The sequence below is a fragment of the Variovorax sp. Soil_C_17 genome (assembly GCF_057657265.1).
Map to the genome: position 1 here is coordinate 1 of NZ_JBDGIT010000001.1, position 113,088 is coordinate 113,088.

Sequence of the window (113,088 nt, forward strand, 5' to 3'; positions counted from 1 at the left end):
TCCACCACCGCAGCCACCAAAACCCCTGAGAGCTTCAACTGCCTGCCGTCTTGTGCGGAGCCCTCGATTATGACACGTCTTTGAAGACCCACCGCATCGAAGCCTGCTTTCTTTCGATTCTTGGCGCTTCGTAGAAGCCGCAAAGTGCATATCGATTTCAGCAGAGCCTACGAGTATATGCCAAGTTCTAGCCTCTCAACTATCTGCGGCAAACTGATCGGCACATCCCGGCCCTCATCTCCTCCAAGCCGCCATCGCGCCTTCACGCCAAGCCATCGACATGCCACTCCGATAATCCGCGCCACATGGCACTCATCACACTCCTCGACGCACAGCTGGCTTTCGGACACGTCCCGCTGCTGGATCATGCGGACTTCTCGCTTCTTGAATCCGAGCGCATCGGCTTGATCGGCCGCAACGGCGCAGGCAAATCCTCCCTTCTGAAGATCCTGGGCGGTCTGGAGAAGCCCGACGACGGCACGCTCCAGGCACAGCAGGGCTTGCGCGTCGCGTACGTGGCCCAGGATCCGCAACTGGACCTGGATGCCGACGTGTTCACAGCCGCCAGCACCGGCCTGGCCAATGTAATCGCTCTTCGCGAGCAATATCTCTCCGGAGCCCCAGGCCTGGACCTCGACGCGCTTCAATCGCAAATCGAAGCTTTCGACGCGTGGAACTGGGAGCAGCGCGTCGAGGAGACCTTGCATCGCCTGCACCTTGACGGCAGCGCGCGCGTGGGTGCGCTTTCGGGCGGGACCCGCAAGCGCGTGGCCCTGGCGCAGGCACTGGTGGCCGCGCCCAATGTTCTGCTGCTCGACGAGCCGACCAACCACCTCGACCTGGATTCCATCGAATGGCTCGAGCAGTTGCTGATCGACTTCAAGGGCAGCGTCGTCACCATCACGCACGACCGCAGCTTCCTGAACCGAGTGGCGACCCGCATCGTGGAGCTGGATCGCGGCAAGCTCAGCTCCTATCCAGGCAACTTCGAGCAGTACCTGGCGCAGAAGGAAGAGCAACTCGCCCAGGAAGCGATCATCAATGCCAAGGCGGACAAGCTGCTCGCCCAGGAGGAAGTCTGGATCCGCAAAGGCGTCGAGGCCCGCCGCACCCGCAGCCAGAGCCGCATCAACCGGCTCGAGACCCTGCGCGCCAGGCGCACGGCCCGGCGCGAGGCGCTCGGCAGCGTGAATATGGACGTGGCTTCCGGCCAGTCGAGCGGCAAGATCGTCGCGGAACTGACGGGCGCGACCAAAGCCTTCGGCGCCAAGACAGTGATCCGCAATTTCAGCGGCACCATCCTGCGCGGTGACAAGGTCGGCCTGCTGGGACCGAACGGCGCCGGCAAGACCACGCTGCTGAAACTCATCCTCGGCGAGCTCGAGCCGGATAGCGGCAAGATCCGCCGGGGCACCAACCTGCAGGTCGCCTATTTCGACCAGATGCGCGACGCGCTGCAGCTCGACGCCACATTGGAGGACTTCATCAGCCCAGGCAGCGAATGGATCGAGATCGGCAACCAGCGCAAGCACGTCAAGAGCTACCTCGCCGACTTCCTGTTCTCGCCGGCGCGCGCGCACTCGCCGGTACGCTCTCTCAGCGGCGGCGAGCGCAACCGCCTGTTGCTGGCGCGCCTGTTCGCACGCCCGGCCAATGTGCTGGTGCTCGACGAACCGACCAACGACCTCGACATCGACACGCTCGAGTTGCTTGAGGACCTGCTGCAGAACTACGACGGCACGGTCTTCCTGGTGAGCCACGACCGCACCTTCCTCGACAACGTGGTGACCAGCATCGTCGCCTTCGAAGGCGACGGCCTCTGGCGCGAATACGAAGGCAGCGTGGAAGACTGGATGATCCAATCCAAGCGCGCGCGCGAGATTGCCGCCCAGAGCGCCGCGGATTCGCCCGCACCCGCACCCGCATCCGCAGCCGTGCCGGCGCCCCCCAAGCCGCCAGCAGCCCCGCGCCTGGGAACGCGCAGAAAGCTCAGCTACAAGGAGCAGCGCGAACTCGAGACCTTGCCCGCACAGATCGCCGACCTCGAGGAAGAGCAGAAGCGGATCAGCGAAGTCCTGGAGCTCGACGGCGGCGCCATCTACGCCACCGAGGCCTCGCGCGCCGCCGAGCTTGCGCAACGCCACGCGCAGATCGACGAGGAATTGCTGGCGGCGATGGAGCGCTGGGAAGAGCTCGATTCGGCGCGACAGGGCTAGCCGACGGCGCCTTCGTCCGACGCGCAACTGGCCGCAGCTGCGCTATACAGGGCCTGTCCACGTTCCGATAGGGCTGCATGATTTCATTCAAGGCCTTCCATCCCTCCGCGGTCGCATGGCGACGCTGCGGCGCGGCCCTGTTCTCGGCCTTCCTCTTTCTCTCGGCCTGCGCCGAACTTCCGCAGAACGTGCACCGGCCGGTTTCCGCCGCGCTCGCCTCCCCCGCCGGCACGCCGCTGGCAGCCCTGGTCCAGCAGCGCCGCCAGGCCGCCGCGGCACGCAACGAGTCCGGCTTCCTCCTGCTCGACGGTCCGCCGGCCGCTTACGGCAGCCGCCTCGCGCTGGCCGAGGGTGCGCAGAAGACGCTCGATCTGCAGTACTACGCGATCCATGCCGACGCCAGCACCGGACGCCTGCTAGCCGCCGTGCGCGAAGCCGCCCGTCGCGGGGTGCGCGTGCGCATCCTGCTGGACGACTTCCACAGCACCGGCCGCAATGCGTTGGTGATGCGCCTGGCCTTCGTGCCCAACATCGAGATGCGGATGTTCAATCCGCTACCCGGCTCGCGGGGTTCCAGCCTGGCACGGATGTTCAACGCCGTCGAGGATGCCTCGCGCATCCAGCAGCGCATGCACAACAAGCTGTTCATCGCCGACAACGTGCTCGGGGTGACCGGCGGGCGCAACCTCGGCGACGCCTATTTCGGCAATGGGCAGGCAGGCAACTTCGTGGACATGGACGTTCTGGCGGCCGGCCCGATCGTGCAGGACCTGTCGCGCAGCTTCGATGCGTACTGGAACAACGAACGCGCCTATCCCGTTCAATCGTTGGTCACCCCCAAGGAACTCGATGCGCTGCGCAATGAAGCGCGCAGCGAGCGCGAAAAGGAAACGAATACCGGCGGGGCCCGGCCGCCCGACGGTGAGCCGCGGCCGCGCAATGCCGCGCCGTCTGCCGAGCAGCAGAACCGCGCCTGGGACGAAAAGCCGATGGACCTGCGCACGGCCAGCTTCGTTTGGGCGCCCGCCGCGGTGCTGGTCGACAAGCCGGCCAAGATCCCGGCGGACACGCCGCGCGGCGTTGCCGGCCCGGCCAAGGCGCCGGGCCTCGTCGTGGCCCAACAAGGCCAGCGCCGGACAGGTCCGGCGCCCCGCGGCTCGCTCGATGGTGCAGCCGATGCCGCCGCCAGTGGCGACACGGTGGTCGAGGGGCTGCTCCAGCTCATCGGCCTGGCCCAGCGCGAGCTCCTGATCATCTCGCCCTACTTCGTGCCGGGCCCGGACATGAAGAGGGCGTTTGCCTCGGCGCTGGCCCGCGGCGTCAGGATTCGCGTGCTGACCAATTCCCTCGCCTCCAACGACGCGCCCGTGGCCCATGTCGGCTACGCGCGGCATCGCGAAGAACTGCTGGCGATGGGCATCGGCTTGTACGAGCTGCGCAGCGAACAGGCCGGCCTCGGCAGCGCCTTCGGCTCCAACGGCAGCGGCAGCACGCCGGGCGAGTCGCGTTCGATGCTGCATTCCAAGGTGCTGGTGATGGACGGGCGGCTGCTGGTGGTCGGATCGATGAACCTCGACCTGCGCTCGCAACTGCAGAACACCGAAATCGCGCTGCTGATCCGCAGCAACGAGCTCTGCGCCGCCGCCGCCAGCCAGATCGAGACCGCGATGAACACCGGCGCCTGGCGCGTCGAGCAGAGCAACGGCCGCCTGGTGTGGCGTGCACCGCAGAACAGCGGCCTGGAGGACAGCACGACCGAGCCGGACGCAAGCCCCGGCCTGCGCCTGCTCCTCAGGCTGTTCGGCCCCTTCGCACCCGACAGGCTGCTTTGAGGCGCACCTTCAAAGCTGCGCCCGCACTCGCGCGAACACCTTCCAGAAAGTGGCGTCCTGCGCGGTTGCGAAGTTGATGCGCATCAGGGTGCTCGGCGGCCGCCGGGCGTGGAACAGCGAGCCAGGCGCGAGCAGGTACCCCTCGTCGAGCATGCGCTGAGTGAGCGCATCGGTGTCGACGCCGGTGTCCACCCAGCCGAACAGCCCCGCCGGCTCGGAAGCCAGCGTGCAGCCGGCCGCCAGGGCCAGCTTCACCGTGCGCCCGCGTGCGCCGTCCAGGCGCAGGCGCACGCGCTCGGCGTGGCGCCGCAGTTGCCCCTGGTCGATGCACCAGGCGAGCGCCCGCTCGAAAAGCGACGGCGTGGTGAGCGTGGCCAGCAGCTTGGTCTCGAGCATCCGGCCCACGAGCTCCGGCGAGGCCGCGAGGAAGCCGATGCGCCAGGCGGGCGCGAGGATCTTCGCGAAGCCGCTCACGTACACGGTGCGCTGAAGCCCGTCCAGTGCGCACAGGCGGGTGGCGTGTTCCGGCGCCAGGTGGCTGTAGGTGTCGTCCTCGACGATATGAAAGCCGTGTTGGTTGGCCAGTTGCAGCACCCGGTGCGCACTGCCGGGCGTCAGGCTGTAGCCGGTCGGGTTGTGCAGCACGCTCACGCTCACGAAGAGCTTGGGTTTGTGACCATCCCCCGCATGGCAATAGCGCTCCATCACCTCCAGGTCGGGTCCGTCGGCCTTGCGCGGCACCGGCAGGATGCGCATGCCCAGCATCTCGAGGCGCGCGAACTCCAGCGCCCAGCCCGGCTCCTCCACCATCACCGGATCGCCGGGACGCAGCAGCGTGCGGCTGACGATATCCAGCGCATGCGTGGCGCCGACCGTGGTCACGATCTGGTCTGCGCCGGCCGGCACGTTGATGCTGGCGAGCTTGGCGGCCAGGCTGCGCCGCAGGCCGCCGTCCCCCGCGGGCTCGCCGTATTGCAACGAGAAGTCCTGCAGCGCCCGGGTGCTGGTCAAGCGCCGCACGGCGGCGGCCGTAAAGGGCGACTCCAGCCACTCGGAGGGAAACACGCCCATGCCCGGCTGCGGTTTGTCGCTGGGGCGGTGGAACATGCCGCGGATCAGCGTGCTCGCGTCCGCCGGTACAGGCTGCGGCACGGGCGGCTCGGCGAGCGGGCCGACGGTCGCCAGCGCCGGCCCTGCTTGGGCCGCAATCGCATCACGCACGAAAAAGCCGCGCTGCCGGCGTGCTTCGACGAGTCCCTGCGCCAGCAGCTGGTCGTAGGCCGCGACCACCGTGTGCGGGCTCACGCCCTGCTGCCGCGCGCATTCGCGCACCGACGGAAGCCGCGCTCCGGGCGCCAGCAGGCGCGTGCGGATGCGCTCGGCAAAGCGGCCGGCCAGCTGCTCCGTCAGCGATTGGGTGGAGGTTCGTGTCAGCATGCGCGTGTGCTCTGTGTCGACGATCTGACCGATACAGGCTCCAGTCATGTTCGACAAACTGTATCGGTACTGTAATGGTCATCAGTTTAGAGTGTGTGCCATGACCTGGCAAGATTTCACCGCGCTGCTGGCGCTGGCCACGGCGATGAGCTTCTCGCCCGGACCCAACACCACCCTGTCGACCGCGCTCGCGGCCAACGGCGGCCTGGCGCGCGCGATGCGCTTCGTCGTCGCCGTGCCGGTGGGCTGGACGTTGCTGCTGGGCCTGTGTGCCGCCGGCATCGGCGCGCTGGTGGTGGCGGCGCCCTCGCTGCGCTGGGCCATCAAGGCCTTCGGCGTCGCCTACCTGTTGTGGCTGGCCTGGAAGCTCAGTGGCAGCGCCACGATGGGCCAGTCCGACGGCAGGCAGCTGCACGTCGGCTTCCGCCAGGGCGTGATGCTGCAGTTCGTCAACATCAAGGCATGGCTGCTGGCGCTGACGCTGGTGGGCACCTGGATCGCGGGGCAGCCCGACCCGCTGAAGCGCTTCGCCATCGTGGCACCCGTGATGCTGGTCTACGCCTTTACCAGCAACTTCGCCTACGCGCTCGCAGGCTCGCTGCTGCGCAAGTGGCTGGCGCACGGGCATCGCCTGCTCTGGTTCAACCGCGGCATGGCCGCCGTGCTGGTGCTCACCGCCTGGTGGATGGCCAGCGTATGAAGATCAGGGACGAAACCCTCGGCATGTGGCTGGGCGTGCTCGGCGTGGCCTTTTTCGCCGTCACGCTGCCGATGACGAGGCTCGCCACCGGTACGGTGGAGGCGCCGCAGCTCTCGCCCTGGTTCCTGACCCTGGGCCGCGCGGCGCTGGCGGGCCTGCTGTCGGTCGTCTTCCTGCTTGCCACCCGCTCGCCCCGGCCTCAACGTCACCAGTGGAAGCCCCTCGGCATGGCCATGCTGGGCAACGCAATCGGCTTTCCGCTGCTGCTCGCTTTTGCCTTGCGCATCGTCAGCGCCAGCCATGCGGCGGTGATCACCGCCCTGCTGCCGCTGGTGACCGCGGCCTGCGCCGCCTGGGTGCTGCACCAGCGCGCACGGCTCGGCTTCTGGCTGTGTGCGCTGGCAGGCAGCGCGCTGGTGATCCTGTTCTCGGTGCTGCGTGCCGGCGAGCAGCAGTTCGGCTTTGCCTGGGGCGACCTTCTGCTGGTGGGCGCCGTGTTCGCCGCCTCGCTGGGCTACATCTACGGCGCGCAGGTCACCCCGGCGCTGGGCGCGGAGCGCGTGATCTGCTGGGTCTGCGTGATGGCCTTGCCGATCACGCTGCCGGGCGCGCTGTGGCTGTGGCCCGAGCAGCCGGTGGCGACCTCGTCCTGGCTGGGCTTCGTCTACGTCGGCGTCTTCTCGATGTGGGTGGGCTTCTTCGCCTGGTACCGGGGCCTCGCCATGGGCGGGGCGCTGCGCGTGAGCCAGACCCAGCTGCTGCAGCCCTTCCTCTCGATCCTCGCCGCGGTCCCGCTCCTGGGCGAACCGCTCGATCTCGTCACGTTCGGCTTCGCGGCCGCGGTGGTCGCCACCGTGGTCGCAGGCAAGAAGCTTTCGCAGGCGCGCCCCGCCGCCGCATCATCACAACGACTCGTCCATCCAAAGGAAACAACATGAACTGGAAACTCGCCGCCCGCGCCGAAAAGATGAACCCCTCGGTGATCCGCGAAATCCTCAAGGTCACCGAGCGCCCCGGCATCATCAGCCTGGCCGGCGGCCTGCCCTCGCCCAAGACCTTCCCGATCAGCGCCTTCGCCGAGGCCTGCGCCGAGGTGCTGCACAAGGACGGCCAGGCCGCGCTGCAGTACGCGGCCAGCGAAGGCTACGGTCCGCTGCGCGAAGCGGTCGCGGCCATGCTGCCCTGGCCGGTCGATCCGGCCCAGATCCTGATCACCACCGGCTCGCAGCAGGGCCTGGACCTGATCGCCAAGGTGCTGCTCGACCCCGGCAGCCGCGTGCTCGTCGAGACGCCAACCTACCTGGGCGCGCTGCAGGCCTTCTCGCCGATGGAGCCCGAGGCCGTGAGCGTTGCCAGCGACGACGAGGGCGTCCTGGTCGACGACCTGAAGGCCAAGGCCAAGGACGCGCGCTTCGTCTACCTGCTGCCCAATTTCCAGAACCCCACCGGCCGCACGATGACCGAGGCGCGCCGCGCTGCGGTCTCCGCCGCCGCGGCGGCGGCCGGCCTGCCGATCGTCGAGGACAACCCCTACGGCGACCTCTGGTTCGACGAGGCGCCGCCGCTGCCGCTGAGCGCCCGCAACCCCGACGGCTGCATCTACCTGGGCTCCTTCTCCAAGGTGTTGGCGCCGGGCCTGCGGCTGGGCTTCCTGGTGGCGCCCAAGGCCATCCTCCCCAAGCTGCTGCAGGCCAAGCAGGCGGCCGACCTGCACAGCCCCAGCTTCAACCAGCGCATGGTGGCGGAAGTGATGAAGGACGGCTTTCTCGGCCGCCATGTGCCGACCATCCGCGCCCTCTACAAGCGCCAGCGCGATGCGATGCTCACCGCGCTCGAGCGTGAAATGAAGGGCCTCGGCGTCAGCTTCAACAAGCCGGCCGGCGGCATGTTCCTGTGGCTGCGCCTGCCCGAGGGCCTGGACGCCGTGGCGCTGCTGCCGCAGGCCGTGGAACGCGGCGTGGCCTTCGTGCCCGGCACCCCCTTCTACGCCGGCGCCGGCGACCCGCGCACGCTCCGCCTGTCCTTCGTGACGGCCAGCGCCGAGGAGATCGACACCGCGATCGCCGCCCTGGCCGACGCCGTGCGCGAGCAGCTGGCGCACCAGGCCGCGGCCGAGGTCCAGCGCCAGCTGGCCGCCAGCGTTGCATAGCAGTCGTCGAAGCGGGCCGGCCATGCACATCGCGATCCTCACCTTCGACGGCTTCAACGAGCTCGATTCGCTCATCGCGCTCGGCGTCCTGAACCGCATCAAGAAACCTGGCTGGCGCGTGAGCCTGGCCGCGCCGGGCACGACGGTGCGGTCGATGAACGGCATCACGCTTCACGCGACGGCCACCTTGGCCGATGCGTGCGCGGCCGAGGCCGTGATCGTCGGCAGCGGCATCCGCACGCGCGAGATCGCCGCGGACCCGGCCATTCTCTCGGCGCTGCGGCTCGACCCGGCACGCCAACTGATCGGCGCGCAATGCTCCGGCACGCTGCTGCTGGCCAAGCTGGTCATCCTCGGCGCGGTGCCGGCCTGCACCGACCTCACGACCAAGCCCTGGGTGCAGGAAGCGGGCGTCGAGGTGCTGGACCAGCCCTTCTTCGCCGCCGGCAACGTGGCGACGGCAGGCGGCTGCCTGGCCTCGCCCTACCTCGCGGCCTGGATCATCGCGCGCACCGAGGGTACCGAAGCAGCGGCTGCCGCCCTCCACTACGTCGCCCCCGTCGGCGAGAAGGAGGCCTACGTGGCGCAGGCGCTTCGCAACATCGGCCCCTATCTGGCCCACGAAAAGGCGGCGGCATGATCGAGCCCGGCACGCTTTGGCTGTTCCTGGTGGCGGTGCTGGCGCTGTTCCTCTCGCCCGGGCCCAACATGGCCTTCGTGCTGTCGCACGGGATCGCGCTCGGACCGCGGGCCGGCTTTGCGGCAGGCCTCGGCATCGCCGCGGCAGACCTGCTCCACACCCTTTGCGCTGCGACCGGCGTCACGGCGCTGGTGGCCGCCTGGCCGCCCTCCTTCGACCTGCTGCGCTATGCCGGCGCGCTCTACCTGCTGTGGCTCGCCTGGCGAGCGCTCCGATCGGGCAGCGCGCACCTGCCGGCGCAGGCCGGGCGTGCCGGCTTCGCGCAGGTGCTGCGCAGCGCCTGGCTCAACAACCTGGTGAATCCGAAGGCGCTGCTCTTCTTCATGGTGTTCCTGCCGCAGTTCGTCGATCCGGCGCGCGGCAGCGTGCCGGCGCAGCTGGCGTTGCTGGGCGTCACGCTCTCCCTGGCCGGACTGCTGTTCAATACCGTGCTGGGCGCGTGCAGCGGCATCGTCGGGCGCCGGCTGCAGCAGCGCCGCGGGGCCGCCGGCTTCCAGCGAGGCCTGCTGGCCACGGTGATGGCCGGCCTCGCGCTTCGTCTTCTGCTCATCGACCGCCCCACGAAGGGATTCTGAAACATGCTCAACATCTGGGGGCGCATCAGCTCCATCAACGTGCGCAAGGTCGTATGGTGCGCGCAGGAACTCGGCCTCGACTTCCAGCGCACCGAGGCGGGCGGCAGGTTCGGCATCGTGCAAACGCCGGAATACCTCGCGCTCAATCCGAATGCGCTGGTGCCCGCCATCGACGACGGCGAGGGCGAAGGCCGGGTCACGCTCTGGGAGTCGAACGTGATCGTGCGCTACCTCTGCGCCAAGCATTCGCCGGGCAAGCTCTACCCCGAGCCGCTGCCGGCCCGCTTCGATGCCGAGCGCTGGATGGACTGGCAGCAGACCACGCTCAACCCGGTCAGCGCCGGCGCCTTCAGGCAATGGATCCGCACACCCGCCGACCAGCGCGACCCGGCCGTGATCGCGCACTCGGTGCGCGCCACCGAGCCGCTGTTCGCGCTGCTCGATGCGCACCTCGCCACCCGCCCCTACATGCTCGGCGAGCATTTCACGATGGCCGACATCCCGGTCGGCTGCGAAGCGCATCGCTGGTTCGGCCTGCCGCAGACCGAATACACGCGGCCCAGCTGGCCGCACGTCGAACGCTGGTTCGCCGACCTGCGCAGCCGCGCCGGCGCGCGCGGCGTGCTCGACCTCGCCCTGGAATGACAGCCATGAAAACCCGCCCCTTCAAGCAAGTCGATGTCTTCACGGCGAAGCCTTACGCCGGCAACCCGCTCGCGGTGGTGCTCGACGGCACCGGCCTGGACGACGCCGAAATGCAGGATTTCGCCAAGTGGACCAACCTCTCTGAAACCACCTTCCTGCTCCCGCCCACCGAGCCCTCGGCCGACTACCGCGTGCGCATCTTCACGCCCGGCGGCGAGCTGCCCTTCGCCGGCCATCCGACGCTGGGCAGCTGCCACGCCTGGCTCGAGGCCGGCGGCCGGCCCAAGGCCGGCGGGCGCATCGTGCAGCAATGCGCCCAGGGCCTGGTGCCGATCCGACACGAGGGCGAGCGCCTGGTCTTTGCGGCGCCACCCTCCCGGCGCAGCGCGCCCAGCCCTTCGCTGCTGGCCAAGGTGGCCGGCGCGCTGGGCCTGCGGGCGCAGCAGATCGTGGCCGCGCAGCTGCTGGACAACGGCCCCGTGTGGCTGGGCCTGCTGCTCGCCGATGCCGACACGGTGCTCGCGCTCAAGCCCGACCATCGCCTGCTCAAGGAGCTCGGCCAGAAGGTGGGCGTGGCCGGCATTCCCGCGCGCAACGAGGAATCGGCCACCCCGCTGATCTCGCGCTCCAACCGCGAGGCGCGCGCCTTCGCCCGTGCGGACGCCGAAGACATCGGCCTCGAGGTGCGCGCCTTCGCGGCCCCGGTCGGCATCGAGGAAGACCCGGTAACGGGCAGCCTCAACGCCAGCCTGGCGCAATGGCTGATCCCCGAAGGCCACCTGCCCGAGCGTTACCTCGCGGCGCAGGGCCAGTGCCTGGGCCGTGCGGGCCGCGTCCACGTCACGCATGATGCCGAAGGCCAGGTCTGGGTCGGCGGCGATTCCGTCACCTGCATCGACGGGAAGCTCACCCTCTAGGAGGAACCATGCCCGCGCGCATCGACCACCTCGTGATCGCCGCCCGCAGCCTGGACGAAGGCGTGGCCTGGTGCGAAGCCACGTTCGGCGTCGTGCCCGGGCCGGGCGGCGTGCACCGGCTGATGGGCACGCACAACCGCCTGCTGAAGATTGCCGCGGCAGACTTCCCGCGCGCCTACCTGGAGATCATCGCGATCGACCCCCGGCAGAAGCCGACCCGGCCCGCGACCTTCCACCGCTGGTTCGACCTCGACGATGCCGAGCTCCAGGCGACGCTGGCGCGCCGGGGACCCCAGCTGGTGCATTTCGTGGTCGAGGTGCCCGACGCCGACGCCGCCGTCCAGGCGCTGGCACGCCAACGCATCGACCGCGGCCGCCTGCTCGAGGCCTCGCGCGACACGCCGGCGGGCCGCCTCGACTGGCGCATCACGGTGCGCGACGACGGCCAGCGGCTCTTCTACGGCGCGCTGCCCACGCTGATCGCCTGGGGTGCGGCGCATCCCAGCGACAGCATGGCCGACTCCGGCACCCGGCTGCGCTCGCTGGCCCTGTCGCATCCGCGCGCCGTCGACCTGGCGAAGGCCCTGCAAGCCATCGGGCTCGCCGACACGCCGCTGAGTGCCGGCGCCCCCGGCCTGCGCGCGGTGTTCGACACGCCGCGCGGAACCGTCACGCTCGACTCCAAGGGAATCTGATGAACCTGCCGCTCCAGCTCACAGAACGCGTGCCGTTCGCGCTCGACGTGCGCATGGCACTGCCGGAGCGCCGCTGACATGCGCTTCACACGCGACGAGATCGAGGCCGCGCGCCGCACCGTCTACGCGGCGATGCCGCCGACGCCGCAGTACGCCTGGCCGCTGCTGGCGCAGCGCCTGGGCTGCACGGTCTGGGTCAAGCACGAGAACCACACGCCGGCCGGCGCCTTCAAAGTGCGCGGCGGGCTCACCTACTTCGAAACGCTGGCGCGCGAGCAGCCCGCCGTGCGCCGCGTGGTCAGCGCCACGCGCGGCAACCACGGCCAGTCGGTCGGCTTCGCGGCGCGGCGTCACGGACTGGAGGCGAGCATCGTGGTGCCGCACGGCAACTCGGTCGAGAAGAACGCTGCGATGCGGGCGCTGGGCGTCACGCTGATCGAGCACGGCGACGAGTTCCAGACTGCCAGCGAGCATGCAGGGCAGCTGGCCGAAGCCCAGGGCCTGCACCGCGTGCCCTCCTTCCATCGCGAACTGGTACGCGGCGTGACCACCGCCTACGTGGAGTTCTTCGAGGCGCTGGCCGCGGTGCCGGGCGGGCCACCGGACGTGCTGTTCGTGCAGATCGGACTGGGCTCGGGCTTCGCAGCCGCGGCTGCCGCGCGCGCGCACTGCGGCGTGCAGACCCGGCTCGTGGGCGTGGTGTCGGCCCACGCCACCGCTTACCTCGACTCCTTCCGCGCGGGCCGGGCACTCGAATCGCCCGTCAGTACACGGCTGGCCGACGGCATGGCCTGCCGCACGCCGGTGCCCGAGGCGCTGGAGGAGCTGCGGCGTGAGGCCGACGACGTGGTCGCGGTGAGCGACCGGGACGTGGCCGAGGCGATGCGTGTGCTCTTCACCGACACCCACAACGTGGCCGAGGGCGCCGGCGCCGCCGCGCTGGCGGCCCTGATGCAGCAGCGCACGCGCTGGGCGGGCAAGTCGGTGGGCATCGCGCTGACCGGCGGCAACGTCGACGCCGCAATCTTCGCGCAAGTGCTCTCGCAGCCCGCCTGAACGCGGCGCCAGCTCGAAAGAGCCCGGCGGCGCGCAAAACACCTGGTCGATGCTGCGGCCGTCCCGCTGCCGGCGGTCTGCGCCGCCCGAGCCGGGCGCCGGCGTTCAGACGGCGATGGCGATCGGGAAGCGCGCCAGCCAGCCGTCCGGAGCCCGCTCGAAGGGCACTGTCACCGCCTCGCGCGCCGGCTCCGGCAGGTTGCGCCACAGGAAGTCGCGCGCATTGCCCGGATCGCCGGCCACGTAGAGCTGCGTGGTCAGCAGCTCGCGCCCGCCCAGCTTGACCTTGACGTGGATGTGGGGCGTGCGGCCGCTGTAGGCCACGGGCCGGATGGTGCGAAAGCGCCAGCGGCCCTCGCCGTCGACGGCCACGCGGCCGAATCCCTGGAAGGCGGCGTCGGCGCGGTCGCCGTCGCCCGGGTGGTGGTAGTGGCCGGCCTGATCGCACTGCCAGATCTCGACCTGGGCGCCGCGCAGCGGACGGCCGTCGAGGTCGGTCACGCTGCCCTCGACCGACGCAGGCTGGCCGACGCGGTAGCTCAGCGTGCCGTTGCGCAGCAGGTCGTTGTCGCTGTCGGCCGGCGGCTTGACCGGGTAGAAGGGGCCTTCGGTTTGCGAAGGAGTGGCCATGCGTTTGGGCTGCGGCTGCGCGCGGGCGCCGAGCCAGAGCACCGGCGCCGCGACGAAAGCGGCAGCGACGGCGCGCCGCGGGAGAAGATGGGGGGAGTGGGTGGAGGTCGGCGCAGCCATGGGCGGTGGGAGCCGGCGGCCGCCCCCCGAGTTCCGCCCCCGGACCGCGATCTTTTCTCGTTACCAGCGCACGCGCACGCCCACGGCCCCCTGGATCGAGGACTTCACCCGGGTGTCGCCGCCGGTGCCGAAGACCTTGCCCAGCTCGCCGTACACGCTCACGGTCTTGCTCAGCGTCAGCGTGGCGCCCGCCGCGAGTTCGACCGACGTGTAGCTGCTCGAGCTCGCGATGGGCGTGGAGACGCCGCCGTTGATGAAGCGCGCCGTGTCGCCCGCGTCGTTGGCGTGGATGACGCCGACCCGGCCGTAGGGCTGCAGGCGGCCGGCAGCGGTCGCGAAGTCGCCCTTCACGCGCACGCCCAGTCCGGCGGTCCAGCCGCTGGCGTCGTCCTGCTGCACCAGCGCGCCGGGGATCCGCAGGTCGTCCAGGCTGGCCCGCCGGTAGCTGAGGTGCGCCTGCGGCTCGATGGTCCAGTTGCCGCTGAGCGCGAAGGCCTGGCCGACCTCGACCGCGGCGGTGAGGCTGTTCCCCTTGCCGGACGCGGCGAAGCCGCCGAGCGGACGGATCGTGTAGCGCTGTGAGCCGTACTGCAGCACGGTGTCGACATAAAAGCCCGTGGCGTTGGCGTAGCTGGCGTAGGCGCCCAGATAGCGCGCGCGCAGGTCCGTGCTGCCCACGGCGCGGTAGAGGCCGCTGGCGAAGCCGCTCAGGTCGGCATTGCCGTCGAGGGTGCCGGCGTAGATGCCCGCCCGCCAGTCGCCCAGCGGCGAGACGTAGAGATCGGTTCCTGCCTGGACGCCGGCGACATGGCCCTGTGTCGAGGGATTGACCACGCCCGACTGGCGGATGTCCAGGTCGCTGTAGACGGCGCGCGCCCAGGCGCGGCGCTCGGTCGAGAGCGCGCCGGCCACCGGCGTGAGGCTCGCCATCGCGCGGCCGCTGGCATCGTCGTCGCCCATCCGGGTGCGCATGCTGCCGACCATCGCCATGTCGGCGCCCCGCATTTGCGACGGCAGGGCGGACAGCATCGAGGCCTCGGCGCGGTAGGCCGTAATCCCCATGGGTGCCGGTGCCGGTGCGGGTGCCGGTGGTGCCGGTGGTGCCGGTGGTGCCGGTGGTGCCGGGGGCGCGGGCGGCGCCGGTGGGGCGGGCGGCGCCGGAGGAGCCGGGGGCGCAGGAGGAGCCGGGGGCGCAGGAGGCGCGGGAGGCGGAGGGGGCGGCGGAGGCGGCGGCGGAATCACTTCAGAGCGCAAATACCAGTTCTCGCCGGCGCCTGTCGAATCGGCGGCGTACAGCCGGTACTCGAAGGCGCCCGCGTCCACGTGGCCCGTGCCACCGAGCGCGAAGGCATTCTTGGTGGTCTGCGCGGTGGTGGTGGCGCCGTTCAGCGCCGTGATCACCTCGATGCCGTTGCCCACGGTCTGGCCGCCGAGGCCGCCGAGGTTCGTGATCTGAAGGGTCGTGCTGCCGCTGGCGACGGCAGTGGGTCCGTCGAGCACCAGGCGATCGGAAGGCCCGCCGGCGCCGAGCACCGTACCCAGGCGCAGCGTGCCGTTGTTGCCGACATAGGGGCCGTTGATCGTGAGCGTGGTGCCTGCCGTGGTGCCGGCCAGCGAGACCGTGCCGCTGTTGCTCAGCGAGGCCATGCTCTGGCTGAAGCCCGCCAGGTCGAGCGTGGCGCCCGCGGCCACGCTGTGCGCCGAGGCAGCGCTCAGGGCATTGGCGGCGCCCGTCTGGAGGGTGCCGCCGGCGACGGTGGTGCTGCCGGTGTAGCTGTTGGAGCCCGACAAGGTCAGCGTACCGGTGCCCGCCTTGACCAGCGAGCCGGAGCTCGCCGAGAAAGCGGGGCTGTCGGCGATCGAGCCGGAGAAGCTGCCGGCGCCGACCGTCAGCTCGGAGCCGGCGAGGCCGACCGTGCCGCTGCCGTTGAGCTGGGCCACCGTCTGGGTAGCGTTGAGCAGGAGCAGGCCGGGCTGCGCCTGCCCGTTCACCGTGTTGCCGGTCGAATTGACCGTGACGCTGGCCGCCGGCGACAGCCGGTTGTTGCCATCCGCGAAGACCGTCCCGTTGCCGTTCACCAGGAGGTCGCCCGGAACGTTGCCGGCCCCATTCACGAGCAGGGCGGCGTTGCCCTGCACGGTGGTCGTGCCGCCGTAATTGTTGGCGGCCTGGTAGTTGAAGCTGCCGAAAGAGCCGGCCGCGCTCGCGTCGAGCGTGATGCCGCCGGCGCCACCGATGCCGCCGTCGAAGATGAGCGCCCCTTGCGCCGGGACCATGGTCAGCGTGGAGCTGGTGTTCAGCGTGACCGGGCCGCTCCAGGTCATGGACCCGTTGGGCGCCAGGCCGGCACTGCCGTCGAGGACGATCGCGTTGGGCAGGATCTGGTTGACCGCCGTCGTTCCGAGCGTGCCGGCGCGCAGCGTGAGCGCGCCGCTGCCGAGCGTGGCCCCGCTCGCGACCGTGAGCCCGCCCGCGTTCAGGACGGTGCCGCCGCTGTAGCCGTTGACCGCCGTGACGGTCGTGGTGCCCGCGCCGGCCTGCGTCAATGTTCCCGAGCCGGAGATCGGATTGGCCAGCGAGTAGTTGTCCGATCGGTTGACGATCAGCGACGCGTTGTTGGTGATGGCGCCCAGCACGCTGCCGCTGGCATTGCCGTCGCCCAGTTGCAGCGCGCCGTCGCTGATGGTGGTGCCGCCCGTGTAGGTGTTGTCGCCGGTGAGGGTCAGGGTGCCCGCGCCGACCTTGATCACCCCGCCGTTGCCGGCGCCCAGCACCGGGTTGATGTAGATGCCGCCCACGCTGTCGAAGAGCCCCGGACCGGTGCTCGCGATCACGCCGCTCAGGGTGTCGTTCTTGCCGAGCGCCCCGATTTCCAACGTGGTGTCGCCGAGCACGACATTGCCCGAGCCCGACAGGGAGCCCACCCTGGCGGGCGTGCCCGTCGTCATGCCGTTGACGTAGACCTGGCCGGTCAGGCCGTTGCCGATGTCGTTGTTGCTCACGACGGTGGCGCCGCTCAGGTCCGCCGTGTTCGAGATCTGGACGGCGCCGCCGTTGTTGTTGATGGTTGCGCTGCCGCCGGAGCTGGTCTCCTGGAAGATCACGCGCCCGCCGTTGTTGTTGAGGGTGGCCTGCTGCGCATTGGAGCCGCCGCCGCCGAAGAGGACGTAGGAGCCCTCCCCGTTGGTGTTGATCGTCGCCGTGCCGCCCTGCGCGCCGCCCTGGAACTGGACGCCGCTGTTGCTGCCGTTGACGTTGGTGTTGGCCAGGACCGAAATGCTCAGGTTGCCGGCGCTCGCGCTCCCGCCCTGAAAGCGCACTTCGGCGTTCTCCAGCAAGCTGATCGGGCCGGTGCCGAAGGAGCCTGTGGTGTGCGTCCAGACGTTCAGGCGCCCGCTCGTCCCGTTGCCCTGCAGCACAGTGCCGCCGGTGTAGTTGCTGGTGGCGTTGTCGAGGGTCAGGCGCTGCGTTTCCGCACCCAGAACGTTGGTGCCGGTGTTGCGCAGCGTGAGCACGCCGCTGCCCGTGATCTGGCCGGTGAGCGTATTGCCGCTGGTGCCGGCGACGTCGATGGTGCCGCCGGCGGCGCCCAACGCAATGGCGCGGCCGCTCGCGAAGTTGTCCGCGCCCAGGCGCAGCGTGCCGCCGCCGAAGACGATGCCGCCGCCCGTGCCCAGGTTGGCATCGGAGCTCACCTGCAGCGTGCCTGCATTGATGGTCGTGGCACCCTGGTAGGTATTGGCAGCGCTCAGCACGACGATGCCGGCACCGGTCTTGATGATGCCGTTGGCACCGATGATGGCGCCGCTTTGCGTCGCCGAGCCCGCGCCGAGGCTGTTGAGGGTCACGTTCGACGGCGTGGTGTCGATGGTCGCGCCCAGGTTGTCGCCGTCGTTGTAATTGACCGTCTGTGCGGCGCCCGAGCTCGCCAGCACGCTCAGGCCCGCCGCCACCAGCACGGTGGCCAGGCCGCTCGCGCGCTTGCCGCGCGCCGCGGTGATCTCCGACACCGCGACCCAGGCGCCGAGCGCGTGGTTCCAGACACTCCGATAAGTCTTGTTCATGTTCCGTGCAGTCCCTCTCCGGTGGATGAAGCGCCATTACCGCGCGGAAGGGCTGGCGCGGCCATGTCAACGAAAGTTCGCATTCTTACACAATGAACACTTAAGGACTCATCCACTTACAGAATTCGTTGCTTATTTCACCCAAGCGCCCGGGCGATGCGCCAGCGCAACGGTCACGGCCGGGACGGCAGAGGGCGGGGCGCCCCGGCAAAATTCCGCGCATGGGAACCCTCTATCTCGTGCGTCACGGCCAGGCCAGCTTCGGCGCGGACGACTACGACCAGCTCAGCGAACTGGGTCGACGGCAATCGCGGCGGCTGGGCGAGTACTGGCGCGAGCGCGGGATGCAGTTCGACGCGGTCATCACCGGCACGCTGAAGCGCCACCGCCAGACCTGGGAGGGGATCGCCGAGGGCCTGGGCCTGGTGCGCGACGACGTCCTGCCCTGGCCGGGGCTCAACGAGTACGACGCCGATGCCGTCATCGCCACCATCCATCCGGAAAAGCTGCAAAAGCCCGACTCGCCCGAGATGTACCGCCATCACTTCCGGCTGCTGCGCGATGGCCTGGGCGCCTGGATGCAGGGCCGCACGTCGCCCGTGGGCATGCCGAGCTATGTCGACTTTCTGGCCGGCGTGACCACCGCGCTCGACCATGTTCGCGGCAAGCACCACGGTGCCCGCGTGCTGGTGGTCTCCAGCGGCGGGCCGATCAGCACCGCGGTGGGCCATGTGCTGGGCACCAGTCCCGAGACCACGATCGAGCTCAACCTGCGCATCCGAAACACGGCCGTCACCGAGTTCGCCTTCACGCCCAAGCGCCACATGCTGTTGACCTACAACACCCTGCCGCACCTCGACGGCCCGGCCTACGAGGACTGGGTGACCTACGCCTGATCGGCGCCGGTGCTGCCGGCGGCGAGCCAGCGCAGGTAGTCCGGCGATCCGGCCGCGACCGGCACCTGCAGGATCTCCGGCGTCTCATAGCTGTGGCGCTCGCGGATGAAGGCCTCCAACGCCGGGAAACGCGCCGCCAGCGTCTTGATCAGGAGCAGCCATTCCGGCTCGCGGTGCAGCTTCTCCTGCCAGATGTAGAAGCTGCGCACGCGCTCCACCTGGACGCAGGCGGCGAGCCGGGCCTCCACAATGGCGGCGGCCAGCGCTTCGGCCTCGTCCTCGGTGCTGGCGGTGGTCATGACGATGCAGGCGGGGTGATCCATGGACGTCTCCGAAGATTCAGGCTTGCCACACGCCGTAGCCTGCTTCTCGCAGGGCGATGCCGAGCTCGACTTCCATCTCGCGCGCCGCCTCGTAGGGCATGGGGTTGTACACGGCGTACAGCGCCGGCAGCAGCCTGAGGCCGTAGTCACGCACGAAGGCATTGGCCTGGATGCCGGCCTTGTGCTTGTCGAAGCGTACGTCGGGATCCAGCCCCGTCATGCCCACGTAGACGAAAGGCTGGCCGAGGCGGTAGTCGGGATTGGCGCGCCGAAAGCGGCCGATGTTCCAGACCCGGTCGTCGAGCTCGACGACGTAGACATGATGGTGCGCCCTGGATCGACGGCCCATCGCCGCCCCGCTTCCTTGTTTGCTACTTGCGCTTGAGCAAGCCCCAGATGAAGAGCAGCACGACCGCGCCCACCACCGAGGCGATGAAGCCTGCGCCCTGCCCCGCCTGGTACCAGCCCATGGCCTGGCCCAGGTAGGTCGCGATCAGCGAGCCGGCGATGCCGATCAGGGTGGTCACGATGAAGCCGGCCGAGTCGTCGCCCGGTTTGATGGCGCGTGCCACAAGGCCTGCGACGAAGCCGATCAGAATGGTCCAGACGATGCTCATACGCTTCCTTGTGTGGGTGGGAGAAGACAGGAGCCGCCCGGCGGGGGCCCGATTCATGATAGCGGAGCACCGCGCCGCTCTCGTGTCCTACACGCCGCCTGCGGGTCGCGCGCTATACCCGCGGCATGCTCGAGAAGCTCCCCGAAGCCATCGGCCAGGCGCTGCACGGCGTGCGCGCCGGCCTGGACGAAATCGCCTTCAACACCTTGGGCCTGCGCCAGGGCATGGCCTCCATCACTTTGGGCAGCCTGGCCTTCGCCGATCATGCGCCCCTGCCGCCACGCTACACGGCCGACGGCGAGGGCCTGTCGCCGCCGCTGCAATGGACCGGCGTCCCGGCCGGCGCGGCATCGCTGGTGCTGGTGGTGGAGGACGCCGACTCGCCCACGCCCCATCCGCTGGTCCATGCGATCGCGGTCGGACTGCCGGCGGAGGACGGCAACCTGCCGGAAGCCGCTTTCCCCAGCGCCGACAACGCCGGCAACGGCCTGCACGCCGGGCGCAATTCCTATCTTCAAGCCGCCTGGCTGCCGCCCGACCCGCCACCGGGGCACGGGGTGCACCGCTATGCCTTCCAGATCTTCGCGCTGGACAGCGCGCCGGAGTTCTCGGCCACGCCGGGGCGCGACGAGGTGATGGAGCAGCTGCGCAGCCACGCGGTGGCGAGCGGGCTCTTGATCGGCACCTGCGAGCGGCCCGACGGCACGATCAAGATCGAGGACACCGCGCCCGGCGGCCCGGCGGTCGCGGGCTGAACGCCGGCTTCTTCTCTAAGGCAGCGGCCCGGTATGCGCGGTCGCCAGGGGCAGGCGCGACACCTCCGCCAGCAGCACGGCGAGCTGGCGCGCTGCGGCCTCGACCACCGCACGTCCCTTCTCCGGGTTCGCCGCGGCTGCATTGCCGGCGGCGCCCTCGGGGTTGTAGTCCTCCATGGCCCAGCCGAGCCGGGCGCTCTTGCCGTTGCCGAGCAGCGGGTAGTCGGCCGCCCGCTGGCGCGAGCTCGACCCGAAATCGCGTGCCGCCTGCATGTCCACCTGCGCCGGCGCCAGCGCCAGCATCATCGAGGTCTCGATCTCGCCCGCATGCACGCCGAAGCGGTGCTCCTCGGCGCTGAACTGCGCGCCGGCCTCGCCCAGGGGCAGGTTGAACCAGCTCGTGCTGTAGACGATCAGCCCATGGGCCGCGCGCAGCTCGCGCGCCACGATCTCCATCGCGCCGGTGTGCCCGCCATGGGCATTGAAGAAGACCAGCTTGCGCAGGCCGGCGCGCGCGACGCCGGCGCCGATCTCGCGCCACAGCCGGATCAGCGTCTCGGCCGACAAGGTCAGCGTGCCGGGGAAGCTGGCGTGCTCGGGGCTCAGGCCGATCGGCTGGCTGGGCAGGAAGAGCACCGGCAATTCGGCCGGCAGGAGCGGCACGGCCGCGGAAACGATGCCGTCGACCAGCGTCGAATCCACGCCCAGCGGCAGGTGCGGGCCGTGCTGCTCGGTCGCACCCAGGGGCAGCACCGCGACCGTTGCCGCCGGGTCGAGCGCGGCGAAGTCGCGGGTGGTGAGCTGGGACCAGAAACGAGGAAGGGACATGCGGCGATCTTAGGCCGCTCGGCGACACACGCGCCGAGCACCGGCACCGCCACCCCTCACGCTACCGCGCCCGCGCCACACGCCAGACGGTGTTGCCCACATCGTCGGCCACCAGCAGCGCGCCGCTCTTGTCCAGCGCCACGCCGACGGGCCGGCCCTGGGCCTTCTCGTCCGCGCTCAGAAAGCCGGTCAGAAAATCCACCGGCGGCCCGCTCGGCCGGCCGCCCGTGAAGGGCACGAACACCACCTTGTAGCCCGAGAGCGGCTTGCGGTTCCATGAGCCGTGCTCGCCGATGAACACGCCGCTGGCGAACTCAGGCGGCATGCCGCGCGGATGCGAGAAGGCCAGCCCCAGCGGCGCCACGTGCGAGCCGAGTGCGTAGTCGGGCACCACCGCCTTGGCCACCAGGTCCGGGCGCTGCGGCTCGACGCGCGCGTCCACATGGCTGCCGTAGTAGCTCCAGGGCCAGCCGTAGAAGGCGCCGTCCTTCACCGAAGTCAGGTAGTCCGGCACGAGGTCGCTGCCGATCTCGTCGCGCTCGTTCACCACCGTCCACAGCACCTGGGTGCCGGGCTCCCAGTCCAGGCCGTTGGGATTGCGCAGGCCGGTGGCGAACAGGCGCTTGGCACCGCTTTTCACGTCGACCTCCCAGATCGCGGCGCGGCCCTCTTCGGCATCCAGGCCGTTCTCGCCGACGTTGCTGTTGGAGCCCACCGTCACATAGAGCTTGCTGCCGTCGCGGTTGGCGATCACGTTCTTGGTCCAATGGTGGTTGATGCCGGCCGGCAGGTCGGTCACCTTCGTCGGCGTGGCCGTGATCGTCGTCTGGCCTTCGGCATAGGGTACCTTGACCAGCGCGTCGGCATTCGCGATGAAGAGCTCCTTGCCGACCAGCGCGACGCCGAAGGGCGAACTGAGGTTCTGCATGAACACCTGCCGCACTTCGGCGGTGCCGTCGCCATCGGCATCGCGCAGCAGGGTGATGCGGTTGGCGCTCGGCACCCCGGCGCCGGCGCGCTTCTGGAACATGTCGAAGACCCGCGACTTGATCCAGCCGACCGCGCCGCCGCCGCCCGTTTTCGCGCCCTCGGGCTTGGGCGGCTTGTTGCTCTCGACCGCCAACACATCGCCGTTGGGCAGGGTGTAGACCCAGCGCGGATGGTCCAGGCCGCGGGCCAGCGCCGTCACGACGAAGCCGCTGCGCGCCGTCGGGCCGGCAGCATCGCCCCAGCCGACTGCGGGCGCGACGCGGACGGTGGGTATCAGCGTCTTGTTGGGCGCCGGCAGCTGCGGGGTGGGGCCGATGCCGGCCCCGGGCGGCAGCTTGGCGGTGTCGCCGCACGCCGCCAGCAACAGGGCCGCCGCGAGCGCTGCGGCGGCTGCAGAAAAATGACTGAATCGCATCATCGCCATGATTCCTTCATGCGCAGCCGCGAATCCCACGGCGCTGCCACGAATGATCCCTCCTGGACAAGCGCCGGCTGTCGGCTGTGGGCGCTTTCGGGCGTGGGCGCACCCCGGCGCGGCGCCGCCGCTACCATCGAGCGATGACCGACGACCTGTTCCGCTCCGACGCCTACCTGCGCGAGTGCGAGGCCCGCGTCCTGCGCATCGACGAGGCCGGCGTCGTGCTCGACCGCACGGTGTTCTACCCGCTGGGCGGCGGCCAGGCCGGCGACAGCGGGCAACTGGTGCTGGCAGACGGACGGGCGCTGGCGATCGCCGACACCCGCAAGGCCAAGGATGCCGAGGGCCGGCCGACGAACGAGATCGCCCACGTGCCGGCGCCGGACCAGGCCGGGCTGCTGGCGGCCCTGAAGGCCGGCGATGCCGTGACGGCCCGCATCGACTGGGACCGTCGCCACAAGCTGATGCGCTTCCACACCGCGACCCACCTGCTGTGCCACCTCGTGGCGCAACCGGTCGACGGCTGCTCGATCACGCCCGATTACGCGCGGCTGGATTTCCACATGACCGACCCGCTGGACAAGGAGGCGCTCAGCGCCGGCCTGGCGCGGCTGGTGGCGGCCGGCCATCCACTGGCCTTGGGCGCGATCACCGACGAAGAGCTCGACGCCAATCCCGCGCTGGTCAAGAGCATGAGCGTGCAGCCGCCGCGCGGCACCGGCACGGTGCGCACGGTCCGGATCGGCGAGGCCGAGGCGATCGACTTCCAGCCGTGCGGCGGGACCCATGTGGCGAATACGCACGAGATCGGCGCCGTGGTCGTGACCAAGATCGAAAAGAAGAGCGCCAAGACCCGGCGGGTGGTGCTGGGATGGGCGGCTTGAGCCCGCTCGCCCGGAACTTCGCCCCCCGAGCACGCTCCGACTGACCGGCATGGCCCTCTTCTCCTTCCTCCGCCGCGCAGCCTTCCTGGCCGCCACCCTCGCTGCCAGCCTGCCGGCAGTCGCCCAGCTGGCTTCCCGCATTGGTCCCGTCGTCAGCACTCCCCATGTGCGCGCAGAGCTCGTCGCCCAGGCGCCGCAGGGCGTCTCGGCCGGTGCGCCGGTCTGGGTGGGGCTGCAGATCACGCACCAGCCCGAGTGGCACACCTACTGGAAGAACGCCGGCGACTCCGGCCTTCCGACCGAGCTGGCCTGGTCGCTGCCGGATGGCGTGTCGGCCGGCGAGATCGCCTGGCCCGTGCCCAAGAAGATCCCGATCGGCACCCTCGCCAATTACGGGTACGAGGGCACCGTGCTGCTGCCGGTGCCGCTCACGGTGGCACCCGACTTCAAGCCGCCGGCCGGCCTTACGGGCGCCGAGGCGCTGGACATCAAGCTCAAGGCTTCCTGGCTCGTCTGCCGCAAGGAATGCATCCCCGAGGACGGGGAGTTCCTGCTCAAGCTGCCGGTCCAGGGCTCCACGGCGCTGCACCAGAACGCCTTCGATGCGGCGCTGGCCGCCCGGCCCGAGCCCCTGGCCAAGCCCGGTTCGATCCGGATCGAGGGCCGGCAGCTCCAGGTCCGGCTCGACGGCCTGCCCGCCGCCGCGCGCGGCAAGACGCTGGACTTCTTCCCCGAGACAGCCGAGGTGATCCACACCGCGGCCGTCCTCGGCAAGGACTGGACGCAGGCCTGGGACGGCGACACCTGGACCGCCAGCGTGCCGCTGGCCGAGCAGCGCAGCGCCAGCCCCGGCACGATGCCGGTGGTGGTCGCCCTGGCGGAGTCCGACCGCAGGGCCGGCCAGCCCGTTGCCTGGCGCGCCGAGGCGCCGGTCAGCGGCACCTGGCCGGCCGTGGCCGCCCGCGCAGAGGTCTCGCCGGCGCTGCGGGCTGCGCTCGAGGCCAACACCGCGCCCCCGGCGCCGCAACCCTCCGGCAGCTTCGTCATGGCGCTGGTGGGCGCCCTGCTCGGCGGCTTGCTGCTCAACCTGATGCCCTGCGTGTTCCCGGTGCTGGCGATCAAGGTGCTGGGTTTCACCCGGCGCGCCGACGACGACGCCGGCCACCGGATGGCCGCCGTGGCCTACACGGGCGGGGTCATGCTGTCCTTCCTGGCGCTCGGGGCCGCGATGCTGGCCCTGCGGGCGGCGGGTGCGGAGCTGGGCTGGGGCTTCCAGCTGCAGTCGCCCGCGGTGGTGGCGGTGCTGGCCGCTCTCTTCACGCTGATCGGGCTCAACCTGGCGGGCCTGTTCGAGTTCGGCATGCTCGCGCCCTCCTCGGTGTGCAGCGCCCAGGTGCGGCACCCGATGGCCAACGATTTCCTGTCCGGCGTGCTGGCGGTGGTGATCGCCTCGCCCTGCACCGCTCCCTTCATGGGCGCGTCCATGGGCTTCACGATCGGACTGCCGGCCGCGCAGGCCCTGCTGATCTTCGCGGCGCTGGGCTTCGGCCTGGCCCTGCCCTACCTGGCCGCCGGTTTCGTGCCGGGGGTGGCGCGCCTGCTGCCCCGGCCCGGGCCGTGGATGAACATCCTGCGCCGGCTCCTCGCTTTCCCGATCTTCGCCACGGTGGCCTGGCTGGTCTGGGTGCTGGGCCAGCAAAGCGGCATCGACGGCGCGGGCGCACTGCTGGGCCTGCTGGTGTGCCTGGCGGCGGTCGTCTGGGCCCTCACCCTGCGCGGCCGCACGCGCATCGTGCTGGCCAGCGCGCTGATCGCGGTCACCGCCGTCCTGGCGGGTGCGATCGGCGGCAACGTGGTGCGCAGTGCGGCGCCCGCCGCGGTCGCCTCGGCCGGCGAGCGCTGGCAGGCCTGGTCGCCCGCGCGCGTGAGCGAACTCGCGGCCGAAGGGCGCCCGGTGTTCGTGGACTTCACGGCCGCCTGGTGCGTCACCTGCCAGTACAACAAACGCAGCACGCTGGCCGATGCCGTGCTGCTGGCCGAGTTCGACGCGAAGAAGGTGGCCATGCTGCGCGCCGACTGGACCCGGCGCGACCCCGAGATCACCGCCGCGCTGGCCGCGCTGGGCCGCAGCGGCGTGCCCGCCTATGTGCTGATGGCGCCGGGCCGCACGCCGGTGGTGCTGACCGAGATCCTGAGCAAGGAAGAGGTCCGCCAGGCGCTGGCACGACTTTGACCCTGCCCCTCTACGGGTTGTCACAAGCAGGTGAGGAAAGCGTTCTAAGCTGTCGCGGTCGTTGATTTTTTGCAAGTGGAGTTCAAGCTGACCATGCCCTCATCGTCAACCGCAGACTCGCGTTCCTACCGCGCCGCGCGCCAGGCGCGCGCGGCCCTGAGCCGAGCCTCCCGCCGCGCCGTGATGGCCGCCGCCGTGGCCCTCGGCGCCACCTTCCTAATGAATTCCCACGCCGTGGCCGCGCCGGCCGTCGGCCAGAAGGCGCCCGATTTCGTCGCCGTCGACACCGCGGGCAAGCAGCACCGGCTGTCCGATTTCGCCGGCAAGTTCGTGGTGCTCGAATGGACCAACCCGGGCTGCCCCTTCGTGCGCAAGCACTACGGCAGCGGCAACATGCCCGCCACCCAGAAGGCCGCGACCGAAAAGGGCGTGGTCTGGCTGGCCGTCAATTCCACCGAGCGCGCCGCCGGCGACTACTTGAAGCCGGCCGCGCTCGATGCCTGGATGAAGGAGCAGTCGGCCGCTCCCACGGCGGTGCTGATGGACGAGGACGGGGTGATCGGCCGCGCCTATGCCGCGCGCACCACGCCGCACCTCTACATCATCGATCCCAAGGGGGTGCTGGTGTATGCCGGCGGCATCGACAGCATCGCCTCGTCCCGCACCGAGGACATCAAGACGGCCACCAACTACGTGAACCAGGCCCTCGGCGAGGCCTTCGGCGGCAAGCCGATCAGCGCGGCGACGACCAGGCCCTACGGTTGCTCGATCAAGTACAAAGCCTGAGCGCCCGGCCCCCGGCGAGGGCCCCTGCGACAATCGCGGGATGCCTTTCGCCCCCCTGAAGAACGACACTTTCCTGCGCGCCTGCTGGCGCCAGGCCACCGACCACACGCCCGTCTGGCTGATGCGCCAGGCCGGGCGCTACCTGCCTGAATATGTGGCGACGCGTGCCCGGGCCGGCAGCTTCATGGGGCTGGCGACCAACGTGGACTACGCCACCGAGGTCACGCTGCAGCCGCTCGCGCGCTACCCGCTCGACGCGGCGATCCTGTTCTCCGACATCCTCACGGTGCCCGACGCGATGGGCCTGGGCCTGTCCTTCGAGGCCGGGGAGGGCCCGCGCTTTGCGCGGCCGGTGCGCGACGAAGCGGCCATCGGCGCCCTCGAGGTGCCGGACATGGACAAGCTGCGCTATGTCTTCGACGCGGTCGCCTCGATCCGCCGTGCCCTCGACGGCCGCGTGCCGCTGATCGGCTTCTCCGGCAGCCCCTGGACGCTGGCCTGCTACATGGTCGAGGGTGCCGGCTCGAGCGACTACCGCCTGGTCAAGACCCTGCTCTACAGCCGCCCCGACCTCATGCACCGCCTGCTCACGGTGAATGCCGACGCCGTGGCGGCCTACCTCAACGCCCAGATCGACGCCGGCGCACAGGCCGTGATGGTCTTCGACAGCTGGGGCGGCGTGCTGGCCGACGGCGCCTTCCAGGATTTCAGCCTGGCCTACACCGCCCGCGTGCTGTCGCAGCTCCAGCGCCAGGGCGCGGACGGCCAGCCCGTGCCGCGCATCGTCTTCACCAAGGGCGGCGGGCTCTGGCTGGAGGGCATGCGCGCTCTGGACTGCGAGGTGCTGGGCCTGGACTGGACCGTCAACCTCGGCCGCGCCCGCATGCTGGTGGGCGAGGGCGACGGCGGCAAGGCACTGCAGGGCAACATCGATCCCAACGTGCTGTTCGCCCCGCCCGAGCGGATCGAGGCCGAGGTCGCGAAGGTGCTGCAGGCCTTCGGCCGGCCGCACTGCGACCCCGCGTCGAGCGGACCGACCCACATCTTCAACCTGGGGCATGGGATCAGCCAGTTCACCCCACCCGAGCACGTCGCCGCGCTGGTGGCCGCCGTTCACGCGCAGTCCCGCGCCCTGCGCGGCCTCTGAGGCCGTTATGGGTTGTAAGCAGCTGAGATCGAGGGTCGCGCGTTTGTCAAGTTCGAAAATGGTGAGGACGGACTGACTTATGCACAAAACCATCGTTGCGGCGCCAAAAATCGCCGGAAGGCCCGCCAGCCCTGCTCCTAAAGCGATAGCGCCGCTAAGTCATTGATTCATATGGATTTTGAGTTTTGCTTTTTTTGCGGGCATTCCAGCGGAAGCCTTGATTCTCAAGGCCTGGCGGCGCGTCGGGCCTCGATATCAACAAAGTTATCCACAGCAACGCTGGATGGCTTTCAAAGCGCTGCCAAATCAAGGACTTAGGCCGCTTTGCTCCAAGTTCCTTTAACCATCGGCCCGAACGGAAGCGCGTCTTGAACTGGCGTCTCGAGGTCGCCGTTCAGACTCCGGCGCACAGCGCATTAGGGGATGTACTGAGCTACGCCAGCCCCCTGCCTGTCGCGCCCGGCGCACTGGTGCGGGTGCCGCTGGGCCGCCGCGAGGTGCTCGGGGTGGTGTGGTCGGCCCAGCCTGCCGGAACGCAGGACGATGCGGCGGCGCCGGTGGAGCTCAAGCCCGTCGGCGCCGTACTGGACGCGTTGCCGCCGCTGGGCGCGGGCTGGCGCGACCTGGTGGCCTTTGCCGCCCGCTATTACCAGCGCTCGCTCGGCGAGATCGCGCTCGCTGCGCTGCCGCCCCAGCTGCGGGACCTGAGCACGGTGCAGCTGGCGCGGCGCCTCAAGCGCCAGGCCGCGCCCGCCGCCGCCGCGGCCTCTTCCAGCGGCCCGGCGCTGACCCCCGAGCAGGCGCAGGCCCTGGCGCGCTTCGATGCCGAAAGCGGTCCTTTCCTGCTCTTCGGCAGCACCGGCAGCGGCAAGACCGAGGTCTACCTCCAGGCGGTCGCGGCGCTGCTCCAGCGCGAGCCGCAGGCCCAGGCCCTGGTGATGGTGCCCGAGATCAATCTGACGCCGCAGCTGGAGGCGCGCTTCAAGAACCGCTTCGGCAGCGGCGCCGTGGTGTCGCTGCACAGCGGCATGACCCATCCCCAGCGCCTGGCCAGCTGGCTGGCGGCGCACGGCGGAGCGGCGCGCATCGTGCTGGGCACCCGGATGGCGGTGTTCGCCTCGATGCCCGCGCTCAAGCTGATCGTGGTCGACGAGGAGCACGACCCCAGCTACAAGCAGCAGGAAGGCGCACGTTACTCGGCCCGCGACCTGGCCGTCTGGCGCGGCCGGCGCGAGGGCGCGAAGGTGATGCTGGGCTCGGCCACGCCCTCGCTGGAGAGCTGGCACCAGAGCCGGCCGGCCGCAGGCGAGGATGGCGGCGGGCGCTACGTACGGCTGGCGATGCCCTCGCGCATCGGCACCGCGGCACTGCCGACGGTGCGGCTGGTCGACATGGGCCTGCAGCCGCCGCGTACGGTGCTGTCTGCCGCGCTGCTCGACGCCATCGGCCAGCGGGTGGCGCGTGGCGAGCAGAGCATGGTGTTCCTCAACCGGCGCGGCTATGCGCCGGTGCTGGCCTGCGGCGACTGCGACTGGAAGAGCGAATGCCCGCACTGCAGCGCCTTCCGCGTGTTCCACAAGATCGACCGCACGCTGCGCTGCCACCACTGCGGCTTCACCGAGCGGGTGCCGCGCGCCTGCCCGGCCTGCGGCAACCCCGACATCGCCCCGGTGGGCCGCGGCACGGAGCGGCTGGAAGAGCACCTGGGGGAACTGTTCGCCGGCGTGACGCGGCCCGACGGCAGTCCGGTGCGCATCGCCCGCATCGACGCCGACAGCACGCGCCGGCAGGGCGCGCTCGAGTCGCAGCTGGCCGCCGTGCATGCCGGCGAGGTCGACGTGCTGGTGGGCACGCAGATGATCGCCAAGGGCCACGACTTCCGGCGCATCACGCTGGTCGCGGCGGCCAACCCCGACGGGGCGCTCTTTTCCAGCGACTTCCGCGCGCCCGAGCGGCTGTTCGGCCTGCTCATGCAATCGGCGGGGCGCGCGGGGCGGGACGCGGCCTATCTGGCGGCGCAGGGAACGACCGCCGAGATGTGGATCCAGACCCATCACCCGCAGCACGCCCTCTTCGCCGCCCTGCGCCGGCACGACTACCCCGCCTTCGCCCAGCGCGAGCTGGAGGAGCGCGCCGCCGCCGGGATGCCGCCCTTCGCCTTCCAGGCCCTGCTGCGTGCCGACGCCCGAACGCAGGAGGCGGCGCAGGGCTTCCTCAATGCCGCCGGCGCGGCGGCCGAAGGGCTGGAGGGCGCGCAGCAAGTCACCCGCTATTCCGCCGTGCCGCACGCGATCCAGCGCGTGGCCAACGTGGAACGGGCGCAGCTGCTGGTCGAGAGCGCCTCGCGCGCCGCGCTGCAGCGCCTGCTCGCGGCCTGGCAGCCGCTGCTGCACGAATTGCGCAAGCAGCCCGAAGGCAAGGGCGTGATCCGCTGGCTGGTCGACGTGGACCCCCATAGCATCTGAACGGGCGAGCCCCGGGGGGGCTTCAGTGCAGCCCGATCGGCTGCTTGCCCATTTCGATGTACTGCAGGGCCGTGCGGCGCTTGCGGTGGGGGTGGCTGCGCCAGACGAAGAGAAGAAGGCTGGTGGCGCCCGTGGCGAGCGCCGTGCCGGCGCCGAGGGCGCCCGCGTGCCAGAGCCAAGCTACCGTGGCAAGGCATGCCACCCACAGCATCCAGCGCATCCAAGTCGTCATGGCAGTTTTCCCCCAAGTTTTGACGCCACTTTAGCAGGGCATTTGAAAACAGAAGAATTAGTCGAATGGAATATAGCTAGAACTATCGGCCCATAGCCGCCGGGGGTCTGTAGGCAATATTCTGAAACATGGGTTGACATTGCTCGAGACGGGAGTCGAGCTGAAACATGGCCTTGAACGGTCCGACGCCGACCCCTGCAAGCTCGGCGTGCTCACGCCCTGACCCGACGGGGCGTCAGCGCACCCAGCCCACCATGAGCGGGAAGCTGAAGAAGGCCGCCACGGTGGTCCACAAAATGATGCGCGCGATGCGCCCGCTGTCGGCGCCGAAGCGCTCGGCCAGCATGGCCACGTTGCTCGCGCTCGGCAGGGCGGCCACCAGCACGATGGCGACCAGCGCATTGCGCTCGAGCGGCAGGCCCCACGCCACGGCGGTGCGCGCCACCCCGTAGACCAGCAGAGGGTGCGCCAGCATCTTGATCGCGGCCACCGACAGCAGGTCGGCAGTTGGCGCCCGCGACGGCGCCGGCACCCCGCTGCCCATCGCCTCGGCCACGCGCGCGCTGGCGCGATGCTCGCGCGCCAGCAGCGCAGAGCGCGCCAGCACGGCGCCGATGGTGAACAGCGCCACCGGCGAGGCGGCCTCGCCCAGCATGGCGACCGTGCGCTCGGCCGGGCCCGGCAGCGCGAGGCCGCTCGCCGAGAACAGCCCGCCGAGCAGGATTGCCCAGGGCATCGGGTTCTGCACGATGCCGCGCAGGGCCTGCCGCGCCGCCCGGGCCGCGCCCTGCGCGCCGGCCCCGTCCAGGCGCGACAGGGCGATGCACAGCGAGGAGGTCAGCACCAGGTCGAAGGCGATGGTGATGATCATCGGCGAGGCCGCCTGCGCGCCCAGGATGGCGATCAGCAGCGGCAGCCCCATGAAGCCGGTGTTGGGGAAAGCGGCCACCAGCGCGCCGAAGGCCGCGTCGTTCCACGCCAGGCCCCGGCGGCGCGCCAGGCCCACGGTGACGCCGACCACGAGCAGCGCGCAAGTGCCCCACACCAGCGCCACGCCCGCATCGAGCAGCTGTGCGATCGGCGCGCCCGCGCCGAAGCGGAACAGCATGCACGGCAGCGCGAAATAGAGCACGAAGGCGTTGAGGCCCGGAATGGCCGCCAGCGGCAGCGCGCCGCTGCGTGCCGCCGCATAGCCGGCCGCAATCAAGGCGAAAAACGGGATGGTGACGGCGAGGATGTGCAGCACGCGGCGATTGTCGCCCTGGCACATCGCGACACAGCTTTCACAAGGCCTTGCATCGGGCCGCCCCCGTATCATTGCCCGCTTTGCGCCCCCTTCCCCCTTCCCCCTTCCCCCTTCATGTCCTCCGGTCTCAATCTCGCGCAGCAGGAAGCCGTCAACTACCTTCATGGCCCCTGCCTGGTGCTCGCCGGCGCGGGCTCGGGCAAGACGCGCGTCATCACGCACAAGATCGCGCGGCTGATCCAGGCCGGGCTGGAACCGAAGCGCATCGCGGCCATCACCTTCACCAACAAGGCGGCAGCCGAGATGCGCGAGCGCGCCAAGGGCCTGATCGGGCGCGACGCGAACAAGGTGGTGGTGTGCACCTTCCACGCGCTGGGCGTGCGCATGATGCGCGAGGACGGCGGGGTGCTGGGCCTGAAGCCGGCCTTCAGCATCCTGGACAGCGACGACGTCACCAAGATCCTCAAGGATGCCGGCGGCACCACCGATGCGGCGACGGCGCGCATCTGGCAGTGGACCATCAGCAAGTGGAAGAACATGGGCCTCAACGCCGCGCAGGCCGAGGCCCAGGCCGCCGACGACAACGAGCGCATCACCGCACGCATCATGGCGCGCTACGAGGAGCGCCTGGTCGCCTACCAGAGCGTGGACTTCGACGACCTGATCGGCATGCCGCTCAAGCTGCTGCAGCAGCACGAGGACGTGCGCGCCAAGTGGCAGGCTGCCCTCGGCCACGTGCTGGTCGACGAGTACCAGGACACCAATGCCACGCAGTACGAGGTGCTGAAGGCGCTGGTCGGCCAGCGCGGCCGCTTCACCGCGGTGGGCGACGACGACCAGTCGATCTACGGCTGGCGCGGCGCCACGCTGGACAACCTGCGCAAGCTGCCGGTGGACTTTCCCACGCTCAAGGTCATCAAGCTCGAGCAGAACTACCGCAGCACCAGCGCCATCCTGCGCGCGGCCAACAACGTGATCGGCCCCAACCCCAAGCTCTTCCCCAAGACGCTGTTCAGCGAGCTCGGCGAGGGCGAGCCGGTGCGCGTGGTCGATGCCGACACCGAGGCGCACGAGGCCGAGCGCGCGGTGGCGCGCATCCAGAGCCTGCGCGGCGGCGACGCCACCACGCAGGGCCAGCTGTTCAAGGAGTTCCGCGACTTCGCGATCCTCTACCGGGCCAACCACCAGGCGCGCGTGTTCGAGCAGGCGCTGCGCCGCGCGCAGATCCCCTACAAGGTCTCGGGCGGCCAGAGCTTCTTCGACCGCGCCGAGATCAAGGACCTGTGCGGCTGGTTCCGGCTGTGGGTCAACAACGACGACGACCCGGCCTTCCTGCGCGCCGTGACCACGCCCAAGCGCGGCATCGGCCACACCACGCTGGCCAGCCTCGGCACCTTCGCGAGCCAGTACAAGCTGAGCCTGTTCGAGGCCCTGTTTTCGCCCTCGCTGCCCGCCGTCATGGCCAAGCGCGGAATGGAAGGCCTGCACGAGTTCGGCCGCTACATCAACGACCTCGAATACCGTGCGCGCCGCACCATGGGCGCCGAGGATGCGCGCGCCTTCCTGGCCGACTGGCTCAAGGAGATCGAGTACGAGAAGCACCTCTACGACGGCGAGGAGAGCGAGCAGGCCGCGGCCGGCCGCTGGACCAACGTGCTCGAGTTCTGCGACTGGATGTCGCAGCGCTGCGGCGGGCAGATCGCGGATGCCTCGGGGGCGACGGTCGAGAACGAGCGCAAGAGCCTGCTCGAAGTGGCACAGACCATCTCGCTGCTCTCCACCATCAGCGAGCGCGAGAAGGACCAGAACGTGGTGACGCTCTCCACGCTGCATGCCTCCAAGGGCCTGGAGTGGCCGCACGTGATGCTGATCGGCGTGAACGAGGGCCTGCTGCCCTTCAAGCTGGAGGACGACGGCGGCCGCCAGCTGAAGGTCAGCGAAGACACCCTGCAGCGCCTGCAGGAGGAGCGCCGCCTGATGTACGTGGGCATCACGCGCGCGCAGCGCAGCCTGGCCGTGAGCTGGACCAAGCGCCGCAAGCAGGGCCGCGAGATGGTGCCGGCGCAGCCCAGCCGCTTCATTGCCGAGATGGCGCTCGACAAGAAGACCATCAAGGAAGATCCGCGCGAGAAGCTCAAGGCCCTGCGCGCCGAGTTCGCGCGCAAGGCCCAGGACAGCGCGGCGGCAGCAGCCGCAGCCGCAGCGGGCTCATGAGGGCCCCGCTGCTTCTGGCGCTCGGCCTGGCCGCGGGCGGCGCCCTGGCCCAGCCGGCCTGCCCCGCGAACGGCCGCGAGCTGCCGGTGGGCGCGCTCTACGGCCAATGGGAGGCGCGCATCGAGGGCGAACCCGGCATCGCGCGCGTGCAGCTGGGGAGGCATCCCGAATACGAAGGCGTGCGCGGCACCATCACGCGCGAGCGCGGCGGCAAGCCGCCTTCGGTGGCGCAGCTCGCGGGCGACATCGACGACGAGGGCCTGCTCAACATCGACGAGTCGCTGGATGGCCGCGCCATCAGCGGCAACTGGCTGGGCGAACTGCAGCCCGGCTCCTGCGGCAAGGAATTCAAGGGAACGTGGCGCAACGCGTCCGACGACAGCACGCACCCCTTCGTGCTGAACAAGACTGGCAGTTGGCAATGAAGAACACACGCATCACCCCTATCGCCGCGGCCCTCGCGGCGATCCTTGGCGGCCTCGGCATGGGGCTCGCGCAGGCCCAGCCCGCGCCCAAGCCGGCGAGCCCGCTCGCCGACGCGGCGCTGACCTGGCAGCAGTGCCAGCGGCTCGCGAACGACAAGGACGCGCGCCTGGCCTGCTTCGACCGCTGGGCCCAGCAACAGACGCTGCCGGCAGCCCAGGTGCCGGCGGCGCCGCCGGTGCTCGCCACCACGCAGCCGCCCGCGCCGGTGGACGCCGCCGTGCCGGCCACGCGCGTGGTGTCGGTCGCGACCGAGGCGGGCTGCCGCGACAGCCAATACTCCGCGCTTTCGCGCTTCTGGGAGCTGGAGAACGGCAGCGACTGCGGCACCTTCAGCTTCCGCGGCTATCGGCCGCTCAACGTGTCCTTCGCAACCGCGAACCACAAGCCCGAGACCCCGACCTCGCCCTCGGCCGGCCACACCGGCACCTACATTCCCTACCAGGCCAACGAGATGCGCATCGGCCTGTCGGTGCGCACCAAGCTCGCCCAGGGCATGCTCACGCAGGACGATCCGGTCAAGAAGGACTCGCTGTGGTTCGGCTACAGCCAGCAGTCGACCTGGCAGATCTTCAACGGCGGCATCTCCCGGCCCTTCCGCAGCACCGACCACGAGCCCGAGCTGATCTACGTCTACCCCACGGACTACCGGCTGCCGGGCGGCTGGCGCTGGCGCTATGCGGGCGTCGGCCTCGTGCACCAGTCCAACGGCCAGAGCCTGCCCTACTCGCGCAGCTGGAACCGGCTCTACCTGATGGGCGGCGTCGAGCTGGACGATCGCTTCACGATCACCGGGCGCATCTGGAAGCGCGTGCATGAAAGCGCGGCGGACGACGACAACGCCGACATCTCGAACTACATCGGGCGCGCCGAGATCACCGGCCGCTGGAATATCGACAACGGGAACACGCTGGCCATGACGCTGCGCAACAACCTGCGCGAGAGCGGCCGCGGATCGATCCGGCTCGAGTGGCTCAAGCCCATCGGCGATTCGAACCGGAGCAACCTGCGCTTCCACACGCAGCTGTTCTACGGCTACGGCGACACGCTGGTCGACTACAACCGCAAGCGCGCGGTGCTCAGCATCGGGCTGAGCCTGGTCGACTTCTGAAGCGATGCCGGCGGCCGGTCGACGCATGCTGGTGTGCCGTGCCGCGTGGCGTACGGCAGCGGCGGCGGAAGCAGCCGCAACGTGACCCAGCGGCCGGTGCGGCAGCGCTGCTAGGCGCCGTCGGCGAGCAGCGCGAGCAGTGCGCTCACGTCGCCCGGCCGAGGCATGCCGCCGATCGCGCCTCGGCCTCGAACCGAAAGCGCGGCCGCAGCGTTGGCGCGGCGCATCGCCGGGTGCAGCAACTCGCCGCGGGCCAATGCAGCGGCCAGGGCGCCGGTGAAGGTATCGCCCGCGCCGATGGTGTCCACCACCGGCACGCGATGGCCGGGCTCGCTTCGCGGCGCTTCGCCACGCCGGTAGAGCCGGCAGCCGGCGCTTCCCAGCGTCACCACGATGGCCCCCACGCCGCGGGCGAGCAGCAGCGCCGCCGCCTCGTCGATGGAGGCCGCGCCGGGGCCGGCCAGGGCCATCAGTTCGCCTTCGTTGGGCGTGAGCACGTCGACCAGCGGCAACAGATCGTCGGGCAAGGGCATCGCCGGCGCCGGGTTGAGCAGGGTCAATGCACCGAGGCTGCGCGCCTGCCGGAAGGCCTGGAGCGTGCAGGCCAGGGGCACTTCGCACGAGGCCATGACCACGCGGCACACCGCCATCGCGCCGGCCGCGGCCCGGGCATGCGCCGCGTCGAGGCGGGCACCGGCGCCGGGGAAGACGGCGATGGCGTTGTCGCCATCGTCGAACACGTGAATCTGCGCGACGCCGCTGCGCTCGCCGGCGGCGATGTCCACATGGCGCACGTCGATGCCTTCGGCGTGCCACAGGCGAAGGGCCATGCGCCCGAACTCGTCGTCGCCGATGCGCGCCACCACGGCCACTGCGGCACCCTGCCGCGCTGCGGCCACCGCGGCGTTCGACCCCTTGCCGCCGGGGCTGATTTCGAAAGCGTCGGCGAGCAGCGTTTCGCCGCGCGCCAGCGGCCGTGGAATGCGCGACACGAGATCGGCGTTCCAGCTCGCGATGCAGACCACGCTGGCAGCCATGCGCTCAGTCCCGCTCGCGATCGATGCCGAAGGCGCGCAGCTGCGCCGCCAGCCGTTCGTGTTCGGTCGCGTCCAGCGCCACCAGCGGCGGGCGCACGCGCATCCAGCCCGGTGCATCGTCGAGCAGCGCCATCACGCCCTTGAAGGCGGCCGTCAGCCCATAGCCACCGAGGATCTGGAGCAGTGCAAGCACGCGGTCCTGGTCGATCGCCGGTTCGCCGGAGCCCTTCACCAGCCGCTGCACCAGGCGCGGCATGACGTTGGCGATGCCGCTCACCGCCCCGAGGCTGCCGCGCGCGGCCAGGGTCTGCAGGTCCGGCTCGTTGCCCACCCACACCTGCATCGGCGGCATGAAGGCTTCGGCATAGGCCAGCGAAGCGTCTCGCTGGCAGCCGCTGTCCTTCAGGCCCACGATGGTCTCCGGGTACAGCGTCTTCAGGGTGCGGATCACGTGGTGGCTCAGGCCGACGCCCGCCACCTGGGGGATGTGATAGAGCACCACGCGCAGCCGCGCGTCGCCGACGCCGTCGATGATCCAGCGGTAGGCATCGATCACGCCCTGGTCGGACACGCCCTTCAGGAAGAAGGGCGGCAAGAGCAGGCAGCCATAGGCGCCCAGCTCGACCGCGTGCCGGGTCAGCGCCAGTGCGTCCGGCAGCGCGGCGCAGCTGGTGGAGGCCAGGATGCGCCCGGCCGGCACGCCCCGCGCCACCAGCCCGGCCAGCGCGTCGATGCGCTCGGCCACGCTGAAGGACGGGCCTTCGCCGGTGGTGCCGAAAGGCGTGATGCCGGTGCAGCCGGCATCGAGCAGGCGCAGCGCATGGGAGGCGAAGCGCGGAATGTCGACGCCGAGCTTCTCGTCGAGCGGGGTCAGCAGCGCGGGCCAGATGCCGGAATAGGAAACGGAAGTGACGGAGTTCAAGGTCGGGACTTTCGCAGATGGGAGGACTTGAGGCCAGAGAGAGAACGTGCTTCAGCCCGCGGCGCCGTATTGCTCGTCGAGCTGCTGGTGCGCCCGCAGGCCGACGATCCGGGTGAAGTCGGCATAGGCGAGCGTCGGCACATCGCGCGGCGTGCCGTCCCGCCGCAGGCGCGCGAGCGCCTGCTCGACGGCGAGCGCTGCGCCGAAGAGCGCCGTTACCGCATACAGCACCACGGCGAAGCCCATGGCCTGCAGGTCGGCCGCGCGCAGCGCGGTGGTTTCGTTGCCGTCGACGATGGAGACGATCTTCGGCCCGGGCAGCTGCCGCGCCACGGCTTCCACCTCGGCGATCTTCTTGATGCCGTCGACGAAGACCAGGTCGACGCCCGCGTCCTGCCAGCGCCGGGCGCGCGCCAGCGCCTCGTCGATGCCGGCTGCGGGCAGCGCATCGGTGCGCCCGATGATCAGCATGGGATCGCCGCCGCGCGCGGCCACCGCACAGCGCAGGCGGCGCTCGTTCTCGCGCGCATCGATCAGTCGGATGCCCGCCATCTGGCCGCAGCGCTTCGGCGCCACCTGGTCCTCGAGGTGGATGGCGGCCACGCCGGACTGGACGTACTCGCGCACCGTGCGCTCGATGTTCGAGGGGCCGCCGTAGCCGGTGTCGGCGTCGGCGATGACCGGCACGCCGACGGCGCGCACCATGTCGCGCGCGTGGCTGGTCATCTCGGTCTGGGTCATGAGGCCGATGTCGGGCTGGCCCAGCCGCGACGCGGTGGCGCCGAAGCCGGTCATGTAGACGGCCGGGAAGCCGGCGCGCTCGATCTGTCGCGCGCTCAGCGCGTCGTAGGCGCCCGGTGCCTCGACGATGGAGGCGCCTGCGAGCAGGGTCTTCAGGGACAGGGCGGGATGCATGGGCCTCAGTTCATCATCAGGCCGCCGTCGATGTTGATCGACTGGCCCGTCATGTAATCCGCCGCGGGCGAGGCGAGGAACATCGCCAGGTCGGCCACGTCTTCCGGCGTCTGCGCCCGGCCCATGGGCACCGCGGCCACGCGCTGCTGCCACGCCTGGCCCCGAGGCACGCCTTGCAGCGCACTCCAGTCGCGGTCCATGCGCTGCCACATGTCGGTCTCCACCAGGCCGGGGCAGATCGCGTTGACGGTGATCTGCGGCGCGAAGGCGACGGCGGCCGACTGGGTGAGGCTGATCACCGCCGCCTTGCTGGCGCGGTAGTGCGGGATCACCGCCGCGATCGGGCCGGCGCCGCTGCGGCCGGCGATCGACGCCATCAGCAGGATCTTGCCGCGCGGTCGACCTTCGGCCAGCGGCGGCTGCACCAGCATCTGCCGTGCCGCGGCCTGCAGCGTGAGGAAGCTGCCCTTGACATTGACGCCGAGCATGCGGTCCCAATCCTTGCCGTCCAGTTCGAGCAGCGGCTTCAGCTGCATGATGCCGGCGTTGCAGACCATCACGTCGAGGCGGCCGTGCACGGCGACCGCGCGCTCGACCAGCGCCGCGCAATGCTCGGCATTCGTCACGTCGGCCGGCACGCCGAGGGCCTGGAGTTCGCTCGCCGCGGACGCGCAGGAGGCGGCATCGATGTCGGAAACGACCACCCGGGCGCCCTGCCGGGCGAAGGCCCGCGCCAGCGCGCGGCCGATGCCCTGCCCCGCGCCGGTGACGGCCACCACAGGCGCCGCGCTCGCAGCCTGCGTCATGCCGCCGCCTTGCGCTGCAGCGCCTCGCCCGCGACGTAGGTGCGGTTCCACACCGGCGAGATCACCAGCTCGTTGATGCAGACGTGCGGCGGCATCTCGGCAATGAAGCGGATCGTCCGTCCCAGGTCGGCCTCCTGCAGCATGCGCGCCTTGTCGGCCTCGCTCGGCTCGACCGGGCGCTTCTTCAGGATCGGCGTGGCGACTTCGCCCGGGCACAGCGCGGTCGCGCGCAGGCCGTTGACGCACTCCTCGATGTTGAAGGAGTGCGTGAGCGCCATCAGCGCGGCCTTGCTGGCGGTGTAGGCAGGGCCGGTCAGGTACTCGTAGTGCCAGCCCGCGAAGGAGGCGACGTTGATCACCGTTCCCTCGCGGCGCGCACGCATGCCCTTGGCCACCGCCAGGGTGCAATAGGTCGCACCGTTCAGGTTGACGGCAACCACCTGGTCGAAAGTGGGCCCGTCGGTCTCGCACCAGTAGCGCTTGGGGAAATTGATGCCGGCGCTGTTGACGAGGATGTCGACCCGCCCGAACTCGGCCTCGATCGCCTGCGCAACGGCCGCGACGGCGCGGGCGTCCGCCACGTCCAGCGGCGCGGCCGAGACCGAGCCGGGCGGCGCGCCCAGGCGTTCGGCGGCTTCGATGGCCGCGTCGAGCTTGGGCGCCTCGCGCCCGGAGATGACGACCCGACAGCCCGCTTGCGCCAGCTGCGTGGCGCCGGCCAGACCGATGCCGCTGCCGCCACCGGTGACCCAGGCGATCTTTCCGGAAAGACTCATCGTGGACCCCTTTGCTAGTTGCCGCGGATGCGCTTGAGCTCGGAGGAGACCATCGTGATCGCCTCGTCGCCGATGGACTTGGCGTGGCGCTCGTAGATCACGCTCGACCGGTCGCGGATGCGCTGCATCTCGGCCGGCGCGATCTCGTTGACCGCCATGCCCTTGGCCTTGAGGTTGTCCACGCTGCGCGCTTCCATCGCGCGGTTGGCGCGGCGTTGCTCGTCGCGACCCTGCAGCGCGCATTCGCGAAGCGTCGTCTGCTCCTGCGGCGAGAGCGTGTCCCAGATCTTCTTGGAGAACAGCACCAGCGTCGGGCTGTAGGCGTGCTTCGTGAGCGTGAGGTACTTCTGCACCTCGTAGAACTTCATGTTCTCGATGTTGGTGAAGGGGTTCTCCTGGCCGTCCACCGTCTTGGTCTCGAGCGCCGAGTAGACCTCGGTGAAGGCCATCGGCACGGCGTTGGTGCCCAGGGTCTTGAAGGTGTCGAGGAAGATGGTGTTCTGCATCACGCGCATCTTCACGCCGTCGAAATCCTCCACCTTGATGATCGGCCGCTTCGAATTGGTCGTGTGGCGAAAGCCGTTCTCCCACCAGGCCAGGTTGACCAGCCCGACGGCCGGCAGCTTGGCGGAGAACCATTCGCCGACCTGGCCGTCGAGCACCTTGTCGGCCTCGCCGGCGTTGTTGAAGAGGAAGGGCAGGTCGAAGACGCCCAGCGCCGGCACGATCGAAACCACCGGCGCGGTCGACGTGATCACCATGTCGAGCGAGCCGGTGCGCACGCTCTGCGTGCCGGTGAGGTCGCTGCCGAGCGCGCCGTCCCAGAAGGCCTGGATCTTCATCTTGCCGCCGCTCTTCTCGAGCGTGCAGGCGCCCATCTTCGCCAGGCCGTTGCCCATCGGGTGCTCCTTGCTCACGCCGTTGGAGACGCGGAAGTTGCGCTCCTTGAACTGGGCCTGCGCGGCACCGGCGGCGAGGCCGGCGGCCAGGGCCACGGCGGCCAGGCGGGAAAAGGGGAAAAGGCGCGAAAGGCGGGAACGGTTCGGCATCGGAGGTCTCCTTGTTTGTGAAAAATCAGCTCAGCCACTTCAGCGGCACCAGCACCAGCGAAGGGAAGAGCACCAGCAGCAACAGCACGATGAGCTCGGCCCAGAGGAAGGGCCACAGGCCACGCATCAGCTCCTTCATCGAGATCTTGGCCACGCCGCACATCACGTTGAGCACGATGCCCACCGGCGGCGTGATCAGGCCGATGGCGTTGTTCATGATGAACAGCACGCCGAAGTACACCGGGTCGATGCCCGCCTGCTTGACCACCGGCATGAGCACGGGCGTGAGGATCATCAGCGTGGGCGCGAAGTCGAGCGCGGTGCCGACGATCACCACGATGACCATGATCACGAACATCAGCAGGATCTTGTTGCCCATGAAGGGCTCGAGCATCGCCGCCACCTGGGCCGGCACCTCGGAGGTGGTGATCAGCCAGGCCGACACCAGCGCGGCCGCGATGAGGAACACGACCACGGCCGTGCTCTTCGCGGCCGCCACCAGCAGGCCGTAGCACTGGCGCAGGGTCAGCTCGCGATAGACGAGGGCGCCGAGCACGAAGGCATAGACGCAGGCCGCGACGCCGGCCTCGGTGGGCGTGAACACGCCGAACTTCAGCCCGCCGATGATTCCCAGCGGCATCAGGAGCGCCCAGAAGCCGTCGATCGCGGCGCGGCCGCGCGCGGCCATCGACCGGCGCGGCTGCACGCTCACCTTGTCGCGCCGCGCCACCCACGTCCAGGCGATGACCAGCGACGCGCCCATCATCAGCCCCGGCACGATGCCGGCCAGGAACAGCTTGCCGATCGACACGTTGGCGATGACGCCGAACACGATCAGTCCGATCGACGGCGGGATCACCGGCGCGATCACCCCGCCGGCCGCGATCAGGCCGGCCGAGCGCGGCACGTCGTAGCCGGCCTGGCGCATCATCGGGATCAGCATCGCGCCGATGGCCGCCGCATTGGCGGCCGCGCTCCCGGAGATCGCCGCCATCACCACCGAAGCGAAGATCGCGACGAGCCCGAGGCCGCCGCGCAGATGGCCGACCCAGGCCAGCGCGAAGTTGACGATGCGCCGCGAGATGCCGCCGGCGTTCATCAGCTCGCCGGCCAGGATGAAGAAGGGAATGGCCAGCAGCGGAAAGCTGTCCGCGCCCTCCACCAGCTTCTGCGACAGGATCGTGGTGTCGATCTGGCCCTGGACGACCATCAACGCGCCGGCGCAGATCAGCAGGGCGAAGGCGATCGGCGCGCCGAGCATCATGGCGCCGAGCAGCGACAGCGTGAAGACGGCGATCGTCACGGCCGCGCTCCCGGGTGGGCGGCGTCGTGCGGGATCTCCTCGCTCTCCGTCACCTGCACCAGTTCGTCGTCGCGCAAGCCGCCGCGGGCGATGCGCCACAGCGCATGCACGGCGTGAGCGCCGATGGCCGCGCTGGTCAGGTAGCCGATGCCGAAGACCCAGATCATGGAGATTTCGGTGACCGGCGCCTTGGTGGTGGCGTTGACCTCGTGCTGCTGCCAGGTGCCCCAGAACAGCATGGCGCAGCAGGCCAGCACGATGGTCTGGCTGGCCGCCAGGCAGGCGAGCTTGCCGCGCCGCGACAGGCGGGTGACGAAGCCGTCCATGCCCAGGTGCGTGCCGTCGCGCATCGCGACGATGGCGCCGATGAAGGTCAGCCAGACGAAGAAGAAGCGCGACAGCTCCTCGGAGACCTGGATGCCGGAGTTGAAGGCGTAGCGCAGCACCACGTTGCCGAACACCATCAGCACCATGCCCAGCAGCAGGGCGGCCAACACCGCTTCGATGCCCTTGAACACGCGGTCGACGACGACGCCGGCCATGCTCACACCACCTTGCCGGGATTGAGCAGGCCGGCGGGATCGAGGGCGGCCTTGAGCGTCTTCATCAGCGCGATCTCCTCGGGACTGCGGGCATGGCCGAGCCAGCGCTTCTTGACCGTGCCGATGCCGTGCTCGGCCGACACGGTGCCGCCGAACTCGCGCACCAGGCCATAGATCACTTCGTCCATCGCCTCCTTGGGCTGATGCTCGATCGACAGGCCCGGAACCCAGGCCACCAGGTGCAGGTTGCCGTCGCCGATGTGGCCGTAGTAGACAGCCTCGCAGCCGGGGATTCGTGCGGCCAGTGCGGCCTTGCAGGCGCGCACGTAGACGTCCATCGACTTCACGGCCAGGCCGACGTCGTAGGAGACATGAGGTCCGAGCGTGGGGAAGAACTCCGCGCAGGCGTCGCGCAGCGCCCAGAAGGACTGCGTGTCGGCCACCGACTGGGCGACCGCCGCATCGGCCAGCGCGCCCTCCTCCATCAAGCGCTCGAGCCAGCGCTCGAAGCGGGGCCCATCGATGGCCTCGTCGGTTCCCTGGACCTCGACCAGCACGTAGTGGCTGTGCCTGGTGCCGGCGGCGAGCGGGTCGCGCACGCCCACCCGCTCGGTCACCACCTGCCAGTAGTCCGGCCACATCACCTCGAAGGCCGAGAGCAGCGGCCCCAGTCCGCCGCGCGCGGCGGCCAGCAGGCGCACGACGCCGTCGTAGTCGGGCAAGGCGCACAGCGCCGACAGCGTGCAGCCCGGCTGCGGATGCAGGCGCAGCACGATGCGGGTGATGATGCCCAGCGTTCCCTCGCTGCCGATGAACAGGTGCTTGAGGTCGTAGCCGGCGTTGTTCTTCAGCATCTTGTTGAGGCTGGTCATCACCGTGCCGTCGGGCAGCACCACCTCGAGGCCGAGCACCAGCTCGCGCGCCATGCCGTAGCGGATCACGCGGTTGCCGCCGGCATTGGTCGACAGATTTCCGCCGATGGCGCAGGAGCCGCGCGCGCCGAGATCCAGCGCGAAGTAGAAGCCGGCTTCGGCCGCGGCGCGCTGCACCAGCTCGAGCGGCGTGCCGGCGCGCACCGTCATCGTGGCGCTGGCCGGGTCGATTTCCTCGATGCCGACCATGCGCTCCAGCGACAGCGCCACCCAGCCGTCTTCGGGCCGGGCACCGCCGCACAAGCCGGTGAGCCCGCCCTGCGGAACCACCGGCAGGCCGGCCTCGCGGCAGGCCACCAGCGCGGCGGAGACGCCCGCTGCGTCGACGGGCCGCACCACGGCGAGCGGGAGCGTGGGCGGCTGGGTGCTCCAGTCGTTCCGGTTGCGCTGCGGCACCTCGTCGCCGAAGAGGACCGCGGAAGCGCCGAGTTGATCGCGCAAGGCCAAAAGGATCGGCGGGACGGCGGTTGGGAAGGTGGGCGTCATATTCTTCGGGTCCGGAGCGACCGGCAGATCATCTTGTATGTAAGGCACTAAGGCACTAGTACTTGTACGAACTGTTGCCGCGCTGGGCGGTGGGCTATAAGCCCCTGACTGCCCGAAACGACTTTTTCACCCCTCTTCAGCACCGTGCCTCCCAACAACCGACTCAAGATCGAAGCCCCGAAGTCCTTGGCAACCTTGGTGGCGCAGCGCCTGCGCGAGGCGATCATCGATGGCGAGTTCGCACTGGGGGAGATGATCCCGGAGGAGACGCTGGCCGCTTCCTTCGGCGTGAGCCGTACGCCGGTGCGCGAGGCGCTCAATCAGTTGCAACTCGCGGGCTTGGTGGTGATCCGGCCCCAGCGCGGCAGCTATGTGTTCGAACCGACCGAGGCCGACATCGCGGCCATCTGCGAATTCCGTTGCCTGCTGGAGCCGCGCGCAGCCGAACTTGCGTACCGGCACGCGCGCGAGGCCACCGCGGCGGCACTGCAGGCCGCGATCAGCGAGATGGAAGAGGCGCGCGCCGCACGCGATGCCGTGCGCTACGGCCGCGCGGACACGCGGCTGCACGAAGCCTTCTTCGAGCATTGCGGCAATCCGTACATGCAGGCCGCCTACGCCACCGCCGCAACCAAGATCGCGACGCTGCGCACGCACCTGTCCGCGCCGGCGGACGTGCTGCGCGCTGCCGGCTTCGAGCAGCACTCGAAGCTGCTGGCGCTGTTTCGCGCGGGTGAGTTTGCGGAGTTCGAGACGCTGATGCGCACGCACGTCACGGGCACGCGCAACAGCTATGTCGCCAGCCTCAAGTCGCGTGCCGCTGCATGAGGCGTGCAGAGGACTGAACGGCGGATGTAGAAACGCCCCAGAACCCGATCGGGCGCTGGGGCGCATGAAGACTGGTGGCCTGGGGCGGAATCGAACCACCGACACGCGGATTTTCAATCCGCTGCTCTACCAACTGAGCTACCGGGCCTTGTGTGCAGCCCGCGATTATACAGTGCCGCGGCGGCCCCTCGACAGATCGACGCCGAGTTGCTTCAACTTGCGATAGAGATGCGTGCGCTCGAGGCCTGTTTTCTCGGCCACGCGGGTCATCGAGCCGTTCTCCATCGCGAGATGGAATTCGAAGTACGCCTTCTCGAAGCCGTCGCGCGCATCGCGCAGCGGCCGGTCGAGATCGAAGCTCTGCATGGCTTGCGGCCCCGTGTCGATCGCCGGGCCCTGTGGCGCCGCAGGCACCAGGGCGTTCTCGCCCATGGTCGTGACCACGGTGGCGAGGTTGTTCGCTGTCGTCGGCACAACGCTGGCGGCAGCGCGGCGCGCGTTCTCGCGCGCCAATCCCTGCTCGACGGCCTTCAGCAGCTTCTGCAGCGTGATGGGCTTTTCGAGGAAGGCAAAGGCGCCGATGCGCGTGGCGTCGACCGCGGTATCGATGGTGGCGTGGCCGCTCATCATGATGACCGGCATGCTCAGCAGACCGGCGGTGGACCATTCCTTGAGCAGCGTGACGCCGTCGGTGTCGGGCATCCAGATGTCGAGCAGAACGAGGTCGGGGCGCGCACGCTGCCGCGCGGCACGGGCCTCAGCGGCGTTTTCCGCGAGCTCCACGTTGTGGCCTTCGTCGTTCAGAATTTCGAAGAGCAGGTCCCGAATGCCCAGCTCGTCGTCGACCACGAGGATGTTTGCCATGAATGCTTGTGTTATTCGCCGCTACGGGGTTTCGCTTGCAGACCCGCCGCCGCACGCGCAAAACGCTCAGGCGACGGGCGAAGTCGAGTCTTTGGCGTGAGCGAGCGCTCCCTGCGCCTCGCCAGCCAACGCGAATGATAACGAGACTTGTGCCCCGGCCACAGCCCCGTCCACGATGCGGTTGGAAAGTTCGATCCGCGCGCCGTGCTCGTCGGCGATCTTCTTGACCACCGCGAGCCCGAGGCCGGTGCCCTTGGTCTTGGTCGTGACGTAGGGCTCGAAGGCGCGCTTGAGGATGTTCTCGGCAAAGCCGGGCCCGCTGTCCTGCACCGTGAGCCGCACGCGCTGGCCCGAGTCGGCCAGCCGCGTGCGAATGACGACTTCGCCGGGGCGCCCGCTGCCGTGGGCTGCGACTTCCGCGGCGTCCTGCGCGTTTTGCAACAGGTTGTGAATCACCTGGCGGATCTGCTGCGCGTCGGCGCGGATGGGCGGGCAGCGCTCGTCGAGCTCGCAGCGCAGCGCGATGGGCGCGTTTTCCGCGGCGTAAAGCTGAAGCACGTCAGCGACCAGCGCATTGAGGTCGACCGCCTTCAGGTCCGCGGCGGGGAGCCGCGCATAGTCGCGGAACTCGTTGACGAGCCGCTTCATCGCGTCGACCTGGTCGACGATCGTCCGGACCGACTTGGCGAGCACCGCCTCTTCGGCGGGCGCGACCTTGCCGCTGAGCTTCATCTCGAGGCGCTCGGCCGAGAGCTGGATGGGCGTGAGCGGATTCTTGATCTCGTGCGCCAGGCGCCGCGCCACTTCGCCCCAAGCCTGGGCCCGCTGGGCCGACACGATCTCGGAGATGTCGTCGAAGACCAGCAAGCGAGCCTCGCCCGGCAGCTGCGCACCGCGCGCGACGATGTTGACCGCGTCCTGCGACAGGCCCTCGCCGCTGGTGTGCAGCTCGAAGGCATGCTGCCAATGGTCGAGGCCATGCTGCAGGTGCTCGACCTCGAAGTCGTCGAACTGCTGCTGAACGGCCTGCCCGAACTCGGCCAGCCCGGGCACGTCGACCAGCGGCTGGCCCTCGTAAGCCGCCAGCGGCGCGCGCAGGACGCGCGTGGCGCCGGGGTTGGTGGACAGAACGACGCCTCGCCGGTCCAGCACCATCACGCCCGAAGTCAGGTTGTCGAGGATGGTCTGCAGGTTGGCGCGCGCCGCATCGAGCTCGCCCAGGGTCTTCTCCACGGCGGCCCGCGCCTCGGCCAGCTGCTGGGTCATGACGGCGAAGGAGCGGGTGAGGCCACCGAGCTCGTCCCTGCCCTGCACCACCGCAGTCGGGCGCAGGTCGCCGCCGGCCACCTGGCGCACGCCGTCTGCCAGCACGAGCAGCGGCCGCGCGAGCTGGGTGCCGAACAGCACCGCGAGGAGCACCGCGCCGAACACGGCGAGAAAGAGCGACAGCGTCAGGGTGCCGATGTACATGCGGCGCAGTCCCTCGCGCGCGAGCGCCCGCTCCTGGTATTCGCGATTGGCCTCCTGCACCGCCAGCGCGTTGGCCACAACGGCGGGCGGCAGCGGCAGCGTCACCTGCAGGAAGCGCGGCTCGGTGCCGAAGTCGAAGCCTGGCCGCTGCACCAGCGCGAGAGCGCGCACGCTGGCCGGGGGCGGCACCGTGCTGCCTGGCGCGGGAGTCTCGTCCAGTCCCTCGATATGGGCGATGGCGCGGTCCGCGCGCACCTGGCGCAGCTGCTGCGACGTGGGCCGCTCGGGATTGAGCTGGAAGCGCGAGGCACCCGCCCCGGCGATCAACTGCCCGTTGCCGGTCCAGAGCACCACGTCGGTGGCACCCAGCTGGTCGCGAATCCGCTCGAGCACCAGCCCGGCGCTGGCGTCGGGCACGTTGGCGAGCTGGGTGCTGGCGCTGCGCACCTTGCTCACCAGATCGTCGGACAGCGAGTCGAGCGTGGCGCGTCCCAGGTTCAGGCCGGCGTCCAGCGCGCCCTCGACCTTGACGTCGAACCAGCTCTCGATCGAGCGCGCCACGAACTGATAGGAGACCACGTACACCAGCGCGCCGGGAACGACGCCCACGAGCGCGAAGATGGCGGCCAGCTTGATCAACAGGCGGCTGCCGAACTTGCCCTGGCGCAGCCGCCGCAGCAGGCGAAAGGCCACCCAGGCGAGCACCAGCGACAGCACCACCGCCACCACCACGTTGATGCCGAACAAGCGCGCGTAGTTGCGCTCGTAGAGCTCGCGGTTGTTGGTGGACTGGGCGAGCAGGAACATCAGCACCAGGCCGACCGCCGTGACCAGGAAGGCGCTGACACCGATGGCCCAGCGGGTTGCTCGGGCGCGACTGGCTGCCGACGACCTGCCGGCGCCAGCGCGAGAGTCCTTGCTCACTTCATCTTCTCCAGCGACAAGCGCGCGCTGCGCTCGACGGAGATGTTCCAGTCGGCAAGCCCGACGACGCCGATCTGGAAGGGCCGCGGCAGTTGCGAGGTGTCGAGGCGGAAACGGAAACTCACCGGGTGGGGGCCCTCATCGCCGATTTCGGAAATGTCGCCGAGCCGCAGCCGAGCCACGCGCCGCACGCCATCGAGCGCTTCCGAGAGGGTATCGAAATTCTGGTTGAGCGACACGCCGAAGCCCGAATTGGTGATCGGCACCGGCGAGACATTCAGCCGCCAGCGGCGCGTGAGCGGCTGGTAGGCGAGCCGCATGTGGCGCGTGGCCTGGGCGACCTTCTGGTCGGTCCAGTACCAGCGCTCGCGATAGAGCTCGGCCTCGGCGACGAAATAGATCGCGATGCCCTTGTCGAGCACCTCCTCGACCAGGCTCGGCAGTTCGAACTGCACCTGGGCGTTGAGATAGACGCCATCGTCCGCCTGTTCGAGCTTCAATTGGCTGACCGACGCGCTCTTGGCGGACTGCGCCGGCGCGGTTGCGGGCCAGCAGACCAGGAGGCAGGCCAGCACCAGCAGGGCGGCCAGCCATCCCATCCCTCGGCCTTCAGCGGGGTTGTTTTTTGAGCAAGGCGTAGAAAAAGCCGTCGTGGTCACCCAAGGCATTGTCCGGGACGCCACGAGCAATCCCCCCGCTTTGCGGCAGCAAATGCCCCGGCGAGGGCAGCAAACGGGCGTCGGTGTTGTGCGCAAGGAACGCATCGATCTGGTGCGCGCCCTCCTCCCTGAAGACCGAACAGGTGCAATAGAGCAGGCGGCCGCCCTCCCGAAGCAGGGGCCAGAGTGCCGCCAGCAGCATGGCCTGCAGCAGCGCCAGCTGTTCGATATCGCTCTCGCGCCGCAGCCAGCGCACGTCGGGATGCCGGCGCACGATGCCCGAGGCGGTGCAGGGCGCGTCGAGCAGGATGGCATCGAAGGCCTGGCCGTCCCACCACTCCTTCGGCCGACCCGCGTCGGCCACCACGACCTTGGCGCGCAGGCCGAGCCGGGCCAGGGTCTCGTCGATGCGCCGGCTGCGCACTGCATCGACCTCGAGCGCGGTGAGCTCGATGGCGTCGGGGCCGGCCAGTTCGAGCAGATGGGCCGTCTTGCCGCCGGGCGCCGCACAGGCGTCGAGCACCCGCAAGGGCCGGGCCCGCGGCGCGGCACCGAGCAGCCCGTCGAGCAGCAACGGCGCGGCGAGCTGGGCGGCGGCATCCTGGACCGAGCAATACCCTTCGGCGAAGCCCGGCAGCTCCTGCACGGGCCGCGCGCGCAGCAGCTGCAATCCGGCGGCCGCCACCGGGACCGCCTGCAGGCTCGCGGCCGCCAGCGCCGCCTGGTAGGAAGTCCGGTCGCCATGGCGGGTGTTGACCCGCAGCGTCATCGGCGCCTGCGTGTTGTCCGCCGTCAGCACGCGCTGCCAGTCGCGCGGATGGTCGCGGCGAAGGCGCTCGATCCACCAGCGCGGGTGGTTCCATTGCGCGACCGGCTCGCGGTCCGTGGCGGCCACCAGCTCCTCGCGCTCGCGCAGGAAGCGGCGCAGGCAGGCGTTGACGAAGCTGGCTTGCGCGCGCGTGCCGGGATTGCGCTTGGCGGCCTCGACCGTCTGGTCGACCAGCGTGAAGGGCTCGTAGGGGGCCTGCGCGGCATCCCAGGCCAGCGCAAGTGCGGTGCAGAGCAAGGCATCGGCGGCCGGGGGCGGCGTGCGCTTGGCCAGTTGCCGGCGCAGGGCCTCGGCCCGCCCCAGCCAGCGCAGCACCTGGAAGCCCAGCGCCTGCACCCCCGGCCTCAGGGCTGGCGGCACGGCTTCGAAGGCCACGGTGCCGGAGACGCCGCTGCGGATGGCAGCCAGCGCGACCGCGGTGAGCTGCAACTGCCGCCAGAGCGGCGGCCCGAGGGCCTCCGGGGCGTGAAGAGAGTCTGAAAAGTCTGTCAACTTGGAACCGATGATGAGCAGAAGCGATGTCAGCGCAAAGGCGCCGCTGGTCGCAATTGCATGATCCACGCCACCAGCACCGCCGGGAACTGGGCGACGGCCGCGTTGTATTGCGCCACCGCCAGGTTGAACTGGTTGCGTGCGATCTCGGCGGCGGCCGAGGGCTCGGGCCAGGCGATCGGCGCCGCAGGGCTGTCGTCGCGGCCGTTGAGTGGGGCAGGTCGCGACAGGGTTCCGTCGGCCTCGAAACTGACGACCGCATCGGGATGAAGCCGCTGCCAGGCACCGAGCATCACGTGCAGCGCCGTCGCCAGCGCCGCGATGGCAGCCGGATCGAGCGGTTTGAGGCGCGTGGCTGCCAGCAGCGTCACCAACTGGGCGGCGGAGGCCTGCAGCGCGGCGTCCCCAACGCCGGCCACGGGCGGAACCTGCTCCGTCGCGCTCCCCTCGGCCAGGCGCGCCTGCACGAAATCGAGCTGCCGCACCAGCGCCGCGTCGAGCGCCGCGTAGGCCTGCAGGGCCCCCGAGCGCAGTCGCACGATGCGGTTGTAGGCGCCGACGAACCAGAACAGCGCCACCGCGCCGAGGATCCACCACGGCAGCGACTCCGGCACGCCGCTCATCGGCTGAGCCCCAAGAAAAAAGCCCCCGATCCGCGGGCGGAAAGGGGGCGTTCGAGACCGGTCATGCAGTCGATGCTGACCGGTTATTCGGTCGCAGCGCCCTCGCTGGCATCGGCCGTGCTCGCGTCCTCGGCCGAAGCGGAGGCGCTGCCGGAGAGTTCGGCGGCTTCCGCTTCGGCGATCGCGCGGCGCTCGGCCTCGTCCATCGCGTCCTTGACCTTGCGTGCCTGGTGATAGGCCATGCCGGTGCCCGCGGGGATCAGGCGGCCGACGATGACGTTCTCCTTCAGGCCGCGCAGCTCGTCGCGCTTGCCCATGATCGCCGCTTCGGTCAGCACGCGCGTCGTTTCCTGGAACGAGGCGGCGCTGATGAAGCTGTCGGTCGAGAGCGAAGCCTTCGTGATACCCAGCAGCAGGTTGGTGTAGGTCGCGGGCAGCTTGTCCTCGGCGCGCAAGGCGTCGTTGGTGTTGAGGATCTCGCTGCGCTCAACCTGCTCGCCGGCGATGTAGTTGGCGTCGCCCGGGTTCTCGACCACGACGCGGCGCAGCATCTGGCGAACGATCACCTCGATGTGCTTGTCGTTGATCTTCACACCTTGCAAGCGGTACACGTCCTGCACCTCGTCGACGATGTAGCGCGCCAGTTCCTCGGAGCCCAGCAGGCGCAGGATGTCCTGCGGATCGGCCGGGCCGTCGACGATCGACTCGCCCTTGTTCACCACCTGGCCTTCGTGCACCAGGATGTTCTTCTCCTTGGGCACCAGCTCTTCCCAGACCTTGCCGTCCGGGTCGGTGATCTGCAGCCGCACCTTGCCCTTGGTTTCCTTGCCGAAGGACACCGTGCCGGTCATCTCGGCCAGCATGCCCTTGTCCTTGGGCGAACGGGCTTCGAAGAGCTCGGCCACGCGCGGCAGACCGCCGGTGATGTCGCGGGTCTTCTGGCCTTCGACCGGGATGCGCGCCAGCACTTCGCCGGGGCCCACGTCCTGGCCGTCTCGCACCTGCACCAGCGCGCCGACGGGGAAGCCGATGGTCACCGAGTGGTCGGTGCCCGGGATCTTCACCTCGTTGCCGGCGACGTCGATCAGCTTCACCTGCGGACGCACGACCTTGGCCGCGCCGCGGCGCTTCGGATCGATGACCACCAGCGTGGACAGGCCCGTGACCTCGTCGACCTGCTTCGCGACCGTGAGGCCTTCCTCGACGTTCTCGAACTTGGTCTTGCCGGCGAACTCCGTGATGATCGGGCGCGTCAGCGGGTCCCAGTTGGCCAGCACGTGGCCGGCCTTGACCTGCTGGTCGGCCTTCACCGCCAGGGTGGCGCCGTAGGGCACCTTGTGGCGCTCGCGCTCGCGGCCGTGTTCGTCATGAATGACGATCTCGCCCGAGCGTGCGATCACCACCAGCTCGTTCTTGCTGTTGGTCACGTAGCGCATCGTGGCGTTGAAGCCGATCACGCCGTTGGACTTGGCCTCGACGCTGGACGCCACCGCCGCGCGCGATGCCGCGCCGCCGATGTGGAAGGTCCGCATCGTCAGCTGCGTGCCGGGCTCGCCGATCGACTGCGCCGCGATCACGCCGACCGCCTCGCCGTTGTTGACCAGGCCGCCTCGGCCCAGGTCGCGGCCGTAGCACTTGGCGCACAGGCCGAAACGGGTCGAGCAGGTCAGCGCGGTGCGCACCTTGACCTCGTCCACGCCCTCGTTCTCCAGCGCTTCGATCACGTCCTCGTCCAGCATGTCGCCGGCTTTGGCCAGAACGGCACGGGTCTCGGGGTGCAGCACTTCTTCGGCCGCGGTGCGGCCGAGGATTCGCTCGCGCAGCGATTCGATCACTTCACCGCCTTCGACGATGGCGCGCATCACGGTGCCGTCCATCGTGCCGCAGTCCTGCTCGATCACGACCAGATCCTGCGTCACGTCGACCAGGCGGCGCGTCAGGTAGCCGGAGTTCGCGGTCTTCAGCGCGGTGTCGGCCAGGCCCTTCCGGGCACCGTGGGTGGAGATGAAGTACTCCAGCACGTTCAGGCCTTCGCGGAAATTCGCGGTGATCGGCGTCTCGATGATCGAGCCGTCCGGCTTGGCCATCAGGCCCCGCATGCCGGCCACCTGGCGAATCTGCGCGGCGGAACCGCGGGCGCCCGAGTCGGCCATCATGTAGATGGAGTTGAAGGACTCCTGCTCCACTTCCTTGCCGTGGCGGTCGGTGACCTTCTCCTTCGAGAGCTTGGACATCATGACCTTCGACACCTCGTCGCCGGCCTTGCCCCAGATGTCCACCACCTTGTTGTAGCGCTCGCCGGCGGTGACCAGGCCCGAGACGTACTGCTGCTCGATCTCCTTCACTTCCTTGGCGGAGCGGTCGATGATGCCGTGCTTCTCGGAAGGCACCAGCATGTCGTCGATGGCGATCGAGATGCCGGCCTTGGTCGCCAGGCGGAAGCCGTTCTGCAGCAGCTTGTCGGCGAAGACCACGGTCTCCTTCAGGCCGCACTTGCGGAAGGAGGCGTTGATGAGCTTGGAGATTTCCTTCTTCTTCAGCGCCTTGTTGATGTTCGAGAACGGCAGCCCCTTGGGCAGGATCTCGGACAGCAGCGCACGGCCCACGGTGGTGTCCACGAGTTCGGTCCTGGGCACGAATTCGCCCGAGTCCTTGTCCTTCGTGTACTCCTTGATGCGCACGCTGACCTTGGCGGTCAGCTCCACCACGTCGGCGTCGAGCGCGCGCTGGACTTCACCGATGTCGGCGAAGACCAGGCCTTCGCCCTTGCCGTTGATGCGCTCGCGCGTCGTGTAGTAGAGACCCAGCACCACGTCCTGCGAAGGCACGATGGAAGGCTCGCCGCTCGCCGGGAACAGCACGTTGTTGGAGGCCAGCATCAGCGTGCGGGCTTCCATCTGCGCTTCCACCGACAGGGGCACGTGCACGGCCATCTGGTCGCCGTCGAAGTCGGCGTTGAAGGCCGCGCAAACCAGCGGGTGCAGCTGGATCGCCTTGCCTTCGATCAGGATCGGCTCGAAGGCCTGGATACCGAGGCGGTGCAGCGTCGGTGCGCGGTTCAGCATCACCGGGTGCTCCTTGATCACCTCTTCCAGGATGTCCCACACCACCGGCGTGCCGGATTCGACTTCCTTCTTCGCGGCCTTGATGGTGGTCGCAATGCCCATGGCTTCCAGGCGCGAGAAGATGAAGGGCTTGAACAACTCGAGCGCCATCAGCTTCGGCAGGCCGCACTGGTGCAGCTTGAGCGTCGGGCCCACCACGATGACCGAACGGCCCGAGTAGTCGACGCGCTTGCCCAGCAGGTTCTGGCGGAAGCGGCCGCTCTTGCCCTTGATCATGTCGGCCAGCGACTTGAGCGCACGCTTGTTCGCGCCGGTCATGGCCTTGCCGCGGCGGCCGTTGTCCAGCAGGCTGTCGACAGCCTCCTGCAACATCCGCTTCTCGTTGCGCGCAATGATCTCCGGCGCCTTCAGCTCGAGCAGGCGGCGCAGGCGCGAATTGCGGTTGATGACGCGACGGTAGAGGTCGTTCAGGTCGGAGGTCGCGAAACGGCCGCCGTCCAGCGGGACCAGCGGACGCAGGTCCGGCGGCAGCACGGGCAGCACGTCCAGCACCATCCACTCGGGCTTGATGCCCGACTTGCGGAAAGCCTCCAGCACCTTGAGGCGCTTGGAGTTCTTCTTGACCTTGACTTCGGAGCCGGTCAGGTCGCCGCGCAGCCTCTCGATCTCGCTGTCGAGCTCGATGCCCATCAGCAGATCCTTGATGCCTTCGGCGCCCATCTTGGCGATGAACTCGTCGCCGTACTCCTTGCGCTTCGCGTCGTAGTCGTCCTCGGACATGATGCCGAACTTCTTCAGCGGGGTCATGCCGGGATCGGTGATCACATAGGCTTCGAAGTACAGCACGCGCTCGATATCGCGCAGCGTCATGTCGAGCACGAGGCCCAGCCGCGACGGCAGCGACTTCAGGAACCAGATGTGCGCGCAGGGCGCGGCCAGGTCGATGTGGCCCATGCGCTCGCGGCGCACCTTGGTCTGCGTGACTTCGACGCCGCACTTCTCGCAGATCACGCCGCGATGCTTGAGGCGCTTGTACTTGCCGCACAGGCACTCGTAGTCCTTGATCGGGCCGAAGATCTTGGCGCAGAAAAGACCGTCGCGCTCGGGCTTGAAGGTCCGGTAGTTGATGGTCTCGGGCTTCTTCACTTCGCCGAAAGACCACGAACGGATCTTCTCGGGCGAGGCCATGCCGATGCGAATGGCATCGAAATGCTCATCCGGCGTGAACTGCTTGAACAGGTCGAGTAGCGATTTCATTGACTCTTTCCTTTAATCAGTTGGGGACAGCGCAGAAATTGCTGAGCAATTTCTGCATCTGCCCCACGAAGTCCTTAGGACCGCTCCAGCTCGATGTCGAGCCCCAGCGAACGGATTTCCTTGACCAGCACGTTGAACGATTCCGGCATGCCGGCTTCGATCGAGTGTTCGCCCTTGACGATGCTCTCGTAGACCTTGGTGCGGCCCTGCACGTCGTCGGACTTCACGGTCAGCATTTCCTGCAGGACGTAGGCAGCGCCGTAGGCTTCGAGCGCCCACACTTCCATTTCCCCGAAACGCTGGCCGCCGAACTGCGCCTTGCCGCCCAGCGGCTGCTGCGTGACCAGGCTGTAGGGGCCGGTCGATCGGGCGTGCATCTTGTCGTCGACCAAGTGGTGCAGCTTGAGCACATGCATGTAGCCGACCGTGACCGGGCGCTCGAACTGGTCGCCCGTGCGTCCGTCGTACAGGTAGGCCTGGGTGCGCGATGGCGTCAGGCCCTTGGCCTTGGCGATGTCGTCCGGATAGGCGAGATGCAGCATGCCGCGGATTTCCTCTTCCGAGGCGCCGTCGAACACGGGCGTCGCGAAAGGCACGCCGGTCGCCAGGTTCCCGGCCATCTCGAGCACGTCGGCATCGCTGAGCTTGGCGAGGTCTTCCTTGCGGCCCGAGCCGTTGTAGAGCTTGTCCATGAACTGGCGCAGCTCGGCCACCTTGGCCTCGGCCTGCAGGAGGTCGCCGATGCGCTGGCCCACGCCCTTGCCGGCCCAGCCCAGATGCACCTCGAGCACCTGCCCGACGTTCATCCGCGAGGGCACGCCCAGCGGGTTCAGGCAGATGTCGCAGGGGGTGCCGTCGGCCATATGCGGCATGTCCTCGACCGGAACGATCTTCGACACCACACCCTTGTTCCCGTGGCGGCCGGCCATCTTGTCGCCGGGCTGCAGGCGGCGCTTGACGGCCAGGTAGACCTTGACCATCTTCAGCACGCCCGCGGGCAGCTCGTCGCCCTGCGTGAGCTTCTTGCGCTTTTCTTCGAACGCGAGGTCGAAGCTGTGGCGCGTCTGCTCCAGCGAGTTCTTGATCGACTCGAGCTGCGAGGCCACCTCGTCTTCCGCCGGGCGGATGTCGAACCAGTGGAACTTCTCGATCGACGAGAGGTACGCCTTGTCGAGCTTGCTGCCCTTGGCCAGCTTGTTCGGGCCGCCGTTGGCGACCTTGCCGGTCAGGAGCTTCTCGATACGGTCGAAGGCGTCGGCCTCGACGATGCGCAGCTGGTCGTTCAGGTCGAGGCGGAAGCGCTTGAGCTCGTCGTCGATGATCTGCTGGGCGCGCTTGTCGCGCTGGATGCCTTCGCGGGTGAACACCTGCACGTCGATCACGGTGCCTTGCGAGCCCTGGTCCACGCGCAGCGAGGTGTCCTTCACGTCGGAGGCCTTCTCGCCGAAGATCGCGCGCAGCAGCTTCTCTTCAGGCGTCAGCGTGGTCTCGCCCTTGGGCGTGACCTTGCCGACCAGCGTGTCGCCGGGCTGCACTTCGGCGCCGACGTAGATGATCCCGGATTCGTCCAGGCGGTTGAGCTGCTGCTCGGCCAGGTTCGGGATGTCGCGGGTGATTTCTTCCGCACCCAGTTTGGTGTCGCGCGCCATCACCACCAGCTCCTCGATGTGGATCGAGGTGTAGCGGTCTTCGGCGACCACGCGTTCGCTGATCAGAATCGAGTCTTCGAAGTTGTAGCCGTTCCAGGGCATGAACGCGACCAGCATGTTCTGGCCCAGCGCCAGCTCGCCCAGATCGGTGGAGGCGCCGTCGGCGATGACGTCGCCCTTGGCGATCGTGTCGCCGCGCTTGACGATCGGGCGCTGGTGGATGTTCGTGTTCTGGTTCGAACGCTGATACTTGATCAGGTTGTAGATGTCCACGCCGACTTCGCCTGCCGCCGCTTCGGCGTCGTTCACGCGGACCACGATGCGGGTGGCGTCGACATAGTCGACCACGCCGCCGCGGGTCGCCGTGACGACCGTGCCGGAGTCGACCGCGGAGACGCGCTCGATGCCGGTGCCGACGAAGGCCTTCTCGGGACGCAGCACGGGCACTGCCTGGCGCTGCATGTTGGCGCCCATCAGTGCGCGGTTCGCGTCGTCGTGCTCCAGGAAGGGCACCAGCGACGCCGCCACCGACACGATCTGCGCCGGCGACACGTCCATGTACTGAACGCGCTCGGCGGACACCAGGATCGATTCGCCGGTTTCGCGCGCCGACACCAGGTCGCCCGTCAGACGGCCGTCCTTGTCGAGCGCGGCATTGGCCTGCGCGATCACGTACTTGCCTTCCTCGATGGCCGACAGGTAGTCGATCTCGTTCGTAACCTTGCCGTCCACCACGCGGCGGTACGGCGTCTCGATGAAGCCGTACTCGTTCAAGCGGGCGTACAGCGCCAGCGAATTGATCAGGCCGATGTTCGGGCCTTCAGGCGTTTCGATCGGGCACACGCGGCCGTAGTGCGTGACGTGCACGTCGCGCACCTCGAAGCCGGCACGCTCGCGCGTCAAACCACCCGGGCCGAGGGCCGAGACGCGGCGCTTGTGCGTGATCTCGGACAGCGGATTGGTCTGGTCCATGAACTGCGACAGCTGCGAGGCGCCGAAGAACTCCTTCAGCGCGGCCGAGATCGGCTTGCTGTTGATCAGGTCGTGCGGCATCAGCGGCTCTTGCTCCGCCTGGCCCAGACGCTCCTTGACGGCCTTCTCGATGCGCGCGAGGCCGGTGCGGTACTGGTTCTCGGCCAGTTCGCCGACGCAGCGCACGCGGCGGTTGCCGAGGTGGTCGATGTCGTCCACTTCGCCACGGCCGTTGCGCAGGTCCACCAGGATCTTGACCACGGCGAGGATGTCCTCGTTGGTCAGCACCATGGGGCCGGTCGACTCGTCGCGGCCGACCTTGGCGTTGAACTTCATGCGGCCGACGCGCGACAGGTCGTAGGTGTCGGGGTTGTAGAAGAGGCGCTGGAACAGGGCCTGCACGGCGTCTTCCGTCGGCGGCTCGCCGGGGCGCATCATGCGGTAGATGGCCACGCGCGCGGCAAACTCGTCCACCGTCTCGTCGATGCGCAGGGTCTGCGAGATGTACGCACCCTGGTCGAGCTCGTTGGTGTAGATGGCCTGCAGCTCCTGTACGCCGGCGGCGCGCAGCTTTTTCAGCAGCGCCTCGGTCAGCTCGTCGTTGGCCTTGGCCAGGATCTCGCCGGAGTCGGGATCGACGATGTTGCGTGCCAGCACACGGCCCACGAGGAAGTCTTCCGGTACGCTGATGTGCGTCGTGCCCGTCTGCTCGAGCTCGCGCGTGTGGCGCGCGGTAACGCGCTTGTCCTTGGCCACCACGACCTTGCCCGACTTGTCGGTGATGTCGAAGCGCGCGACTTCGCCGCGCAGGCGCTCGGAGACGAACTCCATCTGCGCGCCGCTGTCCATCAGGCGGAAGTTGTCGTTGACGAAGAAGTTCGCGAGGATCGATTCCGGGTTCAGGCCAATGGCCTTCAGCAGGATCGTCACCGGCATCTTGCGGCGGCGGTCGACGCGGAAGTACAGCATGTCCTTCGGGTCGAATTCGAAGTCCAGCCAGGAGCCGCGGTAGGGGATCACGCGGGCCGAGAACAGCAGCTTGCCCGAGCTGTGCGTCTTGCCCTTGTCATGCTCGAAGAACACGCCCGGCGAGCGGTGCAGCTGCGAGACGATCACGCGCTCGGTGCCGTTGATGATGAAGGAGCCCTTCTCGGTCATGAGCGGCACTTCGCCCATGTAGACCTCCTGCTCCTTCACTTCCTTGACCACCTTGGACTGCGAGGTCGAGGACTCGCGGTCGTAGATGATCAGCTGCACCTTGGCGCGCACGGCCGAGGCGAAGGTCAGACCGCGGGTCTGGCACTCGCGCACGTCGAACGCCGGCTTCGCGAGGTTGTACTCGAGAAACTTCATCTCCACGAAGCCGTTGTGCGAGACGATGGGGAAAGCGGCGTCAAAAGCGGCCTGCAGACCTTCCACGGTGCGTTTCTGGGGGGGAATACCCGCTTGCAGGAACGCGGTGTAGGCGTCCTTCTGCATCTGCAGCAGGTAGGGAATTTCGACGACGCTGTCGCGATTGCCGAAGTTCTTTCGGATGCGCTTGCGTTCGGTGTAACTGTACGTGGACGTTTGGGCCATGAGAGCTCCGGAGCTTGAGATCTTCAGCGACTTGTCAGCAGCGCTTTCGCGCCACTGCTTGGCGGCTGGCCACTACCAGCCGTTGGCGGACAGTGATGCGTTGCACATCACCCGAACCAAGGGGTCTTCTGCAGTCGGGGTCAGAAGACACTCAAAAGCCGCCTCGGTTGGCCGGCTTTTGGGTGCGCTCTGAAAGCGGCAAAGGCTGGAGGGCCTTACGGCACGCTCCAGCCCTGCGTGGGAACCGAATTACTTCAGTTCCGCCTTTGCGCCGGCATCTTCCAGCTTCTTCTTCATCGCTTCGGCATCGGCCTTGGCCACGCCTTCCTTCACGGCCTTGGGAGCGGCTTCCACCAGGTCCTTGGCTTCCTTCAGGCCCAGGCCCGTGATTTCGCGCACGGCCTTGATGGCGGCAACCTTGTTCGCGCCGGCTTCCATCAGCATGACGTTGAATTCGGTCTTTTCCTCGACGGCAGCGGCAGCGGCACCGCCACCACCGGCGGCCGGGGCGGCCATTGCAGCGGCGCTCACGCCGAACTTCTCTTCGATGGCTTTCACCAGGTCGTTGAGTTCCAGGACCGTCATGCTGTCCAGCGCGGTCAGAAATGCGTCTTTATCGAATGCCATTTGGGGCTCCTAACAATTGGGTTGATATTTTCAAAAGCAAGCTCAGGCGGCTTGGGCTTCGGCCGCAGCCTCGGCCGGGGCTTCGCCGCCACCACGCTTCTCGGCGAGCGCGGCCAGGACACGGGCCGTGCGCGAGATCGGGGACTGCATCAAGCCCAGCAGTTGTGCCAGCAGCACTTCCTTGGAAGGGATGTTGGCCAGTTGCTTCACGCCTTCGACGTCCAGGGCCTTGCCACCGAAGGCGCCGCCGCGAATGACCAGCTTGTCGTTGGTCCTCGCGAAATCGGCCACCACCTTCGCGGCGGCCACGGCATCCTCGGAGAAGCCATAGATCAGCGGACCGGTCATCTGGTCACCGACGACTTCGAATGCGCTACCGGCGACAGCACGGCGTGCCAGGGTGTTCTTGAGAACACTCAGGGTCACGCCCTTGCTGCGCGCATCGTTGCGCAGACGGGTCATGTCGGCGACCGTGATGCCACGGTATTCCGCCATCACGAGCGTTTGAGCTTTTGCGGCGAGGCTGGTCACATCACTGATGACCGCTTCTTTCTCACTGCGATTCAGACTCAAGGTCTACTCCTTTTCAATGCATCCTTCGGCTGGAGGCCTCGGGACGCGCTTCATGCAGCGACCAACTGTTTCGGAAACGGATTCCTTGCAGCGGGATCGCCATCTGCGCTGGTTGCCTCGCGAAGGTCGAGGCGATTAAGTGCAGGCCCTCCTGCACGCCAGCGGTCTTGGATGGCCCGGGACGGCGCATGCGCGCCGCCTCGACCCACCACATCGCCCCGCCGCCCTTTGACGGGCGGCGGGGCCGATCTTTTCGGGGCCCTGCCGAGGCAAGGCCCGCCTTCATGCGCCTCAGCCTTGGGCCGAGATGGTCTGCGTGTCCACGCGGACACCCACACCCATCGTCGACGACACCGCCACCTTGCGCAGGTAGATGCCCTTGCTCGACGCCGGCTTGGCCTTGACCAGCGCTTCGATCAGTGCAGCCAGGTTGCCCTGCAGCTTGTCGGTGTCGAAGGAACGGCGGCCGATCGTGCCGTGGATGATCCCGGCCTTGTCGACGCGGAACTGCACCTGGCCGGCCTTGGCGTTCCTGACGGCGGTGGCGACGTCGGGCGTCACAGTGCCGACCTTGGGGTTTGGCATCAGGCCGCGGGGACCGAGGATCTGACCCAGCGCACCGACCACGCGCATCGCGTCCGGCGCGGCGATCACCACGTCGAAGGGCATGTCGCCGGCCTTCACTTGGGCAGCCAGGTCGTCCATGCCGACGATGTCGGCGCCGGCGGCCTTGGCTTCCTCGGCCTTCGCGCCCTGGGCGAACACGGCCACGCGCTTGGTCTTGCCGGTGCCGTTGGGCATCACGACGGCGCCGCGCACCACCTGGTCGGACTTCTTGGCGTCGATGCCGAGCTGCACGGCCACGTCGATCGACTCATCGAACTTCGCGGTGGCGGCTTCCTTGACGATGCCGATCGCGTCGACGAGCGGGTACAGCTTGTTGCTGTCGACCTTGCCTGCCAGCGCCTTTTGCTTCTTGGTGATCTTGGCCATTTACACGCCCTCCACATTCACGCCCATCGAGCGGGCAGAGCCGGCGATGGTGCGGACCGCGGCGTCCAGGTCGGCGGCGGTCAGGTCCTTCATCTTGGCCTTGGCGATCTCTTCGAGCTGGGCGCGCGTGATCTTGCCGACCTTGTCGGTATGCGGACGTGCGGAACCCTTCTCGAGCTTGATGGCCTTCTTGATCAGCGTGATCGCCGGCGGCGTCTTGATGATGAAGGTGAAGCTCTTGTCGGCGAACGCGGTGATGACCACCGGCAACGGCAGGCCCGGCTCGACGCCCTGGGTCTGCGCGTTGAACGCCTTGCAGAATTCCATGATGTTCAAACCGCGCTGGCCCAGTGCGGGGCCGATCGGCGGCGACGGGTTGGCCTTACCAGCTGGCACTTGCAGCTTGATGAAGCCGACGATTTTCTTCGCCATGCTTTACTCCTTGCGGGTCATAGCGCCTTGGCCTTCTCGGCCGCAGCTCCCCGGGGTTGACGACTCTTCGATCGATGTTTCCTGCCGAGTCGGGGGAGCAGGAAACCACACAAGTACAAGCCAGGCAACCTGGCCTAGCTCAGGTCTTTTCGACCTGGCTGAATTCCAGTTCGACGGGGGTCGCACGGCCGAAGATCATGACGGACACGCGCACCTTGCTCTTCTCGTAGTTGACTTCCTCGACGGTGCCGTTGAAGTCGGTGAACGGGCCTTCCTTGACGCGCACGAACTCGCCCACGATGAACTCGACCTTGTGGCGCGGCTTCTCGGTGCCCTGCTGCATCTGGGAGACGATGTCCTCGACTTCCTTCTGCGAAATGGGAGCCGGCCGGTTCTTCGCACCGCCGACGAAACCCGTCACCTTGTTGGTGTGCTTCACCAGGTGCCAACTCTCGTCGTCCATGATCATTTCGACCAGCACGTAGCCAGGAAAGAAGCGGCGCTCGGTGGTGCGCTTCTGGCCGTTCTTGATCTCGACCACTTCCTCGGTCGGCACCAGGATGCGGCCGAACTTGTCCTGCATGCCAGCGCGATTGATGCGCTCGGTGATATTGCGCTCCACGGCCTTTTCCATGCCCGAGTACGCGTGCACCACGTACCAGCGCAGATCCGGATTGGCGGGCGGCGCCAGCACGGGCGTATGTTCCGGCGTTGTGTCGACAGCGTCGTCAGTCATCATTTTCTCCAGCCCAGAATGAGGTCGAAAAACACCCATTCGAGCGTCTTGTCCGTGAGCCAGAGGAAGATGGACATGACCACGACGAAGGCGAACACATACGCCGTCATCTGGATCGCTTCCTTGCGCGTCGGCCACACGACCTTCTTGACCTCACGCCATGAATCGCGGCCAAATGCCCACAACTGGCGGCCGTTCTCGGAACTCGCGAACGCGCCAACGGCGGCGGCCAGTCCCACCAGCAGGACGGCCCACTGCACGAGCGCACCCTGGCGCGAGAGCAGGTAGAACGCCACGATGGCGCCCACCGCCAGCACGACAGCCACAGCCAGTTTGGCCTTGTCTGCGCCGGTGCTCACGGTTTCGATTTGAGAAGTAGCCATCCTGGGCTTTGTTCCTGTGACCTTGCGGCCTCTTCAATTCATGGCGCCATTCCAGACGCCGAAGCCCGTCAGGTCATGACGGGCTCTTGGGTTTCCTCAGCCCGCCAGTTCTGGACGGGATTTCTCAACGCCACCGACGGTGGCAGGGGCAGTAGGAATCGAACCTACAACCTTCGGTTTTGGAGACCGACGCTCTGCCAATTGAGCTATACCCCTCCGCTAAATCTGTCGTCAGATGTCGAGGATCTTCGCCACGACGCCCGAGCCCACGGTGCGGCCGCCCTCGCGAATGGCGAAGCGCAGGCCTTCTTCCATGGCGATGGGGTTGATCAGCTTCACCGTGATGGACACGTTGTCGCCGGGCATGACCATCTCCTTGTCCGTGGGCAGCTCAATCGCACCGGTCACGTCGGTGGTGCGGAAGTAGAACTGCGGACGGTAGTTGTTGAAGAACGGCGTGTGGCGCCCGCCCTCGTCCTTGCTCAGCACATACACCTCGGCGGTGAAGTGGGTGTGGGGCTTGATGGAGCCCGGCTTGCACAGCACCTGGCCGCGCTCGACTTCCTCGCGCTTGGTGCCGCGCAGCAGCACGCCGACGTTGTCGCCGGCCTGGCCCTGGTCGAGCAGCTTGCGGAACATTTCCACGCCGGTGCAGGTGGTCTTCTGGGTCGGGCGAATGCCCACGATCTCGATTTCCTCGCCGACCTTGATGACACCGCGCTCCACAGCGCCGGTCACCACCGTGCCGCGCCCGGAGATGGAGAAGACGTCTTCCACGGGCATCAGGAAGGTGCCGTCCACAGCGCGCTCGGGGGTGGGAATGTAGGTGTCCAGGGCTTCGGCCAGCTTCATGATGGAGCCTTCGCCGAGCTCGCCCTTGTCGCCTTCCAGCGCCAGCTTGGCCGAGCCGTGGATGATGGGGGTGTCGTCGCCGGGGAACTCGTACTTGTCGAGCAGCTCGCGCACTTCCATCTCGACGAGCTCCAGCAGCTCCTTGTCGTCGACCATGTCGCACTTGTTGAGGTAGACGATGATGTAGCCCACACCCACCTGGCGCGCCAGCAGGATGTGCTCGCGCGTCTGGGGCATGGGGCCGTCGGCAGCGGAGCACACGAGGATGGCGCCGTCCATCTGGGCGGCACCGGTGATCATGTTCTTGACGTAGTCGGCGTGGCCGGGGCAGTCGACGTGGGCGTAGTGGCGGTTGGCCGTCTCGTACTCGACGTGCGCGGTGTTGATGGTGATGCCGCGCGCCTTTTCTTCGGGCGCCGCATCGATCTGGTCGTAGGCCTTGGCTTCACCGCCGAACTTGCTCGACAGCACCGTGGCAATGGCCGCCGTCAGGGTGGTCTTGCCGTGGTCCACGTGACCGATCGTGCCCACATTCACGTGCGGCTTCGTGCGGGTGAATTTTCCTTTTGCCATTTTCTCGACTCCGAAAAATAACTAGATCAACACACTGACATGGGGTTGCAACCGACCGGCTGCAACCCCAAGACTGGTGCCCATTGCGGGAATCGGACCCGCGACCTCTCCCTTACCAAGGGAGTGCTCTACCACTGAGCCAAATGGGCAAATACTTAAAAAACCTGTGCCTCGCGTCGAACCGGATTCTTGGAGCGGGAGACGGGAATCGAACCCGCGTCATTAGCTTGGAAGGCTAGGGTTCTACCATTGAACTACTCCCGCATCGCGGTGCAACCCCTCTAGCCAGGGCCGCACCGAAGCACGGTCCGGGTTCTGCGCTTTCGCCTTCCAGCTTTGCACCGAAACCCGTCATTCAAACGCTCTGCAAAATCCATTCTTCGCTGGTGGAGAGGGCTGGATTCGAACCAGCGTACTCGTAAGAGGGCAGATTTACAGTCTGCTGCCATTAACCACTCGGCCACCTCTCCGGCGAACCTCGAAATATAGCACGGTTGGCAGGTCAGGTCGATGACAGGGATGGGGCTCGGTCGCGGCGGCGCAAACGGGCGGCCCTAAAACGCCTCCAGACCCGCCGATCACCGCCTCCTGCTGATTTCACCCGGATCAATCAAAGGCCCTGGGCCTCCCGCCACGCCCGCGCCTGGCCAAAATGGCCGCAGCCGATGAAGGGGACCGGCGGGCGCAGGGCGGAAAGCGGCGAAGGGTGGTTGGCGGTCAGCACCTTGTGGCGGCGGCTGTCGATGAGCGCGCGCTTGCTCTGCGCATGGGAGCCCCACAGCATGAACACCACCGGGCGCTCACCGAGGGCAACGTGCCGAATCACCGCATCGGTCAGCACTTCCCAGCCGCGGCCCGAATGGCTGGCCGGCTGGCCTTCCTCCACTGTCAGGCAGGTGTTGAGCAGCAGCACGCCGTTGGCAGCCCACTTGACGAGGCTGCCACCCGGCTCCGGGAAACGCGGCGGCGGCGTACCCAGGTCGCGCTCCAGCTCCTTGAAGATGTTGCGCAGCGACGGCGGCAGAGCCACGCCCGGCGCCACCGAGAAGGCGAGCCCCTCGGCCTGGCCGCGGCCGTGGTACGGGTCCTGGCCCAGGATCACTACGCGCACCGCCTCCGGCGGCGTGAGCTCGAGCGCGCGCAGCGGACGCGGCGGAAAGATGGCCGCGCCGGCCTTCAGCCGCTCGTGCAGGAAATCGACCAGTTTCAGCCCGGCCGGCGAGCCGAAGAATTCGTCGACCAGCGGCTGCCAGCCCGGGGCCACCGGCCAGTCGGCCGGATCGCTGCTCTGCAGTTGGGTGGACAGCGCGCTCATCGGAACAGGTCAGCCAGCGCCTCGCCAGGCTCGTTGGCACGCATGAAGGCCTCGCCCACGAGGAAGGCGTGGATGCCGGCGGCGCGCAGCTTCGCCACTTCCTCGCGCGACGTGATGCCGGACTCGGTGACGAGCAGGCGATCCGCAGGAACCTTCGGCAGCAGGTCCAGCGTGGTCTGCACCGAGACGTCAAAGGTCCGCAGGTTGCGGTTGTTGACGCCGATCAGTGGCGTGCGCAGCTTCAGCGCCCGCTCGAGCTCGGCCGCGTCATGCACCTCGACCAGCACCGCCATGCCCAGCCCCACCGCGATCGCCTCGAACTCGCGCATCTGCGCGTCGTCGAGGCTGGCCGCGATCAGCAGGATCGCGTCGGCGCCGATCGCGCGGGATTCGTAGACCTGGTAGGCGTCGACGATGAAATCCTTGCGCAACACCGGCAGCTCGCAGGAGGCGCGGGCCTGCTTGAGGTAGTCGATGCCGCCCTGAAAAAACTGGCGGTCGGTCAGCACCGAAAGACAGGCCGCGCTGACCTTGCCATCGCCCTCCGCATAGCTCTGTGCGATGTCGGCCGGCACGAAGTCGGCCCGCAGTACGCCCTTGCTCGGGCTGGCCTTCTTGACTTCGGCGATCACCGCCGCCTGACCTGCCGCGATCTTGGCGCGCAGCGCGCCGGTGAAGTCGCGCGTGAGCACCCGGCTCTCCGCATCGAAGCGGATGGCCTCCAGCGAGCGCTTCTTGAGCGCCGCAGCCACCTCTTCACGCTTGACGGCGACGATCTTCTCGAGGATGTCGGACATGCTTTCCCGCCTCCTCAGCCTGCGTTGGTCGCCTGGACCAGCTCAGCCAGCTTGGCCTTCGCCGCGCCCGATTCCAGGGCCGCGCGGGCACGCGCGATCCCGCCTGCCATCGAGTCGACCAGATCAGCCGCATAGAGCGCAGCGCCGGCGTTGAGGATCACGATGTCGCGCGCCGGCCCGGGCTGGTTGTCCAGCACGCCCAGCAGCATCGCCTTCGATTGCTCCGGCGTCTCGACGCGCAGCGTGCGGTTGCTCGACATCGCGAAGCCGAAGTCTTCGGGATGCAGCTCGTACTCGCGCACCTCGCCGTTCTTCAACTCGCCCACCATGGTGGCGGCGCCGAGCGAGATCTCGTCCATGCCGTCGCGCCCGTAGACCACCAGCGCATGCTCGGCGCCCAGCCGCTGCAGCGCGCGCACCTGGATGCCGACCAGATCGGGGTGGAACACGCCCATCAGGATGTTCGGCGCGCCGGCCGGATTGGTGAGCGGCCCCAGGATGTTGAAGATGGTCTTGATGCCCAGCTCCTTGCGCACCGGCGCCACGTTCTTCATGGCCGGATGGTGGTTGGGCGCGAACATGAAGCCGATGCCCACATCGGCGATGCACTTCGCGATCTGTTCGGGCGTGAGGTTGATGTTGACTCCCAGCGACTCCAGCACGTCGGCGCTGCCGGATTTGCTGCTCACGCTGCGCCCGCCGTGCTTGCTGACCTTGGCGCCTGCCGCGGCGGCCACGAACATCGAGCAGGTCGAGATGTTGAAGGTGTGCGAGCCGTCGCCGCCGGTGCCCACGATGTCGACCAGGTGGCGTGTGTCGGCCACCGGCACCTTGGTCGAGACCTCGCGCATCACCTGCGCGGCGGCGGTGATCTCGCCGATGGTCTCCTTCTTGACGCGCAGGCCGGTGATCAGCGCCGCCATCATCACCGGCGAGCATTCGCCGCTCATGATCAGACGCACGATGTGCAGCATCTCGTCATGGAACACCTCGCGGTGCTCGATGGTGCGCTGCAGGGCTTCCTGGGGGGTGATGGGCATGATGAAGTCTCCCTGGGTTAGTGAACGGACGGTGCGGCGCCCGGATTCTCCGCGAGTGCGAGCCGGACGCCAAAGCCGATGAACAGGGCGCCCGCGCCAAGCTCCAGCCAATGCATGCCGCGCCGCACCGCGCCCACGCGGCGCGCGGTCCATCCTGCGAGCAGCGCCCAGCCGACGTTCACGAAGATCGCGTTGACATTGAACAGCGTGCCGAGCAGAAGAAAGGCCAGCGGCTTGTTGGCCGTCTCGGGTGCGATGAACTGCGGCACGAAGGCGAGGAAGAACAGCGCCACCTTCGGGTTGAGCACATTGGTCCAGAAGCCGCCGAGGAACACGCTCTTGAGGTCGGCACGCTCATGCACGCCGTCGGCGGGCAGCAGATCTTCCTTCGGCATGCGCGACGCCAGCATTCGCACGCCGACCCACAACAGGTAGGCCGCGCCGATCCATTTGAGCGCCGTGAACAGCGCCGTCGAGGCTGCCATCAGCGCGCCCACGCCCACTGCGGCGGCCGTGATGTGCACGAAGCAGCCCGCCGTGATGCCGAGGCCGGCCACGATGCCGGCGCGCACGCCCGAGCGCAGGGACCGGGTCACGATGTAGAGCACGTCAGGGCCGGGCGTCAGGTTCAACAGCAGGCCGGCGGCGACGAAGAGCAGCAGGGAATGTGGATCAGGCATGGAAGAAGCCCCGGATGGCGGCGATGGCACGGTCGATTCCGGCGGCGTCCACGTCCAGGTGCGTGGCGAAACGCAGGCGGTACAGCCCTGTGGCGAGCACCCCTTCGCGCTTCAGGTGCGCGAGCAACTCGGCCGAGCGCGCCTGCGCCTCGCCCACGAGGTCGACGAAGAGCAGGTTGGTCTGCGGCGCCTCGACGTTCAGGCCCTCGATCTCGGCCAGGCCCTCGGCCAGGCGGCGTGCCAGCGCGTGGTCCTCTGCGAGGCGATCGATGTGATGCTGCAGCGCATGGGACGCGGCGGCGGCCAGCATGCCGGCCTGGCGCATGCCGCCGCCGGCCATCTTGCGGATGCGGTGAGCTCGCGCAATCAGCTCGCGCGATCCGCACAGTGCCGAGCCCACCGGCGCGCCAAGGCCCTTGCTGAAGCAGACCGAGACGCTGTCGAAGCAGCCCGCGATCCGCCGTGCCTCGGACCGCGCATCGGTGCCGCGCTGCGCCGCCTGCGCCACCGCCGCATTGAAGAGCCGCGCGCCATCGAGGTGGCGGGCCAGGCCCTTGCCATGCGCGAGCTGCGTGGCCTGCTCGACATATTCGAAAGGCAGCAGCTTCCCGCCCAGCGTGTTTTCCAGCGCCAGCAGGCGAGTGCGGGCGAAGTGCGCGTCATCGGGCTTGATGGCGGCCTCGATGTCCTGCAGCGCCAGCGTGCCGTCCGGCTGGTGGTCGAGCGGCTGCGGCTGCACGCTGCCGAACACCGCCGCGCCGCCGCCTTCCCAGCGGTAGCAGTGCGCCATCTGGCCCACGATGTACTCGTCGCCGCGCTGGCAGTGCGCCAGGATGCCGCAGAAGTTGCTCTGCGTCCCCGTGGGCACGAAGAGCGCCGCCTCGAAACCCAGCATCTCGGCGACCTGCGCCTGCAGTGCGTTGACGCTCGGGTCGTCGCCGAACACGTCGTCGCCCAGCGGGGCCTCGAACATGGCGTCGCGCATCGCCGCCGTGGGCCGGGTTACGGTGTCGCTGCGCAGGTCGACCGGGGGATGGCTCATCGCTTCACTCCAGGAAGTTCTTGAGCATGGCATGGCCGTGCTCGGTGAGGATGGATTCCGGATGGAACTGCACGCCCTCGATACGCACGGCCTGCGCGAAGCCGGCGTGGCGCACGCCCATGATCTCGCCGTCCTCGGTCCAGGCGGTGATCTTGAGATCGCCCGGGCACGAGTCGCGATCGATGGACAGCGAGTGGTAGCGGTTGACCACGAATTTCTCCGGCAGCCCGGCGAACACGCCCTCGCGGGTGGTCGTGATCTCGCTGGTCTTGCCGTGCATCAGCTGCTGCGCGCGAACGATGCGGGCGCCGAAGGCCGCGCCGATCGCCTGGTGGCCCAGGCAGACACCGAGGATCGGCAGCTTGCCGGCGAATGCCTTGATGGCCGCGACCGAGATGCCGGCCTCGGCCGGCGAGCACGGCCCGGGCGAGATCACCAGCCGGCCGACGCCGCCGGCGATGCGTTCGCCCAGTTCCTCGACCGAGATCTCGTCGTTGCGATGCACCTCCACCTCCGCGCCCAGCTCGCCGAAATACTGGACGAGGTTGTAGGTGAAACTGTCGTAGTTGTCGATCATCAGCAGCTTCATTCCAGGCCCTCCTCGACCAGTTCGGCGGCACGCAGCAAGGCTCTTGCCTTCGCCTCCGTTTCCTTCCACTCCAGCTCCGGCACCGAATCGGCCACCACCCCGGCCGCCGCCTGCACGTGCAGCATCTGGTCCTTCACGATGCCGGTTCGGATCGCGATCGCGACGTCCATGTCGCCCGCGTAGCTGATGTAGCCACAGGCGCCGCCGTAGAGCCCGCGCTTGGTGGGTTCCAGCTGGTCGATCAGTTCCATCGCGTGCACCTTGGGCGCGCCGGTCAGGGTGCCGGCCGGGAAGGTGGCCTTGAGCACGTCGATCGCCGTCATGCCGTCCTTCAGGGTGCCTTCGACGTTGCTCACGATGTGCATCACGTGGCTGTAGCGCTCGATGGCGAAGGCCTCGGTCACCTTCACGCTGCCGGTCTTGGCGATGCGGCCGATGTCGTTGCGCGCCAGGTCGATCAGCATCACGTGCTCGGCGCGCTCCTTCGGGTCGTTGATCAGCTCCTGTTCGGCCGCCTTGTCCAGCTCGGGCGAGGCGCCGCGCGGGCGGGTGCCGGCCAGCGGACGGATGGTGATCTTCTGCTCGCCCTCGCCGGTGTGCTCCTGGCGCACCAGGATCTCGGGCGAGGCGCCCACCACGTGGAAATCGCCCAGGTCGTAGTAGTACATGTAGGGCGAGGGGTTGAGCGAACGCAGCGCGCGGTAGAGCGAGAGCGGCGACTCGGTGTAGCGCTTGCTGATGCGCTGCCCCACCTGCACCTGCATGAAATCGCCGGCCGCGATCAGCTCCTTGGCGCGCTCCACTGCCGCGAGGTAGTCGGCCTTGGCGAAGCTGCGCTCGGGCGGATGCGCCTGGGTCGGCCGCACCTGCGGCGCGCTGACCGAATACTTGAGCTGCTCGCGCAGCCCGCGCAGACGCCGCTTGGCGTTGGCATAGGCCTCCGGCTGCGCCGGGTCGGCGTAGACGATCAGGTAGAGCTTGCCCGAGAGGTTGTCGATCACCGCAAGCTCCTCGCATTGCAGGAGGAGGATGTCGGGACAGCCCAGCGTGTCGGGCGGGCAGCTGTGCTCCAGCTTCTTCTCGATGTGGCGGACGGTGTCGTAGCCGAAGTAGCCGGCCAGGCCGCCGCAGAAGCGCGGCAGGCCGGGCCGCAGCGCCACCTTGAAGCGCTTCTGGTAGGCCGCGACGAAGTCCAGCGGATTGCCCCGCGCCTCCTCGACCACCTTGCCGCCGGTGACGACCTGCGTCAGCGCCTCGGCGCCGAAGCCGCTGGCGCGCAGCAGGGTGCGCGCCGGCAGGCCGATGAAGCTGTAGCGCCCGAAGCGCTCGCCGCCCACCACCGATTCCAAGAGGAAGCTGTGGCGGCCGCCCTCCTTGGCGTGAGCCAGCTTGAGGTAGAGGGATAGGGGGGTTTCGAGGTCGGCAAAGGCCTCGACCATCAGCGGGATGCGGTTGTAGCCCTGCGCGCTGAGGCTCTTGAATTCGAGTTCGGTGATCACGGGGTGGGGTCTCCGTCGGCCGGCGACGCCACGTGGTCGCCGGTGTCATTCACATGAGAGGTGGCCGGGTATGAATGGACCTCGGCCGTGGGCGCACGGCGTGCGCCGTGCAATCAAACAGGCTGCAACGATGGCGTGCGCCAAGGCCAGGCTCCCCGGCCGCCTTGACCTGTCTGAATGACGTGATGAATGAACATGGGAGCGCGAGTTTATCCCAGGGACATTGGCAATACAAAAAGATACATTCGGCCACTTATTATTTTTCCCGGAGGAGACCCGATGAAACGCACCGCCCTGCAGCGCCTGCTGGCACTCCACGTCCTCGCCCTGGCCGCGCTCGCCGCGAGCGCCGCCCCGGTCGAAGTGGCCGGCGTCAAGCTCGACGACGCCCTCGAGCTCAAGGGCAGCAAGCTGCAGCTCAATGGCGCCGGGGTACGCTACAAGGCAGTGTTCAAGGTCTACACGGCCGGCCTCTACCTGGGGCAGAAGGCCTCGACGCCCGATGAGGTGCTGGCCGCGGCAGGCGCCAAGCGCATGACCATCACCATGCTGCGCGAGATCGACGCCAACGAGCTCGGCAAGCTCTTCACCCGCGGCGTGGAAGACAACTCGCCCAAGGCCGAGATGTCGCAACTCATTCCCGGCCTGCTGCGCATGAGCCAGATCTTCTCCGACCAGAAGCAGCTCAAGCCCGGCGACAGCTTCACCATCGACTGGCTGCCGGGCACCGGCACCGTGATCTCGGTCAACAGGGCAGCCCAGGGCGCGCCGATCAAGGAACAGGCCTTCTTCAACGCGCTGATGCGCATCTGGCTGGGCCCGGCACCGGCCGACTGGAAACTGAAGGACGCGTTGCTCGGAAAGAGCTAACTCACCAGGTGCACGCGCAGCGCCCCGAGCTGCGCGTACAGCTGCTGCACCGCCTTCTCGTCCAGGCCGCCGAACAGCTCCAGCAGCCACTCCTCGTGCGCCTTGGCCATGGCCTCGAAGCTGCGCCGGCCCTTGGGCGTCAGGCTGACGATCCAGGCCCGGCGGTCTTCCGGGCTGGGCGAGCGCTGCACCACGCCCTCGCGCTCGAGCTCGTCGGTCAAGCCGGTGACGTTGCCGCCGGTCACCATCAGATAGCGCGAGAGCACGCGCATCTTGAGGCCCTCGCGGTAGCGAAAGAGCTGGGCCATGTAGTCGAAGCGCGCCAGCGAGATGTCGAAGTGCTCGCGCAGCCGTTTGCGGATCTCGGCCTCGATCTGCGTGGTGCTCGCCAGCATGCGCAGCCACAGCTTGAGCACCGCATGGTCGCCCTTGCCGGCACGCGCCTCGTGGCCCAGCTCCTGGGCATCGCTCAGGAGCGCGTGGGAAGCGTCGTTCTGCTTCATGTGACCTCGCCGCCAGAGACCGAGATCGACTGGCCGTTGACCGAAGCCGCGCCTTCGCCGCAGAGCCAGCGCACCGCATCGGCCACTTCGGCCGGCTGCACGATGCGGCGCTGCGGATTGACGGACGCGAACTCGGCCAGGGCATCGGCCTCGCTGCGGCCCGTCTTGCCGACGACGTTGCTCACGCTGTCGCGCAGGATGTCGGTGTCGGTGTAGCCCGGACAGACGGCATTCACCGTCACGCCCTTGCGCGCCACCTCCAGCGCCAGCGAGCGCGTGAGACCGATCACGCCGTGCTTGGCCGCCGTGTAGGCGCTGACATAGGCGTAGCCCTTCTGCCCCGCCGTGCTCGCGATGTTGACGATGCGGCCCCAGCCCGCCTCCAGCATGCCGGGCAGCGCGGCCTGGGCGCACAGGAAGCTGCCGGTCAGGTTGACGCCGAGCATGCGCTGCCACAGGGCGACGGAGGTCTTCAGGAAAGGCGCGCTCTCGGCCGCGCCAGCGTTGTTGACGAGGATCGCGACCGGCCCGCGCTCGGCGCGCGCCTGCGCGAAGGCCGCGGGCACGGCCTCGGGGTCGGCCACGTCGGCCGTGACCACACCATGGCCGCTGCCCGGCAGCGAGTCCGCCACGCGCAGCAGCGCGGCGCGGTCGCGCCCGAGCAGGGTCAGCACGGCGCCCTCGGCCGCCAGGGTACGCGCGATCTCGGCGCCGATGCCGCGTGCGGCGCCCGTCACGAGCGCATGGCGGCCAGTCAATGGAGTTGCTTGCATGCCTGAATTGTTTAGTCCTGAATTATTTTAGCGAGCGCTTCAACGCATCAGCCGACCGCCGTTGAGGTCCAGCGTGGCGCCCGTGATGAAGGCGGCGGCCGGCGATGCCAGGTAGAGCACCGCGGCGGCCACTTCTTCCGGCTCGCCGAAGCGCCCGAGCGGGATGCCCGCGGCCAGCGTGCGCTGCCGCGACTCGTCCATCGCCTCGAGCACCGGGCTGCGCACCGCGGCCGGCGCCAGCGCATTCACGGTGACGCCGTGCGGCGCGAGCGCCTGCGCGAAGGCGCGGGTCAGCGCGATCACGCCCGCCTTCGAGGCCGCATAGTGGACGCCGGTGGCCGCGCTGGCCTGCTGCCCGGCCATCGAGCCGAGGTTGACGATGCGCCCCGCGCTGCGCTCGCGCATGTGGCGCCCGGCGATGCGGCAGCCGAAAAAGCTGCCGCGCAGGTTGACGGCCAGGACGTCGTCCCATTCGTCGGCGCCGATGTCCCAGAGGGAGGTCGACGGCGTGCGGGCGGCGTTGTTGACCATCACGTCGACGCCGCCGAAGCGCTGCACGGCGCCGTCGAAGCACAGCTGGAAAGCCGCCTCGTCGCGCACGTCGAGCGGCATGGCGATGGCCTCGTGGCCGGCGTCGCGCAGTGCGTCTGCGGCCGACTCGACCGCCTTTCGGTCGATGTCGGCCAGTGCCACTCGCGCCCCCGCCTCGGCCAGGCCGCGCGCAATGGCCGTGCCCAGACCTCGGCCCGCACCGGTCACGAAGGCCGAGCGTCCGGCCAGCGAGAACAGCGCCGCAGCCGTCGTCATCGCTTCAACCCTTGGCCGGTGGCCGCCCGCCGGGCCCGCGGTCCCAGGTGACCGCCGTGACGCCGCGCTCGCGCAGCTTGTACTTCTGCACCTTGCCGTTCTCGGTGCGCGGCAGCTCGGGCAGCAGGTCCACGTAGCGCGGCAGTGCAAAGTACGGCAGCCGGCTTTCGCAGAACGCGAGCAGCTCGGCCGGGTCGATGCACTGGCCCTCGCGCGCCACCAGCGCGGCCATCACCTCGTCTTCGGCCAGCTCGGAGCGCACGGGATAGACCGCGCAGGCGGCAACGCCCGGATGGCTCAGCAGCACCTGCTCGACCTCGAAGGAAGAGATGTTCTCGCCGCGCCGCCGGATCGCATCCTTGATGCGGTCGACGAAGCGGAAGGCGCCGTCCGCCTCGCGCACCACGCGGTCGCCGGTGTGGAACCACAGGTTGCGCCAGGCCTCCACCGTCTTCTCGGGCATGTTGAAGTAGCCGCTCGCGAAGGCATGGGGCTCGTCGGCGCGCAGCAGCAGCTCGCCGGCCTCGCCGTCGGGCAGCGGGACATCGTCCTCGTCCGCCACGCGCGCCTCGAAGCCGGGCCTGAGCCAGCCCATCACGCCGCCGCGCGGCGAATCGGGCGCGGTGGCGATGGCGAAATTGGTCTCGGTGGAGCCGTAGCCTTCCAAAAGCCGCACGCCGGTGCGTTCCAGGAAGGCCCGGCCCGCCGATTCCGGCACCCCGGGCCCGAGCCCGACGCGCACGCGGTGGTCGCGCTCGCCGGGGCCCGCGGGCTGCGCGAGCAGGATGGGCACCATCGCCCCCAGCAGGTAGACCACCGTGGCGCCCGAGGCCCGCATCGAGCTCCAGAAGCCGGAAGCCGAGAAGCGCGGCTCGAAGACCACTTCGCAGCCGGTGATCGCAGCCTGCGCAAAGGTGTTGAGCGCATTGATGTGGAACAGCGGCAACGTGGTGCACAGCACGTCCTCGGCGCCCACGCCGAGCACGTCCGCGCTGTTGACGCCCCACCAGTAGTACTGCGCGTGCGGACACACCACGCCCTTGGCCGGCCCGGTGGTTCCGGAGGTGTAGAGGATGGCCAGCGGATCGCCCGGCTGGATCGCAGCCGGCGGCAGGGCCTCGCGCGTCGCCGGATAGGGCAGCATGCGCACGCCCGGCCCGGCTCCTTCGTCGGCGGCCGCGTCCAGCACCCAGATCTCCCGCAGCGAGCTGCGCGCCAGATCCGCCGCCGGCAAGCGCTCGACGAAGGCCGCTTCGACGACCAGCAGCTTCGCGTCGCTGTTGCGCAGGAAGTAGTCGATCTGCGGCCCCATCGAGGCGGTGTTGATCGGCACCATCGCGGCACCCAGCCAGCCGCAGCCGAGGAAAACCTCCAGGAACTCGATGCGGTTGCTGCTCATCACGGCCACGCGGTCGCCGCGCTGCACGCCCGCCTGCTCCAGCGCGGCGGCGCGGCCGGCCGCGGCCCGCAGCGCATCCGCGTGCGTCCACGACTTTCCCGCAATGCGCAGCAACGGCCGCCCACCGAAGCGCGCGGCCTGGCGCTCCAGCATCGCGGGCAACGTGCGCTGCGCCGGCGGCAGCGGGCTGGCGGGCCGCTCAATCGTCATCGTTCGTGCCGCCGCCGAGATAGGTCGCCTGCACGCGCGGATCGCTGGCCAGCTCCTGCGAGACGCCGGTGAGCGCGATTTCGCCCGTCTCCAGCACATAGCCGTGGTCCGAGCTCTCCAGCGCGGCGCGCGCGTTCTGCTCCACCAGCAGGATGGAAACGCCATCCTCGCGCAGCTTGCGCACGATGTTCAGGATGTCGCGCACGATCAGCGGCGCCAGGCCCAGGCTGGGCTCGTCCAGCATCAGCAGGCGTGGCGCCGACATCAGCGCGCGGCCCACCGCCAGCATCTGCCGCTCGCCGCCCGAGAGCGTGTCGGCGCGCTGGTCGCGGCGCTCGGCCAGGCGCGGGAAGCGGTCGTAGACGCCTTGCAGCCGCTTCTTCAGCGCATCGCTGCGCAGCCGGCTGCCGAAGGCGCCGAGCTGCAGGTTGTCGAGCACGCTGAGCTCGCCGAAGAGCTCGCGCTTCTCCGGCACCAGGCACAGGCCGCGCTCCACGCGCGCCTCGACGTCGAGCCCGTGCAGGTCCTCGCCTTCGAAGCGCAGCAGTCCCTTGCACGGCAGCAGGCCCATGGCCGCGGCCAGCAGCGTGGTCTTGCCGGCGCCGTTGGGGCCGATCACCGAGATGATCTGGCCGTGCTCCAGGTTGAGCGAAACGCCGCGCACGGCATCGACCTGCCCGTAGGACACATGCAGATCGCCGATCTCGAGCATCGCGGTCATCGAGAGTCCTCCCCCAGGCTCGTCACTTCGTGTACTTCGCGCACCCCCTCCTGAAGGAGGGGGCGAGCGCCTTCGGGCGGCCGGGCGGCGCTCATACGACGCTCCCCAGATAAGCCGCCTGCACCCGCGCGTCCGCCCGCACCGCCGAGGGCACGCCCTCGACCAGCTTGGAGCCGAAGTTCATCACCACCAGCCTGTCCACCAGTTTCATCACGAAGTCCATGTCGTGCTCGACGATCAGGATGGTCACGCCCTCCTCGCGCAGCTTGCGCAGCAGGTCGCCCAGGGCCATTTTTTCCTTGCGCCGCAGGCCGGCAGCGGGCTCGTCGAGGACCAGCAGCACCGGGTCGGCCGCCAGGGCGCGGGCGATCTCCAGGATGCGCTGCGTGCCCAGCGGCAGGCTGCCCGCCAGCTCGTGCGCACGATCGCCCAGTCCGATCCGGTCCAGCTGGCGCTGCGCCTCCTGCAGGATCTGGCGCTCCTCGGCACGGTCCAGCCGGAGGCCCGCCTTCAGCACGCCCGCCGTCGTGCGCGCATGCGCCCCCAGCGCGACGTTGTCCAGCAACGTCATGTGCGGGCGCAGCTTGACGTGCTGGAAGGTCCGCGCCAGGCCCAGCCGCGCGACCTTGCGCTGCGGCATGCCGCCGATGTCATGGCCGAGGAAGCGCACCTGCCCGGCCGTCATCGGCAAGGTGCAGGTCAGCAGGTTGAACATGGTCGACTTGCCCGCGCCGTTGGGGCCGATCAGGCCCATGATCTCGCCGGCCTTGACCTCGAAGCTCACGTCGTTGACCGCCACCAGCCCGCCGAAGCGCTTGACCGCGCCGGTGACGGAAAGCACCAGCGAGCCGCGCTCCGGCAGCGTGCGATGCGGCAGCGGCGCGACCGCCGCCATCGGCTGGCGCGGCGCTTGCGTGCGCGCACGCCGGTGCGTCCAGCGCCGCACGAAGCCCATCAACCCGCCCCGCGCGAAGTGCAGCAGCAGGATGAAGAGCGTCGCGAAGGCCACGGCCTCCAGCTGGCCGGCGCGCTGCGTCAGGAGCGGCAGCACGTCCTGCAGCCCGTTCTTGAGGATCAGCACCAGCGCCGAGCCGACCAGTGCGCCCGTCAGGTGGCCGAGTCCGCCGGCCACCGCCATCAGCAGGTACTCGATGCTGGCGCGCACGTCGAAGGGCGAAGGGCTCACGAAGCGGTTCATGTGCGCGTAGAGCCAGCCCGCGAGGCCGGCGAACAGCGCGGCCGTCACGAACAGCGTGAGCCGCACGCGATAGGCATCGGCCCCCACGCTGGCCAGCAGGATGGCGCCGCCGCGCAGGCTGCGGATCGCGCGGCCCGGCCGCGACTGCAGCAGGTTGTGGCTGAACAGAATGGCCAGCCCGACCAGGACCCAGATCAGGTAGTAGATGGCGCGCGGATCGGCCAGCGAAAAAGTGCCGATGGTGAGCGCCGGAATGTTCGACAGCCCCGTGTGGCGCCCCAGCGCATCCACGTTGCCGAACAGCATGGCGATCGACAGGCCCCAGGCGATGGTCGACAGCGGCAGGAAGTGCCCGCCCAGCCGCAGCGTCAGCAGGCCGATGCCCAGCGCCGAGAGGCCGGTCAGGCCCAGGGCGAACGCCAGCCCGATCCAGGGCGACAGCCCCTGCGTCGTGCTGAGCCACGCCGTCGCGTAGGCCGCGATGCCGACGAAAGCCGCCTGCCCGAAGGAGGTGGCCCCGCCGATGCCGGTCAGGAGCACCAGGCCCAGCGCCACCAGCGCACCGATGCCGATGTCGTTGAGCAGCGAGACGGTGAAGTTGCCGGCCAGCAGCGGCACCAGCGCCAGCACCACGACGACGAGCCCGATCCACAGCAGGCGCCGGGGGAGGCGCTTCGCGGGCGCACCCGCCACCGCGCCGCGCTCCACCGCGACGGCGCCTTCGCTCGTTGGTGCTGCGCTCATTGGTCCACCTCCTCTTCTTCCTCTTCCGCATGCACGCTCAGGAAGGAGCGCAGCATCAGCACCGGGATCAGCAGGCTGAAGACGATCACGTCCTTCAGCGCACCGCTCCAGAACGAGGCGAAGCTCTCGACCACACCCACCGCCAGCGCGCCGATGGCCGTCATCGGATAGCTCACCAGCCCGCCGATGATCGCGGCCACGAAGGCCTTGAGCCCGATGATGAAGCCCGAGTCGTAGTACATGGTCGTGACCGGCGCGATCAGCACGCCGATCAGGCCTGCGAGCAGCGAGGCGCAGCCGTAGGCCAGCAGCGCCGTGCGCGCCGGCCGGATGCCGACCAGCCGCGCACCCACGCGGTTGACCGCGGTGGCGCGCAGCGCCTTGCCGGCGATCGTGCGCTCGAACACCAGGAAGAAGAGGCCGCTGAGCACGATGGCCGAGGCCACCATCAGGATCACCTGCCCGCTCACCGTGAAGCCGTCGCCCAGCGGCAGCGAGCCGCTCGCCAGGGGCTGCGTGCGCGAGCCTTCGGGTCCGAAGAAAAGCAGGCCCAGTCCAGACAGCAGGAAGTGCAGCGCCAGCGAGACGATCAGCAGCACCAGCACCGAGGCGTCGGCAATCGGCTGGAACACCACGCGCGAGAGCAGCGGCGCGATCGGCACCACCAGCAGCACCGCAGTCGCGATGTGCACCGGCGCCGGCACGCCCGGGCGGCTCGCCAGCCACGCCAGCAGGCAGGGAACGAGCGGCAGCACGCCCCAGCCCAGGAGCGCCCTGGGAATGCGCGCGGTCTCGCCCCGCCGCACCAGGCTGCCGATCTCGGTGGCCAGCGCAAGCGCCGTGAGCACCAGCACCAGGCCGATGGTGGGCGGCACGCGCCCGGTTTCGAAGGCGGCCAGCGTGAGCGCGGCGAAGGCCGCGACGTCGCCGAAGGGCACGAAGACCACGCGCGTGACCGAGAAGATCAGCACGAGGCCGAGCCCGGCAAGAAGGTAAACGGCGCCGTTCGCCAGGCCGTCGATGCCCAGGATCAGTGCCACGTCGGGTGTCATTGAGATGTCCTCCGCTTGGTTCCGCTGCGGCGCACCGGCCTCAGTTGGCCAGCTTCCACTGGCCGTTCTCGAGCTTCACGATCACCCGTGCGCGCTGGTCCACGCCGTAGAGATCGCCCTGCTTGAAGTTGTAGACGCCGTGCGTGCCCACCACCTCCTTGGTGGTGGCGATCGCATCGCGCAGCGACTGCCTGAACTCCGGCGTGCCCGGCTCGCCCTTGGCGCGCGCCGCGGCGTTGGTGAACACCAGCCAGCCGTCGAAGGAGTAGGCCGAGAAGGCATCGCTGGTGGGTGCGTTGTTGGCCTTCTGGAAGGCGGCGCGGAAGTCCATCGCGATCTTCTTGGTCGGGTAGTCGTTCGGCAGCTGCTCGGCCACGATCACCGGGCCGGTGGGCATCAGCGCGCCCTGCCCGGCCCCGCCGACCACGCGCACGAAGTCGGGATTGATCAGGCCGTGCTGGCCGTACATCGGCCCCTTGAAGCCGCGCTCGCTCAGCGCCAGGAAGGGCAGCGCACCGGGCGTGCCGGCACCGCCGGTCATCACCGCGTCGGGCTTCATGGCCAACAGCTTGAGCACCTGGCCGGTGACGGAAGCGTCGGCGCGCGCATAGCGCTCGTTGCCCAGCACCTTGATGCCGGCCGCGGGCGCCGACTTCATCAGTGCGTTGTAGACCAGGTCGCCCCAGGCGTCGGAGAAGCCGATGTAGCCCACGGTCTTGACGCCGTCCTTCTTCATGCGCTCGACCACCGCGTCGATCATCAGCTGCGTGGGTTGCGCCACGGTGAAGACCCAGCCGTTCTCCGCCGGGTCGAGCTGGATCGGCGTCAGGCCGATCATCGGCACCTTCGCGTCGCGGCCGACCTGCGCCATCGCGATCGCGGCCGGCACGCCGGAGGTGCCCATCAGCACGTCCACCTTTTCCTCGTCCACCAGCTTGCGCGCATTGCGCCCGGCGTTGGTCGGGTCGGAGCCGTCGTCGAGCACGATGAGCTGGATCTTGCGGCCGTTGACCTCGCCCTTGTAGGCCAGCGCGGCCTGCATGCCCTTGGCGTAGGGCACGCCCAGCGAGGAGTTCGGGCCGGAGAGCGAGACGCTCAGGCCCACCTTGAGATCGGCCGCCAGCGCGGTGGTCGCGAATCCGGTGGCCAGGGCCACGGCCAACGCAGTGCGCGTCAGGGTCTTCAGCATCGGGCTCTTCGTCATGTCGTGGCTCCTCGAAAGTGGGTGGGATGGGTCAGATGAACAACTGGATGGCGGGCAGCGCGCGGCCGGCGTTGAGCAGGTCGATGCGCTTCTGGCGGATCAGGAAGCCCTCGGCATGGCGGATCAGCAGGTGGCGGCAGGTGCCGGCCAGCAGCACCTGCTCTTCGCCGCGCGCTTCCACGTAGATGAAGGGCGTGGAGAGCGCGAGTCCGCGCTCGTCGTCGTGCTGGACCACGGAGCGCTGCAGCACGTGCTGGCAATGGCTCTTCGGGTGCTGCGAATGCGCGCGCGGGTTCTTCAGGCGCTCGATGCGCAGCTGCAGCAGCAGCCGGTCTTCGTAGGCGATCGAGTTGTGCGAGAACGGGTCGGTCTGCGCGGCGCCCTGCAGCGGCACCCAGTAGCGGCCGTCCTCGGCAAAGAGCGCCAGCCAGTCGTCGAAGCGGCCGGCATCGAGCAGGGCGGCCTCGTGGGCGACGAAGTCCTGCGCCTGCGTCATGCCGAAGGCTCCGCCATGTACTTGACCCAGGCGCGGAACTGGTTGCGCATCAGCAGCTCGTTGGTGCCGTTGGTGCTGATCGTGTCTTGCGCGAGCTCGGCGGGATCGAAGTTGCGATGCAGGCTCACCCATTCGTTGCCTTCGCCCCTGAGGCCCAGCTGCATGCTCTCGAACAGGTGCACGTCGTCGTGCGCCACCACCGACATGGGCGAGAACACCAGCCGGTTGTAGGTCATCGCACGCTCGAAAAGCAGGTCCGGCGCGCCGGCCGCGCGGAAGCTCCAGGCCTCGACGAGCGTGCGGTTCGCGGCCAACGGGCGGATCACGCGGATGGCCTGCGGCGAGCCCTTGACCGAGAGGCTGGGGAACAGCACCGAGTTCTGCGGCGAGCGCTGCAGGATCTCCATCGCCCGCTCGGCGCCGTGCGCCTCGCGCATCGCCGCCTCGTAGTCGGGCAGCTGGGCGTAGTTCGAGTGGATGCTGAAGTTGATGCCCAGCACGCTGTGCCCGTTGGCGAACACCCGCCCGCCCATCTTGTCGAAGAAGTCGTAGCCCGAGCCGAAGGGCAGGATCTGCTCCATCGCCATCGGCTTGGGCTCCTCGGGCCCGCGGCCCTGCCACAGCGCATCGGCCGCCTGCGTGGCCGACTCGTGCGTGGACATCGGATGCACGGTGTCGTTGATGTTCTCGAGGTACATCTTCCAGTTGCAATGGATGATGTTGCGCATGACGCCGCCGCCCACCGCCAGCCTGCCCTCGGGTGAGCGCGCGACCATGTTGTCGATGGCGCTTAGCACCTCCCCGAAATAGTCCTCGAAGCCCGGGCCGTGGTCGGACAGGCGCACGAAAACGAAGTCGCGGTAGACGGCCGTGTTCTTCAGCTCGACCAGGCCCCGGCCCGATTCGCATTCCTTCAGGCGCGTGCCCTCGTAGCCGGCCTTCAGCGGAATCGCGAGCGGCGCTCCGTCGAGCTTGTAGGTCCAGGCGTGATAGGGGCAGCGGAAGAACTTGCCGGCGTTGCCGCTTTCGTCCGTCACCAGGCGGCTGCCCTTGTGGGCGCAGCGGTTGTAGAAGACGCGCACCGCGCCATCGGCCTGGCGCACCATCATCACCGGCCTGCCCGCCAGCTCCAGCGCCCAATAGTCGCCGGTGTTCGGCACCTGGCTCGCATGGCCCGCGTAGAGCCAGGTGTTGGCGAAGAAGCGCTCCTGCTCCAGCGCGAACAGCTCCTCGCTGAGGTAGAGGTCGCGATGCACGCGGTCCTCCTGGACCAGCGCGCGGATCGCTTCAGGATGGTCGCGGTAGCTGTTCATGGCAGGGGCGCCTCGGGTCGTATCAGGACGTCAGGGGACCAGCTTCCACTGGCCCTTTTCCATGCGCACCACCACCACGGCGCGCTGGTCGGAGCCGTAGCGGTTGTCCGGCTTGAAGTTGTAGACGCCGTGCGTGCCCACCAGCTCCTTGGTGCTCACGATGGCGTCGCGCAAGGCCGTGCGGTACTGCGCGGTGCCCGGCTCGCCCTTGGTGCGCGAGGCGGCATCGGCCAGCAGCAGGTAGGCGTCATAGGTGTAGGAGGAGAAGGCGTCCGTCGGCACCGCGCCGTGCGCCTTCTGGTAGGCGCTGCGGAAGTTCATCGACACCTTCTTGATCGGGTTGTCCGCGGGCAGCTGGTCGGCCACCAGCACGGGGCCGCTGGGCACCTGCAGGCCCTCGATCGAGGCGCCGCCCACGCGCACGAAGTCGGCGTTGATCAGGCCGTGCGTGCCGTAGATCTGGCCCTTGTAGCCGCGCTCGGCGAGGCCCAGGTAGGGCAAGGCGCCCGGCGTGCCGGAATTGCCGGCGAAGACCGCATCGGGACGCGCGGCGACGATCTTCAGCACCTGGCCCGCCACGGAAGAATCGGCGCGCGCATAGCGTTCGTTGGCCACCACCTTGATGCCGGCGGCATCGGCGCTCTTCACGAGCGAGTCGTAGGCCAGGTCGCCCAGCGCGTCGGAGAAGCCGATGAAGGCCACCGTCTTCACGCCGGACTTCTTCATGCGCTCGACCACGCCCGCGACCATCAGCGGGAAGGGCTGCGAGACCGTCACCGTCCACGCGCCCTCGGGGCCGGGGATGGTGACCGGCGTGGGCGAGATCAGCGGCGTGTTGAGCTCGCGCGCCACCGCCGCGATCGCCATCGCGTTGGGAACGCCCGAGCTGCCGATCAGCACGTCGACCTTGTCCTCGGTCACGAGCTTGCGCGCGTTGCGGCCGGCGGTGGTGGGATCGGACGCATCGTCGAGCACGATCAGCTCGACCTTGCGCCCGGCCAGCATCGGATGCTCGGCGATGGCCGCGCGGATGCCCTTTTCATAGGGAATGCCGAGCGCCGAGATCGGCCCCGACAGCGAGCTGATGAACCCGATCTTGAGATCGGCGGCCGTGGCCTGTGCGGCCGCCAGGGCGATGGCCGTGAGGCCGACGAGACGTGCGATGTTCTTCATGTTCAGGGCACCAGCTTCCACTGGCCTTTTTCCAGCTTCACGACGACGCGCGAACGTTCGTCGGAGCCATAGCGGTTGTCGGGCTTGAAGTTGTAGACGCTGTGCGTTCCCACCAGCTCCTTGGTGCTGACGATCGCGTCGCGCAGCGCCACGCGGTAGGCCGGCGTGCCGGGCTCGCCCTTGGCGCGCTGCGCGGCGTCGAGGAAGAGCAGCCAGGCGTCGAAGGTGTAGGCGGAGAAGGCATCGGTAGGTGCTGCGCCGTTGGCCTTCTGGTAGGCCGTGCGGAAGTCCATCGAGGCCTTGCGGATCGGATTGGAGTCGGGCAGCTGCTCGGCCACGATCACCGGGCCGGTGGGTGCCAGCAGTCCTTCGACCGCGTTGCCGCCCACGCGCACGAAGTCGGGGTTGATCAGCGCATGCATGCCGTAGATCTGGCCCTTGTAGCCGCGCTCCGAGAGCGCCAGGTAGGGCAGCGCGCCCGGCGTGCCCGAGGTGCCGGTGATCACCGCGTCGGGACGCAGCGCGACGATCTTCAGCACCTGGCCGGTGACCGAGGCGTCGGCGCGCGCATAGCGCTCGTTGCTCACCACCTTGATGCCGGCAGCCGGCGCGCTCTTGGTGAGCGCGTCGTAGACCAGGTCGCCCCACGCATCGGAGAAACCGATGTAGCCCACGGTCTTCACGCCCGACTTCTTCATCTGGTCGACGACCGCATTCAGCATCAGCGGTGCGGGTTGCGGCAGCGTGACCATCCACGCGCCTTCCTCGCCGGGCAGGTTGGCGTTGGCGATGGAGATCAGCGGCGTCTTGGTCTCGCGCGCCACCGCGGCGATGGCAAGCGCGCCAGGCGACCCGGCCGTGCCGATGATGACGTCGACCTTGTCCTCGTCGATCATCTTGCGCGCATTGCGCGCGGCGGTCGACGGATCGGACGCGTCGTCGAGCTGCACCAGCTGGATCTTGCGGCCGTTCAGCTCGGACTTGTAGGCCAGCGCAGCCTTCATGCCCTTGTCGTAGGGAATGCCCAGCGAGGACACCGGCCCCGACAGCGAAGTGATGAAGCCGACCTTGTAGTCGGCCGCCCAGGCACTCGCGGCGCTCAGCGCGCCGATGCCCAGGACGATGCCCGCCAGGGCGCGGATGGGGCTTGCAACTCTCATGACGATCCTCCAGAAAGGTTGGGACAAGGCCTGAAGATGATTTCTGAAATGTTTAGACCTAAACAATACTAGCGAGACGACGGTGCGATGACAAGGGAGGCAACGAGGGGTTTCGCGTAAAAGGCGCGCGATGCACCGCTACAGCGCGAGACTTCCCACGCTGGTGCCGCCGCACACGTAGAGCACCTGGCCGGTGATGAAGCCGTTGGCCGGGTCGACGAAGAAGCGCACGGCGCGCGCCACGTCGGCCGCCTCGCCCAGGCGCTGCACCGGCACCGAGGCGGCGAGCTGGCGTTCCTTCTCGCTGCCGGCTTCCACCACGTCGTAGAACATATCGGTGCGGATCGGCCCCGGCGCCACCACGTTGACCGTGATGCCGTCGGCCGCCAGCTCCAGCGCCCAGGTGCGCGCCATGCCCAGCATGCCGGCCTTGGTGGCCGAGTAGTTCGTGCGCGTGGCCAGGCCCACTGCGGCGCGCGAGGACAGGAGCACCACGCGGCCGAAGCGCTCGGCGCGCATCGCGGGGAGCGCCGCCTGCACCAGCTGGATCGCGCAGCCCAGGTGCAGCTGGGCCAGGGCGTCGAGGTCCTCGAGCTTGGCCTCGGCCAGCAGTGCAGGACGGATGACCCCGGCGTTGTGCACCACGGTCCTGACCTCGAAGCGGCTCGCCATCTCGCGCGCGGCCTGCGCCGTCGCGGCGCGGTCCATCAGGTCGACCTCGATGTTGTAGAGCTTGGGGTGGTTGATCTCGCATCGGCGCCGCGCCAGCGACACCACTTCCCAGCCTTGCGCGAGCAGGTCCGCGCAGATCGCCTTGCCGATGCCGGCACTGCCGCCGGTGACGGCGACGACGGGATGCGTGACGTTCATGACGATCTCCTTCTCTTGCTCAAGCGGCGTGCCCCACCAGCGCCAGCACCCGCAACGGGCTGCCGCTGCCCTTCTCGATCTTGAGCGGCGGGCAGATCAGCACCGCGCCGGTGGGCGGCAGCAGGTCGAGGTTGCTGAGGCACTGCAGGCCATAGCGACCGGCGCCGTGCATGAAGTAGTGGCAGGGGTAGGGCGGGCGCAGGTGGTAGCCCTGGCCCGCATCGGTGCCGATGGCTTCGGAGCCGAAGCCCAGCACGTCGCGCTGCTCGACCAGGAAGCGCACCGCCTCGGCGCTGGGACCGGGCGTGTGCTGGCCGGTTTCGTCGAAGTTCTGGTAAGCCTCGGGGTCCGAGCGCTTCGACCAGTCGGTGCGCATCAGCACCCAGGCGCCCTTCGGGATGCGGCCGTGTTCGGCCTCGAAGCGCTCGATGTCCTCCACCGTCATCAGGTAGTCGGGATCGGCCTTCACCTGCTGCGAGCAATCGATCACGCAGGCCGCCGCCACGAAGTGCTGCACGGGGATGGTGTCGACCGAATTGTTCGGCAGGTCGCGGCCCGAGATCCAGTGGATGGGCGCGTCGAAGTGCGTGCCCGTGTGCTCGCCGCAGGAAAAATTGTTCCAGTACCAGCCGGGCCCGCGCTCGTCGTACTTCGACACCTCCTCGATGCGGAAGGGCCAGCACTGGCCCATCTCGGGCGGCAGCGCGATCTGCGGGAATTCGGGCGTCAGCGTCTGCGTGAGGTCGACCACGCGGATGCGGCCGGAGGCCATGGCGCCCACCAGGCTGCCGAGGATCTCGGCGGTGGAAATCGGTTCGGTCGTTGTTGTCGTCGTCGTCATTTCAGCCTCCAGCTGCGAGCTCGCGTTCGAGCACCTTGGGGTTGTCGCGCCAGCGCTCCAGCCATTCCTGCGCCACATCGCCCGGATACACGTCCTCGATGCCTTCGCGCAGCGCCTTGACGATCGCATTGGCGAGCGCGCCCGGCGTCACCTTGGGCGGCGGCAGGTGCTGGTTCCATTCGTCGTCGATCGGCCCCGGGAACACGTTGACCACGCGGATGCCGGCCGGCCGCATCTCGGCGCGCAGGCACTGCGCCAGCGAGTACGCCGCCGCCTTGGAGGCGCTGAAGGTGCCGTGCGGCGGAAAGTTCGCGAGCGCGTAGATCGACAGCAGGTTGACCCAGGCCGTGGCGCCGGTCACGCCGTCGGCCGAGCGCCCCTTGAGCGCCGGCCCGAACTCCTGCGCCAGGCGCAGCAAGCCGAAGTAGTTGATGTCCATCTCGGCCTTGGCCACGTCGGTGCCGCGGCGTGCGCCGATGCCGAAGGTGCGGTGCACTTCGGCGTTGTTGATCACGATGTCGACCTTGCCGCCGATCTCGCCGGCCAGCTCGCTGACCGAGCGGCCGTTGGTGAGGTCCAGCGGCACCAGCGTCACTTGCGGCAGGGCCGTGATGTCCTCCAGGCCGCCGAGCTTTTTCCAGGGCTCGGCATGGCCGACCCACACGATGTCGGCACCTGCCTTCACCAGGGCGCGCACGATGGCCTGCCCCACTTCGGTCTTGCCGTCGGTGACCAGCGCCTTGCGGAACTTCGGATCGCTGGTCATCTCGCGCAACATCTTGTCGTCGGCCATATGGGCACTCCCTTCGTTCGGAAATCCGATCAGTACGGCTTGTCCCGCGCGGTCGAGCCGCGCGCCCACGCGCACGCGCACCGGCGCATCGCCCACCTCGCCGTGCATGTGCACCATCAGCGTCGGGCCGATGTCGAGATGCACCAGGCCGAGGCGCCAGGGCAGGCGCTCGCGGAAGAACAAGTCGTTGCTGTGATACAGCGTGGTGCTGCTGATGAGCTCGCCCTCGCCGGTCTGCTCGCGCCAGAGCAGGCGCGGCGACAGGCACTTGTGGCAGGCCTCGCGCGGCGGGTACTGCACCGTGCCGCAGTCCTTGCAGGTCTGCAGCTCGAAGCGGCCCTCGGCAGCGGCGGCCGTCATGCCCAGCGCAACGCGGCCGCGGGAACCCGGCGGCAGGTTCATCTGCCGGGTGCGCAGGATCGGGTTCTTGCGCTTGGGGCGCATCAGGGGCATGGTCATTGCGCCTCCGCCGGGCCGCCGCGAGGCAGGCGTTCCGCCCCCTCGGGGGGCCGTGCAGCCGCGCAGCGGCAAACGTGGGGGTTGTTCATTCCGGCCTCCCGAGAATCACCGCACCCGTGCACAGGCAGCGGTCGTAGGTGACCATGCCGAAGCCCGCCACCAGCCCCAGCTTCGCATCGGCCACGGTGCGCGGACCGGCCTGGTCCGTGAGCTGACGGATCGCCTCCACCATGCCGAGAAAGCCGCCCGCTGCGCCGGCCTGCCCGGCCGAGAGCTGGCCGCCGCTGGTGTTGTTGGGAAAGCTGCCGTCGACGGTCATCGTGTGCTCGCGCACGAAGGCCGGGCCCTCGCCCTTCTCGCAGAAGCCCAGGTCCTCGAAATGCATCATGACGATCACCGGGTAGTCGTCGTAGGTCTGGACGAAATCGAGCTCGGCGGGCTTCACGCCGGCCTGCGCATAGAGGTCGTCGCGGTCCTTGCGCCAGCCGCCCTGCACCATGACCGGGTCCTCGGCATAGGCGTTGTGGCGCTCGATCGCGCCCCGGATCACCACGTGCGCCAGGCCCAGGTCGCGGGCGCGCGCCTCGCTCATCACCAGGAAGGCCTCGGCGCCGGCGCAGGGCATCACGCAGTCGAACAGATGAAGGGGCTCGGAGATCGGCCGCGCGCCCATGTACTCGTCGAGCGTGAGCGGCTTCTTGAACATCGCATTCGGATTGCCGAGCGCATTGGTGCGCTGGTCCACCGCGATGCGGCCGAAGTCCTCGCGCCTGGCGCCGTAGGTGCGCATGTAGTTGGCCGTGATCATCGCGAAGATCGAGTTGGGCCCGCCCGAGCCATAGGGGTAGCTCGCATCGCGCGCAAAGTTGCTGAAGCTGCCCAGCGTCAGGCGGAACGAGTCGACATGGTTGGTGTCGGCGCCCACGCAGGCCACGATTTCGGCATCGCCCGCCTGCACCGCGCGCGCCGCGCGGCGCAGGCACATCACGCCCGAGGCACCGCCGGTGGGCACATGGTCCAGCCAGCGCGGCGAGAGGCCCAGGTGCTGCGTCACGCCGACGGCCGTGTCGGGCGCCAGCGAGAAGCTGCTGAGACACAGGCCGTCGATGTCTTCCTTGGCCACGCCGCCGGCCTTGACCAGCGCTTCGAGCGCCTGGCCGACGAACCAGTGCGCACTGCGCGTGGAGTAGCGCATGTAGGGCACGGTCACCGGCACCGCCACCGCGACGCCTTCGTAGGAAAGCCGGTTGCGCGCCATCTCAGGCCTGCCTCTTCTTCATCGCGCGGGTGTCGATGCAGTGCGCCTGGCCCGGCAGCCCGTGCGCCAGTTCGCGCAGCTGCCCGCGCTGGATCTTCTGCGATGCCGTCAACGGCAGTGCGTCGACGAAGGCCACATAGCCGGGCGCCTTGTAGTAGGCCAGCTGCGCCAGCGCATGCTCGACGATGCTCTGCGCGATCTCCGCGCGCTGCGAGGCATCGATCGCCTCGCGCACCACGATGCAGGCCAGCACTTCGTCGCCGCGCACGGTGTCGGGCGTGGCGGCGACGGCGGAGGTCTTGACCGCCGGATGCTGGTTCAGCACGCTCTCGACCTCGACCGCCGAGATGTTCTCGCCGCTGCGGCGGATCACGTTCTTCTTGCGGTCGACGAAGAAAAGGTTGCCATCGGCGTCGCGCCGCACGAGGTCGCCGGTATGGAACCAGCCGCCGGCCCAGGCCTCGCGCGTGGCTTGCTCGTCCTTCAGGTAACCGGAAAAGAAATAGCGCCGCGGGTCGTCGCCGGCGGAGCGCACCAGCAGCTCGCCGGGCACATCGGCCGGCACGTCCCGGCCTTCGTCGTCCGTCAGCCGGAGCTCGACATAGTCCTGCTGCCGGCCGAAGCAGCTCGTGCCCACCAGGCGCGGCTCGCGGTTGGCCATGATGCAGGCACCGGCGCCGGTCTCGGTCATGGCCCAGGCCTCGACCAGCGGGAAGCCGAAGCGCGATTCGAAAGGCGCATGGTTCTTGCGGTCCACGCCGGCGCCGAAGCCCCAGCGGATCGCATGGTCCTTGTCGGCCGCCGAATCCGGCGCGGCCAGCAGCATCGCCGGCATCACGCCCAGGTAGTGGACGATGGTGGCGCGGCTCTCGCGTGCGCTCGCGAGCCAGGTCTTCGGGTGAAAGCGGTCCAGCTGCACCAGGCAGCCGCCGGCCACCAGCACCACCATCGTCGAGAACGCCATCGCGTTCATGTGGTTGAGCGGCAGCGGCGTGATCACCCGCTCCGCATCGCGGCGGATGCCGCACACGCCGTCGAGCGCGGCATACCATTCGCCCGCGCGCAGGAAGTAGGCGTTGCCCAGGATGCAGCCCTTGGGCCGGCCGGTGGTTCCGGAGGTGTAGAGCACCGCGCACTCGGTGCCGAGGCCGATCGCTTCGGACGCGCGCGGCGGCTGGGTCTTCGCCGTGGGCACTGCGTCGCCGGAGCCCATGGTCTCGAAGGCGATGCCGGCCTGGGCCGCGGCGGCGCGCAGGTCGGCGGCGCGCTCGGGCAGCGTCACGGCCAGCCCGATCTCGCTGTGGCCGATCAGGTAGACCAGCTCGGCCGAACGCATCTCGGCATTGATGGGGACCACGCTCACGCCCAGCGCATTGAGGGCCAGCCAGTGGAGCAGGAAGGCGGGACGGTTCTCCAGCAGCAGGCCGACGCGGTGGCCGTGGCCGTAGCCGGCTTCCGCGTAAGCGGCGCGCAGGCGCTCGACCTCGGCCGCGGCCTCGCCCCAGCGGATCGCGCCGGGCGCAATGCCGTAGGCCTTCGCCGTCACCGACTCCGTGAAAAGGAACTCCGCATCCGGCGTGCGCGCTGCGGTGGCTGCGAAGCATTGATGGACAGTGGCGTGCATCTCGTCCCTAGATGAAGAGCTGCACGGCCGGCAGTGCCGCGTCGCAGTTGAGCAGGTTCACGCGCTTGAGCGTCATGCGCAGCCGTCCGTCCACCTGCGTGAGGTGGTGGAAGAAGGTGCCCACGTAGAACTGCAGCTCGTCGCCCTGCGACTCGGTGTAGTGGAACTCGGTGCGCACCACGAAGGCATTGCCCGCTTCGTCGAAGAGCTCGACGGTGGGCGTCTGAAGCAGGTGGTGGCAGCGGCTGGGCGGCTGCTGCGAAAAGGCGCGCGGGCTCTTCAGGCGCTCGATGCGCAGGTCGCGCAAGAGCTTGTCCTCGTACATGTGCGAGCAGTGGTTGAGGCCATCCTCCTGGTCCGGCGCGGCCGGTATCCAGTAGTAGGCATCGTCGGTGAAGAGCGAGTTCCACTCCTCGTAGCGCTTGCCGTCGAGCAGGCGAGCCTCCTGCACCACGAAGTCGACGAGATCCTGGCGCGTGACGGTGTTCTCGCTCATCACATCGTCTCCGTCATGTAGCGGGCCCAGCTGCGGTACTGGTTGCGCATCGGCAGCTCGTTGGTGCCGCCGGTGGTGATCTCGCCGCCCTTCAGCTCCTCGGGGTCGTAGTTGCGATGCAGGCTGACCCACTCGTTGCCCGTTGCGTGCAGCCCGGCCTGCATGCCGCGGTAGGCCTGCAGGTCGTCGTGCCCGACCACCGAAAAGGGCGAGTTGATCAGCCGGTTGTACATGGCGGTGCGCTGCAGCAGCTCGGGCGGCGCGCCCTTCAGGCGGAAGGTCCAGCTCTCGATCAGCGTCTTGTCGGCCGCGATCGGCTTGACCACGCGGATCGCCTGGATGGCACCCTTGATCGTGAGGTTGGGGTAGTAGACCGTGTTGTGGCGCGCCATGCCGAGGATCTGCGCCGTGCGCTCCTCGCCGTACTTCGCCTTCATGGCGTCGTCGTACTCGGGGATCGCCTTGTACTTGCTGTGGATGCTGAAGTGCACGCCGGTGAAGCTGTGGCCGTTGTCGTAGGTCCGGATGCCCATGTCGTCGAAGAACTTGTAGTCCGACATGAAGGGCACGAACTGTTCGATGGCCATGGGCTTCGGCTCGTCGGCCGGCTTGTCGGACCACATGCGCTTGGCGGTGCCGGCCGATGACTCGTGCGCCACCATGGGGTGCATGGTGTCGTTGAGGTTCTCCACGAACATCTTCCAGTTGCACTGGTGCATGAAGCGCAGGCAGCCGCCGGCGATCTCCAGCTCGCCTTCGGGCGAGCGGTCGGCCATGTTGTCGATGGAGCTCAGCGAGTCGCCGAAGTAGGTCTCGAAGTCCGGGCCGACGTCGTTGATCTTGACGAAGACGAAGCCGCGGTGGCTGCGCACGTTGCGGATGGTGGTCAGGCCCTTGGCCGATTCGCATTCGTGCAGCTGCGTGCCCTCGTAGCCGTTCTTCAGCGGGATCGCGAGCAGCGAGCCGTCGGTCTTGAAGGTCCAGGCGTGGTAGGGGCAGCGGAAGAACTTGCCGGTGTTGCCGCAGGGCGCGCTCACCAGGCGCGAGCCCTTGTGGGCGCAGCGGTTCATCATCGCGCGCAGCGACCCGTCGCTGTGGCGCACCACGATCAGCGGACGCCCCGCGATCTCGTTGCTGATGTAGTCGCCGGGCTTGGGCAGCTGGCTCTCGTGGCCCACGTAGTTCCAGGTGTTCGCGAAGAAATGCTCCTGCTCCAGCTCGAACAGCTCCTGGCTGATGTAGAGGTCGCGGTGTACGCGGTCGTTCTGCACCAGGGCGCGCACGGCCTCGGGGTTGCCTCGGTAGGAAGTCATCGTGTCGCTCTCCTTCAGATGTCCAGCACCAGCTTCGCCCCCTTGGCGCGCGAAATGCAGATCTGCATCACGTTGCCCTCGGACTTCTCGCGGGCGCTCAGCACGTAGTCGCGGTGATCGATCTCGCCTTCCAGCACCGCCGTCGTGCAAACGCCGCATTCGCCGCGCTTGCAGTCGTACATCGGATCGCAGCCATGCTCGATCAGGCAGTCGAGGATGCTCTGATCCGCGGGCACCGTAAAGCGCCGGCCGGATTGGGCGAGCTCCACCTCGAAGGGCTGGTCGCCTTCCTCGGCGACCGTCGTGGTGAAGAGCTCGAAATGCACGCGGTCGTGTTCCCAGCCGCGCGCCTGGGTGCGCGCCAGCACGGCGTCGAGCATGACCTTGGGGCCGCAGACATAGAGGCGGTCGCCGGCGGGCACGTCGTCGAGCACCGCGTCGATGTCGAGCGGCGTACCGGCGTCGGCATCGGCATGCACGTGCAGGTCGTCGCCCAGCAGGGCCTGCAGCTCGGGCAGGAAGGCCATCAGCTCGCGGCTGCGGCCGGCATAGTGCAGGCGCACCGGCTCGCCCTCGGCGCGGCGGCGCGCGGCCATGGTGGCCAGCGGCGTGATGCCGATGCCGCCCGCCACCAGCACCGTGCCGCCGGGGCCGGTGTGCAGCGGAAAGTCGTTCTTCGGCGGCTCGATGGTGACGAGCTCGCCCTTCTCGAGCCGCTCGTGCATGAAGCGCGAGCCGCCGCGGCCATCGGCCTCCTTGCGCACGGCGATGACGTACTGCGTGGGCGCGTTCGTCGCATTGCGCTCGGTGGCGAAGTTGATCAGCGAGTAGTGGCGCCAGTCCTTCGCGCCATCGGGCAGCTCGACCTGGATGCGCAGGTGGGCGCCGGCGCTGTAGCCCGGCAGCGCGCGGCCATCGTCGGCGCGCAGCACGAACATGCGGATCAGCGGGTTGAGCGCGCACGCCTCGGCGACGCGCAGTTGAAGTGTGGCGGTCATGCGTGTCTCTCTTGTCTGTTCACGTCGGCTCTAGGCCAGCGCATGCCGCGCCAGCACGGTGCGCAGCTGGTGGCCCTGTTCATCGGCCAGTGCCGCGTCGCGCAGCTCGCGCAGCGTGGCCGGCGCCATGCGAGTGCCCGCGCGCTGGAAGGCGGCCATCAGCGTGTCGTAGTTGCGCAGGCCACGCTCGTGGGTGTCGCTGTAGCCCTTGACCAGGCGCTGACACTGAGCCAGCTCGACCGCCAGCTCCGGGTGCTGCGCGGCGGTGGCGGCGATGCGCTGCAGCCAGTCCTCGATGCGGCGGTTCTCCTCGGCATAGCGGGTGGTGCTGCGGCGCCAGCGCTTCATGGCGGCGACCGTGGAGAGCATCAGGTAGCCGCCCAGCGTGCTGGTGCGGATCACGCGGCCCTTGCGCGTCATGCGCTCCACCAGGCGGCGCGGCCAGCCCGAGCCCATCAGCCAGCGGCCGATGCCGCCGGGCAGGGTCTCGCAGATCTCCTGCAGGCGCGGGTGCATGTATTCGTTGATCGCCAGCAGCTGGCCCTCTTGCAGGCCGGACTCGCCGCGCACGCGCTCGAAGCGCGAGGCGCGGGTCTTGAGCGCGGCCACCCGGGCCGTGTCCTCGTAGGTCATCCACAGCGCCAGGTGGCGGGCAGTCTCGCGCTGCAGCCGATGGTCCTCCCCCGCGGGCAAGGCAGCGATCGCGGCCATGCGGTCGAGGTAGAGGTTGGCGTAGGCCGGGTCCTGGTAGTCGATGAGGCGGCGCACGGCTTCGAACAGCATGGGGTGCAGCGCCGGCGCGAACTCGCGCTGCACGCGTTCGACCAGCGCACGCACCGCGGGGTGCTTCGGCTGCGGCGGCGCACTTGGTGCGGGGATGGACACCGCTTCTTCCGCCGCGTCCTGCACCCGCGCGAAAGCGGCCCCGAAGGCCTTCAGGCTGGGCTTGACGCCCACGCCGCCGCGCTCGATGGTGGCCTCGAACTGCGCGCGACTGAACGGCAGAACGCCGGCGCCGGCCAGCGCGCCGAAGAGCACCGCGCTGATCACGCTGCCTGCCTCTTCCGCGGCCTTCGCCATGTCGAAGCGGATGAAGCGCTTGGCCGCCTTGTCCGCGTGTGCCAGCAGCTGGGCGCTGTCCACGCGGCCGTCGCCCAGGGCACTCTTCTCGGCGATCGAGTAGACGCGGTGGGTGGAAGCGACCAGGGTCGTGCGGTCCTTGGTGACCAGGCCGCGCTGCACGGCGCGGCCGGCTTCCATCAGCTCCGAGGCCAGCACCAGGTCGACATCGCCCGGCAGCGGCATCAGCGCCAGCACGGGCCGGCCGCCGTCGGCCTCGGCCTGCGCTTCAGGATAGAGCTCGACGTAGTAGATGGTTGCGCCGGTGCGCTGGGCCACGCCGGGAACCGAGGTGGTCTGCGCCACGTAGCCATTGGCCTCGCCCATGTCGACGATCCAGTCGGCCAGCACGCCGCCGCCTTCGCCGCCCATGGCGAGGATCGCGATCTTGATGGGTTGAATCATCGCTCGCCCCCAGTTTGGCTCGCTTCGTGTCGCCGCCCACCCCCTACCGGGGACAACACCAGCGGTCCGGCGAAGCCGGTTCCGCGGTGTCCCTGGACCTGGGGCGCTGCGAACAGTCTTAGCGCTGCGTTGTTGCGTCGCATAGTCGTCTAGAACGCATAGGTGGCGCGACGCTTCGCCTCGCCGCGCTGGAGCCAGCCGATCACGCTCGCGCGCACACGCTCGCGGAAGCGGTCCCAGCCCGTCGGGTTGCTCACGATCTGCGCCTTGTAGAAAGAGGGGCAGAGCACGGCGGCATGCGAGACATCGCCGCAGTTGCCGCAGCCCACGCAGCTGTCGAGCACGGTGGCGACGGGATCCACGCGCAGCGGATCGGGGTTGGACTTGATCGACAGCGAGGGGCAGCCCGACAGCCGGATGCACGAATGGTCGCCGGTGCAGGTGTCCTCGTCGACGCCGAACTTGTCGCGCACCACGCGCTTGCCTTCGGCGATGGCCTTGCGCACCAGCGGCTTCTCGCGCCGCTGCTTGTTGAGCATGCATTCGGACTGCGCGATCAGCACCTTGGGGCCCTTCTGCTTCGTCGTCAGCGCCTCCTTGATCACGTCGCGCATGCCGGCGACGTCGTAGGTGCGGCGCATCGTGCGCACCCATTGCACGCCCACGCCGCGCACCGCGCGCTCGATCGCATGGCCGGTGCTGCGGGTCGCGTTCTGCGCCTTCGACGAGAGGATGTCCTGCCCGCCGGTGGCCGAGGTGTAGTTGTTGTCGACGACGATCGTCAGGTTGTCGCTCTTGTTGAAGACCGCGTTGGCCACGCCGCTGGTGAGGCCGTTGTGCCAGAAGCCGCCGTCGCCCATCATCGAGATCGCCCGCTTGCCCGCCGGCGCATTGAGCGCCGCCGCGCCGGCGCCGCCCAGGCCGTAGCCCATGGTGGTGTTGCCGATGTTGAAGGGCGGCAGGATGGAGAACAGGTGGCAGCCGATGTCGGCGCTCACGTGGTGCGGGCCCAGCTCGCGCTCGACCAGCTTCATGGCGCTGAAGATCGGACGCTCGGGGCAGCCGGTGCAGAAGCCCGGCGGGCGCGCATGCACGCTGTCGCCCAGCGGCAGGGCGGGCTCGGGTGCGGCGTCGACGCCGATCTCGGCGACTTCCTTGAGCGGGATCACCTTGCGCACCGGCGCGGGGACCGGCAGCGGCTGCAGCCGCCCATAGCGCTCCCCGAAGGCGCGCGCGCCCTTGAGCAGCTCGGCTGCCGTGTATTCCCCTGCCACGGGCAACATGTCCTTGCCGTGCAGTGCGGTGGTGGAGCCGGCCTGGCGCAGGATGGTCGCGAGGTTCTGCTCGACGAAGTTGGGCTGGCCCTCTTCCACCACCAGCACCGCGCGTTTGCCCATGCAGAAGCGCAGCACCTCGTTGTCGACCAGTGGATACGCCACGTTCATCACGTAGAGCGGCACCTCGGTGCGGCCGTAGACATCGGCCAGGCCCAGGCGCTCGAGGGCGCGCAGCAGGGTGTTGTAGCTGCCGCCCTGCACGATGATGCCGATGTCGTCGGCATCTTCCGAGAAGAACTCGTTGAGCTTGTGCTCCTCGATGAAGCGCACCGCGGCGGGCCAGCGCTCCTTCACCTTCTCCTGCTCGTGCACGAAGCTGGCCGGCGGCAGCACGATGCGGCTGACGTCGCGCTGCGGGTTTTCCAGTGCGTCCTTCAGCGTGAACTCGGCGCGGCGGTTGGCGCCCGCCACGAACTGGCCGTGCACGTGGCAAGCGCGAATGCGCAGCTGCAGCATCACCGGCGTGTTGCTGGCCTCCGAGAGTTCGAAGCCCTTCTTCACCGCATCGACGATGGAGGGCAGGTTGGGGCGCGGGTCCAGCAGCCAGATCTGCGACTTCATCGCGAAGGCGTGGCTGCGCTCCTGCATGATCGAGGAGCCCTCGCCATAGTCCTCGCCCACGATGACGAGCGCCCCGCCGGTCACGCCGCCCGAGGCCAGATTGGCCAGCGCGTCGGAGGCCACGTTGGTGCCCACCGTCGCCTTGAAGGTCACGGCGCCGCGCAGCGGGTAGTTGACCGAGGCAGCCAGCGTCGCGGCCGCCGTCGCCTCGCTGGCGCTGTTCTCGAAGCGGATGCCCTGCTCGGCCAGGATGTCCTGGGCATCGGCCAGCACGTCCATCAGGTGCGAAATGGGCGCGCCCTGGTAACCGGCGACATAGGAAACACCCGATTCGAGCAGTGCCTTGGTGACTGCCAGAATGCCCTCACCCCGAAACACCTCGCCTTCGGCAAGCCGGAGCTTCTTCACTTCCTCGACGAACGATCGCTCAGCCATGGTTCTGTATCTTTCCGTGCCGGCATGGAAGCCGCTTCATCGCATGGTTCCTATAATGTTCAGAAGTGAATGTATCCACAATCATGAATAACCCTAGACACGCAAGCTGCGTGCCTGAATCAGCCGAGGGGACGCTTCATGGCCACTGCCGCTTCTAAGAAGAATTCCTTGCGCTTCGTCGACGACTACCTGCCGGCGCTGCTGGCGCAGGCCAGTCAGCTGATTTCCTCGGAGTTCCACGTGGTGGCGCGCCAGCACGGCTTCTCGGTGTCGGAGTGGCGGGTCATGGCTTCGCTGGCTGGCGGCGAGCCGGTCAGCATCGGCCAGCTGGCGCAGGTCACGGTCACCAAGCAGCCGACCGTCACCCGCCTGCTCGACCGGATGGAATCCAAGGGCCAGGTCGAGCGCCTGCCCCATGACAGTGACCGGCGCATCACGCTGGTGCGCATCACGCGCAAGGGCGCCAAGACGGTGGAGCAGCTGATGGAGCTGGCGCGCGAGCACGAGCGACGCGTGCTGGAGCCCTTTGGCCTGCTGCGCGCCGAAGAGCTCAAGACCACCTTGCGGCAGATGATCGAGCTGCACGCCCGTGCGCCTGGAGAGGCGGAGGAGGCGGAAGAGGACTCGCAGCCGTAGCGGCTTCGCTGCGCACGATCTAGGCTGCGATAAATCGGGGCCCGTCAACGCGAACAGGCAATGCTGGCGGCTGTCGTGCTCGGCAATCGGGTCCGCGGCGTCATCTACGCGATGTTGGTAATGGCATCGGAGCTGCCTCGATGGGACAACTGGTGGCCGCATGGGTGACAGTCCGTCCCCATTCGCGCGTGGCCTTGCCGGTCTCGCGGTAGCACTGGCAGATCACCAGCCAAGGGTGCCCAACTGGGCCGCGGTCTTGACCGGCGGCGGCCTGAGTCATAGGCCGTTCCGGGCTGCTTGGCCATCATCTTCCGATCGACCCCGGCTCGCCGCTTCTGCTGGAGGTGCGTAGATACCGAGGACCAAATCGATGCCGTGCCGCGTAGAGCGAGACATCTGCTCCGATGTGAGGACCTCGGTCCGATCTCCGTCCAGGAACAGACCGACGAAACATTCAACCTTGAACCCCTGCATTCTCAGGTGCTTGAGTTGCTGCTCGCGCGATGCCAGCAGAGTATCCATTGCATCGAGTGCCTGCGTCAGTGTGGCGTTCGTGACAACCTCGATGTCGTGGCACCAGAGCGTTTCGCGATGTACAGAAGGCAGGGGCCTTCCCTTCGGGGTCATGCGCTGATCGCCGGCCTTGTAAGAGTACGTCGGCGCCAGTTGCAAGGCTTTCGAGATCGCGTCTGGATCTTCGTGCGCATGCCAGATGCGTAGAGTGATTTCGATGCGACCTTGATCGCGATCTTTAGCGGCGCTTTTCTGATCTGTCCCGGTCACTGATATTTCTAATTGGACAGCCTGCCCGCCCTCAGTTATTCAACATCGCCTGCAGATCGATCGATTCCGACCCAATTCTGGGCACAGCCACCTGCGTAGTCCGAGAGCGGATGTTGGCGATTAGGTCGCTTTGCCGCAAGTGCACGATGTGTCGAGGAGGCATCACCGGTAATTTTTTACCAATGTGGCAAGGAAGTCCTCACCGAAACCCGCTACCAAATCAGCGTCACGCGGAGTCTGCCGACGAAGCCAATTAGAGATATCGACGCAGTCAAAAAAGCTATCCTTCATACCTTGGACGCCACCAAGTTCCGCGTGGCAATCGATCGCGAAAATGCCGATGTCCACAGGGCGACTTTGATGCGCAATCCATCTCCTCTTCGCATCCACGAGCGTCAGTCCACCAGCGTCTCCAGATTCTCGGTTCGTCTTTCCGAGACGACTTATCTCGTCTGACCAATCCATGCACTTCCCGAGGTGAGCGAGGAAAGCGCGATTCGAACTAGCGAATATTTGGACCTCGACATCAAGATCGAAACAGGAGATGACGACGTTTCGAACCGCGGAGATCATTGCCTCTGATGAGCTAATGTCCGCATCGAAAAACAGGTACTGCTCGAATGGTCGGTTGAATACCTTCGCGGGGAGCTCCGCTCCCGTAGCCAATACGTCGTACAAGCTAGGCCAAGTATTGCTTGCTACCACGTTACTCCCCTAGAAAGCGTAGCTTGGTGACGATCTTGTCGAGGATGGAAACAGACGCAGAAGGCACACCGGCAGGCGCACCCGGCACACCGCCGCCGGTCGATTGAGGATAGAACCTGTAGACCTTGTCCCCGTTCGTCATGATGGTGACGGTTCCATCTTTCGACATCGTCTTCACATATCCATTCGCAGCCAGGTTCTCGATCGCATGCGATTGTGTCAGACCCACGTTCAGCTGATTGGCACTGTTCCTCGTGGCTCTTGCGCCTACCGAAATCTCCGTAAACGCTGCAGCTTCCTTCGCCGCATCTGCAACTCCATCTGCCGCCTTGATGAATTTAACACCCGCGCCTACAGCTGCACCCACCGCGGGATTGAGACCCTGCACGCTTTTGAGGGCGATGTCTGCCAAAGACTCGTTCTGGAACGCCGCCACTGAAGCGCTCCAGCCGCTGCTGATGGCACTTCCGAGACCAGCGGCCAGCGCCGCGGCTTCGCGCGCGATCAATCCGGATGGGTCGGTCCTGTTCGCCGGGTTGCTGCCCACGTAGTCGAGGTCGTGGTCGAGGTCAAGGCCGAGGTCTTGCTGGTCTTGGAAGCCGCAGTGACGCCTTGATTGACGTTGGCCGGAAGGACTCTCGCCTTGAGAATGCGCTCGGCGTCGGCGAAGCTGACGGGGGGCATGTTGGCGCGCAGGACGCCGGGGGCGGGGGCGAACTCGCTGGTGCCGGCTGGGGCTGCGCTGCGGGCGGCAGCACCGGCATCCTTCGCACCGTCCTTGACCGCTTCGCGCCGCACCGGGTCCTTGGCATTGGGCAGATCGTCCGGCAGGTAGCGCAGGGCGGGCGGGCCGCTGGTGAAGCTCAGGGAACTGCCCGAGCCCGCCGTGGCGAGAGAAGACGAACGCTGGCTGGCATTGGCTTTTGCATTGGCAGCCGGAACGCCGAGGGCAACGGAAGGCGGTGCCGCCTTGCGAGCCACGCCGCTCTGGATCTGTGCGGCAGCGATGCCGCTGACGGCCAACGCGGCCACGCAGACGGCGGCACGCAGAATTCTGGTTGTTGTGACCACGGGGGCTCCCTTGATAAGTGGGTCTTCTTGTGCGCGCGGCATGCATCCGCGCTGTCCGTGTGTCATGGGCAGCGCGAGATTCAGATGCGCGAGAGGGTTAGGGCGAGGTCGTCATTGCAAGCGACCCGCTTGGGGACGGCTCACATGCGCCTCTTTCTTGGCCGCGAACCTTATTCAGATTCGCGCCCGCCGAAGGAAGCCAGCGAGAAAGAGCGAGAAAAGAAAACCCTGATAGATGAAAGCATTCGTCTTCGGCACGAAGACGAACTGCCAGGTGTCCTGACCGGCACGGCCCCTACAGGCGTGCCAACGCCAGCGCCAGCCTCGCGCCCACCTCGGCGTTGTGCTTCACGAGCGCGATGTTGGTCGCGAGGCTGCGCCCGCCGGTCAGCGACTTGATGCGCGACAGCAGGAAAGGCGTGACGGCCTTTCCGGCGATGCCCTGTGCTGCGGCTTCCGCGAGGGCCTGCTCGGTGATCGCATCGATCTCCTCGCGCGGCATGGCCGCGGCTTCCGGCACCGGCGTGCTCAGCACCACGCCACCCGCGAGGCCCAGGGCCCACTTGGTGCGAATGAAGCGGGCCTGCGCATCCGCATCGTCCAGCCGGTAGTCGGCGCGCAAGCCACTGTCGCGGGTATAGAAGGCGGCGAAGTTGTCCTGCCCGCAGCTGAGCACCGGCACGCCATGCGTCTCCAGGTATTCCAGCGTGAGCCCGAGATCCAGGATCGACTTGGCGCCGGCGCACACCACCGCCACCGAAGTCTTCGCCAGTTCCTGCAGATCGGCCGAGATGTCGAAGCTCTGCGCCGCACCGCGATGCACGCCGCCGATGCCGCCGGTGACGAAGACCTCGATGCCCGCCAGTGCCGCGCAGATCATGGTGCCGGCCACGGTGGTGGCACCGAGCTCGCCGCTGGCCAGCACCGCCGGCAGGTCGCGCCGGCTGACCTTGTGCGCCTGGCCGGAGCGGCCGAGCAGTTCCAGTTCCTCGTCCGACAGCCCGATGCGGATGCGACCGCCCATCAGCGCAATGGTCGCGGGCTCGGCGCCCAGGCTGCGGATGGACGCCTCCACCTCGCGCGCCGTGCGCACGTTCTCCGGATAGGGCATGCCGTGCGCGATGATGGTCGACTCCAGCGCCACGAGGGGGCGGCCGGCAGCGCGCGCAGCGGCCACGGGCGCGCTCAGGGCGAGCCAGGATGAGGCAAGCGGGGTGTCCATGTCGATGCGTTCTCCTGGCAGTGCGGGCGCAAGGATCTTAGATCCACGCGCCGCGCCCTCCTCAGGGCACCAGCACCGCCCGGCCCCGATGCCCGCGCTGCGTGATCCATTCGAGCGCGCTCGCCGCCTCGCCGAGCGCGAAGCGCTTCACCTCGAGCGTGAGCCGTCCGTCCGCCAGCCGCGCCAGCAAGGCCGGCACTGCGGCGCGGCCGGCCGCTTCGCGCCGGAACATGTTGAGCGGCAACAGCGCCACGTCGCGCTGCAGGAAATGCGCGATGTTCAGGGGCAGCATGTTGCCCGCCGTGTAGCCCACCAGCACCGCACGGCCACCGGGCGCGACGCAGGGCAAGGCAGCCTCCAGCACCGGGCCGCCGACGGTGTCGACCAGCAGGTCGACGCCTTGTTGCTGCGCCGCGTCCTCGGTGCGCGTGAGCACGACGGCGCCCACCTCGCGCGCGAGCTGCACCGTCATCGATCCCACCGCGCCCGTCGCGCCGGTTACCAGCATGCGCTCGCCGGCCTGCAGCTTCGCGATCTCGTGCAACGCGACCCAAGCCGAGGTGCAGGGCGAGAAGAAGGCGGCGCCGAGCGCCATGTCGAGCCCATCGGGCAACAGGCCGAGCGCCTCGTCCGGCGCGTCGATCAGCTCGCACCAGGTGCCGTCGTGCGTGGTGCCCAGGCCGCTGCCGCGCACCCACACGCGCTGGCCGGCCGCATGGCGTTCGCTCGCGAACACAATGCCCGCGGCTTCGACGCCGGCGACGTAGGGCAGCGGCGGATGCTGGAGGAACGCGCCGCTCCAGATCGTGCGATCGATATGGCCCACGGTGGCCGCCGCCATGCGCACGATCGTGCGGCCAGGGCGCGGCTGCGGATCGGGCAGGTCCTCCAGCACCGGCGCGGCGCCGAAGCCGGGAATGCGCACGGCCTTCACGACAGCGACTCCAGGAAGGAAAGCACCGCGTCGGCGAAGGCGCCGGGCATCTGGTCGGGCAGCGGCACCATGCCGCCCTCGATGTCGACGATGCGCGCCTGTGGAATGTGCGACTTCAGCTCCTGCGCATGCGGGGCAGCGAAGGGGTCGTCGGTGGCACGCACGATCAGCGTGGGCTGCCGCACCTTCCCGATGCGCTCTTCCATGCGATAGGCCGCGACGGCGCGGTGACCCTCCTCCATGCGGCCGCTCACCTTGAGTGCATCCAGCACGAAGGCTTCCAGCAACTCGGGCCGCCCGGCCGGGTAGAAGCCGAGACGCTTCTGCCACAGGGCCGCGAGATGGCTGCCGTCGCCGCTCATCGCCACCTCGTCGATGGGCGGGCGCTCGGCCCGTGCGCGGCGGAAAGCGGCGTCGGTGTACGGCGTCGACGACAGCACCAGGCCATGCACACGCGCGGCGAATGCGCTCGCCAGCTCGACCGCGATCACGCCGCCCGTGTGGTGGCCCACCACATGCGCGCGGCCGATGCGCAGCGCGTCGAGCAGCTCGACGGCCACACGCGCCCACTGCTCGATGCTCGCGGGCACGCCACCATCGTCGGAATCGCCGAAGCCTGCGGTGTCCATGGCCACCGCGCGGAAGCGGCGCCCGATCAAGGGCAGCACATCGCGGTACTCGGCCCAACTTCGCGGCGACTGGTGCAGCAGCAGCACCGTCTCGGCACGCGGATCGCCGCAGCTCGCGTAATGGACCTGCCCGACCGACAGATCGGCGAAAGCGCGGCGGATCTTCGTCATGGCTGCGTCCTGTCGGCCGGCGGTCGCCACAGCCCGGCGTGCTTCAGCATGCCGAGCGTGCGCGCCAGCACGTCGCGCCGGTAGGCGCCCACGTCGCGGGCCGCATAGTCGTAGAACCCGCTGCCACTTTTCAGGCCCAGCCGGCCCTCTTCCATCATGCGGTCGAGGATGGCCGGCGCCGCATAGCGCGCCGGATCGATCGAGCCCGACATCTCGCGGCTCGCATGGTGCAGGATGTCGGCGCCGCCGAAGTCGATGAACTCCACCACGCCCAGCGCGGCGAATCGCAGGCCCAGGCCGTAGCGCGTGGCCTTGTCGATTTCCTCCGCGGTCGCGGCGCCCTCTTCCACCATGCGCGCGGCCTCGTTCATGACCAGCGCCTGCAGCCGCGGGACGATGTAGCCGGGCGTCGGGCCGCACACCACGGGCAGCTTGCCGATCGCCTCCATCAGCGCCTTGGTGCGCGCCAGCACGACGGCATCGGTGCCGGCGTGGCAGCTGAGCTCCACCACCGGGATCACATACGCCGGGTTGAGCCAGTGCATGTTGAGAAAGCGCTCCGGCCTCTTGACCAGCGCGGCAAGCTGCGTGACCAGGATGCTGCTGGTGGTCGAAGTGAGAATCGCGTCCTCGCGGCAATGGCGGTTGATCTGCTCGAAGGCCTCGCGCTTGGCCTCCAGCGTTTCGGGCACGCCTTCGAACACCAGCTCGGCTGCGGCCAATGCGCGCGGCGCGTCGGCGGCGGCCACGAGCTCGACGCGCTCGGCCATCGCCGGCACCTGCGCCGCATCGAGCACGCCCAGTTGCGCGAGGCCGGAGAGACTGCCCTCGATCTCGGCTCGGGCTTCGGCGCGCAGCTTCTGCCAGGCTTCATCGCTTCGCGAGCGCAAGTCGATCAGCGCGATGCGATGGCCCGCGTAAGCGAAGGCAATCGCGATGCCGCGCCCCATGCGGCCCGCGCCGACAGCGGCGAAGCGCGGCGCTGAGGCGGACTCACTCGCCATCGTGCAGCCTCTTCTTCAGCGCGGCCTGGTCCAGACCGGCCAGGCCAAGCGCCTCGAAAGTGCGCGGGCCCTGGCGCAGGTCGCGGCCGAGGAAGCCGCCGACGATGGCCAGCAGGCCGTGCGCGATCGGCGCATCCACGCCTGCATGGCGCGCTGCCGACGCGAGGAAGGCCAGGCCGAGTTCCGTGTCCTCGGTGATGTAGCGGTGCGCGTAGAGATCGATGTTCTCGCGCCAGTCGCCCGACTTCACCAACTGCTTGTGCGCATCGCCGTACATCCACTGGTCGTTGTTGTAGTGGTCGGCCAGCGGATAGTGCGGCGCGCCGTGCCCGAAGGCCTCGCGCACCGCGATGCGCTCCTGGTCCAGCCGGTCGGTTACGTCGCGCACCGCGCGCTGCGTGCCCTCGTTGTGGATGTCCCAGCGCTCGAAGTGCTGCAGGGGCGCGGCGTTCATCACCATCAGCGGCGGATGGATGATCGGCCCGGCATTCATCAGCGCGCCCGAGAGTGCATCGCCGCAGCCATGCACGCTCGGGTAGGCCGCGCGTATCACCTCCAGCGCCTCGCGTTCCTTGCGCGCCGGATAAACGCCGGTCGGCAGGCGGATGGCGCGAATGGTGACGTTGACCTCGCGCTCGCCGTGCTTGCGCGCGAGGTAGGGCAGCGTGCCGGTTTCGGCCCAGGCCACGTCGGCGCGGTTGCCGGCCTGCTTCACGATGCGGGCCATGACGAAGCTGCCGAAAGTGCCCGGCGGCAGGAACACCACCTGGCCGTCGACCAGGTGCGGTGCCATGGCGCGGGCGATGTCTTCCTGCGCAATGGCGGGCGTCGGGATCACGATCAGCGAGGCGCCGCACAAGGCTTCGCCGATGTCGGCGGTGGCCAGCGCGATGGGCACGTCGCGTGCGCCGCGCGCATCCTTCAGGCAAATGGAGCCGGCCTGGCGCACGGCCGCCAGTGCATCGGCATCACGGCGCCACAGGCGCACCGAATGGCCGGCTTCGGACAAGTCGGCAGCGGCGGCATAACAGCCATGGCCGCCGCCCAGGATCGCGATGTTCATAAAGAAAAAAGAGTTGTGGGCCACGGGCCGCCGATCCGCAGGTCGACGGGCTGGGCAATACATTACTTTTCATCAATTTGACTGTCAACTATCGTCAACCCCACCCGAGCAGCCCATCGAGCTCGGCCAGCGAATCGACGAAGCCATCGGCATCCACCTCGCGCACCGGCTGGCCGTGGTTGTAGCCATAGCTCACCAGCACCACGGGGCAGCCGGCGGCGCGCGCGGCCTGCGCGTCGTTGCTCGAATCGCCGACCATCAGCGTGCGGGCGGGCGCACTGCCGAGCGCCTCGCAGGTCTTCAGGAGCGGCAGCGGATCGGGCTTCTTGCGTTCGAAGGCCTCGCCGCCGAACAGATGCTCGAAGTAGCCGTCGAGGCCCTTGGCCGCCAGCAGTGGGCGCGCGAAGGCGATGGGCTTGTTGGTCAGGCAGGCGAGGCGCAGGCCCCTTGCACGAAGCGCGGCCAGGCCTTCGGCGACGCCGGCGTAGATCGGCGCATGCTGCCCGTTGATGGCGAGGTAGTGGTGCACATAGCGCCCCCAGGCCTGGTCGAACAACGCGCCGTCCGCATCGCGCTCCTCGCGCACGCGACGCAGCACTGAGCGGATGAGATGCTCGGAGCCCTTGCCGACCATCGTGCCGATGACATCGCGTGTGATCGCCGGCAGGGCCAGTTCTCTCAACATCCGATTGAGCGCGACCTCGAAGTCGCCGAGCGTGTCGACCATCGTGCCATCGAGATCGACGATGGCTGCCTCGAGCGGGGGACGGCGCAGGGCCGCAAGGTTGGGGGAATGCAAACTAGATCTCCAAAATGGTGATTAATTCTGCCCCGGGGGCATTGACGAGCGACGCCGACTGGCAAACTCTTTGCGTCCGGAGGTCCTTGCGAGGCGCACTATGAAAAACTGGCAAGAAGATTTGCTGCGCATCGTCGCTGTCGCGCCCAGCGAGCAGGAGATCTTTGACGAAATCATTGCTGCCGCGCGCGGGCTGGGCTTTGAATACTGCGCCTATGGAATCCGGTTCCCTTTCCCACTGTCGAACCCCCGAGTTCTGACCTTGTTCGACTACCCAAGCGCATGGGCCGAGCGCTACCATGAAGCTGGCTACGTCGCCACCGATCCTACGGTCCTGCATGGCCGCCGCAGCCAAGCGCCCGTTGTCTGGAGCGATGAACTGTTCGCGTCCACACCGCAGTTATGGACAGAGGCGCAAGCCTGCGGAATACGCGTCGGCTGGGCGCAGTCAAGCCTGGATGCTAATGGCGTTGGTGGCATGCTGACCTTGGCGCGTTCGGGCGAGGATCTCTCAGCGAACGAGCTCCAGGCCAAAGAGCCACGGATGCGATGGCTGGTGAATGTTGCGCATTTGGCCTTGACTCGTGCTCTCTTGCCGAGGCTGTGCGAGGTCGAGGAGAAGCTAACCATCCGCGAACTCGAAGTGCTGAAATGGACTGCCGACGGCAAGACATCGAGCGAAATAGGGCAAATATCCCACCTTCTGCCGCAGGTGCGAACACCCGCACCGCCCAACACCAGCACCATGGCGGCAGCAGCCACCACCGTCCCAGACCGACTCCGCTTCCCCCTCGCCTTGGTAATCTCCGAGGCCGCGACCCAGGCACCGAGGGCTTCGTTCCACACGGTGCGGTATGACTTATTCATGCTGCTTGACATCCTTTTTGTAGCAATGAGCGGAAGGGCTTGAAAACCCTTCGCTGATGCGGGCAGCGCGCCTCATTGCCACTGCATGCGTGCCCGTCCAGTCGAAAGGCGTGGATGATGCCGAGCGATGTCATTACGGTGCGTTTGGCGTCACAATTTGCCAGATTGGCCCTTCCGAAAGCCAAGGCCGGAGCGCCCCAGGATGCGCCGCGAGGGAGGCGAGGTTTGGCATGCAGCGCGCAACAATTAACGAGATTTGCGCCGAAAAAAAGGGGAAGAATCCGGCCCACTTCCTGCTGAGCCACGAGACGAAAGAATCCATGCGTATCGCAGTACTCGACGACGATCCGACCCAATTGGGCTACCTGGTCCACGCGCTGAAGCGGGGGCTCGACACGGGCGAGGAATCCATCACCTGCGTGCCCTTCGACAAGGGCGAGACTCTGCGCAAGTCGCTTCGGCAAGAAACTTTCGACCTGCTGGTGCTCGACTGGAACGTGCCCGACCTCGATGGCGTCGAGCTGCTCCACTGGCTGCGCAGCTTTCAGAAAAGCGACGTGCCGGTGATCATGCTGAGCTCGCGCAGCGCGGAGCGCGACGTGGCCGGCGCCCTCGGCATCGGGGCGGACGACTATGTGGTGAAGCCCTTCCGCACCATGGAGCTGTGCGCCCGCATCCGCCGCCTCCTGACCCGCCAACCCAGCCTGACGGCAGCCGCGGAACAGGAGCGCTTCGGTGCCTGGCGCTTCGACCAGCCGAACCTCTGCGTGCACTTCAAGGCCCCCGACGGCACGCTCACACGAATCCCCCTGACGGACCGGGAGTTCCGCCTGGCGCTGGCGCTGTTCCGCCACCTGGGGCACGCGGTTTCGCGCGCCTACCTGCTCGAGAAGCTGGGCGTGCACGGCGAGGAAATGCCCTCCCGCGCGCTCGACAGCCACATCTACCGGTTGCGCAGCAAACTCGGTCTCCACAGCGCCAGCGGCCTGCGCCTCCAGACGGTCTATGGACGCGGCTATCGGCTGGAGCGTGTCACCAGCGAGCAACGCGAGGCGAGCGCGGCGGAGCGCGACCGATCCAACGACATCGATGACAAAGCCGGCGCGTAGGATGTCTGGACGCTGCTGGCTCATCGCAGCGCTCGCTTGCCTCGCAGGGCAGCCCGTGCCGCACGCACACGCGCAGCCGGCAAAGGCGTTGCCGAATCCCGTGTCGACCTACCTGGTGCAGCCGGGAGACACCCTGTGGGGGTTGGCACGCAAATACATGGAGTCGGCGCATCGCTGGCCCGAGCTTCAACGCGGCAACGCGGTGCCGGTACCCGAGCGCCTGCGTGTTGGACAGCTGCTGAATTTGGGCGGGCCCGCCGCGGTGCTGCATGTCTCGGGCAGCGTATTGCTCCAGCGCGCCGCCAAGCCCGAGCAGCAACTCGCCGCCGGAACAACCCTCGCGCCGGGCGATCTGCTGAGCACCGGTCGCGACAGCTTCCTGACGGTGGGCTTCGCAGATGGGAGCCGTGTGGTGCTGCCCTCGAACAGCTCGGCCCGCCTGGTCGAGGCGCACGGCCGCAGGACGCAGCTGGAACTGCTCAAGGGCCGGGTCGAGTCGTATGTGGAGAAACAGAGGGAGCGTGAGTTCGAGATCCGCACCCACAGCTTCGCGCTGGGCGTAAAGGGCACACATTTTCGCGTGGCGTCCGACGTCGCCGCGCAGGCGCGCGTTTTGCGCGCACTCGCCGCCTACTATCGCGCGCTCGAGAAAAACGAACTCGCCCGGACCCTCATCCACCAGGCCCTGACGCTGCTCGAATCGAACGGCGACGATGCCCTCAAGGCGGCGGTACTGCTGGAGCGCTGCGAGCTGGCGATCGCGGAACGCGAGTTCGAACTCGCGCAAAGCATCGGCCGGCGCGTGCTCGCCATGGCGCAAGGTGGCAGCCATGATCGCCTCACGGCGCAATGCCTGCGGCAGGAGGGCGTCATCGCACACCTGCGCGGCCACGCAGCGCCCGCGCTCGAGAGCTTGCACCGTGCAGCGCAGCTCAGCCGCAAGCCGCTCCCGCAGCATGCAGACCTCGCGCGCACCCTCCACCGGATCGCAATCATCCACCGCGACGCCGGGCGCATGCACGATGCGACGGTGGCCATCGACGAAGCCGTGGAATGCGCGAGGCTGGCCGGCACCCCGGTGCGACATGCGCTCACGCTCGCGTTGCAGCTCATGGTGCACAGCAGCGCGGGCGAGCAGGCGTCCGTGAAAAAGGCGCAGGCCACGCTCGCATCGGCGTCGATGCAGCAGTCCCGCGCAGGCCGATTCCTGTCGCAGCTGACCGACGCCTGGCTGTACTGGCGCTGCGCCCGCATCGGCGAAGCGCTGCAGCGCATGGAGCAGGTGCGCGAGCTCGGACGTGAGGCGCGGCATCTCTGGCTCAGCGTTGCGATCCCCATGAACACGGGGCTCGCCATCGCCGGCGCCCGCTACGAGCTGGCGCGCGAGCTGATCGCCGAAATCGGGGCCAACCGGCGCTTCTACGAAGGCACCTGCCTGTACGGCTTCGCCGAGTTCTTCAGCGCCGCGCTGGCCCATGCGCGCATCGACCGGCAGCAGGCCTGGCGGATGCTCCGCGAAACGTTGGCGGTCTCATCGGTCGGGATCGTTCGCTCCAACGCCTGCCTTGCGGCTGCCTGGCTCGCCTGCGAAGACCGCGCACTTCACGAGGTGCAGGGATGGCTCGACCAAGTGCCCGCGTGGGTGGCCGAACATCCGAACGGCATCATGGCGCTGGCGCGCTATCGTTTCGAGCAAGGGGACTGGGCCGCCGCGGTGGAGCTCCAGGCGCGCTACGTGGAGCACTGGCCGGCCGACGAGGTCACCTTGTTCCAGCGGCATCTCCTGCACGTCTATCGCGAGGCCTTGCGCACGGGCCAGGCCGTCGCGATTCCGCGCTTGCCGCATCTGCTGAGCTTGCGCTTCTGAGACGGCACCCGCCGCTCCCACAGTGCAGTGGCAGCCGCGTAGAAAAAAAGGCAAGAGGCGAGACCCTCAGGCCTCGGTCAGCGACTGCGCCGCGACCACGGCCTCCGTGCGGTTGCGCACGTTGAGCGCGCGGAAGATGGCCGCCAGGTGGATCTTGACGGTGCCCTCGCTGATGCCGAGCGCACGCCCGATCAGCTTGTTGGGCTTGCCTTGCGACAGCAGTTGCAGCACCTCGACCTGACGCTCGGTGAGCACCGTGCGCAGGTGATCGAGGGTTTGCGCCGTGGCCACGGAAGACGCACGCTGCGCGGCCTCTCCGGCACCGGGCGGCACGCCGGCCACCACGCCCGGCGGCACCGCGGACAGCAGCATCGGCGGCACGTAGACGCCGCCCGCCAGCACCAGGCGCACCGCCGACAGCATGACCTCGGGCGAGTAGGCCTTGGGAATGAAACCCAGCACGCCGCGCTCCAGCGCACTGCGCATGATGGCCGGGTCCTCGTAGCCCGACAGCACGATCACCGGAACGGCCGGATGACGGCGCCGGATCTCGTCCACATGGGCCTGGCCCTCGGCACCGGGCATGTTGAGATCGATCACGGCCAAATCGATGTCGTCGGAGGCGCCGGCGAGCAGTTCGTCGACGCTCATCGCCAGAACGAACTCGATGCCCGGCTCGATCTCCGACAGCTTGGCCTTGACCGCCTCGATGACGAGCCTGTGGTCATCGGCGATCAGGATTTTCATAAGGCAGGCCTTAAAAGATTAAGCGTGGTACACGCAGTCAACTCGACAAGTAACACGAAAGATAAAACGGATCGCCAAACACGGCAAGGCTCGCCGGCTCCACGAACGACATAGTCCCCAAGCGGTATGGCCGCCCCCCAAGGGCGTTGAAAGAATGAATCCAAGATCCACCGCTTCAACAGGGACATCGGCATGTGCCATCGAGACAGGCGCAAACCCAAGGCTCCCGTCGCCACCGAAGAATAGCGCGAGCGCTTCATGGCTCGCTTGTTCGACTGCTTCAGCACGCTGTTCACCTTCGGCCTCGAGCTCGATGCCGCCATCGCGGCCGGCCGGGCCGCTCCCGCGCCCGAAGCCGCCCAGCAACGCGCGCTCCAGCTGCTCGAACAGGCCCGTGATGCAGCCCGGGCGGCAGGCATCTCGGCGGCACACATCGAATCGGCCTCCTTCGCGGTCGTCGCCTGGCTCGACGAGGTGATCGCGCGCCACCCGGCAAGACCTGCCGGCGCAACGCCGCTGCAGGTGCGGCTCTTCAATTCCAACAACGCGCACAGCGAGTTCTTCCATCACCTGTCGGCCCTGCAGCCCGACGACGGCGAGGTGCGCGAGATCTACTGGCACGCGCTGGCCCACGGCTTCAAGGGCCAGTATTACTTCGAGCGCGGCGACGACGGCGAGCTCGGCAAGCTCAAGGAGCTGCACGGGCGGCAGCTGCCCGTGCGCCCGCTGGCGCTCGATGCGCTGGCCGAGGAGCGCATCACGCCGCAGCCCTACGGCATGGCCGATCCGCCGGGCCCGCGCGTGCCGGAGCGGCGCGAGCGCGCCCTGCTGCGCACCGCCGGCGCGCTGGCACTGCTCATTCCGCTGGCCTACCTGCTGTGGTCCATGCTGGGCGCGCGCGCGCCCTCGCCCACTCTGGCCCAGCGCGTCGAGCAGCGGCTGCAGGCTTTCGCTTGCGCAGACCTGGCGGTCGCAGCGAGCGATGACGGCACGGCACGCGTCAGCGGCTTCGTCCCGACCGCGGAGGACATGGCCCGCGTCGAGCGCGAGGTGCGCGCCATGCCGGGCGTGGAAGCGGCGAACTTCGCGCTGCAGCTGCGCATCTGGCCCCATTGCGAGGTGGTCGCCATTCTCAAGCCCTACCAGGCGCGCAACCAGGAGAAGCGGCAGCCACTGAAGATCGCCGTGCTCACCGCGCGCGAGGGCCGGCTGCGCGAAGGCGACACGGTGGTGGTTCGCGTCACCAATGCGGACCACGAAGGCTACCTGCGGGTCGACTACTACACGGCCGACGGCGCCGTCATGCACCTGCATGCGAACCGCGGCTCGCCGCCCATGCGCCCGGGCGAGGCCCTCGAGCTCGGCCGGGACATTCCCTCGAGCTGGCTGGCGAGCCCGCCCTTCGGCACGGTGCTGATCACCGCCCTCTCGTCGACCACGCCGCTGGCCGATGGCGCCGACACCCCGCCTTTCGAGCTGGCCTCGGCCTACCTGCAGCGCCTGCGCGAATCGCTGGCCACCGGCGAGGCGGCGGGCCGGCCGATCGCCGACTTCGTGTTCCTCGAAACCGTCTCGCGCTGAGCCGCGTGCGCCGGAACCGCATGAACGTGCTTTACCCACCGCCCGCTCACTACGGCGCCTTGCTGGCACTGTGCCTCGCCGGTCTGCTCGCGTTGTGGTGGTTCATGCTGGGCTCGCGCTATTTCGCGCGGCGGCGCCTGCTGCGCCGGCGCATCGAGGCGCTGGCCACGTCTTCGGAGCACGCGGAGCAAGCGCAGCCCGCCCCCCGCGCCGCGGTCGCGCGTGCGCGCGAGCGGCTGCTCCGCTCGCCCTCGCTGCGCGCCCTGCATCAGCCGCTCTACGACCTGCCCTGGC

Annotated in this window: 101 protein-coding genes, 5 tRNA genes and 2 pseudogenes (1 of these 108 only partly in view); 30 read left to right on the forward strand and 78 right to left on the reverse strand. The window is 68.6% G+C overall.

What is annotated here, in order from left to right:
• The first annotated feature begins 305 nt into the window (after positions 1–305).
• Together AC3A6Y_RS00005 and AC3A6Y_RS00010 are read left to right on the forward strand one after the other, a co-directional pair.
• Positions 306–2,216 (forward strand): ATP-binding cassette domain-containing protein, encoded by a 1,911-nt coding sequence (locus AC3A6Y_RS00005; protein WP_487866192.1) that lies wholly within the window; start codon positions 306–308, stop codon positions 2,214–2,216.
• A gap of 77 nt (positions 2,217–2,293) precedes the next feature.
• The gene (locus tag AC3A6Y_RS00010; protein ID WP_487866193.1) at positions 2,294–4,048 is read left to right on the forward strand and encodes a phospholipase D family protein; all 1,755 of its coding nucleotides are present in this window, start codon (positions 2,294–2,296) and stop codon (positions 4,046–4,048) included.
• Between the two features lie 9 nt (positions 4,049–4,057).
• On the opposite strand, the gene AC3A6Y_RS00015 is transcribed toward AC3A6Y_RS00010, so the two are convergent.
• Entirely contained in the window at positions 4,058–5,485 is a 1,428-nt protein-coding gene (locus tag AC3A6Y_RS00015) for an aminotransferase-like domain-containing protein (protein WP_487866194.1), read from the reverse strand.
• Between the two features lie 100 nt (positions 5,486–5,585).
• Here AC3A6Y_RS00015 and AC3A6Y_RS00020 point away from each other — a divergent pair, with 100 nt between their 5' ends.
• The 9 genes from AC3A6Y_RS00020 to AC3A6Y_RS00060 all read left to right on the forward strand — a co-directional run bounded on the left by AC3A6Y_RS00020 (position 5,586) and on the right by AC3A6Y_RS00060 (position 12,922).
• A complete protein-coding gene (locus AC3A6Y_RS00020) occupies positions 5,586–6,185 on the forward strand; it encodes a LysE family translocator (RefSeq protein WP_487866195.1) in 600 nt (199 codons plus the stop codon).
• Complete coding sequence (locus AC3A6Y_RS00025) at positions 6,182–7,123, forward strand: DMT family transporter (RefSeq protein WP_487866196.1); 942 nt, start codon at positions 6,182–6,184, stop codon at positions 7,121–7,123. The genes AC3A6Y_RS00020 and AC3A6Y_RS00025 overlap by 4 nt, the downstream gene beginning before the upstream one ends.
• On the forward strand, positions 7,120–8,334 hold the full coding sequence (locus tag AC3A6Y_RS00030) for an aminotransferase-like domain-containing protein (RefSeq protein WP_487866197.1): 1,215 nt from the start codon (positions 7,120–7,122) through the stop codon (positions 8,332–8,334). The genes AC3A6Y_RS00025 and AC3A6Y_RS00030 overlap by 4 nt, the downstream gene beginning before the upstream one ends.
• A 22-nt stretch (positions 8,335–8,356) precedes the next feature.
• A complete protein-coding gene (locus AC3A6Y_RS00035) occupies positions 8,357–8,974 on the forward strand; it encodes a DJ-1/PfpI family protein (protein WP_487866198.1) in 618 nt (205 codons plus the stop codon).
• A complete protein-coding gene (locus tag AC3A6Y_RS00040) occupies positions 8,971–9,609 on the forward strand; it encodes a LysE family translocator (protein WP_487866199.1) in 639 nt (212 codons plus the stop codon). Before AC3A6Y_RS00035 ends, AC3A6Y_RS00040 begins: the two co-directional genes overlap by 4 nt.
• Positions 9,610–9,612: 3 nt before the next feature.
• The gene (locus AC3A6Y_RS00045; protein WP_106561198.1) at positions 9,613–10,254 is read left to right on the forward strand and encodes a glutathione S-transferase family protein; all 642 of its coding nucleotides are present in this window, start codon (positions 9,613–9,615) and stop codon (positions 10,252–10,254) included.
• Positions 10,255–10,259: 5 nt separating this feature from the next.
• Positions 10,260–11,171: a PhzF family phenazine biosynthesis protein gene (locus tag AC3A6Y_RS00050; protein ID WP_487866200.1), complete on the forward strand. Its 912-nt coding sequence runs from the start codon at positions 10,260–10,262 to the stop codon at positions 11,169–11,171.
• Positions 11,172–11,179: 8 nt separating this feature from the next.
• Positions 11,180–11,866 (forward strand): VOC family protein, encoded by a 687-nt coding sequence (locus tag AC3A6Y_RS00055; RefSeq protein WP_487866201.1) that lies wholly within the window; start codon positions 11,180–11,182, stop codon positions 11,864–11,866.
• Positions 11,867–11,944: 78 nt separating this feature from the next.
• Positions 11,945–12,922, forward strand: a complete 978-nt coding sequence (locus tag AC3A6Y_RS00060; protein ID WP_487866202.1) for a threonine dehydratase — start codon at positions 11,945–11,947, stop codon at positions 12,920–12,922.
• 105 nt (positions 12,923–13,027) lie between these two features.
• Here AC3A6Y_RS00060 and AC3A6Y_RS00065 read toward each other — a convergent pair whose 3' ends face one another.
• Together AC3A6Y_RS00065 and AC3A6Y_RS00070 are read right to left on the reverse strand one after the other, a co-directional pair.
• Positions 13,028–13,672: a dioxygenase family protein gene (locus tag AC3A6Y_RS00065; protein WP_487866203.1), complete on the reverse strand. Its 645-nt coding sequence runs from the start codon at positions 13,670–13,672 to the stop codon at positions 13,028–13,030.
• A gap of 60 nt (positions 13,673–13,732) precedes the next feature.
• Positions 13,733–17,737 carry an autotransporter outer membrane beta-barrel domain-containing protein gene (locus tag AC3A6Y_RS00070; RefSeq protein WP_487866204.1) on the reverse strand — a complete coding sequence of 1,335 codons (4,005 nt, stop codon included), beginning with the start codon at positions 17,735–17,737 and terminating at the stop codon, positions 13,733–13,735.
• A gap of 221 nt (positions 17,738–17,958) precedes the next feature.
• Here AC3A6Y_RS00070 and AC3A6Y_RS00075 point away from each other — a divergent pair, with 221 nt between their 5' ends.
• Positions 17,959–18,633 carry a histidine phosphatase family protein gene (locus tag AC3A6Y_RS00075; protein ID WP_487866205.1) on the forward strand — a complete coding sequence of 225 codons (675 nt, stop codon included), beginning with the start codon at positions 17,959–17,961 and terminating at the stop codon, positions 18,631–18,633.
• Here AC3A6Y_RS00075 and cutA read toward each other — a convergent pair.
• From cutA to AC3A6Y_RS00090, 3 genes are read right to left on the reverse strand one after another with little or no spacing between them, the layout of a single operon-like run.
• Entirely contained in the window at positions 18,624–18,956 is a 333-nt protein-coding gene (gene cutA / locus AC3A6Y_RS00080) for a divalent-cation tolerance protein CutA (protein WP_487866206.1), read from the reverse strand. The two genes, AC3A6Y_RS00075 and cutA, sit on opposite strands and share 10 nt — an antisense overlap.
• Before the next feature lie 16 nt (positions 18,957–18,972).
• Positions 18,973–19,305 (reverse strand): hypothetical protein, encoded by a 333-nt coding sequence (locus tag AC3A6Y_RS00085; RefSeq protein WP_309974213.1) that lies wholly within the window; start codon positions 19,303–19,305, stop codon positions 18,973–18,975.
• Between the two features lie 22 nt (positions 19,306–19,327).
• Positions 19,328–19,573 carry a GlsB/YeaQ/YmgE family stress response membrane protein gene (locus AC3A6Y_RS00090; protein WP_487866207.1) on the reverse strand — a complete coding sequence of 82 codons (246 nt, stop codon included), beginning with the start codon at positions 19,571–19,573 and terminating at the stop codon, positions 19,328–19,330.
• 125 nt (positions 19,574–19,698) lie between these two features.
• Between AC3A6Y_RS00090 and AC3A6Y_RS00095 the strand changes: the two genes are divergently transcribed.
• Entirely contained in the window at positions 19,699–20,328 is a 630-nt protein-coding gene (locus AC3A6Y_RS00095) for a YbhB/YbcL family Raf kinase inhibitor-like protein (RefSeq protein WP_487866208.1), read from the forward strand.
• A 15-nt stretch (positions 20,329–20,343) separates the two neighbouring features.
• Here the strand turns inward: AC3A6Y_RS00095 and AC3A6Y_RS00100 are convergent, their stop codons facing one another.
• The gene (locus AC3A6Y_RS00100; protein WP_487866209.1) at positions 20,344–21,156 is read right to left on the reverse strand and encodes a creatininase family protein; all 813 of its coding nucleotides are present in this window, start codon (positions 21,154–21,156) and stop codon (positions 20,344–20,346) included.
• A gap of 61 nt (positions 21,157–21,217) precedes the next feature.
• Entirely contained in the window at positions 21,218–22,564 is a 1,347-nt protein-coding gene (locus AC3A6Y_RS00105; RefSeq protein ID WP_487866210.1) for a PQQ-dependent sugar dehydrogenase, read from the reverse strand.
• Positions 22,565–22,704: 140 nt separating this feature from the next.
• On the opposite strand from AC3A6Y_RS00105, the gene AC3A6Y_RS00110 reads away from it, so the two are divergent.
• From AC3A6Y_RS00110 to priA, 5 genes are all read left to right on the forward strand, one after another.
• Positions 22,705–23,448, forward strand: coding sequence for an alanyl-tRNA editing protein (locus tag AC3A6Y_RS00110; protein ID WP_487866211.1), 744 nt, complete (start codon positions 22,705–22,707; stop codon positions 23,446–23,448).
• Positions 23,449–23,497: 49 nt separating this feature from the next.
• Complete coding sequence (locus tag AC3A6Y_RS00115; RefSeq protein ID WP_487866212.1) at positions 23,498–25,681, forward strand: protein-disulfide reductase DsbD family protein; 2,184 nt, start codon at positions 23,498–23,500, stop codon at positions 25,679–25,681.
• A gap of 93 nt (positions 25,682–25,774) precedes the next feature.
• Entirely contained in the window at positions 25,775–26,467 is a 693-nt protein-coding gene (locus tag AC3A6Y_RS00120) for a thioredoxin family protein (protein ID WP_487866213.1), read from the forward strand.
• A 40-nt stretch (positions 26,468–26,507) separates the two neighbouring features.
• Positions 26,508–27,614 (forward strand): uroporphyrinogen decarboxylase, encoded by a 1,107-nt coding sequence (gene hemE / locus AC3A6Y_RS00125; protein ID WP_487866214.1) that lies wholly within the window; start codon positions 26,508–26,510, stop codon positions 27,612–27,614.
• A gap of 368 nt (positions 27,615–27,982) precedes the next feature.
• Entirely contained in the window at positions 27,983–30,079 is a 2,097-nt protein-coding gene (priA, locus tag AC3A6Y_RS00130) for a replication restart helicase PriA (protein ID WP_487866215.1), read from the forward strand.
• 22 nt (positions 30,080–30,101) lie between these two features.
• Here priA and AC3A6Y_RS00135 read toward each other — a convergent pair whose 3' ends face one another.
• Positions 30,102–30,311 carry a hypothetical protein gene (locus AC3A6Y_RS00135; RefSeq protein WP_487866216.1) on the reverse strand — a complete coding sequence of 70 codons (210 nt, stop codon included), beginning with the start codon at positions 30,309–30,311 and terminating at the stop codon, positions 30,102–30,104.
• Between the two features lie 235 nt (positions 30,312–30,546).
• The gene (locus AC3A6Y_RS00140; RefSeq protein ID WP_487866217.1) at positions 30,547–31,557 is read right to left on the reverse strand and encodes an AEC family transporter; all 1,011 of its coding nucleotides are present in this window, start codon (positions 31,555–31,557) and stop codon (positions 30,547–30,549) included.
• A gap of 114 nt (positions 31,558–31,671) precedes the next feature.
• On the opposite strand from AC3A6Y_RS00140, the gene AC3A6Y_RS00145 reads away from it, so the two are divergent.
• From AC3A6Y_RS00145 to AC3A6Y_RS00155, 3 genes are read left to right on the forward strand one after another with little or no spacing between them, the layout of a single operon-like run.
• The gene (locus tag AC3A6Y_RS00145; RefSeq protein WP_487866218.1) at positions 31,672–33,771 is read left to right on the forward strand and encodes an ATP-dependent helicase; all 2,100 of its coding nucleotides are present in this window, start codon (positions 31,672–31,674) and stop codon (positions 33,769–33,771) included.
• The gene (locus AC3A6Y_RS00150; RefSeq protein WP_487866219.1) at positions 33,768–34,196 is read left to right on the forward strand and encodes a hypothetical protein; all 429 of its coding nucleotides are present in this window, start codon (positions 33,768–33,770) and stop codon (positions 34,194–34,196) included. The genes AC3A6Y_RS00145 and AC3A6Y_RS00150 overlap by 4 nt, the downstream gene beginning before the upstream one ends.
• Positions 34,193–35,365, forward strand: coding sequence for a phospholipase A (locus AC3A6Y_RS00155; RefSeq protein WP_487866220.1), 1,173 nt, complete (start codon positions 34,193–34,195; stop codon positions 35,363–35,365). The genes AC3A6Y_RS00150 and AC3A6Y_RS00155 overlap by 4 nt, the downstream gene beginning before the upstream one ends.
• Before the next feature lie 110 nt (positions 35,366–35,475).
• On the opposite strand, the gene AC3A6Y_RS00160 is transcribed toward AC3A6Y_RS00155, so the two are convergent.
• The 9 genes from AC3A6Y_RS00160 to AC3A6Y_RS00200 are packed head-to-tail and all read right to left on the reverse strand — an operon-like array spanning position 35,476 to position 44,133.
• Entirely contained in the window at positions 35,476–36,402 is a 927-nt protein-coding gene (locus AC3A6Y_RS00160) for a ribokinase (protein ID WP_487866221.1), read from the reverse strand.
• 4 nt (positions 36,403–36,406) lie between these two features.
• Complete coding sequence (locus AC3A6Y_RS00165) at positions 36,407–37,324, reverse strand: dihydrodipicolinate synthase family protein (protein WP_487866222.1); 918 nt, start codon at positions 37,322–37,324, stop codon at positions 36,407–36,409.
• A gap of 51 nt (positions 37,325–37,375) precedes the next feature.
• Positions 37,376–38,239: an isocitrate lyase/PEP mutase family protein gene (locus tag AC3A6Y_RS00170; protein ID WP_487866223.1), complete on the reverse strand. Its 864-nt coding sequence runs from the start codon at positions 38,237–38,239 to the stop codon at positions 37,376–37,378.
• A gap of 5 nt (positions 38,240–38,244) precedes the next feature.
• Complete coding sequence (locus AC3A6Y_RS00175) at positions 38,245–39,045, reverse strand: SDR family NAD(P)-dependent oxidoreductase (RefSeq protein WP_487866224.1); 801 nt, start codon at positions 39,043–39,045, stop codon at positions 38,245–38,247.
• Positions 39,042–39,821: an SDR family oxidoreductase gene (locus AC3A6Y_RS00180; RefSeq protein WP_487866225.1), complete on the reverse strand. Its 780-nt coding sequence runs from the start codon at positions 39,819–39,821 to the stop codon at positions 39,042–39,044. The genes AC3A6Y_RS00175 and AC3A6Y_RS00180 overlap by 4 nt, the downstream gene beginning before the upstream one ends.
• A 14-nt stretch (positions 39,822–39,835) precedes the next feature.
• Complete coding sequence (locus AC3A6Y_RS00185; RefSeq protein ID WP_487866226.1) at positions 39,836–40,870, reverse strand: TRAP transporter substrate-binding protein; 1,035 nt, start codon at positions 40,868–40,870, stop codon at positions 39,836–39,838.
• Positions 40,871–40,895: 25 nt separating this feature from the next.
• Positions 40,896–42,173, reverse strand: coding sequence for a TRAP transporter large permease (locus AC3A6Y_RS00190; protein ID WP_487866227.1), 1,278 nt, complete (start codon positions 42,171–42,173; stop codon positions 40,896–40,898).
• The gene (locus AC3A6Y_RS00195) at positions 42,170–42,715 is read right to left on the reverse strand and encodes a TRAP transporter small permease (protein ID WP_487866228.1); all 546 of its coding nucleotides are present in this window, start codon (positions 42,713–42,715) and stop codon (positions 42,170–42,172) included. The genes AC3A6Y_RS00190 and AC3A6Y_RS00195 overlap by 4 nt, the downstream gene beginning before the upstream one ends.
• Positions 42,716–42,717: 2 nt before the next feature.
• Positions 42,718–44,133: an FAD-binding oxidoreductase gene (locus AC3A6Y_RS00200; protein ID WP_487866229.1), complete on the reverse strand. Its 1,416-nt coding sequence runs from the start codon at positions 44,131–44,133 to the stop codon at positions 42,718–42,720.
• A 144-nt stretch (positions 44,134–44,277) separates the two neighbouring features.
• On the opposite strand from AC3A6Y_RS00200, the gene AC3A6Y_RS00205 reads away from it, so the two are divergent.
• The gene (locus AC3A6Y_RS00205; RefSeq protein WP_487866230.1) at positions 44,278–44,961 is read left to right on the forward strand and encodes a GntR family transcriptional regulator; all 684 of its coding nucleotides are present in this window, start codon (positions 44,278–44,280) and stop codon (positions 44,959–44,961) included.
• A gap of 72 nt (positions 44,962–45,033) precedes the next feature.
• On the opposite strand, the gene AC3A6Y_RS00210 is transcribed toward AC3A6Y_RS00205, so the two are convergent.
• From AC3A6Y_RS00210 to trpE, 26 genes are all read right to left on the reverse strand, one after another.
• A tRNA-Phe gene (locus AC3A6Y_RS00210) sits at positions 45,034–45,109 on the reverse strand.
• A gap of 17 nt (positions 45,110–45,126) precedes the next feature.
• Positions 45,127–45,825 (reverse strand): response regulator, encoded by a 699-nt coding sequence (locus AC3A6Y_RS00215; RefSeq protein WP_487866231.1) that lies wholly within the window; start codon positions 45,823–45,825, stop codon positions 45,127–45,129.
• Positions 45,826–45,891: 66 nt separating this feature from the next.
• The gene (locus tag AC3A6Y_RS00220) at positions 45,892–48,219 is read right to left on the reverse strand and encodes a sensor histidine kinase (RefSeq protein ID WP_487866232.1); all 2,328 of its coding nucleotides are present in this window, start codon (positions 48,217–48,219) and stop codon (positions 45,892–45,894) included.
• The gene (locus AC3A6Y_RS00225; protein ID WP_487866233.1) at positions 48,216–48,818 is read right to left on the reverse strand and encodes a DUF4390 domain-containing protein; all 603 of its coding nucleotides are present in this window, start codon (positions 48,816–48,818) and stop codon (positions 48,216–48,218) included. Before AC3A6Y_RS00225 ends, AC3A6Y_RS00220 begins: the two co-directional genes overlap by 4 nt.
• Before the next feature lie 10 nt (positions 48,819–48,828).
• On the reverse strand, positions 48,829–50,199 hold the full coding sequence (gene rsmB / locus AC3A6Y_RS00230) for a 16S rRNA (cytosine(967)-C(5))-methyltransferase RsmB (protein WP_487866234.1): 1,371 nt from the start codon (positions 50,197–50,199) through the stop codon (positions 48,829–48,831).
• A 29-nt stretch (positions 50,200–50,228) separates the two neighbouring features.
• Positions 50,229–50,822, reverse strand: coding sequence for a LemA family protein (locus AC3A6Y_RS00235; RefSeq protein WP_487866235.1), 594 nt, complete (start codon positions 50,820–50,822; stop codon positions 50,229–50,231).
• Positions 50,823–50,905: 83 nt separating this feature from the next.
• On the reverse strand, positions 50,906–55,144 hold the full coding sequence (gene rpoC / locus AC3A6Y_RS00240) for a DNA-directed RNA polymerase subunit beta' (RefSeq protein ID WP_487866236.1): 4,239 nt from the start codon (positions 55,142–55,144) through the stop codon (positions 50,906–50,908).
• A 74-nt stretch (positions 55,145–55,218) separates the two neighbouring features.
• Entirely contained in the window at positions 55,219–59,343 is a 4,125-nt protein-coding gene (gene rpoB / locus AC3A6Y_RS00245; protein WP_487866237.1) for a DNA-directed RNA polymerase subunit beta, read from the reverse strand.
• A gap of 249 nt (positions 59,344–59,592) precedes the next feature.
• Positions 59,593–59,970 carry a 50S ribosomal protein L7/L12 gene (gene rplL, locus AC3A6Y_RS00250; protein WP_068684340.1) on the reverse strand — a complete coding sequence of 126 codons (378 nt, stop codon included), beginning with the start codon at positions 59,968–59,970 and terminating at the stop codon, positions 59,593–59,595.
• Between the two features lie 42 nt (positions 59,971–60,012).
• Positions 60,013–60,543: a 50S ribosomal protein L10 gene (gene rplJ / locus AC3A6Y_RS00255; RefSeq protein WP_487866238.1), complete on the reverse strand. Its 531-nt coding sequence runs from the start codon at positions 60,541–60,543 to the stop codon at positions 60,013–60,015.
• Positions 60,544–60,834: 291 nt separating this feature from the next.
• Entirely contained in the window at positions 60,835–61,536 is a 702-nt protein-coding gene (rplA, locus tag AC3A6Y_RS00260) for a 50S ribosomal protein L1 (RefSeq protein WP_068684332.1), read from the reverse strand.
• Entirely contained in the window at positions 61,537–61,968 is a 432-nt protein-coding gene (gene rplK, locus AC3A6Y_RS00265; protein WP_007831051.1) for a 50S ribosomal protein L11, read from the reverse strand.
• 139 nt (positions 61,969–62,107) lie between these two features.
• A complete protein-coding gene (gene nusG / locus AC3A6Y_RS00270) occupies positions 62,108–62,704 on the reverse strand; it encodes a transcription termination/antitermination protein NusG (protein ID WP_068684330.1) in 597 nt (198 codons plus the stop codon).
• Positions 62,704–63,087 carry a preprotein translocase subunit SecE gene (gene secE, locus AC3A6Y_RS00275; protein WP_106559729.1) on the reverse strand — a complete coding sequence of 128 codons (384 nt, stop codon included), beginning with the start codon at positions 63,085–63,087 and terminating at the stop codon, positions 62,704–62,706. Before secE ends, nusG begins: the two co-directional genes overlap by 1 nt.
• A gap of 140 nt (positions 63,088–63,227) precedes the next feature.
• Positions 63,228–63,303 (reverse strand) — tRNA-Trp (locus tag AC3A6Y_RS00280).
• A gap of 15 nt (positions 63,304–63,318) precedes the next feature.
• Positions 63,319–64,512 (reverse strand): elongation factor Tu, encoded by a 1,194-nt coding sequence (tuf, locus tag AC3A6Y_RS00285; RefSeq protein ID WP_487866239.1) that lies wholly within the window; start codon positions 64,510–64,512, stop codon positions 63,319–63,321.
• A gap of 74 nt (positions 64,513–64,586) precedes the next feature.
• Positions 64,587–64,661, reverse strand: a tRNA-Thr gene (locus tag AC3A6Y_RS00290).
• A gap of 41 nt (positions 64,662–64,702) precedes the next feature.
• Positions 64,703–64,776 (reverse strand) — tRNA-Gly (locus AC3A6Y_RS00295).
• Positions 64,777–64,896: 120 nt separating this feature from the next.
• Positions 64,897–64,982, reverse strand: a tRNA-Tyr gene (locus AC3A6Y_RS00300).
• A 140-nt stretch (positions 64,983–65,122) separates the two neighbouring features.
• A complete protein-coding gene (locus AC3A6Y_RS00305) occupies positions 65,123–65,827 on the reverse strand; it encodes a uracil-DNA glycosylase (RefSeq protein WP_487866240.1) in 705 nt (234 codons plus the stop codon).
• A complete protein-coding gene (gene trpC, locus AC3A6Y_RS00310) occupies positions 65,824–66,624 on the reverse strand; it encodes an indole-3-glycerol phosphate synthase TrpC (protein ID WP_487866241.1) in 801 nt (266 codons plus the stop codon). Before trpC ends, AC3A6Y_RS00305 begins: the two co-directional genes overlap by 4 nt.
• A 14-nt stretch (positions 66,625–66,638) precedes the next feature.
• Positions 66,639–67,664, reverse strand: coding sequence for an anthranilate phosphoribosyltransferase (gene trpD, locus AC3A6Y_RS00315; protein WP_487866242.1), 1,026 nt, complete (start codon positions 67,662–67,664; stop codon positions 66,639–66,641).
• A 17-nt stretch (positions 67,665–67,681) separates the two neighbouring features.
• The gene (locus tag AC3A6Y_RS00320) at positions 67,682–68,344 is read right to left on the reverse strand and encodes a LysE family translocator (protein ID WP_487866243.1); all 663 of its coding nucleotides are present in this window, start codon (positions 68,342–68,344) and stop codon (positions 67,682–67,684) included.
• Positions 68,337–69,386: a low-specificity L-threonine aldolase gene (ltaE, locus tag AC3A6Y_RS00325; RefSeq protein WP_487866244.1), complete on the reverse strand. Its 1,050-nt coding sequence runs from the start codon at positions 69,384–69,386 to the stop codon at positions 68,337–68,339. Before ltaE ends, AC3A6Y_RS00320 begins: the two co-directional genes overlap by 8 nt.
• Before the next feature lie 4 nt (positions 69,387–69,390).
• Complete coding sequence (locus tag AC3A6Y_RS00330; RefSeq protein ID WP_487866245.1) at positions 69,391–69,975, reverse strand: anthranilate synthase component II; 585 nt, start codon at positions 69,973–69,975, stop codon at positions 69,391–69,393.
• Positions 69,972–71,474, reverse strand: coding sequence for an anthranilate synthase component I (gene trpE / locus AC3A6Y_RS00335; protein ID WP_487846543.1), 1,503 nt, complete (start codon positions 71,472–71,474; stop codon positions 69,972–69,974). Before trpE ends, AC3A6Y_RS00330 begins: the two co-directional genes overlap by 4 nt.
• Positions 71,475–71,753: 279 nt before the next feature.
• On the opposite strand from trpE, the gene AC3A6Y_RS00340 reads away from it, so the two are divergent.
• Positions 71,754–72,344, forward strand: a complete 591-nt coding sequence (locus AC3A6Y_RS00340) for a chalcone isomerase family protein (RefSeq protein ID WP_487866246.1) — start codon at positions 71,754–71,756, stop codon at positions 72,342–72,344.
• On the opposite strand, the gene AC3A6Y_RS00345 is transcribed toward AC3A6Y_RS00340, so the two are convergent.
• The 22 genes from AC3A6Y_RS00345 to AC3A6Y_RS00450 all read right to left on the reverse strand — a co-directional run bounded on the left by AC3A6Y_RS00345 (position 72,341) and on the right by AC3A6Y_RS00450 (position 97,606).
• Positions 72,341–72,847: a MarR family winged helix-turn-helix transcriptional regulator gene (locus tag AC3A6Y_RS00345; protein WP_487866247.1), complete on the reverse strand. Its 507-nt coding sequence runs from the start codon at positions 72,845–72,847 to the stop codon at positions 72,341–72,343. The genes AC3A6Y_RS00340 and AC3A6Y_RS00345 overlap by 4 nt on opposite strands.
• Positions 72,844–73,620 (reverse strand): SDR family NAD(P)-dependent oxidoreductase, encoded by a 777-nt coding sequence (locus AC3A6Y_RS00350; RefSeq protein ID WP_487866248.1) that lies wholly within the window; start codon positions 73,618–73,620, stop codon positions 72,844–72,846. Before AC3A6Y_RS00350 ends, AC3A6Y_RS00345 begins: the two co-directional genes overlap by 4 nt.
• A gap of 39 nt (positions 73,621–73,659) precedes the next feature.
• Positions 73,660–74,427: an SDR family NAD(P)-dependent oxidoreductase gene (locus tag AC3A6Y_RS00355; protein WP_487866249.1), complete on the reverse strand. Its 768-nt coding sequence runs from the start codon at positions 74,425–74,427 to the stop codon at positions 73,660–73,662.
• Positions 74,428–74,431: 4 nt separating this feature from the next.
• Positions 74,432–76,036, reverse strand: coding sequence for an ATP-dependent acyl-CoA ligase (locus AC3A6Y_RS00360; protein WP_487866250.1), 1,605 nt, complete (start codon positions 76,034–76,036; stop codon positions 74,432–74,434).
• Positions 76,026–76,757 (reverse strand): ABC transporter ATP-binding protein, encoded by a 732-nt coding sequence (locus AC3A6Y_RS00365; protein WP_487866251.1) that lies wholly within the window; start codon positions 76,755–76,757, stop codon positions 76,026–76,028. Before AC3A6Y_RS00365 ends, AC3A6Y_RS00360 begins: the two co-directional genes overlap by 11 nt.
• Before the next feature lie 91 nt (positions 76,758–76,848).
• Entirely contained in the window at positions 76,849–78,699 is a 1,851-nt protein-coding gene (locus AC3A6Y_RS00370) for a branched-chain amino acid ABC transporter ATP-binding protein/permease (protein WP_487866252.1), read from the reverse strand.
• Positions 78,696–79,751 carry a branched-chain amino acid ABC transporter permease gene (locus AC3A6Y_RS00375; RefSeq protein WP_487866253.1) on the reverse strand — a complete coding sequence of 352 codons (1,056 nt, stop codon included), beginning with the start codon at positions 79,749–79,751 and terminating at the stop codon, positions 78,696–78,698. The genes AC3A6Y_RS00370 and AC3A6Y_RS00375 overlap by 4 nt, the downstream gene beginning before the upstream one ends.
• 40 nt (positions 79,752–79,791) lie before the next feature.
• Entirely contained in the window at positions 79,792–80,955 is a 1,164-nt protein-coding gene (locus tag AC3A6Y_RS00380) for an ABC transporter substrate-binding protein (RefSeq protein ID WP_487866254.1), read from the reverse strand.
• 31 nt (positions 80,956–80,986) lie between these two features.
• A complete protein-coding gene (locus AC3A6Y_RS00385) occupies positions 80,987–81,451 on the reverse strand; it encodes an aromatic-ring-hydroxylating dioxygenase subunit beta (protein WP_487866255.1) in 465 nt (154 codons plus the stop codon).
• On the reverse strand, positions 81,448–82,764 hold the full coding sequence (locus AC3A6Y_RS00390) for an aromatic ring-hydroxylating dioxygenase subunit alpha (RefSeq protein ID WP_487866256.1): 1,317 nt from the start codon (positions 82,762–82,764) through the stop codon (positions 81,448–81,450). Before AC3A6Y_RS00390 ends, AC3A6Y_RS00385 begins: the two co-directional genes overlap by 4 nt.
• A 30-nt stretch (positions 82,765–82,794) precedes the next feature.
• Positions 82,795–83,937 carry an ABC transporter substrate-binding protein gene (locus tag AC3A6Y_RS00395; RefSeq protein ID WP_487866257.1) on the reverse strand — a complete coding sequence of 381 codons (1,143 nt, stop codon included), beginning with the start codon at positions 83,935–83,937 and terminating at the stop codon, positions 82,795–82,797.
• 2 nt (positions 83,938–83,939) lie between these two features.
• On the reverse strand, positions 83,940–85,097 hold the full coding sequence (locus tag AC3A6Y_RS00400; protein WP_487866258.1) for an ABC transporter substrate-binding protein: 1,158 nt from the start codon (positions 85,095–85,097) through the stop codon (positions 83,940–83,942).
• A 138-nt stretch (positions 85,098–85,235) separates the two neighbouring features.
• Complete coding sequence (locus tag AC3A6Y_RS00405) at positions 85,236–85,967, reverse strand: SDR family oxidoreductase (RefSeq protein ID WP_487866259.1); 732 nt, start codon at positions 85,965–85,967, stop codon at positions 85,236–85,238.
• 19 nt (positions 85,968–85,986) lie between these two features.
• Positions 85,987–86,808: a cyclase family protein gene (locus AC3A6Y_RS00410; RefSeq protein ID WP_487866260.1), complete on the reverse strand. Its 822-nt coding sequence runs from the start codon at positions 86,806–86,808 to the stop codon at positions 85,987–85,989.
• 1 nt (position 86,809) lies between these two features.
• Positions 86,810–88,060: an SDR family NAD(P)-dependent oxidoreductase gene (locus tag AC3A6Y_RS00415; protein WP_487866261.1), complete on the reverse strand. Its 1,251-nt coding sequence runs from the start codon at positions 88,058–88,060 to the stop codon at positions 86,810–86,812.
• Positions 88,061–88,145: 85 nt separating this feature from the next.
• Positions 88,146–89,318 (reverse strand): thiolase family protein, encoded by a 1,173-nt coding sequence (locus tag AC3A6Y_RS00420; RefSeq protein WP_487866262.1) that lies wholly within the window; start codon positions 89,316–89,318, stop codon positions 88,146–88,148.
• Between the two features lies 1 nt (position 89,319).
• The gene (locus AC3A6Y_RS00425; protein ID WP_487866263.1) at positions 89,320–90,942 is read right to left on the reverse strand and encodes an AMP-binding protein; all 1,623 of its coding nucleotides are present in this window, start codon (positions 90,940–90,942) and stop codon (positions 89,320–89,322) included.
• A gap of 7 nt (positions 90,943–90,949) precedes the next feature.
• The gene (locus AC3A6Y_RS00430; RefSeq protein ID WP_487866264.1) at positions 90,950–91,438 is read right to left on the reverse strand and encodes an aromatic-ring-hydroxylating dioxygenase subunit beta; all 489 of its coding nucleotides are present in this window, start codon (positions 91,436–91,438) and stop codon (positions 90,950–90,952) included.
• Entirely contained in the window at positions 91,438–92,751 is a 1,314-nt protein-coding gene (locus AC3A6Y_RS00435) for an aromatic ring-hydroxylating dioxygenase subunit alpha (protein ID WP_487866265.1), read from the reverse strand. The genes AC3A6Y_RS00430 and AC3A6Y_RS00435 overlap by 1 nt, the downstream gene beginning before the upstream one ends.
• Positions 92,752–92,765: 14 nt before the next feature.
• Positions 92,766–93,749 (reverse strand): PDR/VanB family oxidoreductase, encoded by a 984-nt coding sequence (locus AC3A6Y_RS00440; RefSeq protein ID WP_487866266.1) that lies wholly within the window; start codon positions 93,747–93,749, stop codon positions 92,766–92,768.
• 30 nt (positions 93,750–93,779) lie between these two features.
• The gene (locus tag AC3A6Y_RS00445) at positions 93,780–95,273 is read right to left on the reverse strand and encodes an indolepyruvate oxidoreductase subunit beta family protein (protein ID WP_487866267.1); all 1,494 of its coding nucleotides are present in this window, start codon (positions 95,271–95,273) and stop codon (positions 93,780–93,782) included.
• Between the two features lie 149 nt (positions 95,274–95,422).
• On the reverse strand, positions 95,423–97,606 hold the full coding sequence (locus tag AC3A6Y_RS00450) for a thiamine pyrophosphate-dependent enzyme (RefSeq protein WP_487866268.1): 2,184 nt from the start codon (positions 97,604–97,606) through the stop codon (positions 95,423–95,425).
• Positions 97,607–97,744: 138 nt separating this feature from the next.
• On the opposite strand from AC3A6Y_RS00450, the gene AC3A6Y_RS00455 reads away from it, so the two are divergent.
• Positions 97,745–98,242 carry a MarR family winged helix-turn-helix transcriptional regulator gene (locus AC3A6Y_RS00455; RefSeq protein ID WP_487866269.1) on the forward strand — a complete coding sequence of 166 codons (498 nt, stop codon included), beginning with the start codon at positions 97,745–97,747 and terminating at the stop codon, positions 98,240–98,242.
• Between the two features lie 276 nt (positions 98,243–98,518).
• Here AC3A6Y_RS00455 and AC3A6Y_RS00460 read toward each other — a convergent pair whose 3' ends face one another.
• The gene (locus AC3A6Y_RS00460) at positions 98,519–99,025 is read right to left on the reverse strand and encodes a DUF4279 domain-containing protein (protein ID WP_487866270.1); all 507 of its coding nucleotides are present in this window, start codon (positions 99,023–99,025) and stop codon (positions 98,519–98,521) included.
• 294 nt (positions 99,026–99,319) lie between these two features.
• On the opposite strand from AC3A6Y_RS00460, the gene AC3A6Y_RS00465 reads away from it, so the two are divergent.
• Positions 99,320–99,481 carry a hypothetical protein gene (locus tag AC3A6Y_RS00465; RefSeq protein WP_487866271.1) on the forward strand — a complete coding sequence of 54 codons (162 nt, stop codon included), beginning with the start codon at positions 99,320–99,322 and terminating at the stop codon, positions 99,479–99,481.
• A 250-nt stretch (positions 99,482–99,731) separates the two neighbouring features.
• On the opposite strand, the gene AC3A6Y_RS00470 is transcribed toward AC3A6Y_RS00465, so the two are convergent.
• The 8 genes from AC3A6Y_RS00470 to gph all read right to left on the reverse strand — a co-directional run bounded on the left by AC3A6Y_RS00470 (position 99,732) and on the right by gph (position 106,623).
• A complete protein-coding gene (locus AC3A6Y_RS00470; RefSeq protein WP_487866272.1) occupies positions 99,732–100,238 on the reverse strand; it encodes a hypothetical protein in 507 nt (168 codons plus the stop codon).
• Positions 100,235–100,801 carry a hypothetical protein gene (locus AC3A6Y_RS00475; RefSeq protein ID WP_487866273.1) on the reverse strand — a complete coding sequence of 189 codons (567 nt, stop codon included), beginning with the start codon at positions 100,799–100,801 and terminating at the stop codon, positions 100,235–100,237. Before AC3A6Y_RS00475 ends, AC3A6Y_RS00470 begins: the two co-directional genes overlap by 4 nt.
• Before the next feature lie 295 nt (positions 100,802–101,096).
• On the reverse strand, positions 101,097–102,023 hold the full coding sequence (locus tag AC3A6Y_RS00480) for a pseudouridine-5'-phosphate glycosidase (protein WP_487866274.1): 927 nt from the start codon (positions 102,021–102,023) through the stop codon (positions 101,097–101,099).
• A gap of 61 nt (positions 102,024–102,084) precedes the next feature.
• Positions 102,085–102,957 (reverse strand): quinone oxidoreductase family protein, encoded by an 873-nt coding sequence (locus AC3A6Y_RS00485; RefSeq protein ID WP_487866275.1) that lies wholly within the window; start codon positions 102,955–102,957, stop codon positions 102,085–102,087.
• Entirely contained in the window at positions 102,954–103,757 is an 804-nt protein-coding gene (locus tag AC3A6Y_RS00490; protein WP_487866276.1) for an alpha/beta fold hydrolase, read from the reverse strand. Before AC3A6Y_RS00490 ends, AC3A6Y_RS00485 begins: the two co-directional genes overlap by 4 nt.
• The gene (locus AC3A6Y_RS00495) at positions 103,754–104,761 is read right to left on the reverse strand and encodes a 3-hydroxybutyryl-CoA dehydrogenase (RefSeq protein ID WP_487866277.1); all 1,008 of its coding nucleotides are present in this window, start codon (positions 104,759–104,761) and stop codon (positions 103,754–103,756) included. Before AC3A6Y_RS00495 ends, AC3A6Y_RS00490 begins: the two co-directional genes overlap by 4 nt.
• Positions 104,751–105,824 (reverse strand): NAD/NADP octopine/nopaline dehydrogenase family protein, encoded by a 1,074-nt coding sequence (locus tag AC3A6Y_RS00500; RefSeq protein WP_487866278.1) that lies wholly within the window; start codon positions 105,822–105,824, stop codon positions 104,751–104,753. The genes AC3A6Y_RS00495 and AC3A6Y_RS00500 overlap by 11 nt, the downstream gene beginning before the upstream one ends.
• A 94-nt stretch (positions 105,825–105,918) precedes the next feature.
• Complete coding sequence (gph, locus tag AC3A6Y_RS00505; RefSeq protein WP_487866279.1) at positions 105,919–106,623, reverse strand: phosphoglycolate phosphatase; 705 nt, start codon at positions 106,621–106,623, stop codon at positions 105,919–105,921.
• 100 nt (positions 106,624–106,723) lie between these two features.
• Here gph and AC3A6Y_RS00510 point away from each other — a divergent pair.
• Positions 106,724–107,191 (forward strand): annotated as a pseudogene (locus AC3A6Y_RS00510) (autoinducer binding domain-containing protein); the annotation flags it as partial.
• A 221-nt stretch (positions 107,192–107,412) separates the two neighbouring features.
• On the opposite strand, the pseudogene AC3A6Y_RS00515 reads toward AC3A6Y_RS00510, so the two are convergent.
• Positions 107,413–107,502 (reverse strand): annotated as a pseudogene (locus AC3A6Y_RS00515) (ESPR domain-containing protein); the annotation flags it as partial.
• Positions 107,503–107,810: 308 nt separating this feature from the next.
• Between AC3A6Y_RS00515 and AC3A6Y_RS00520 the strand changes: the two are divergent.
• Positions 107,811–108,599, forward strand: a complete 789-nt coding sequence (locus AC3A6Y_RS00520; protein ID WP_487866280.1) for a response regulator transcription factor — start codon at positions 107,811–107,813, stop codon at positions 108,597–108,599.
• Positions 108,600–108,699: 100 nt separating this feature from the next.
• A complete protein-coding gene (locus AC3A6Y_RS00525) occupies positions 108,700–110,466 on the forward strand; it encodes a FecR family protein (protein ID WP_487866281.1) in 1,767 nt (588 codons plus the stop codon).
• A 66-nt stretch (positions 110,467–110,532) separates the two neighbouring features.
• Here AC3A6Y_RS00525 and AC3A6Y_RS00530 read toward each other — a convergent pair whose 3' ends face one another.
• A complete protein-coding gene (locus tag AC3A6Y_RS00530) occupies positions 110,533–111,213 on the reverse strand; it encodes a LuxR C-terminal-related transcriptional regulator (protein WP_487866282.1) in 681 nt (226 codons plus the stop codon).
• A 258-nt stretch (positions 111,214–111,471) separates the two neighbouring features.
• Here AC3A6Y_RS00530 and AC3A6Y_RS00535 point away from each other — a divergent pair, with 258 nt between their 5' ends.
• Positions 111,472–112,794 carry a DotU family type IV/VI secretion system protein gene (locus tag AC3A6Y_RS00535; protein ID WP_487866283.1) on the forward strand — a complete coding sequence of 441 codons (1,323 nt, stop codon included), beginning with the start codon at positions 111,472–111,474 and terminating at the stop codon, positions 112,792–112,794.
• Positions 112,795–112,814: 20 nt separating this feature from the next.
• Positions 112,815–113,088 carry the start of a type VI secretion system protein gene (locus AC3A6Y_RS00540; protein ID WP_487866284.1) on the forward strand. The gene runs 791 nt beyond the window's last position, so the window shows 274 of its 1,065 coding nt (coding positions 1–274); the start codon lies at positions 112,815–112,817; its stop codon lies off the right edge, out of view.

Coding starts and splice junctions, on each gene's coding strand:
- AC3A6Y_RS00040 (WP_487866199.1), top strand. CDS start 8,971: ATGATCGAGCCCGGCACGCTTTGGCTGTTCCTGGTGGCGGTGCTGGCG.
- AC3A6Y_RS00450 (WP_487866268.1), bottom strand. CDS start 97,606: ATGGCTGAGCGATCGTTCGTCGAGGAAGTGAAGAAGCTCCGGCTTGCC.
- rplL (WP_068684340.1), bottom strand. CDS start 59,970: ATGGCATTCGATAAAGACGCATTTCTGACCGCGCTGGACAGCATGACG.
- AC3A6Y_RS00480 (WP_487866274.1), bottom strand. CDS start 102,023: ATGGACACCCCGCTTGCCTCATCCTGGCTCGCCCTGAGCGCGCCCGTG.
- AC3A6Y_RS00375 (WP_487866253.1), bottom strand. CDS start 79,751: ATGACACCCGACGTGGCACTGATCCTGGGCATCGACGGCCTGGCGAAC.
- AC3A6Y_RS00440 (WP_487866266.1), bottom strand. CDS start 93,749: ATGACCGCCACACTTCAACTGCGCGTCGCCGAGGCGTGCGCGCTCAAC.
- AC3A6Y_RS00195 (WP_487866228.1), bottom strand. CDS start 42,715: ATGGCCGGCGTCGTCGTCGACCGCGTGTTCAAGGGCATCGAAGCGGTG.
- tuf (WP_487866239.1), bottom strand. CDS start 64,512: ATGGCAAAAGGAAAATTCACCCGCACGAAGCCGCACGTGAATGTGGGC.
- AC3A6Y_RS00175 (WP_487866224.1), bottom strand. CDS start 39,045: ATGACGCAGGCTGCGAGCGCGGCGCCTGTGGTGGCCGTCACCGGCGCG.
- AC3A6Y_RS00045 (WP_106561198.1), top strand. CDS start 9,613: ATGCTCAACATCTGGGGGCGCATCAGCTCCATCAACGTGCGCAAGGTC.
- AC3A6Y_RS00350 (WP_487866248.1), bottom strand. CDS start 73,620: ATGCAAGCAACTCCATTGACTGGCCGCCATGCGCTCGTGACGGGCGCC.
- AC3A6Y_RS00340 (WP_487866246.1), top strand. CDS start 71,754: ATGAAACGCACCGCCCTGCAGCGCCTGCTGGCACTCCACGTCCTCGCC.
- AC3A6Y_RS00365 (WP_487866251.1), bottom strand. CDS start 76,757: ATGACCGCGATGCTCGAGATCGGCGATCTGCATGTGTCCTACGGGCAG.
- rplK (WP_007831051.1), bottom strand. CDS start 61,968: ATGGCGAAGAAAATCGTCGGCTTCATCAAGCTGCAAGTGCCAGCTGGT.
- rpoC (WP_487866236.1), bottom strand. CDS start 55,144: ATGAAATCGCTACTCGACCTGTTCAAGCAGTTCACGCCGGATGAGCAT.
- AC3A6Y_RS00395 (WP_487866257.1), bottom strand. CDS start 83,937: ATGAAGAACATCGCACGTCTCGTCGGCCTCACGGCCATCGCCCTGGCG.
- AC3A6Y_RS00010 (WP_487866193.1), top strand. CDS start 2,294: ATGATTTCATTCAAGGCCTTCCATCCCTCCGCGGTCGCATGGCGACGC.
- AC3A6Y_RS00100 (WP_487866209.1), bottom strand. CDS start 21,156: ATGTCCCTTCCTCGTTTCTGGTCCCAGCTCACCACCCGCGACTTCGCC.
- AC3A6Y_RS00155 (WP_487866220.1), top strand. CDS start 34,193: ATGAAGAACACACGCATCACCCCTATCGCCGCGGCCCTCGCGGCGATC.
- AC3A6Y_RS00385 (WP_487866255.1), bottom strand. CDS start 81,451: ATGACGCAGGCGCAGGACTTCGTCGCCCACGAGGCCGCCCTGCTCGAT.
- AC3A6Y_RS00355 (WP_487866249.1), bottom strand. CDS start 74,427: ATGACGACGGCTGCGGCGCTGTTCTCGCTGGCCGGACGCTCGGCCTTC.
- AC3A6Y_RS00055 (WP_487866201.1), top strand. CDS start 11,180: ATGCCCGCGCGCATCGACCACCTCGTGATCGCCGCCCGCAGCCTGGAC.
- AC3A6Y_RS00015 (WP_487866194.1), bottom strand. CDS start 5,485: ATGCTGACACGAACCTCCACCCAATCGCTGACGGAGCAGCTGGCCGGC.
- AC3A6Y_RS00050 (WP_487866200.1), top strand. CDS start 10,260: ATGAAAACCCGCCCCTTCAAGCAAGTCGATGTCTTCACGGCGAAGCCT.
- AC3A6Y_RS00235 (WP_487866235.1), bottom strand. CDS start 50,822: ATGAGCGGCGTGCCGGAGTCGCTGCCGTGGTGGATCCTCGGCGCGGTG.
- AC3A6Y_RS00090 (WP_487866207.1), bottom strand. CDS start 19,573: ATGAGCATCGTCTGGACCATTCTGATCGGCTTCGTCGCAGGCCTTGTG.
- AC3A6Y_RS00330 (WP_487866245.1), bottom strand. CDS start 69,975: ATGAAGCTGCTGATGATCGACAACTACGACAGTTTCACCTACAACCTC.
- rplA (WP_068684332.1), bottom strand. CDS start 61,536: ATGGCCAAGATCACCAAGAAGCAAAAGGCGCTGGCAGGCAAGGTCGAC.
- AC3A6Y_RS00435 (WP_487866265.1), bottom strand. CDS start 92,751: ATGACTTCCTACCGAGGCAACCCCGAGGCCGTGCGCGCCCTGGTGCAG.
- AC3A6Y_RS00420 (WP_487866262.1), bottom strand. CDS start 89,318: ATGGCGCGCAACCGGCTTTCCTACGAAGGCGTCGCGGTGGCGGTGCCG.
- AC3A6Y_RS00150 (WP_487866219.1), top strand. CDS start 33,768: ATGAGGGCCCCGCTGCTTCTGGCGCTCGGCCTGGCCGCGGGCGGCGCC.
- AC3A6Y_RS00060 (WP_487866202.1), top strand. CDS start 11,945: ATGCGCTTCACACGCGACGAGATCGAGGCCGCGCGCCGCACCGTCTAC.
- AC3A6Y_RS00170 (WP_487866223.1), bottom strand. CDS start 38,239: ATGCATCCCGCCCTGTCCCTGAAGACCCTGCTCGCAGGCGCCTCCATC.
- AC3A6Y_RS00535 (WP_487866283.1), top strand. CDS start 111,472: ATGGCTCGCTTGTTCGACTGCTTCAGCACGCTGTTCACCTTCGGCCTC.
- AC3A6Y_RS00185 (WP_487866226.1), bottom strand. CDS start 40,870: ATGCCGAACCGTTCCCGCCTTTCGCGCCTTTTCCCCTTTTCCCGCCTG.
- AC3A6Y_RS00320 (WP_487866243.1), bottom strand. CDS start 68,344: ATGCCTGATCCACATTCCCTGCTGCTCTTCGTCGCCGCCGGCCTGCTG.
- cutA (WP_487866206.1), bottom strand. CDS start 18,956: ATGGATCACCCCGCCTGCATCGTCATGACCACCGCCAGCACCGAGGAC.
- AC3A6Y_RS00025 (WP_487866196.1), top strand. CDS start 6,182: ATGAAGATCAGGGACGAAACCCTCGGCATGTGGCTGGGCGTGCTCGGC.
- hemE (WP_487866214.1), top strand. CDS start 26,508: ATGCCTTTCGCCCCCCTGAAGAACGACACTTTCCTGCGCGCCTGCTGG.
- AC3A6Y_RS00105 (WP_487866210.1), bottom strand. CDS start 22,564: ATGATGCGATTCAGTCATTTTTCTGCAGCCGCCGCAGCGCTCGCGGCG.
- AC3A6Y_RS00160 (WP_487866221.1), bottom strand. CDS start 36,402: ATGGCTGCCAGCGTGGTCTGCATCGCGAGCTGGAACGCCGATCTCGTG.
- AC3A6Y_RS00415 (WP_487866261.1), bottom strand. CDS start 88,060: ATGACCATGCCCCTGATGCGCCCCAAGCGCAAGAACCCGATCCTGCGC.
- AC3A6Y_RS00400 (WP_487866258.1), bottom strand. CDS start 85,097: ATGAGAGTTGCAAGCCCCATCCGCGCCCTGGCGGGCATCGTCCTGGGC.
- AC3A6Y_RS00030 (WP_487866197.1), top strand. CDS start 7,120: ATGAACTGGAAACTCGCCGCCCGCGCCGAAAAGATGAACCCCTCGGTG.
- nusG (WP_068684330.1), bottom strand. CDS start 62,704: ATGACTGACGACGCTGTCGACACAACGCCGGAACATACGCCCGTGCTG.
- AC3A6Y_RS00430 (WP_487866264.1), bottom strand. CDS start 91,438: ATGAGCGAGAACACCGTCACGCGCCAGGATCTCGTCGACTTCGTGGTG.
- AC3A6Y_RS00005 (WP_487866192.1), top strand. CDS start 306: ATGGCACTCATCACACTCCTCGACGCACAGCTGGCTTTCGGACACGTC.
- AC3A6Y_RS00305 (WP_487866240.1), bottom strand. CDS start 65,827: ATGAGCGCGCTGTCCACCCAACTGCAGAGCAGCGATCCGGCCGACTGG.
- AC3A6Y_RS00095 (WP_487866208.1), top strand. CDS start 19,699: ATGCTCGAGAAGCTCCCCGAAGCCATCGGCCAGGCGCTGCACGGCGTG.
- AC3A6Y_RS00445 (WP_487866267.1), bottom strand. CDS start 95,273: ATGATTCAACCCATCAAGATCGCGATCCTCGCCATGGGCGGCGAAGGC.
- AC3A6Y_RS00035 (WP_487866198.1), top strand. CDS start 8,357: ATGCACATCGCGATCCTCACCTTCGACGGCTTCAACGAGCTCGATTCG.
- rpoB (WP_487866237.1), bottom strand. CDS start 59,343: ATGGCCCAAACGTCCACGTACAGTTACACCGAACGCAAGCGCATCCGA.
- AC3A6Y_RS00410 (WP_487866260.1), bottom strand. CDS start 86,808: ATGACGACGACGACAACAACGACCGAACCGATTTCCACCGCCGAGATC.
- AC3A6Y_RS00390 (WP_487866256.1), bottom strand. CDS start 82,764: ATGAACAGCTACCGCGACCATCCTGAAGCGATCCGCGCGCTGGTCCAG.
- AC3A6Y_RS00425 (WP_487866263.1), bottom strand. CDS start 90,942: ATGCACGCCACTGTCCATCAATGCTTCGCAGCCACCGCAGCGCGCACG.
- AC3A6Y_RS00075 (WP_487866205.1), top strand. CDS start 17,959: ATGGGAACCCTCTATCTCGTGCGTCACGGCCAGGCCAGCTTCGGCGCG.
- AC3A6Y_RS00495 (WP_487866277.1), bottom strand. CDS start 104,761: ATGGCGAGTGAGTCCGCCTCAGCGCCGCGCTTCGCCGCTGTCGGCGCG.
- AC3A6Y_RS00200 (WP_487866229.1), bottom strand. CDS start 44,133: ATGACGCCCACCTTCCCAACCGCCGTCCCGCCGATCCTTTTGGCCTTG.
- AC3A6Y_RS00120 (WP_487866213.1), top strand. CDS start 25,775: ATGCCCTCATCGTCAACCGCAGACTCGCGTTCCTACCGCGCCGCGCGC.
- secE (WP_106559729.1), bottom strand. CDS start 63,087: ATGGCTACTTCTCAAATCGAAACCGTGAGCACCGGCGCAGACAAGGCC.
- trpC (WP_487866241.1), bottom strand. CDS start 66,624: ATGTCCGACATCCTCGAGAAGATCGTCGCCGTCAAGCGTGAAGAGGTG.
- AC3A6Y_RS00370 (WP_487866252.1), bottom strand. CDS start 78,699: ATGAGCGCAGCACCAACGAGCGAAGGCGCCGTCGCGGTGGAGCGCGGC.
- AC3A6Y_RS00070 (WP_487866204.1), bottom strand. CDS start 17,737: ATGAACAAGACTTATCGGAGTGTCTGGAACCACGCGCTCGGCGCCTGG.
- AC3A6Y_RS00085 (WP_309974213.1), bottom strand. CDS start 19,305: ATGGGCCGTCGATCCAGGGCGCACCATCATGTCTACGTCGTCGAGCTC.
- trpD (WP_487866242.1), bottom strand. CDS start 67,664: ATGCCCATCACCCCCCAGGAAGCCCTGCAGCGCACCATCGAGCACCGC.
- AC3A6Y_RS00110 (WP_487866211.1), top strand. CDS start 22,705: ATGACCGACGACCTGTTCCGCTCCGACGCCTACCTGCGCGAGTGCGAG.
- AC3A6Y_RS00500 (WP_487866278.1), bottom strand. CDS start 105,824: ATGAACATCGCGATCCTGGGCGGCGGCCATGGCTGTTATGCCGCCGCT.
- AC3A6Y_RS00360 (WP_487866250.1), bottom strand. CDS start 76,036: ATGACGATTGAGCGGCCCGCCAGCCCGCTGCCGCCGGCGCAGCGCACG.
- AC3A6Y_RS00115 (WP_487866212.1), top strand. CDS start 23,498: ATGGCCCTCTTCTCCTTCCTCCGCCGCGCAGCCTTCCTGGCCGCCACC.
- AC3A6Y_RS00225 (WP_487866233.1), bottom strand. CDS start 48,818: ATGGGATGGCTGGCCGCCCTGCTGGTGCTGGCCTGCCTCCTGGTCTGC.
- AC3A6Y_RS00405 (WP_487866259.1), bottom strand. CDS start 85,967: ATGAACGTCACGCATCCCGTCGTCGCCGTCACCGGCGGCAGTGCCGGC.
- AC3A6Y_RS00215 (WP_487866231.1), bottom strand. CDS start 45,825: ATGGCAAACATCCTCGTGGTCGACGACGAGCTGGGCATTCGGGACCTG.
- AC3A6Y_RS00530 (WP_487866282.1), bottom strand. CDS start 111,213: ATGAAAATCCTGATCGCCGATGACCACAGGCTCGTCATCGAGGCGGTC.
- AC3A6Y_RS00145 (WP_487866218.1), top strand. CDS start 31,672: ATGTCCTCCGGTCTCAATCTCGCGCAGCAGGAAGCCGTCAACTACCTT.
- AC3A6Y_RS00180 (WP_487866225.1), bottom strand. CDS start 39,821: ATGAGTCTTTCCGGAAAGATCGCCTGGGTCACCGGTGGCGGCAGCGGC.
- AC3A6Y_RS00345 (WP_487866247.1), bottom strand. CDS start 72,847: ATGAAGCAGAACGACGCTTCCCACGCGCTCCTGAGCGATGCCCAGGAG.
- AC3A6Y_RS00135 (WP_487866216.1), bottom strand. CDS start 30,311: ATGACGACTTGGATGCGCTGGATGCTGTGGGTGGCATGCCTTGCCACG.
- ltaE (WP_487866244.1), bottom strand. CDS start 69,386: ATGAGCCATCCCCCGGTCGACCTGCGCAGCGACACCGTAACCCGGCCC.
- AC3A6Y_RS00020 (WP_487866195.1), top strand. CDS start 5,586: ATGACCTGGCAAGATTTCACCGCGCTGCTGGCGCTGGCCACGGCGATG.
- AC3A6Y_RS00380 (WP_487866254.1), bottom strand. CDS start 80,955: ATGACGAAGAGCCCGATGCTGAAGACCCTGACGCGCACTGCGTTGGCC.
- AC3A6Y_RS00520 (WP_487866280.1), top strand. CDS start 107,811: ATGCGTATCGCAGTACTCGACGACGATCCGACCCAATTGGGCTACCTG.
- AC3A6Y_RS00455 (WP_487866269.1), top strand. CDS start 97,745: ATGGCCACTGCCGCTTCTAAGAAGAATTCCTTGCGCTTCGTCGACGAC.
- AC3A6Y_RS00490 (WP_487866276.1), bottom strand. CDS start 103,757: ATGACGAAGATCCGCCGCGCTTTCGCCGATCTGTCGGTCGGGCAGGTC.
- AC3A6Y_RS00065 (WP_487866203.1), bottom strand. CDS start 13,672: ATGGCTGCGCCGACCTCCACCCACTCCCCCCATCTTCTCCCGCGGCGC.